The organism is Klebsiella sp. HMSC09D12, from assembly GCF_001808475.1.
GTDB lineage: Bacteria > Pseudomonadota > Gammaproteobacteria > Enterobacterales > Enterobacteriaceae > Klebsiella > Klebsiella oxytoca.
The window spans coordinates 113,152-199,541 of sequence record NZ_KV793512.1; the positions used below are offsets into that span (position 1 = coordinate 113,152).

Consider the following 86,390-nt stretch of genomic DNA (forward strand, 5'->3'; position numbering starts at 1 on the left):
GGAGCAAAAACGACGGGTCCACGGCTGCGCGTGGAAGCGCGTTCTCCGGACGGGCTAGCGGAAGCGGTCAGCGTTAACGACCATCCTTTCGCCCTCGGCGTGCAGTGGCATCCTGAATGGAACAGTAGCGAATACGCCCTGTCGCGAATGTTGTTTGAAGGTTTTATCACCGCCTGTCAGAACTATATCGCTGAAAAACAGCGACTCTGACCACTACCGTTAAGGAAATGCAAATATGAGCGATGACGGACTGGCGCCAGGGAAACGTTTGTCAGCGATCCGCCAACAGCTGGGTCTCTCACAGCGTCGTGCCGCCGAACTGTCTGGGTTAACACATAGTGCCATCAGCACCATAGAACAGGACAAAGTCAGTCCTGCCATCAGCACGCTGCAAAAGCTGCTGAAAGTCTACGGGCTGTCGCTCTCGGAATTCTTTTCTGAACCAGAAAAACCGGCTGAACCGCAGGTGGTTATCAATCAGGACGATCTGATTGAAATCGGCAGCCAGGGGGTATCGATGAAGCTGGTTCACAATGGCAATCCGAACCGCACGCTGGCGATGATATTTGAAACGTACCAGCCTGGAACCACAACCGGGGAGAGGATCAAGCATCAGGGTGAAGAGATAGGCACCATACTGGAGGGTGAAGTCGTGTTGACCATTAACGGTCAGGCGTATCACCTGGTGGCTGGGCAAAGTTATGCCATTAACACCGGCATACCGCATAGCTTCAGCAACACTTCGGCAGGTATCTGCCGAATTATCAGCGCCCATACTCCCACCACCTTCTGATTTATTAGCCTGAGCCTTTCTCAGGTTTTCTTCAGGCCTGCGCCGCCCGGGGTGAATTCCGGCGGCGCGAAGATAACGCAGTTCACCTTGCGCAATGCGGAAAAACGTATTCCGCTGGCCCCGGATAATTCACGCCTGTTAATGGGCAATTTAAACGGTACTCAACCCCGGGGACGCCCTGCGCCCTGAGGGTCTGAAATCACCACTTTTTTTCCGATTACGTCATTAAGGAGTCATGATGGATTTTCACAACCTGGCTTACTGGCAAGAAAAAGCAAAGAACATCGCGATTGAAACGCGGTTATTTATTAATGGCGAATACAGCGCCGCCGCCGATAACAGCGTGTTTGCCACCATCGACCCTGCCGCCCAGCAAACGCTCGCCGAAGTCGCGCGCGGCAAAAAGGCCGATGTCGATCGCGCGGTCCAGGCCGCCCGCAGCGCATTCGAGCGCGGCGACTGGTCGCAGGCCTCTCCTGCCCAGCGTAAAGCGGTCCTGAATAAGTTTGCCGACCTGATGGAGGCCCATTGCGAAGAGCTGGCGCTGCTGGAAACCCTGGACACCGGCAAACCGATCCGTCACAGCCTGCGCGACGATATCCCCGGCGCCGCCCGCGCGATTCGCTGGTATGCCGAAGCTATCGATAAAGTCTACGGCGAAGTTGCCCCTACCGGCGGCAACGAACTGGCTATGATCGTCCGCGAACCGATTGGCGTGATTGCGGCGGTGGTGCCGTGGAATTTTCCGCTGCTGCTGGCCTGCTGGAAACTTGGCCCGGCGCTGGCGTCAGGTAATAGCGTAGTGCTCAAACCGTCGGAAAAATCCCCACTCAGCGCCCTGCGACTCGCGGGCTTAGCGAAAGAGGCCGGACTGCCGGACGGCGTGTTCAACGTAGTGAGCGGTTTCGGCCATGAAGCCGGCCAGGCGCTGGCGCAGCATCCTGACGTCGAAGTGATTACCTTTACCGGATCTACCCGCACGGGTAAACAGCTGCTGAAGGACGCAGGCGACAGCAATATGAAACGCGTCTGGCTGGAGGCGGGCGGTAAAAGCGCCAATATCGTTTTTGCCGACTGTCCGGATCTGCAAAAAGCGGTTAACGCTACCGCCGGCGGTATCTTTTACAACCAGGGCCAGGTCTGTATCGCCGGAACCCGCCTGCTGCTTGAGGAGAGCATTGCCGACAGGTTTCTCGATCTCCTTAAAGAGCAGGCCAAAGGCTGGCAGCCGGGCAATCCGCTCGACCCGAATACCGCCATGGGCATGCTGATCGACAACAGCCACGCCGATAGCGTCCACAGCTTTATTCGCGCCGGTGAAGCGCATAGCACGCTGCTGCTGGATGGACGCAAAAATCCGTGGCCCGCGGCGGTTGGCCCGACCATTTTCGTTGACGTCGATCCCGCCTCCGCGCTCAGCCAGGAGGAGATCTTCGGCCCGGTGCTGGTGGTCACCCGTTTTAAAACCGAAGAGCAGGCGCTGGCGCTGGCCAACGACAGCCGCTATGGCCTCGGCGCGGCGGTCTGGACCCGCGATCTCTCCCGCGCGCACCGCATCAGCCGCCGTCTGAAAGCCGGCTCCGTCTTTGTAAACAACTACAACGATGGCGATATGACCGTGCCGTTCGGCGGCTATAAGCAGAGCGGCAACGGACGCGATAAGTCGCTGCATGCGCTGGAAAAATTCACTGAACTGAAAACTATCTGGATTGCCCTGGAGTCTTAATCATGACCGAACATACCACCAGCTATTACGCCGCCAGCGCCAACCGCTATGAACCGTTCCCGGCGCTGGAAGAAACGATCGGCTGCGACGTCTGCGTCGTCGGCGGCGGCTATACCGGCCTCTCTTCGGCGCTGCATCTGGCCGAAATGGGCTACGACGTGGTGCTGCTGGAAGGCGCGCGCATCGGCTTCGGCGCCAGCGGACGCAACGGCGGCCAGTTAGTTAACTCCTATAGCCGCGATATCGACGTTATCGAGAAAACCTACGGCCCGGACGCGGCGAAAATGCTCGGCAGCATGATGTTTGAAGGCGGCGATATTATTCGCGAGCGCATCCAGCGCTATCAGATTGCCTGCGACTATCGCCCCGGCGGGCTGTTTGTCGCGATGAATCATAAACAGCTGGAAACTCTGGAAGAGCAGAAAGCCAACTGGGAGCGCTACGGCAATACCCAGCTGGAGCTGCTGGATGCCAGCGCTATTCGCCGCGAAGTCGACAGCGACCGCTACACCGGCGCCCTGCTGGATCGCAGCGGCGGCCATATCCATCCGCTCAACCTGGCGATTGGCGAAGCTGACGCCATTCGGCTAAACGGCGGCCGGGTGTACGAGCAATCACCGGTTACCCGCATTCAGCACACCAGCCCGGCGGTAGTGACCACCGCGCGCGGACAAGTGACCGCTCGCTACGTGATCGTCGCCGGTAACGCCTATCTCGGCGATAAGATCGAGCCGGAGCTGGCGAAACGCAGCATGCCGTGCGGCACCCAGGTGGTCACCACCGCACCGCTGTCTGAGGAACTGGCGCGCTCGCTGATCCCGAAAAATTACTGCGTGGAGGATTGTAACTATCTGCTGGATTACTACCGTCTGACCGCCGATAACCGTCTACTGTACGGCGGCGGCGTGGTCTACGGCGCGCGAGATCCGGACGACGTTGAGCGATTGATTATGCCGAAGCTGCTGAAAACCTTCCCGCAGCTGAAGGGGGTGAAAATCGACTACCGCTGGACCGGCAACTTCCTGCTGACCCTCTCACGGATGCCGCAGTTTGGCCGCCTCGATAACAATATCTATTATATGCAGGGTTACAGCGGCCACGGGGTCACCTGTACCCACCTCGCCGGACGGCTAATTTCGGAGCTGCTGCGCGGGGACGCCGAACGTTTTGACGCCTTCGCGAAGCTGCCGCACTACCCGTTCCCCGGCGGACGCAGCCTGCGCATTCCGTTTACCGCCATGGGCGCGGCTTACTATAGCCTGCGCGATCGGCTCGGCGTTTAATCCCCCCGGCCGACGGCGCCCGCCGTCGGCAATATCGCCGCCCCGCACTGCTGCGGAAAGCGCTGCTGAAAGTAGTGGCGTAAAAACTCCACGGTGGTGCGAATTTTGGCCGAAGTCGCCAGCCGAGACACGTATACCGCCCAGATACTGGCGGGCTGATAGTACTCCGGCAGCAGCTGTACCAGATTGCCGCTGGCGATATTCTCCTTTACGTCCCACCATGAGCGCAGCGCAATCCCCTGCCCGTCGAGGCACCACTGGTGGACGATTTCACCGTGGTTTGACGACAGCGGCCCAGTCACTTTGATGGCGTGCTCACCTTCTTTATCATCGCGCAGCTGCCAGACGCCAAAAGGCCGGTCGCGCTCTTTGATCACCAGACACGGTAGCGCGGCAAGGTCGCTCAGCTGTTTCGGCGAGGGATGGCGGGCGACAAACGCCGGCGAGGCGCAGAGGATGCGATGATTGCTGGCAAGCTGGCGGGCTATCAGGTTGGGCGCAATATCGTCGCCGACGCGAATATCCAGATCGACCCCTTCATTAGCCAAATCTACCAGCCGGTCGGCGACGTCGAAGCGGATCTCCAGCTGCGGGTAGCGACGGGCCAGCTCGGAGAGCGCCGGCGCGACCACCCGCCGACCAAAGCCAAAGCTGCTGATGATCCGCAGCGTTCCCTGCGGCACCTGCCGCACATCGGAGAGCTCATCCATCATCTGGTCGACATCCTGCAGAATGCGCTGCCCCCATTCGTAGATGCGCTCGCCCTCTTCGGTGATAGCCACTCGCCGGGTAGTGCGGTGCAGCAGCTGGACGTTAAGGGTTTGCTCCAGCAGCGATACGCGTTTGCTGACAAATGCCGGAGAGACGCCGAGCTCTTCCGCAGCGGCGGCAAAACCGGCGCGGCGGGCTACCAGCATAAAGACGCGTAAGTCGTTCAGCAGCGGAAGATTATTCATGATTCGTGTTTTATGTTTCACCAGTTGACGGGATTAATTATGAATTAGTCAATTATAGGATAGAGATGAAGTCAATTTTCCTTACCTCAAACTGAGAATAACGATGAATAAAACCTTACGTATTGCCGCCATCCCCGGCGATGGCATCGGTAAAGAAGTGCTGCCGGAAGGGGTGCGCGTACTGCAGGCCGCCGCCGAACGCTGGGGGCTGGCGTTAAGCTTCGAGCACTTCGAGTGGGCCAGCTGCGATTATTACGCCCAAAACGGCACTATGATGCCCGAGGACTGGCACGCGCAGCTGAAAGGCTTTGATGCGATCTATTTCGGGGCGGTCGGCTGGCCGGATATCGTCCCGGATCATATCTCCCTCTGGGGCTCGTTGCTGAAGTTCCGCCGCGAATTCGACCAGTACGTCAACCTGCGTCCGGTGCGCCTGTTCCCCGGCGTCCCCTGCCCGCTGGCGGGTAAACAGCCCGGCGATATCGATTTCTACGTGGTGCGTGAAAACACCGAAGGGGAATATTCCGCTCTTGGCGGCCATGTGAATCCGGGAACCGAACATGAAGTGGTGATTCAGGAGTCGGTGTTTACCCGCCGCGGCGTTGACCGCATCCTGCGCTACGCCTTTGAGCTGGCGCAAAGCCGCCCGCGCAGAACCCTGACCTCGGCGACCAAATCTAACGGCCTCGCCATCAGCATGCCCTTCTGGGACCAGCGCGTCGAAGCGATGGCGCAGCAATACCCGGAGGTGAAATGGGATAAGCAGCATATTGATATTCTGTGCGCCCGTTTCGTGCTGCAGCCGGAGCGTTTTGACGTAGTGGTCGGCTCTAATCTGTTCGGCGATATCCTTTCCGATCTCGGCCCGGCCTGTACGGGCACCATCGGCATTGCCCCATCGGCAAACCTCAACCCGGATCGCACCTTTCCGTCGCTGTTTGAGGCGGTACACGGTTCGGCGCCGGATATCTACGGCAAAAATATCGCCAATCCGATTGCCACCATCTGGGCCGGCGCGATGATGCTCGACTTCCTCGGCAACGGTGACGCTCGCTACCAGGCCGCCCATGACGGCATTCTCGCAGCGATTGAGCAGACTATTGCCAGCGGACCAAAGACACCGGATATGAAAGGCACCGCCTCCACCCAGCAGGTGGGCGAGGCCATTTGTCGGGCTATTGCCGGACACCAGGTCGCCCGAACAGGCGCGTAAGCGCCGCTTTCGGCAATGGTCGCCGGACAGCCTCCCTCAAGCACCGGGCCCGGATATCCCGGGTCGCGGCGTAAACGCCTTACCCGGGCTACCGCCCCGCAGATCGCTGGAAACCCGTAGCCCCGGTAAGCGCAAGCGCCACCGGGGAGATTCTCCGGACCGAATTACAGCTCCAGCTCGCGCTGCAGCAGCGTCGCGATCGCCTCGCAGCTCTGCGCCGTCACCAGCGATTGCCGGAACTCTTCATGCATAATGCGCCGCGCCAGCCGCGAGAAAATACGCATATGCTGATCCCCCGCCGAATGCTTATTAAGCGTCAGCATAATCACAAACTGCGCCTCGTCGTCGCCCCACGCTACCGGCTGCGCCAGACGGGCGACGCTGATGGTCGACTGCTCGATATGCTCAGATTTACTGTGTGGAATGGCGAAGCTAAAGCCTAAACCGGTAGAGAACACCGCTTCGCGAGCCCACAGATCGGCTTCCAGCTTACGCGGATAGCGGCAGCGCCCGGCCAGCAGCAGATTATCAGTCATGCCCTTAATGACCTCCTCTTTGCTACGCCAGTCGCTGTTCAGCGTAATGCACTGCGGAGTAATCAGCGGCGCGTCCTGCTGGGTCATGCGGAACTGGGCAAGCAGATGTTCTACCTCTAATGAAGTACGGCACTGCATCGCCTGGTTAAGCAGCTGACGGCAGGCGCGGCTGTCAAGCTGCGCCAGACGCGCCTTGGTTGCCGGAATCGACGGCGCGCTCATGCTCAACTCATCCAGCCCCAGCCCCACCAGCAGCGGCAGCACCGAACCTTTAGCCCCCAGCTCGCCGCACAGGCCAATCCATTTCCCCTGACGATGCACCGCCTGAACCGCGTAATCCAGCGCGCGCAGAAAAGCCGGATTGAGGCTGTTGTAGTGGCGCGTCACCCTGGCGTTATCGCGATCCACCGCCAGCAGGTACTGGGTCAGGTCGTTGCTGCCGATACTAAAGAAATCAATCTCTTCGCAGCACTGATCGATGATAAACATCACCGACGGCACCTCAAGCATAATGCCCAGCGGGATCTTTTCATCAAACGGGATATGTTCGCTGCGCAGCGACTGTTTAGCATCCGCCAACTGCTCTTTGACCCATAAGATCTCTTCCATCGAGGAGATCATCGGGATCATGATTTTCAGCGCGCCGTGCGCGGAAGCGCGCAGAATCGCCCGCAGCTGAGTGCGGAACAGCGCCTGATACTCCTCATAAATACGCACCGCCCGGTAGCCGAGGAACGGGTTATTCTCCGCCGGGATGTTGAGGTAGGCCACCGGCTTGTCGCCGCCGATATCCATGGTACGGATGATAATGCTGCGCCCGTTGGCCGGCTCCAGCGCCTGGCAAAAAATGTTATACAGCTCGTTTTCCGACGGCGCGCTGGGCCTGTCCATGTAGAGCATCTCGGTGCGGAACAGTCCTACCGACTGCGCGCCGTTGTTGAAGGCCGCCGCCGCCTCTACCGAATGGGCGATGTTGGCCGCCACCTCCAGACGAATACCGTCTTCCGTTCGGCCCTCTTTATCCAGCCAGGCCTGCTGCTGGCGGCGGGTTTGCGCCTGTACCCAGGCCTCCTGCTGATAGTAGCGCGCCACCGCTTCATCGGGATTCACCACCACCAGCCCGGCGTTACCGTCAATCTGTACCCGGCGATCGACCCACGGCAGCAGCGCCTCCATATCGACGCCCACCAGGGTAGGAATATTGAACGAACGCGCGAGGATCACCGTATGTGAAGTGGTGCCGCCGCTGCGCAGCAGCAGGCCTTTAAGCAGCGTTTTATCCAGTTCAAGAAACTGGCTGGGGGTGAGTTCATCGGCGAGGCAGATGGCCTCTTCGGTCAGCTTACCCGGTGCCGGAAAACGATCCTCACCGTAGATATGCTGCAGAAGCTGGAAGCACACATCGCGCACGTCCAGCACCCGCTCCTGCAAATAGCTATTACCGGAAGCGCTGAACTGGGCGCAAAAATGTTCGCCGGTCGCGACCACCGCTTCAGCGCAGCTCAGACCGTTCAACAGCCCGTCCAGCAGATGCTGGCGCAGCGAGGCGTCGGTGGCCAGAGAGCGATGCGCCTCAAGGATCGCGCTGGCGGTACCGTCGTTATCCAGCAGGCGGAACTCAATATTTTTCACCAGCAGGGTCAGGCCCCTGTCCAGCGCCGCCTGTTCCTGTTCGATTGCGCCCGCTACAGGCAGCGCGCCTGAATCGCGCAGGTCGAGGGACTTAAGATGGGTGAGCCTGCCGCCCGCGCTGCCGGCGCAGACCGGCAGCGCGTGAAACAGGGTAGGATTAAGACGCGAGAGGGATTCAGGAACCGGCTGAACGGCCATTTGCTCCGCCGCCGGCAGCGGCGCATCGCAGTGCGGGAACTCGTCGGTGATGAACGCCGTCAGTGTATTAAACGCCTGCTGTTCATCTTCACCGCTGACAACAAGCTGGCAGCGGTCGCCCTTTAAGGTATTGGTGCCAATAATCCCCAGCGCGCTTTTGGCGTTTCCGCGTCCTTCTGTGCGGGTGTTTACCCATTCGACCGAAGATGAAAAAGTATTGCACAGCGTTTCTACCAGGCTTGCCGGACGCGCATGTACGCCGTTGGGCAAATCACATATGAATTCAATTACCAGAGCCATCGCCTTCCTCCTGAATAATGCGTATTAGCCAAAAGGTAAAGAAAGAAGCCGCCCGCCACTACACGATAAAAGTGGTAATTACTGGATAATTGTATGGCTGAATCTTTTTTATGCTCGTGGTCACAAATCGCCTCGTGAAGGGCGTCAAAAACCCACCAGAACTAAGATTTGAGGTGGATCGCAATTTTCTCCTCGCCTTACAAATATCCAGTAAATGCACTTTTTCTCTACTATTTTATGCGCCGCCCTTTTTCTAATGTTGAGACATCAACTCAGTCACGGGCCACGCAGCGCTCAGGAGAAAAACAATGAACGAACTGGTGCAAATATTAAAAAATACCCGCCAGCACCTCATGACCGGGGTTTCACATATGATCCCGTTTGTCGTGTCCGGTGGGATCTTGCTGGCAGTCTCCGTCATGTTGTACGGCAAGGGCGCGGTGCCCGATGCCGCCACCGACCCTAACCTGAAAAAACTGTTTGATATCGGCGTCGCCGGTCTGACGCTAATGGTGCCATTTCTGGCGGCCTATATCGGCTACTCCATCTCCGACCGCGCGGCGCTGGCCCCCTGCGCCATCGGCGCCTGGGTCGGCAACAGCTTCGGCGCCGGTTTCTTCGGCGCGCTGATTGCCGGGATCATTGGCGGGCTGGTGGTTTACTACCTGAAGAAAATCCCGGTGCACAAGGTGCTGCGCTCGGTGATGCCCATCTTCGTTATCCCGATTATCGGCACCTTTATAACCGCCGGGATCATGATGTGGGGTCTCGGCGAGCCGATTGGCGCGCTGACCGCCAGTCTGACCGGCTGGCTGCAGGGCATGCGCGAAGGCAGCATCGTTATTCTCGCCATCATTATGGGCCTGATGCTGGCCTTCGACATGGGCGGTCCGGTGAATAAAGTCGCCTACGCCTTCATGCTGATTTGCGTTTCCCAAGGCGTTTACAGCGTAGTGGCCATCGCCGCCGTCGGTATCGCCGTGCCGCCGCTGGGCATGGGCCTGGCAACGCTGATTGGGCGTAAATATTTCTCCGCGGAAGAGCGCGAAACCGGGAAAGCCGCGCTGGTGATGGGCTGCGTTGGCGTGACCGAAGGCGCGATCCCCTTCGCCGCCGCCGACCCGCTGCGCGTTATCCCGGCCAATATGATCGGCGCCGCCACCGGCTGCGTAACCGCCGCGCTGCTCGGCGCCCAGTGCTACGCCGGCTGGGGCGGGCTCATCGTTCTGCCGGTCGTCGAAGGTAAAGGCGGGTTTGTTGCCGGTCTGGCGGTCGGCGCCATCGTCAGCGCCGCCTGCGTCATTCTGCTCAAAGCCCTGGCGAAAAAGAAAACGTCAGACGCCAAAGCCGATGACGAGATGGATCTTGATTTCGAAATTAACTGAAACAGTGGAAGGAATATCGTATGACCAAAATTATCGCCGTTACCGCTTGCCCCTCTGGCGTTGCCCATACCTATATGGCCGCCGAATCGCTGGAGAGCGCCGCTAAAGCCAAAGGCTGGCAGGTCAAAGTCGAGACTCAGGGCTCCATCGGCATTGAGAACGAGCTGACCGCAGAAGACGTCGCCAGCGCCGATATGGTGATTCTGACCAAAGATATCGGCATTAAGTTTGAAGAACGCTTTGCCGGTAAAACCATCGTGCGCGTCAACATCAGTGATGCCGTGAAGCGCGCCGAAGCCATTATGAACAAAATCGACAGCCACCTTTCACAGAATGCCTGACTGAATGCCCGGGGCGCGCCCTGCGCCCCGCAAAATAACATGGAGTTTGTCATGACCAATCGCACTCAACGCTTAAAAGATCTTCTGTTCGCCAACCCGCGCGAAATCTCACTCGAGCGGGCGCTGCTCTACACCGCCAGCCATAAACAGACGGAGGGTGAGCCGGTAATGATCCGCCGGGCGAAAGCGACCGCATGGATCCTCGATCATGTGCAGATTTCGATTCGTGATGATGAACTGATTGCCGGCAACCGGACCATCAAGCCGCGCGCCGGAATTATGTCCCCGGAGATGGACCCCTACTGGCTGCTCAAGGAGCTGGACCAGTTCCCGACCCGCCCGCAGGACCGTTTCAATATCAGCGAAGAAGACAAGCGCATCTATCGCGAAGAGCTGTTCCCCTACTGGGAAAATCGCTCGATGAAGGACTTCATCAACGCCCAGATGACCGATGAAGTCAAAAACGCCGTCAGCACGCAGATTTTTAGCGTCAACCAGACCGATAAGGGCCAGGGACATATCATTATCGACTACCCTCGCCTGCTGGAAAACGGCCTCGCCGCGCTGGTGACGGAGATTAAGGCGGTGCGTCAGCAGCACCCGCAGAACAGTTTTTATCAGGCGGTGCTGATCCTGCTGGAAGCCTCCCAGCGCCATATTCTGCGCTATGCGGCCCTTGCCGATGAAATGGCCGCCGATTGTGCTGATGAACAGCGGCGCAAAGAGCTGGAGACCATCGCCAACATCTCCCGCCATAATGCGGTACACCGCCCGGAAGATTTCTGGCAGGCCTGCCAGCTCTTCTGGTATATGAACATCATTTTGCAGTATGAATCCAACGCCAGCTCCATCTCGCTGGGACGTTTTGACCAGTACATGCTGCCGTACTATCAGGCTTCGCTGAATCGCGGCCAGGATCCGCAGTTTCTTCAGGAGCTGCTGGAGTCGCTGTGGGTGAAGTGCAACGATATCGTTCTGCTGCGCTCCACCAGCAGCGCGCGCTACTTTGCAGGCTTCCCGACCGGCTATACCGCGCTGCTCGGCGGCCTGACCGAGACCGGACGCAGCGCGGTTAATATTTTGTCGTTTCTGTCCCTCGACGCCTACCAGAACGTTCGACTGCCGCAGCCGAACCTTGGCGTACGCGTCAACGAACTCATCGATCGTCCTTTCCTGCGCAAAACCGCCGAGACCATTCGCCTCGGTACCGGCATTCCGCAAATCTTTAATGATGAAGTGGTGATCCCGGCATTTCTCAACCGCGGCGTATCGCTGGAGGACGCGCGGGATTATTCGGTGGTTGGCTGCGTTGAGCTGTCGATCCCGGGGCGCACCTACGGCCTGCACGATATCGCCATGTTTAACCTGCTGAAGGTGATGGAAATCGTGATGCTGGAAAACGAAAGCAATCCTGATATCACCTGGGATGGGCTGATTAACCAGATCCGCGACAAGATTCGCTATTACATTAAGCTGATGGTGGAAGGCAGCAACATTTGCGATATCGGCCACCGCGACTGGGCGCCGGTTCCCCTGCTCTCTTCTTTTATTGAGGATTGCGTGCAGCACGGTCAGGATATTACCGCAGGCGGCGCGCGCTATAACTTCTCCGGGGTCCAGGGCATCGGCATTGCTAACCTCAGCGACTCGCTGCACGCGCTAAAAGGGATGGTTTTTGAGCAGAAACGGCTCAGCTTCGCTGAACTTATCGCAGTGCTGAAAGCCAATTTCCAGACGCCGGAAGGGGAAAAAATTCGCGCTCGCCTGATCAACCGCTTCGAGAAATACGGCAACGATATTGACGAAGTGGACAACATCAGCGCCGATCTACTGCGCTTTTACTGCAAAGAGGTAGAACAATACCAGAACCCGCGCGGCGGTCAGTTTACGCCGGGTTCCTATACCGTCTCTGCCCACGTGCCGCTCGGTTCGGTCGTCGGCGCCACCCCGGACGGACGCCTGGCGGGAGAACAGCTGGCGGACGGCGGGCTGTCGCCGATGCTAGGCCAGGACGTTCAGGGACCGACCGCGGTGCTCAAGTCGGTCAGCAAGCTGGATAACTTTCTGCTCTCCAACGGTACGCTGCTGAACGTCAAATTCACCCCGGCAACGCTTGCCGGCGACAGCGGCCTGAATAAGCTGGCCGACTTCCTGCAGGCATTCACCAGGCTGAGGCTACAGCATATTCAGTTCAACGTGGTCAACGCCGATACGCTGCGCGAAGCCCAGCAGCGGCCGCAGGATTTTGCCGGTCTGGTGGTGCGCGTTGCGGGTTACAGCGCCTTTTTCGTTGAGCTGTCGCAGGAGATTCAGGATGACATTATCCGCCGCACCGCGCATCAGCTGTGAGGTCATGGAAACGCGCGCCGATAAGGCGCGCATTTTTAACATCCAGCGCTACTCTTTGAATGACGGTCAGGGGATCCGCACCGTGGTGTTTTTTAAGGGCTGCCCGCATACCTGTCCGTGGTGCGCTAATCCGGAGTCGATCTCGCCGAAAATTCAGACCGTACGCCGGGAGAGCAAGTGCCTGCGCTGCTCGCGCTGCCAGCAGGACGTGGTCGAGTGCCCCTCCGGCGCGTGGGAGCAGATTGGCCGCGACGTTACCCTCGATCATCTGCTTAAAGAGGTGCTGAAGGATGAGATCTTCTTCCGTGCCTCGGGCGGCGGCGTGACCCTGTCGGGCGGCGAAGTCCTGATGCAGGCCGAATTTGCCGCGCGTTTTCTGCGCCGCTTGCGCGAATGGGGGATCAGAACGGCAATTGAAACAGCGGGCGATACCGCGTTCAGCCGCTTTTTTCCGCTGGCTCAGGCGTGCGACGAAGTGCTGTTCGACCTGAAAATCATGGATGAAACGCTGGCCCGGGAGCAGCTGCGGATGAATATGCCGCGGGTGCTGGATAACTTCACCCGTCTGGTCGAAGCCCAAATCCCGCTAATTCCCCGGGTGCCGCTGATTCCGGGATTTACGCTTAACGAAGAGAATTTCCGCCAGATCCTGGCGTTTTTGGCCCCCTTTAAGCTGCGCGAAATTCATCTTCTGCCGTTCCATCAGTTCGGCGAACCAAAATATCATTTACTGGGAAAAAAATGGTCGATGTCGATGATTAAGGCCCCTGCAGAATCTGAGATTCAGCCATTCAAGACGCTGGCCGAACGGGCCGGTTTTAGCGTGACCATTGGCGGATAACGCCTGGAGGATGCTATGGATTTCAATATCGTTGCCGTCACGGCCTGCGTCAGCGGCGTCGCTCACACTTATATGGCGGCCGAACGCCTGGAAAAGGTCGGCCACCATGAGAAATGGAATATCAAAATCGAAACCCAGGGCGCGCTGGGGGTTGAGAACAAAATTACCGCTGACGATATTGCCCATGCCGATGTCGTTCTGCTGGTGACGGATATTGAAATTGACGATGCCAGACGCTTCAACGGCATCCGCACCATTAAGACCAGCATCAAAACTTTTCTGCTGCAGCCGCAGCAGATTGTCGAAGCGGTTAAATGCATTATGAAAAAGCCGGTGGTTTATATTGAGATCCCTTGAGAGCGGGAAATCCCGGAGGCGGCGCGATGCGTCTGTCCGGGCTACCGGTGCTCAACGATTTTGTAGCCCGGACAGGTGCGCAGCACCGCCTCCGGGAACACCGTGTTTCGGCAATTTAATTTACGCCACCCCCAGCAGCCATTTCTGCGCGGGGGTCAAACGGCTGGCGGTTTCCGGCGTCAGCCAGCGCTGCTGATCCTGCTGCGCGGTATCCGCTCTGTCGATATATAAGCCGTGCAGCACCCGCCTTCTGCTGCCGACGCGGTTGCGCGTCCCGCCGTGCCAGGCGTGGGCGTTATAAATCATCACGCTGCCCGCCGGCGCGGCGAACACCACTTCATCAGGATGCGCCAGCTCCGGGTCGTCCAGCACCTCTTCCGGTAGCTCCGGACGCAAATGGGTGCCGGGGATAATGCGCGGTGCGCCGTTTTCAGCGCTCAGGTCATCAATAGCCCATATCGTATTCACCAGATGTACTTTCGGAAAGTCAGGACGCGGTTTTTTCCAGTCCGCATGCAGCGGCTGATGGCCGCCGTTAAACAACGCTTCCCGCGCGTTCAGGCTGGAGACTTTAAAATCGCCCTGAAAAATATACCGGCAGGCGGAAAGTATCAGCGGATGCGACCAGACCTTTTCCCAAATCACCCCTTTATTAATCAGGTTGGCAATGCGCGTGGCGGTCGCTTCCTGGTGGTGTTCAATGGCCAGACTGTCGCCCTCTCTCTCGACGATGGCGTCGATAAGCTCACGCATCGCCGCCAGCCACTCCGCGTCCACCACGTTATGCACAACGGTGTAGCCCAGGGTATCCAGTTCCTGTTTCATTGTCGGGCTCAGCGCAACATTTGCCCCCAGCGCATCCAGATAAACCGCAGATTGTTGTTCCATATTTCTATTCCTTAACTTATCGATAACACAAAACAAACTCTAATCTGCACCGACCGGGAATACATGAGGCCAAAACTACGAAAAACTGGACAAGCGTACGCGAGGAAGAAAAGTGTGATGGCTATCAAAATCCAGCTTTTTTCCTCTTTCTGTAGGGCAAACATTCGCGACCCAGCCTGACACAGAACAAATCACCACTGATAAAATAGATTATAATCAACAAGATAATTGTTCTCTTCTAAGGCGTACGGAATGATTGACGATCTGGCGGATATTTTAAATCGTTTAGTAAATCAGAAAGATAATCTGCACGTCAGATTCCCCGACCCGGATATCTCCGAGCCTGCGCTGGCGTTTAAAGTGCCCTTTCCGCGGCTGGAAATTGTGCTTGAGGGTGAGCTTAAGGAGAGCGGGCTGCCGCTATCGGAGACGATGCTCTCCGCCTCGCAGGTGCTCTACGTTCAGGCGGGCAAGTGGACGCTGCCGGAGTGGACCGGGTCAGCATCGACGTTAAGCATCCTCTTTGGCCGCCAGAAGCTCGGATTCTGCGTTCAGTACTGGGACGGCAAGCAGCTGCGCACGGAAAAGCAGAACGTTGCCCGCCTCGGGCCGCGCGTCGGCTCCTATCTGCTGCTATCGCTTAATGAAATCTGCCTGCAGCCGGATCCGGTGACCGCCAGGCTGGTGGTCGCGGCCCTGTTAAGCCACTGCCTTGAGCAGCTGGTGGGGCTGGAGATGCGCGTCAGCCGCAGTCGCGATCTGTTTCTGGCGGTGCAGGACTATCTCGAAGAGCATCTCAGCCAGCCCCTGACCCGCGAGTCGGTGGCGAAACGCTTTCATATTACGCCCAATTACCTGTCGCATATTTTCCAGAAATCCGGCTCCGTCGGTTTTAATGAGTTTCTCACCAGCGTACGCCTGGAAAAGGCCAAAAAGCTGCTGCGCGGCTACGATCTCAAGGTAAAAGAGGTCGCCCACAACTGCGGGTTCGTCGACAGCAACTATTTTTGCCGGGTGTTTAAACGCTACACCGAGCGTTCGCCATCAGAATATCGTCGCCACTGCCGCAGCGTGCAGCAGGGCTGACTCAGACGGCCCACTCGACCCGCCCGCGACCGTTATTTTTGGCCTTATAGAGGGCGTCATCGACCTTTTTAATGAACAGGTTTTGCGGTTCCCCTTTGTTACGCAGACCAACGCCGATACTGATCGACAGCGGATAGTCGTGGTTGATCAGGATCGCCCGGGCGTTTTGCAGAATAGCCTGCGCCAGTTCATCCACTTCCTGCGCCGTCATTCCGTCGACAATAATGGCAAACTCTTCGCCGCCAATCCTCGAAGGCAGCACCTTATCGCTGGTGAGCTTAGCCAGCTGCTTACCGAGAGCAAAGAGGACTTCGTCCCCCACCAGATGGCCCCAGGTGTCATTAATTTTCTTGAAGTAATCGATATCGACAATCATTAGCCCCAGCCTGCGTCCCTCCTTCTCGCGGATGGTGTCGATAAAGAAGCGACGGTTAGGCAGTTGGGTCAGCTCATCCTTTAATGATTGGGAACGCGCATCAACGTACAGCAGATTGATGCGCTCAATAATTTTGTAGACCCCGACTGCGCTCAGCAGCATGCCGGACAGGCGCAGCAGATCTTCACAGTAGTACCCCATCCAGCGCGGCTGGTGAAAGATTTCATCCATCAGATCGAACGTACCGCCGGCAATCCACAGCAGCAGTCCGTAGCGTACCCAGTTAACCGCCACGTGATTCATGCGCACTTTGGTGGAGCTCCAGAGCATAAACAGCAGAAATAGCAGCGCCAGCAGATCGATATACATTCCGGGATTAATCAAAATTTCGCGCCACGGCCCCAGCGGCGACGAGATATACGCGCACAGTCCGGTCACGGCGACGATGGCCAGCAGCGCCGGTAGAATATGGGTGCGGGAGATTGAAGATGAGGGTTGAATATGGATGTTTTTCTCGCGTTCGGGCATGGTCAGGTCTCTTAACAGCGCGGCTTGCCAGACTTTTAGCATAACAGCGCAGAGCGATTGAGCGAACTTTAAAGGCGCGCAGCCTGACGATGCGCAGCAGCGAGCAGAAGAGAGTGGACTGACCCCGCGGAATGTTCCAACCTACTACCAATCCATGGCGACGAAGTCAGTGGCGCGAATAATAAAGAGTTAACGCTACGAGGATGTGGCAATCGGTGCTGGGGGAAAGGCCTTTTCTGGACTCCGGGAGCGGTCTTCCATTTTTAGCCCGATGGCCGATGCTGAAGGGGCTGACTCTGCTATGCAAACAAGGCAGTGCTGATGCAGTTTATAACGCTCTGGTCCGCCGCAGACTCAGCCTCAAGGCTATCTCGAACTATCAGCTTCAACGTTAACGCTGACGTTCAGTCTCTTCGCCTCCATGGTTATTATCTTCCGGGCAAGGGCCCTGTCGCCGCCGTGCACCCGATCTATCAGCGCCTGGACGATTGTCATCATAAGAAAGTGCTGATTAGCCGGACAGAAATCGGTCATATCAATCCCGCAATCCGTCAGCTGCTGGTGCGCATCGCGCTCTGTCTGCGCAATAAGGTCAGTCACTTGCTCTTTCATTTGTTCGACGCGCGCAAAAACCACACGATTAATGATTTCGATTTGCTCAGGTGTAAAATTTTTGTCCATTATTATGCTCTCATCACAGTCTGAAGTAATTAATTAGCCAACCAGCCTCAACCCTTTCGCCACCACTCTTTTGAACTCTTCACAATGAACAGGCTCCGGCTGCGTGCAGCGCGCTGCGTGCTTCAGCCCGCGGCTTAACAGCTGCAGCTTGCGCACGGTGGCATCAATCTCTTTCGCCCGCTGGAGGAGCAGCCCCCGGTCAATCGTGACCCCGGCTTGCGAACCAAACATCGCGGCAAGTTCATCCAGCGTAAACCCTGCCGCCTGCCCCAACGTAATGAGCTGCAGTTTATTGAGCACATTTTGGTGATATTGCCGTCGTAAACCGTTACGGCCAACAGGCTGAATTAATCCTTTTTTTTCGTAATAACGCAGCGCGGAGGGATTTATGCCAGAAAGATCGGCAATTTCCCGGATATCGAGGGCTTTCATGGTTGACTTAAACCTCGCTTCAAGTTGCACACTGGCTACCAGCCTGACATGCATTGGAAAAGGAGTACACCCTGGAGACGATGATGGTAGTAAAAACGGTCATAACGGGTATTGGCGCGACGCTGATAATGGATCTCTGGTCATTCGGCCAAAAATACCTGCTCAAGCTGCCGCCGCTAAACTATGCGCTGGTGGGTCGCTGGATTGCATGGCTTTTCAGAGGAAAGCTTTGCCATAATACCATCGCTTCCACGCCGGCATTGCGTGGAGAGAGCGTTATCGGCTGGGTGTTTCACTACCTGACCGGGGCCATTTTTGCTTTTGTCCCGCTGGCATTGAACGGAACCGTCTGGTTAAACGAGCCGACGCTGACGGCAGGCCTGCTGGCAGGCGTGCTAACGTTATTTGCGCCGTTCTTGATTCTTCAACCCGCATTGGGCTTTGGTGTGGCGGCGTCGCGTACCTCGCGCCCGTGGCTGGCTCGCTTGCTGAGCGTGCTTACGCACCTGGCCTGGGGATGCGGACTTTATATCACGGCTATGGTTAGCAGAGCATGAGGCCAGGGCGCTTTTCCGCTCAGCTTTGACGACGATGAAACTCGACGTTAAGCCAGCGGGCAAAAGCCAGAATCCTTTTTTCAAAGTCGGCCAGGTCTCCCTGAGGTTCATGACTCACTGCCAGCAGGTAATCCATGTCATCAGCTTTTTCAGGATAGCGGGCAATGAGCTTACCATGGTGCTCAGCAAGGGTGTCCGGCCAGTCTTTGTCGTACTCACTACGCAGGATACTGGTTGCGCGGATGATTTTGCGTGCGGCAGCGCGCTGCAGCTGTAACCCTTCATTCTTATCCGCGGATGAGCGTATTTGTGCCATGAATTTTTCCAGTACCGGCAGGAAATCCCCATTTACGGCAACGGCGATAGCTTTTGCCGGTTTAAAGGGAGCAAACCGGCGGCTCAGATCTTCGCCGTACACGCAGACGCAATGATGTTTAAGCCAGTATCCCCAGCTCAGCGTATGATCCGGGTGCAGGACTTGCGGCAGCACACCGCAATCAAAATCGATTTTACTGACAACCGGATAGCTCTTTTCCAGTTCACGCTTAATCTCAGCGAGCCGCGCCGCTGTGGCCCGATCGGGGCGATCGTGGAATATCACGCTCATGTCGAGATCGGACTTGTCGGGCGTTGCTCGTCCTTGCGCCACGCTACCGTAAACATAAAGGCTATGCATCAGTTCAGGGAAGCACCGGGTTAGCGTTGCCACGACCCCGTCCACTACGCGGGCGAATTCGGGCTGCATTGCGTTCACTATTGGCAGGGCAATGTCGCCATTGCGATCGACAGCCATTCTTTCTCCTGTTTACTGACGGTATGCCCGCAACAACCTGCGGGCGGTACGTTGGCGCCTGACGGGCAAACAATATTATCTCGCGTTCGCCTTTCGCGCTTACCCAACGGGCTGCATTAATCAATAATCGCGATCCTCATTCAGCTTAGCCGGAGTGCGTGAGCGATCGCTGGCGCGCATTGCCGCATAGAGGGAGCATAGCTCCTGCAGGCTTTTGGTTCCCATACGCTTCATCAGCCGGGTACGCTGGACGCTGACCGTAGAGGGGCTAACCCCACGGATACGGGCAATATCATCCAGGGAATGGCCGCGCAAACTGAGCCGCATAATCTGTCGCTCCGCATGGGTAAAATTCAACCTGGTGGGCAAATAGGCCACGCTTTGGTTCTGCGCCGAGAACAGGCGCATCACCCTTAACGCCTGATGCAGCTCGTCTACCGTCAACCGCTCAGCTAAACAGAGCTTTAACAGGCCCGGAAACAGGCGGTTGATCGCCTCAAAATGGCGTTCGGAGGTGATGAAGATGGCGTAGTGCTCCGGCGGGTGGCGGAAGAAAAGAGCATAGATCTCCTGAATATCCATCCCATGGGTGACGTACATACAGGCCGCATCGCTCTCTGCCTCCGTTCCCGCCTCATCGCTAAGCGCCTGCAGTATCTTTTCTACTCCATAAATAAATACACGATCCTTTCCATAAATGGTCATCTTGTAGCCCCGAGGTCACCGTCTTTTATTATCCTTCCACATGGACGCGTTTTTGTGAGTGTTATGTCGTCAGTCAGGCAGATCAATACCGCGAGCCTATCCGTTTAGCTTTTGTTTAACTAAAGCACATCGCAAGCATTAGCCCCGATTTAACCATTGATACCGCCGGAATATTTTTTAATTTTTAACAAAATAAACCCTTAAAAATATAGGAATAAGATTACCGTTAATTCAATTAAAGCCGTGCATAGACCAGAAATAAAACACCAAAAACACCGCAACCACATGATTATAAATGTTAATTTTCTTTAGGATTATCTTTATAAATGTCATAAAAATTATTTAATCACTCTTTTAAATATTCAGATCTTGATCTCAAAACATCATTTCATTTTGTGTAAAAGTTATTTTCAATAAAATCACAAGCAGTACAAACTCGTCATCACCGGGGAATAAAGAATAATGTGTGGTGAATCCCCCTAAGCGGCGGGGTCATGCTGAATAGAGGAATACCCTCATCGACGTTTCGTTTTTATAGACGGATCAGGAAGTCAGCGCCTGATTCACCGGGAGGCACCCGGCACCACACAACCATTTAAAAATTTCATTTGTATCGTTCTGCCTGCTTTACGGCAGGTCATTTCTTGTACCTTTGGAAAATAAAAAAAGTAGAGGCACCCTATGTTTCGCTCATTATTATTAGTCACAATTCCTTTCATCAGTATTGCCGCTCACGCGGTGACCTTTGATTATCGTCATGAAACGAATGACAAAGCCGGGAACAATCATAAAGATCGTCTGTTGATGTCTCACCGTTTTGCTAATGGCTTTGGCTTATCGCTGGAAGGAAAATGGAAAGGATCGCAAGATAAAAATAAAGCCTATGATGAAACCGTGAGTAACGGCACCGAAGTGGTGGCGAGCTACGTGCATAAAATAAATAAGACCTTCCAGATTGAGCCCGGCTTCTCTCTGGATACCAGTTCGTCCTCAAATAACTATCGGCCCTATCTGCGCGGTAAAGCGAATCTGACCGACGATCTCAGCGCCTCATTGCGCTATCGCCCTTACTACAAGCGCAATTCAGGCAATATTGGCACGTCTAAAGACACCTCGGAGAACGGCTATAATCTGACCAGCGTTATTTCCTGGAAATTCCTCAAAGATTATCAACTGGATTATGAGCTGGACTATAAAAAAGCCAACTCCGCCGGGGTTATTTTAGCGGATAACGAAAGCTATGACTGGACCCATGATTTTAAGCTGACCTATAAACTTGATAAAAACTGGTCTCCTTATATGGCCATCGGCAACGTTTCCGGTAGTAAATCCACCGATGAACGCCAAACGCGCTATCGCGTTGGCGTGAAATATTCCTTCTGATAACGTCCTGTCAGTCAGATAGAAAATAAATAAGGGTTTAATTAAACCCTTATTTTCATTAAGAGGAAAATAATGAAGATTGCAAAAATCACTCTGGCATTGGGCGTTCTGAGTCTCTTCTCACTGAATGCGGGTGCCCAGGAGAACGAGCGCCTGAGCAGCGTAAAGCAGTTCGCCGACGTCGTGCTGGACAAAGCAAGCGATCGGTACGGGCATCACTCTCCCCTGCTGGCTAATGGCGTGGACCCACGCACCGGCAAACAAATGGAATGGGTATTTCCGGACGGTAAAGTGACCGTGCTGTCGAACTTCTCTGCCCAGCAAAACTTGATGCGGGTGCTGGTAGGGTTAAGCAACCTGACTGGCGAAACAAAATATAAACAGCGGGTCGCGGAGAATATACGCTACTACTTTGACCACTATCAGGATGCAAGCGGGCTGCTGCTATGGGGAGGGCATCGTTTTGTTGATTTAAAAACGCTGCAGCCTCAAGGCCCAAGTGAAAAAGAGCGGGTTCATGAACTTAAGAATGCCTATCCCTATTACGACATGATGTTTGCCGTCGATGACCAGGCGACCGCGCGCTTTATCAAGGCTTTCTGGAATGCCCATGTTTACGACTGGAAAACGCTGGAAACCAGCCGCCACGGGGAGTACGGCAAACCGATGGGCGCGCTCTGGCAAAGTGATTTTGTCCAACAGCCGCCCTTTTTCGCCACCAAAGGTCTGAGCTTTCTCAATGCCGGCAACGACCTGATCTACTCCGCATCGCTGCTGTATCAATACGATGGTGACACTGGCGCACTGACGTGGGCAAAACGGCTGGCCGAACAGTACGTTCTGCCGCGAGATAAGAAGACCGGGCTGGGCGTATACCAGTTTACCCAACCGTTAAAACGCGCCGATACCAGCGATGACAGCGACACGCATTCGAAATACGGCGACCGCGCGCAGCGTCAGTTTGGCCCGGAACTGGGCCCGGACGCGCTGGAAGGCAATATGCTGCTTAAGGGCCGAACCAGTACGCTCTATTCAGAAAATGCGCTGATGCAGCTTGCCCTGGCAAAATCGCTCGGCAAAGACGGTGACGATCTCAAAAAATGGACTCTTGATGGCCTCAAGGCCTTCGCGACCTACGCTTACGATGAGCAGAATAATACCTTCCGCCCGATGCTGGCCAACGGCACGGATCTCTCCGACTACGCGTTAAAACGCGATGGCTATTATGGAAAAAAAGGGACGGTGCTCAAAGCCTATCCGGCGGGAAATGAATTTCTTCTCTCCTATGCCCGCGCCTGGACGCTTGAACCGGATCATGCCATCTGGAAGGTCGCCCGCGGCATCGCGAAAGGCCAGGGGTTAGGCGATATCGGTGAACCCGGCGGCACAAACCGCAGGCTGAATAGCCAAACGGAGAATCATCAGCCGTATGCGATTTTCGCGCTTATCGACCTGTGGCAGGCCACCGGGCAGCGGGATTATTTGACGCTGGCGGATCGCATCGGCGCGAACATCATCAACAAGCAGCGCCTCAACGGCTTTTTTGTCGATGATCCTGAGGCAGAATATGCCAGTATCGATAGTATCGCCCCCTATGCGCTTCTCGCCCTGGAAGCCGCCTTCCGCAACACGCCGGACGCGGTCGCTCCGTTCCTGAACGGCGCTGGATTCACGGAAGGCGCTTATCGGATGGCTGACGGAACCGTGCGCTACTCCACCCGAGATGACGAGCTGTTCAGGCTCAGACCCGGTGAGCAGCTGAAACCGAACGGCAAAAAATAAAACTGTGCCCCATCGCCAGCGGTGGGGGACCGTACCGCGACGGGACAGCCCGCGCAAGCACCGCGCCGGGCCGCCCGGCGCTTACTTCCCGGCATCCAGCGCCGTCACCGCGCGAAAATAGGCCTCAATCGCCAGCGCCACATCGACGGCGGTGACCGACTCGGCAGGATGATGACTGATGCCGCCTTTACAGCGGACAAAAAGCATCGCGGACGGCCAACGTTCAGCCATGGCGATAGCGTCATGTCCGGCGCCGCTCGGCAGGGTCAGCGAACGCCCCTGCACCGCCTGCGCCGCCTCGCTCAGTACCTGCTGCAATCCGCTATCGCAGGCGGTGGCGGCAATGCGGTAAAACTCTTCCGCGCTAAACTGCAGCTGGCGTTGGGCGGCAATCGCCTGTGCCCCCGACAGCAGCGTCTCGAGCAGCGCATCGAGCGGCTGGTCGTGCGGCCCGCGAATATCCAGAGTCAGCGTAACGTCGCCGGGGATAACGTTAACCGCGCCGGGCGCGCAGCGCAGCGTGCCCACCGTGGCGACCAGGTTTCCGCCCTGCTGGCGGGTCAGAGACTCTATCAGCACCATCCACTCGGCGGCGGCGGCCAGCGCATCTTTCCGATGGCTCATCGGTACGGTCCCGGCGTGTCCCGCCTCGCCGGTAAAGCGGCAGTTCAGCCGACGCGCGCCGTTAATCGCTTCCACTACGCCTAAGGCCAGTCCTTCCTGCTCCAGGCACGGCCCCTGCTCGATATGCAGTTCCAGATACGCGGCGATCTCCTCCTGGCGGCGGGCGGCCAGGTGAATGCGCGCCGGATCCAGCCCGGCCAGCACCATCGCCTGCGCCACGCTGACGCCATCGGCATCGGTCTGCGCCAGCCAGCTCTCAGGCCAGGTACCGGTCAGCCCGCGGCTACCAAGCAGCGTAATGCCGAAACGCGTCCCCTCTTCATCGCAAAAGCCGACAATCTCAATGGCTTTTTTCAGCCGTCGCCCCTGTTGATGCAGGCGATGCACTACCTCAATCGCCGCCAGGACGCCGAGCATACCGTCATAGCGCCCGGCGTTGCGCACCGTATCAAGATGCGACCCCAGCAGGATGGCCGGCGCGCCCTCCTGCTCATCCTCATAGCGACCGCAAATATTGCCGACGCTGTCCTGCCAGACGGTCATCCCGGCCTGGGTCATCCACAGCGCCGCCCGCTGGTTAGCCGCAAGATGCTGTGGGGAGAGATAAACCCGGGTCAGGGCGTCCGGCGTTTCGCTGATCGCCGCCAGCTCATCGGCGCGGGCCAACACCCGGGCCGCGGCCTGCTGCATGTCCGCCTGCTGGCGTTGTGCTTGACTCATTGCGCGCTCTCGCTGCGATAGTGATCCCACGCGGCCTGCATCGCGGCGCCCTGAGTGGTCGGGAATTTGAGATAGTTAAGTACCGACTCCAGCGCGCTGAGCGTGGTCATCACGCAATCCTTACGCGCGTTGTAGCCCATGGTGCCGATACGCCACACTTTGCCGTGCAGCGGGCCGAACGAAGTGCCGATTTCAATGCCGAAATCTTCCAGCATCAACTTGCGTGCCTGGTCGCCGTTTATCCCCTGTGGGATAACGACGCCAAGCACATTGTTCATCTTGTGTTTCAGGTCACCGAAGGTCTCCAGCCCCATCGCCTGAATGCCTTTTAGCAGCGCATCGCCGTGCAGCTTATGGCGGGCAATGCCGTTATCCAGCCCCTCCTGGAGGATCAGACGCGCGCATTCGCGGGCGCCGAACAGCGCGGTAGTGGCCTCGGTATGGTGGTTAAGGCGCTCTGGTCCCCAGTAGTCCATCACCATGCCGAGATCGAAATAGTTGGAGTAGATCATCTCCTCGTCGCCGTCGCGGTGGGCATCGGTGCGAATCCCTTCTTCGACGCATTTGCGGCGGCGAATCGCCTCCTCCATGCGCGCGCTGAGGGTAATCGGCGAGGTGCCGGACGGGCCGCCGAGGCATTTTTGCATCCCCGCCGAGACCGCGTCCAGCTGCCAGGCATCGGTTTCCAGCGGGTTGCCGCCCAGCGAAGCGGTGGCGTCGGTGTAAAACAGCACGTCGTAGCGGCGGCAGATCTCCCCCAGCTCCGCCAGCGGCTGCAGCATCGTGGTCGACGTGTCGCCCTGCACCGTCAGCAGCAGGCGCGGACGAATACGTTTGATGGCATCCTCCACCTGGTCCGGGGTAAACACCTCACCCCACGGCACTTCGATGGTGTGCACTTCCGCCCGACAGCGGCGGGCGATTTCGCACAGCAGATGGCCGAAGCGGCCAAATACCGGCACCAGCACCTTGTCCCCCGGCCGAATAGCCGAAACCAGGATCGCCTCAATCCCGGCCCTTGAGGTTCCATCCACCAGCATCGTCCAGCGGTTTTCGGTACGAAATACGCCGCGGTAGAGCGCCATCACTTCGTTCATATAATGGGTCATCGCCGGGTCGTACTGGCCGATCAGCTGGCTCGACATGGCGCGCAGCACGCGCGGGTCGGCGTTAATCGGGCCTGGCCCCATCAGCAGACGCGCCGGCGGATTGAGTTGCGGAAACTGTGTCATGTCCATTTTTGATTCCTTATTGATTTAAGCCGCGCACGGATGAAATAAACTGCTTCAGTTCGCTGGTCTGCGGGTTAGCGAACAGCGTTTTGCTGTCCCCCTGCTCCCAGACGCGCCCCTGATGCATAAACACCACGCGGTCGCCCACTTCGCGGGCAAAATTCATTTCATGGGTCACGAGAATCAGAGTCATGCCCTCCGCCGCCAGCTGCTCCAGCACTTTAAGCACTTCGCCAACCAGCTCGGGATCCAGCGCCGAGGTGATCTCGTCACAGAGTAAAACTTTTGGCGACATCGCCAGCGCGCGGGCAATCGCCACGCGCTGCTGCTGACCGCCGGAAAGACTGGACGGGTAGTAATCCAGCCGGTCGCCAAGCCCGACCTTTTCCAGCATCCGCTGGGCCAGCTCCCGACACTCGGCGGCGCTCTTCTTCAGCACCCGACGCGGCGCCAGCATCACGTTTTCCAGCGCCGTCATATGCGGGAACAGGTTAAAGTTCTGGAACACCATGCCGATAGAGCGGCTGATCTCCCGCGCCTGCGAGTCGCGGTCGGTAATAGTCATCCCGCCGAGCTTAATACTGCCATCCTGATAGCCTTCCAGGCCGTTGATGCAGCGCAGCAGCGTACTTTTGCCGGACCCGCTGCGGCCGATAATCGAGATCACTTCGCCCATATCGATATCCAGATCGACGCCCTTGAGCACGTGATTATCGCCGTAATACTTCTGCATCTGATTAATGGTGATGAGAGGCATTGAATTTGTTCTCCAGATAACGGCTGTAGCGGGACAGCGGATAACACAGAATGAAATAGCCCAGCGCCACCAGCGCGAAGACTTTAAACGGCTGATACGTCACGTTGGTCAGCATGGTGCCCGCTTTGGTCAGCTCAACGAAGCCGATAATCGACGCCAGCGCCGTGCCCTTAATCACCTGCACGGCAAACCCCACCGTCGGGGCGATGGCGATCCGCAGCGCCTGCGGCGCAACGACCCGATAGAGCGTCTGGCCAAAGCTCAGCCCCAGACAGCGCGATGCTTCCCACTGCCCTTTTGGCAGCGCGCGGATGCTGCCAAACCAGATATCGAGCAAAAACGCGCTGGTATACAGCGTCAGCGCCAGCGATGCCGCGGTCCAAGCCGAAACGTCGATGCCGAACAGCGCCACGCCGAAAAAGGCAAGAAACAGCTGCATCAGCAGCGGCGTTCCCTGAAACAGCTCAACATAGCCGCGGATCAGGCGCTTTATCTGGCGCCCGCCGGTCATGCGCAGCAGCAGCAGCGGCAGCGTGACCAGCGCGCCGCCGAGAAACGCCACCAGCGACAGCAGCACCGTCCAGCGCCCGGCCAGCAGCAGATTGCGAACAATGTCCCAATCGGTAAAGGTGGTCATCATGCCTGCACTCCCAGCCATTTTCGTCCTGCCGCCATCAGCAGCTGGCGCATCGTTATCGACAGCACCAAATAAATTCCTGTCGTCACCAGGTAGACCTCAAAGCTGAGGAAGGTGCGCGACTGGATCAGGTTAGCGGCAAAGGTCAGCTCTTCATAAGAGACCTGCGACACTACCGACGAACCGAGCATGACGATGATGCACTGGCTCACCAGCGCCGGATAAATGCGCTGCAGCGCGGGCGGCAGAATCACCTGAATAAAGGTCTGCGTCCGGGTCAGCCCCAGCACGCGCCCTGCTTCCCACTGCCCCTTCGGCGTGACCTGAATACCGGCGCGCACGATCTCGGTACTGTAGGCCCCAAGATTGACCACCATCGCCAGCAGCGCGGCCTCGCCCGCCGTCATCTTTAGCCCCAGGTTCGGTAAGCCGAAGACGATAAAAAACAGCTGTACCACAAATGGCGTGTTGCGAATCAATTCGACATACCCGCCCCAAATCCGGCTGAACCACGTGGGCCGCCCGCTGCGGATGGCGGCGCCGAAGATGCCAATCGTCAGGCCACCGAGCGTCGCCAGTACCGTTAGCTGGATGGTCACCCACAGCCCCGCCAGCAGCTCCGGCCAGTGCGGCCAGAGCGCAGAGAAATGAAGTTGCTCCGTCATGCCCGGACCTTATGCGCCGAGGCTGGCAGGCAGCGGCGCTTTCAGCCATTTCTCGGAAAGGCCGTTGAGAGTGCCGTCTTTTACCCCCTGCTCAATCAACGCATCCACTTTCGCCTTCAGGGCCGGTTGGTTCTTTTTCAGACCAATAAAGCACGGCGAATCTTTCAGCATAAAGCTCGGCACCGGCGCTTTATCGGCGTTCTGCCGGGCGATGGCCGCCACCACCAGGTTACCGGTAGCCACATACTGCACCTGACCGGAAAGGTACGCCGACAGCGTGGTGTTGTTGTCTTCGTAGCGCTTAATCTGCGCCTCTTTCGGCGCCACGCTGGTCAGCACCATGTCTTCCACCGCGCCGCGGGTTACGCCAACGCTTTTACCGCTCAGCGCCGCCGGGTCTTTCAGCTCAGCGCCTTTCGCGCCAAATACGCCGAGAAAGAACGGCGCGTAGGCCCGGCTAAAATCGATCACCTTCTCGCGCTCGGCGTTTTTACCCAGGCTGGAAATCACCAGATCTACCTTATCAGTTTGCAGATAAGGCACGCGATTGGCGCTGGTCACCGGTACCAGCTGCAGCTTGAGCTTCATCTCTTTGGCAAGATAGCGCGCCATATCGATGTCGTAGCCCTGCGGCTGAAGGTCGGTGCCCACCGAGCCAAACGGCGGGAAATCCTGCGGCACCGCAATGCGGATCACGCCGCGTTTTTCGATATCCTGCAGCTGGTCAGCTTTCGCCGCCGAGAGGTGGGTTAACAGACAAGCGGCCCCGGCCAGCGCGATCAACAGTTTCTTCATGATATTTACCCGTTACGTTAGCATGAAACAAAAGATTCTTTAAAGTCACTTCTGCAACTAATGTGCCAGATAAATTTATGCACTGCGCCATCGGCAACGCTTCGCTTAAAGGCCAGTAAAACAAGAGAAAGAGAAGAGTAAAGAGGAACCAGCGGCGCTGATTCCTGCATATTTCATCGCACCAAAACCATGCAAAGCACCACGCTGGCGCCCCATCATCGCTGTTCCAGCTCATCCAGCTGCTGGTAGAGCGTGGCAATATCGTGAATGCGCGGGCGACCTTTATCGAGAATTTCATGCAAAAAGGCGTTCGACAGCAGATTGATCAGGCTGTTGACCGACGCGTAGCTGTCGTAGGCCGACACGCTATCCAGCGGCGCGCAAAGCCGCCAGCGCGCCAGCGGAAACAGACCGTGGGCCTGCGGCTCGCACATCAGCAGCACCGGAATATCGCTGCTCTGTAGCTGCTGCAGCAGAGGGCGAATGATTCGCGGGCGGCGGCGGAATGCCATCACCACCACCAGGTCGTCGGCGCTGAGATCCACCAGTTCCTCGCTCAGGCTTTGTCCGGGCTGCGGCAGCACCAGTACCTGCCCGCGCGCCTGCAGTAGCTGCTGACGCAGATGCAGCGCCGCAGGATAAGCATTACGCATGCCGACAATCACAATACGCCGGGCGGCGACCAGCGCCTGAATCGCCTCGGCGAACTGCTGAACATCCAGCGCGTTAACCCATTGTGTCAGGTTGGCCATCTCCTGTTTATAGTGGCGCGCCAGCAGAGTATTGCCCTGTACCGCATCGCGATTGTCGGTCAGCGGCATACCGCTCTGGCGCAGGGTACGCAGCTCATCGCGCATATCCTTATACTTCTCATAGCCCAGGCGCTTGAACAGCCGGCTGACCGTGGCTTTTGACACGCCGCTAAGCTGCGCCAGCTCTGCGCTGTTGTAGCTAATCAGATCATCAAAATGATCGAAAATAAAATCCGCCACCCGCTGCTCCTGCGGCGATAATGACGGGTACTGCTCTTTCAGTCGTTCATCAAGCTGTTGCATAAGACCTCTGTAACTTTCGTTTCACCGCATCATAACCGTATCCGCATTCATAATGTATGCCAGTCCCGCCAAAAAAAGCGCGTTGTCGGCAACAGGTGAAACTTTACGTTCAGATATGGAACAGCTTTTGCAACCCTCAGCGGACGAGTCGCTTAATTGAGGAAAATTCATGCAAAGTCATGTTGCCGCCCACGGGATGGCGGTCGCCCCCCATCATCTGGCCAGCCAAAGCGCGCTGGCGGTACTGCGCGAAGGCGGAAGCGCCATCGAAGCCATGGTTGCCGCCGCCGCGACCATTGCGGTGGTTTATCCGCATATGAACGGCCTCGGCGGCGATGGTTTCTGGCTTATCGTGCCGCCCGAGGGCGACCCCATCGCCATTGACGCCAGCGGCGCGGCGGGTTCGCTGGCGACACCACAGGCCTACGCCGGCCTCGCGCAGATCCCCCATCGCGGTCCGCAGGCGGCGCTGACCGTAGCGGGCACCGTCAGCGGCTGGGACGAAGCGCTTAAGGTGTCGCGCGAGTTAACCGGCGCGGCCCTGCCGCTCACGCGTCTGCTGGAAGATGCCATCGGCTACGCCGCGAACGGTATCCCGGTTACCGCGTCGCAGGCCAGCGCGAGCGCCGATAAATTCAGTGAACTGTGCGACCAGCCCGGCTTCGCTGAAACCTTTCTGGTGGACGGCCAGCCGCCGAAGGCCGGGAGCCGCTTTCTGCAGCCGGCGCTGGCGAACACCCTGCGCCGATTAACCGAAGAAGGCCTGGATAGCTTCTATCGCGGGCCGCTGGCGGAGCAGCTGGCCCGCGGGATGGAAAAGTACGGACTGCCCGTCACCCTTAGCGACCTGCAGCAGCATCGCGCTCGCCGCCCCCAGCCGCTCAGGCTGGCGCATCGACACGGCGAACTATGGAACCTCGCGCCGCCGACTCAGGGGCTGGTTTCGCTGGCGATCCTCGGCATCACCGACAGGCTGGCGATGGCCGACGCCGACGATGCGATGACCGTCCACCGTATTGTGGAGGCGACCAAGCTGGCCTTCGGTCTGCGCGACGCGCACATCACCGATCCGCGCCACCTTGATGTTGATATTCAGAGCCTGCTGACACCGGCGGCGCTGCAGCCGCTGGCGGATAACATCGACGACCAGCGGGCGGCTCCGTGGGGCGCAGGTAAAGGCCCGGGCGATACCGTCTGGATGGGGGTGATCGATAAAAGCGGGCTGGCGGTCTCCTTTATCCAAAGCCTGTACCACGAATTCGGCAGCGGCGTGGTGCTGCCGGAGAGCGGCATTGTCTGGCAGAACCGCGGGGCATCGTTCAGCCTCGACCCGAGCCACCTGCTGGCGCTGGCGCCCGGTAAACAGCCGTTTCACACCCTCAACCCGGCCGCAGCAAAGCTGAACGATGGCCGGGTGATGGTTTACGGCTCCATGGGCGGCGACGGCCAGCCGCAAACCCAGGCCGCTATCTTCACCCGCTACGTCATGCAAAACGCGCCGCTGCAGGAAAGCATCACCCGACCGCGCTGGCTGCTGGGGCGCACCTGGGGGCAGACTTCCGACTCGCTCAAGCTGGAGGGCCGCTTCAGCGCCGAAAGCGTTGACCGCCTGCGTCAGTTGGGGCACGAGGTTGAAGTGCTGGCCGATTTCAGCGAAGCCATGGGCCATGCGGGGGCGATTGTACGTCATCCCAACGGCCTGTTTGAGGGGGCCAGCGATCCGCGCAGCAACGGCTCCGCCGCCGGATATTAGGAGCTGATAATGACAACATCGCAGAACGAATGGGACGCCTGGCTCTCGCAAATGGAACAGCTGCTGGCGCTGGAGCTGGACGATACGCGGCGCGCAGAACTCAGAGTGCAGTTTAGCCGCATTGCCGCCATGGCCGGGCCGTTGATGGCCTTTCCCCTCGACGAGCGCGTCGAAATCGCCGGAGTCTATAAAGCATGAAGCTGCCTGAAATGACCATTCACGAAATCCAGCGCGCGCTGGCCACCGGCGAACTCAGCGCCAAAGAGATTGCCCGCCACACCCTGGAGAATATCGCTCGCGTTAACCCGCAGATCAACGCCTGGACCCACGTCAGCGGAAAGCGCATGCTCGCTGAGGCGGAGAATATCGACACCCTGCGACGGGAAAAAAAGCCCCTGCCCGCACTGGCAGGCGTTCCCTACGCGGTGAAAAATCTGTTCGATGTCGCCGGCCATACCACCCTTGCCGGGGCGCAGCTGTTGAGCGATCGCCCTGCCGCCGTAGCCGACAGCTGGGCGGTGCGCCAGCTGCACAGCGCGGGCGCATTATTATCCGGCATGCTAAATATGGATGCCTACGCCTACGGTTTTACCACGGAAAACAGCCACTACGGGGCGACGCATAACCCGCACGATCTTTCGCGGATCGCCGGCGGCTCCTCGGGCGGGTCGGCAGCCGCAGTGGCCGCCGGGCTGGTGAATTTCTCGCTGGGCAGCGATACCAACGGCTCCATTCGCGTCCCGGCCTCGCTATGCGGGATCTTTGGCCTTAAGCCCACTTTTGGCCGCCTGTCGCGCTCCGGCAGTCATCCCTTTGTCGCCAGCCTTGACCATATCGGTCCTTTTGCCCGCAGCGTCGGCGATCTTGCGGCAGTTTACGATGCGCTGCAGGGGCGCGATCCGAGCGATGGTTTTCAGGCCGATAAAGCCAGCGAGCGTACGGCTAATCTGCTACCGCGTGGTCTCGATGGCCTGCGCTGCGCCGCGCTCGGCGGCTATTTTACGACATGGTGCGATGACGATGCCCGTGCGGCGGTTGCCAGCGTTGCCCACGCCCTTGAGGCGCATGAGGAGCTGATATTCCCGGAGGCCGAACTGGCCCGCTCGGCGGCGTTTATTATCAGCGCCGCCGAGGGCGGTAACCAGTACCTGCCCGCGCTGCGGAGCCAGCCCGAACGTTTTGAGCCGAACTCCCGCGAGCGGCTGCTGGCCGGCGCGATGATCCCCTCCGCCTGGTATCTCCAGGCTCAGCGCTTTCGCCGTTATGCGCAGCAGGCGTTCAAAGGCCTGTTCGCTCATGCCGATGTGCTAATCGCCCCGGCCACGCCGTGCAGCGCGACGCTCATCGGCGCGCAGACCATGGAGATCAACGGCCAGTCGCTGCCGATTCGCGCCAGCATGGGGATGCTGACCCAGCCCATCTCCTTCCTTGGCCTGCCGGTCGTCACGGTGCCGCTGCGCACGGCGAACGGTCAGCCGATTGGCCTGCAGCTGATTGCCGCGCCCTTTAATGAACAAGCCTGTCTGCGCGCGGCGCGGGCGCTGGAAGAGATGGGCATCACCAACGCCCGCCCGGTGGAGATCGCCGCATGATGAGCCCAGAACAGATTAATCGCCCGTTGGTTCTCGCCGAGGTGACGGCGGCGTTTTACCGCTATGAGGAAGCGCTGGTAAGCAACGACATCGCGGTGCTGGATGAGCTGTTCTGGCACGATAAGCGCACGGTGCGGCTGGGGGCCGGGGAAAATCTTTACGGCATCGATGAAATCCGCGCCTTTCGCGCCGCCCGTCCGGCAGCGGGTTTGCAGCGCGAGCTGCGGCATACCATCATCACCACCTTTGGCGAGGATTACGCGGTGTGTAGCACCGAATTCACCCGCGCAGGCAGCGAGCGCATCGGTCGCCAGCAGCAGACCTGGGTACGCTTCCCCTTTGGCTGGCGCATCGTCGCCGCTCAGGTCAGTTTGATGAGTTAAGCCCTGCGCATTTCCCGGTATCCCCCGGGTTGCGCTGCGCTTACCCGGGCTACGGGTCCGCAAACGTCTGCGATCCAGTAGCCCGGACAGATGTGCAGCATCGCCTCCGGGAAATGATGCCACTCTGCGCTATGCTCCCGGGTTGCGCTGCGCTTACCCGGGGAACGACTTTACCCCCTGAACGGATGAACGTCGCGCCAGTGGTCGGCAATCTGCTGACGGGTACAGACCCAAACCAGGTCGTGCTGCTGCACATAATCAAGGAAGCGCTGCAGCGCCCGGAAGCGGCCCGGGCGCCCCAGCAGGCGACAGTGCATACCGATGGACATCATCTTCGGCGCGCTGGCCCCCTCCGCGTACAGCACATCGAAGCTGTCTTTTAAATAGGTATAAAACTGCTCGGCGGTATTGAACCCCTGGGCAGTGGCGAAGCGCATATCGTTAGCGTCGAGGGTATAAGGCACGATCAGGTGCGGCCTACGCGAACCGTCGCTACAGGCCACTTCGCTCCAGAACGGCAGGTCGTCGCCATAATAGTCGCTGTCGTAATCAAAACCGCCGTGCTCCACCACCAGTTGGCGGGTATGGGGGCTGTCGCGCCCGGTATACCAGCCGGTGGGCGGTTTGCCAAACAGGTCGGTTAATACCTGCACGGCTTTATGAAGATGCTCCCGCTCCTGCTCGATAGGCATATTCTGGTAATGGATCCAGCGCCAACCGTGACTGACCACGTCATAGTTCGCCCTCTTAATCGCCTCAACCACCTCGGGATGCCGCGCCAGCGCCATCGCGACGCCGAACACGGTCAACGGCAATCCCCGTTTGCTGAACTCATTATGGATGCGCCAGAAGCCGGCGCGGCTGCCGTACTCATACAGCGAATCCATCGACATATGCCGGTCAGGATAGCTGGCGGCGCCGATAATATCGGACAGAAACTGTTCAGAACCGGCATCGCCGTGCAGCACGTGGTTTTCCGAGCCCTCTTCATAGTTCAGCACAAACTGCACGGCGATGCGCGCGTTGTTCGGCCACCGCGCGTGCGGCGGCTGTCCGCCGTAGCCGCGCAGGTCGCGCGGGTAATCTTCTGCCAAAAATGCCATCTGCCACCTCTTTCATTTAAAACGGGGTTAATGCCTGAAATTTGCCGCTCAACGCCTTGCTTTCCGGAAAGGCTAAATCGCCCTGCTTGCTGGTCGACAGGCCTAACGCCACCAGCGACTCAACCATTTTGACCGCCGCGCTGACGCCATCGATTACCGGTACGCGCAGCTCGCGGGTCAGCTCCTGAGCCAGCGTCGCCATCCCGCCGCATCCCAGTACGATAGCCCCGCAGCCGTCCTCCTTTAGCGCCTGAATACAGCGCGCGCGCACCTTCTCCTGCGCCAGACCACTACCGTCCTCCAGCGCCAGCACCGGTAAATCAATGGCGTGCAGGGCGGCGCAATGGTGATGGAAACCGTACTGGTGCAGCAGGTGGCGGGCGATAATCAGGGTGCGCGGCAGCGTGGTCACGATGGAGAAACGGGTGGCCACCAGCGTCGCCATATGCATCGCCGCTTCGGCAATCCCTACCACCGGCCCCTGCGCCAGCTCGCGCGCCGCCAGCAGCCCGGGGTCGCCAAAGCAGGCGATGACATGACCATCAACGCCCTGCTGGCGACCGGCCTTAATTTGCTCGAGCACGCCGACAGCGGCGATGGCTTCATCAAAGTGGCCCTCTATCGACGGCACCCCTTCGCCGGGGCAGACCGCCAGAATCTCGGTTCCCGGCGCGGCAACCGCCCGCGCGGCGGCGCCGATGCTTTCCGTCATGGCCAGGCTGGTGTTGGGATTGATGACTTGTATACAAACGGCGGCCATTACGGCTCCTTATAGCCGGCAAACAGCCGGGCAAAATCAGGCAGGGTCACGCCAGAACGCTCAAAGCAGAGACTGGCGACAATATGTTCAAAATGGTGGCTTAAGGCGTCGCTCAGGGGCTGCAGCGTTTTATCGCGCAGCAGCTGGATCAGCCGTTCGTGATCGTCGCAGCGGCAGCCCTGCCGCCACGGCGATCCCCACGCCGCGATAACTAATGAAGAGCGCTGGCTCAGGCGGGTCACCATCTCAGTGAGCACCTGATTGCCGGAGATCGCCTGCAGCTGAATATGAAACTCGGCGGAATAGCGAATCGCCGCCGGGCCGTCATGGCTTTCGTGGGCCAGCTGTTCCTGGCGGGTGATGGCTTCCAGCGCCGCCAGGTGCGGCGGCTGACAGCGGGCCAGCACATCCGGCAGGTTGGCCACTTCCAATAGCGCGCGGGTACGGAAGATCGCCTGCGCCTCTTCAACCGTCGGGCTGGCGACCTGTGCACCACGTTTGGGCGTCAGGATGGCCATTTGCACGGTTGCGAGTCGCTGCAGCACTTTTCTGATCCCGGTACGGCTCACGCCAAACACCTCCGCCAGCGCCTCCTCCGGCAGTTTGCTGCCCGGCGGTAGCTGATGCTCGACGATAGCGGTCATCAGCGCCTGAAAGATGGACTCGTCTTTGTCATGCAGCTCTGGCGCGGCCTGCAGCCGTTGTTGGTTGTTCATTAACCACTCCAAATTTTACTTTTTTACACCGAATCGTATACATAAAACTTATTTCTTGTATACAAAATTAACTATTTGGCCCAAATCCTGCAACGACACCAGCAATCTATTTCAACGGGTGTTCATTTACAGGAGCAGGTTTCATGCCAAATACACAAGCGATGCATCAGGTTAAGGCCGCTGATCCCCACGCTGGATACAGCCCACGGCTTTGCAATGAGGATCTGGCGCCGACGCGCGACCAGAACTGGAGCTGGTACAACATCTTTTCTTTCTGGATGTCGGACGTGCACAGCATGGGAGGCTACGTGGTGGCGGCGAGCTTCTTTACCCTTGGTCTTGCGAGCTGGCAGGTGCTGCTATGCCTGCTGGTGGGGATTTGTATCGTTCAGCTGTGCGCTAACCTGGTGGCAAAGCCCAGCCAGATGGCGGGGGTGCCCTACGCGGTGATCTGTCGTCAGGCGTTCGGCGTCTTTGGGGCTAATATCCCGGCGGTGATCCGCGGGCTTATCGCCTTCGCGTGGTACGGTATTCAGACTTATCTCGCCGCTAACGCGCTGATGCTGGTGCTGCTGAAGTTCTGGCCGTCGCTGTCGACCCTCACCGCATCCAGCTTCCTGGGCCTGTCGCATCTGGGCTGGCTCTGCTTCGCCACCATGTGGCTGCTGCAGGCGATGGTGTTCTGGCACGGGATGAACGCCATCAAGCGCTTTATCGATATCGCCGGCCCGGCGGTCTACGTGGTGATGCTGGCGCTGGCGGGATGGATTGTATACAAAACCGGTTTTGACGGGATCTCCTTTACCCTCGCCAGCAAATCGCTGAGCGCCGGGGAGCAGACCTGGCAGATGATCACCGCCACCGCGCTGGTGGTCTCCTACTTCTCCGGCCCGCTGCTCAACTTTGGCGATTTCTCGCGCTATGGCAAAAGCATGGGCGAGATCCGCCGCGGCAACCGCTGGGGCCTGCCGTTTAACTTCCTGCTGTTCTCCATCGTGACCGTGGTGATTGTCTCCGGCACGCAGTCGCTGTTTGGCCGCATGATCACCGACCCGATTGAGACCGTGAGCCGCGTAGGCAACGACCTGGCGGTCGCCATTGGCCTGCTGACCATGATCACCGCCACCATCGGGATTAATATCGTGGCCAACTTTGTCTCTCCGGCCTTCGATTTCTCTAACTGTTCGCCGCAGAAAATCAGCTTCCGCACCGGCGGGATGATTGCCGCCGTAGGGTCTATTCTGCTGACGCCGTGGAACCTGTTTAACTCGCCGGAGCTGATCCACTACACCCTCGACGTGCTGGGGGCGTTTATCGGCCCGCTGTTCGGCATCCTGATCGTGGATTTTTACATCATTAAGCGCGGGCAGGTTTCCGTTAACGACCTGTTTGACGACACGCCCAGGGGCCAGTACTGGTACCGCAACGGCTTTAACCCGAAAGCGATCGCCGCGCTGGTGCCCTCCGTCGCCATTGGCCTGATCATCAGCTTTATTCCGGCCCTGCACGAAGTGGCTAACTTTAGCTGGTTTATCGGCGTCTTCCTGAGCGGCGCGGCCTATCGCTGGATCGCCCGCGACGAACGCATCGGCGCCACCACCGGTTTCAGCCCTCTCGTCCAGAAAGAGTAACCCTGCCTCCCCGCCGCGGCGTGACGTCGCGGCGACTTTCCGCCCGCACAACCTGGCATCAATCTTGCTCTATCCACCTATCCTTTCGCTTACCCACAGGGCAGCTATGATGTTTGACTACCATGCCGCGGTTCGCGGCGCATTTTTCGATATCTCCGAGGTTGCCGAGAGCGCCGACGATATCGCCCGCCAGGCGCGCTATCTGGAGGATGGCGTGCTGTTTCTTCGCGACGGACGCATTCAGGCGCTGCTGCCGTGGCAGGAGGGCGAACGCTTTCTGCACCCGCAGAAGGGCTATCGCGACCTGCGCGGTAAGCTGCTGCTGCCGGGCTTTGTCGATGCCCACGTCCACTATCCGCAAACCGAGATGATTGGCGCATTTGGCGAGCAGCTGCTGGAGTGGCTCACCACCTATACCTTTCCGGTGGAGAGCCAGTTTGCCGATGCCGACTACGCCGCGGAGATCGCGCAATTTTTTGTCAACCAGCTGCTGAGCCACGGCACCACCACCGCGCTGGTCTTTTGTACGTTGCACCCTGAATCGGTGGATGCCCTGTTTAACGAAGCGCTGCGCCTCAATATGCGCCTGATCGCCGGGAAAGTGATGATGGACCGCCACGCGCCCGAGTATCTGAGCGAAAGCGCGGAGCAGAGCTACCGGCAAACCCGCGAACTGATTCAGCGCTGGCACCAGCGCGGCCGTCTGGGATACGCCATTACGCCGCGCTTCGCGCCGACCTCAACGCCGGAGCTGCTGGCGGCGGTGCAGCAGCTCCGGGAAGAGTTTCCCGATACCTGGCTGCATACCCACCTGAGCGAAAACCTCAATGAAGTGGCGTGGGTTAAAAGCCTCTGGCCGGAACATGAACACTATCTGGATGTTTATCATCACTATCGACTGACCGGCGAGCGCAGCGTATTTGCCCACGGTATTCATCTGGCGGATGCGGAGTGGCAGTGCCTGCACGAGACCGGCTCGGCGCTGGCCTTCTGCCCGACGTCAAACCTGTTCCTCGGCAGCGGGCTGTTTCGTTTACCGGCCTGTTGGCAGAACAAGGTGCGGATGGGTATCGGTAGCGATGTTGGCGCGGGCACCACCTTCAGTATGCTGCGCACCCTCGGCGAGGCGTATAAGGTCAGCCAGCTGCAAAGCTATCGTCTGCGCGCCAGCGAAGCGTTTTACCATGCGACCCTCGGCGGCGCGCGCGCCCTGCGCCTTGATGAGAAGATTGGTAATTTCCAGCCCGGTAAAGAGGCCGATTTTGTGGTTATCGACCCGGCGGTCACGCCGCTGCAAAGGTTACGCGGCGGGCGCTGCAAGGATATCTATGAGCAGCTGTTCGTCCTGATGACCCTGGGCGATGAGCGTAATATCAGCGAGACGTGGGTGAACGGCGAGCGCGTATGGGGAGATGCGGCTGCGGAGTAGTCCCTTTCCCGGAGGCGGCACGTTGTGCCTGTCCGGGCTGCAAGACCACAGGCAGTGCCGAACTCGTAGCCCGGACAGGCGCGCAGCGCCGCCTCCGGGGAAATTCAGAACCTGTAGCCCTGCCAGGCGTAGCGCCGCCGGGGCCATTTAGCTGCCGCGATAGGTGGACCAGCCGCCGGGGGCAATTAAAAACGGTAAATGATAGTGCTCATCCGCCTCCTCGCGGATGACGAAATCAATCTGCGCGCTCAGGTAGAGCGTCTCGCGCCCGCCGGCGGCAAACCACGCGCCAATTTCCGCGCTTAACCGGTAATGTCCTGGCGCCAGCGGCCCGGCACCGAGTTCGCCAATGCGGCCGTTATCATCGGTGACGCCGCAGGCAACCTGCGCGCCTTCGCACTCCAGCGTAATCTTTACGCCCTGCGCCGGTCGGCCGGTGGAAATATCGAGAATATGGGTGCTTAAGGTGCTCATTCGCCAATCGCTCCTTTCAGTCTTAACAAGGTAATTTCGCCTAGCTGGGCTAACGCGTCCCGTACTTCTGCGCTATCGCTGTTGTGCAGCCGACGCGACAGCGCCGCCAGGATTTCCTCCCCGCTGCGCCCTTTGGCGCGAATCAAAAAGACCCGGCCAAACCGCGCCTCGTAGCGGGTGTTACCCTCTTTCAGCGCCTGCGCCAGCGCAGCATCACGGTCATCAACGCTCCCCTGCTCCTGGCGGGAGAGCGCCGCATGGGCCTGCTGCCCGGTGGGCTTTTCGCCGATACGCGGATGGGCGTTCAGCGCCTCAGCCAGCTCCGCTTCCCCCCAACCTGCCATCAGCCGCTGGGCGGCGTCCAGCAGTTCCGCGCGGCTGCGCCATGGCCGACCGGCTGCCAGCGTCGCCGCCCAGCCAGAGACGGCCACGCAGGGTTCCAGCACGGCGACGGCCTGTTCGCCGCTCAGCTGATTAAAGTGATTCAGCGCGATCATCAGTACTCCTTGTGGCCGCCGCCGCGGCCGGTTTCTCTTCCGGGATAATCAGATTCAGGACAATCGCCACCAGCCCGCCGCTGGTCGCCGCGGAACCGAACAGGTTGCCGACGATCGGCGGGAAGTGGGTCAGAAACGCCGGGACCGCTTCAATGCCGAGACCAAAACCAAAGGCCAGACCGACGATCAGCATATCGCGGCGGGTCAGCGGTTTCTGGGTGATAATGCGGATCCCCGCCGCCACAACGCAGCCAAACATCACCATCGTCGCGCCGCCCAGCACCGGCGCCGGGATCTGGCGCAGTATCTCGCCGAACGGCGGAAACAAACCCAGCAGAATCAAAATCACCCCGATGTAGCGGCCAACGTAGCGGCTGGCGACGCCGGTCATCTGAATCACGCCGTTGTTTTGCGCAAAGGTCGTATTGGGGAACGCGCACAGCATCGCCGCCACCATGCAGCTGATGCCATCAGCCAGAATGCCGCCTTTCAGCCGTGAACGGAAGGCTTCGTTATCTATCGACTGCTGAGAGATGAGACAGTTGGCCGTCAGGTCGCCCACCGCCTCAAGAATGCACACCAGCGACACCAGGGCAATCGGCAAAAAAATGGCGCTGTTGAACTGGAAACCAAACGGGAACATCTGCGGTAAGCGAAACCAGACATCGCCGACGCCTTTAAGCTGGAACGAGCCGCTCAGCGCCGCCGCCGCGCAGCCGACGGCCATCCCCACCACCACCGACGAGAGGCGTAGCCAGCGGTTTTTCGCGCAGCTCAGCAGAACGATGGTCCCCAGCGTAACCGCGCCGAGGGCAATATTGCTCGTGCTGGCAAAGGCTTTAGCCTGTTCACCGCCGCACCAGTTAATCACGCTGACTTTGATCAGGCTAATGCCGATCAGCGCAATCACGCTGCCGGTAATCACCGGGGTAAAAATACGCTTCAGCGGTTCAATAAAGCGGCTGACGAGGCAGGGCACCAGCGCGGCGACAAAGTTAACGCCAAACAGCATGGCCATAATATCCTGAGGCGTGCCGCCCTGCCCTTTTACCCACATACCGCCGGCAATCGCCACCCCGAGGAACGCAAAGCTGGTTCCCTGCATACAGATCATGCCCGCGCCGATCCCCCACAGGCGGTTGGATTGCAGGAAGGTCCCGATGCCGGAAGCCAGCAGGGACATGCTGATCAAATAGGGCAGCCACTCCCCCAGCCCCAGCGCCGCGCCGATAATCAGCGGCGGCGTAATAATGCCTACCAGCCCGGCGAGTACGTGCTGTAAGGCGCTAAAAAAGGCCGGGAGCGGCGGGATCCGCTGCTCAAGGCCGTACAGTAAGCCGCCGTTTTTTTCATCTGACATGATCGTTTCATCCCGTTGCGAATAAGCGTGCGGGAACGGGTGCACAAAACAGGCCAAACTCACTCACATCTGAGCAACATTTAATTTTATTCATTTTTTTTCAAACAGATAACACATCATTTTCGCGACGTTCACGCTATATGGCCTCGGCGCGCCCATGAAACATTAGATTCTCAATTGCAAATTTAGAAATTATTGATTCATAAAAAGGCAATAAAAGCCGCTCTGCGCACCAACATTGTGCAATCGCACGGTAGCGGGGAGCCCGAATCGGCGAAATCAGCGCCTGCGCCAAAGTGGTACGCAAATTGCTCAAGCCAATAACGACGTATGTAAAGGAGAAGGAAATGAAAGCATTAGTTATCGGCGGCGGAATCGGCGGCCTGAGCGCGGCGGTGGCATTAAAAAATGCCGGTATCCACTGTGAAGTGTTTGAAGCGGTAAAAGAAATCAAGCCGGTGGGCGCGGCCATCTCCATCTGGCCTAACGGCGTCAAGTGCATGAAGCATTTAGGCATGGGCGATATTATCGAAAACTACGGCGGACCGATGCATTTTCTGGCCTACAAGGAGTATCTGCGGGGAGAGACGCTGACTCAATTTAGCCTCGCTCCGCTGATTGTGCGCACCGGCGGACGCCCCTGTCCGGTTTCCCGCGCCGAATTGCAGCGCGAAATGCTCAAATTCTGGGGACGGGAGGCAGTGCAGTTTGGTAAACGCGTTACCCGCTGCGAAGAAAACGCCGACGGCGTTCGGGTCTGGTTTACCGACGGATCGATGGCGGAGGGCGATTTTCTGATTGCCGCCGACGGCAGCCATTCGGCGCTACGCCCGTACGTGCTCGGCTATACGCCGGAACGCCGCTACGCGGGCTACGTTAACTGGAACGGTCTGGTCGATATTGATGAAGCGATTGCGCCCGGCAATCAGTGGACGACCTTCGTCGGAGAAGGGAAACGCGTTTCGCTGATGCCGGTTTCCGGGGGGCGATTTTACTTTTTCTTTGACGTCCCGCTCCCGGCGGGGCTGGCCGAGGACCGCAGCACCCTGCGGGCGGATCTCAGCCGCTATTTCAGCGGCTGGGCGCCACAGGTGCAGAAGCTGATCGCCGCCCTCGACCCGCAGACCACCAACCGTATTGAAATCCACGATATTGAACCGTTCGCCAAGCTGGTTCGCGGCAGAGTTGCGTTACTGGGCGATGCCGGACACAGCACCACGCCGGATATCGGCCAGGGGGGCTGCGCGGCGCTGGAGGATGCGGTGGTGCTGGGGGAGGTGTTCAGCCAGAGCCGCGATATCAGCGGGGTTTTGCGTCAGTACGAAGCGCAGCGCTGCGACCGGGTGCGCGACCTGGTGCTGAAGGCGCGTAAGCGCTGCGATGTGACCCACGGTAAAGATATGGCGCTGACGGAAGCCTGGTATCAGGAGCTGAAATCCGAAACCGGAGAGCGAATTATCAACGGCCTGTGCGAAACCATTCAGGGCGGCCCGCTGGGGTAAAGCTCCTGGCATCAGCCCCCTTCCCGGCTCGCGGCGTAAACGCCTTAGCTGGGCTACCGGTCAGCAGACGATGGTGAACTGGTAGCCCGGTCAGCGCAACGCCACCGGGGAAGCAGGCCGCAGAGAATTGCAGGCCGGGCAGATTACGCAGACGGGAGGGAAGCCGCTGTCCCGCCCTGTATCGCCTCCATCACCGCGGTCAGCTTCTGGATCGCCATCTGCGCCGGACGTGAAAGCTGGCGTGATGGCGCGGCGCACAGGGCCAGGGTAAGCGGCCGCAGCAGACGGTTGCGCAGCGGGACAAACGCCAGCTGGCCGAGCGCGATCTCCTCCAGCACGTCCAGACGGCTGAGGAGGGTCACGCCGCCGCCTTTAAGCACCAGCGATTTAATCAACCGAATATCGTTGCAGCTGATGCTGTTCGTCGGGGAAAAATCATAATGGCGATAGAGCATCGCGACCCGCTCGTGGACGATCAGCGGCGCGCCGGGAAGAATATGCCGCTCCTCGCTTAGCTCGCCCAAAGACAGCATCTTAGCCTGCGCCCGAGGGTGATCCGGACACATCACCACCCCCATCTCCAGTTCGGCAAAGGCCAGCACGCTAAGCCCCGCCTGGCCTTCGGGATCGAGAATCAGACCGAAATCGAGATCCGCCTGCCGTACCTTCTGGCTGACGCTATGACTATCCGCCACCTGCAGATCCAGTTCCAGCCATGGCCAGCTGCTGATAATGTCCGCCAGCGCGGCGGCAAAGCTCCCTTCCGCCAGCGCCTGCACCATGCCGAGGCTGACGGAGCCGCGTTTAAGCCCCTGCAACTCATCAAACTTTTGCCGCGTCAGCTGAAACTCCTTTTGCCAGCGCAGCAGATTGTCGTACAGCAGCTCGCCGGCGGTGGTCATGCGTAGCCCCTCCGGCAGACGCTCAAACAGCGGCGTGCCGAAATCCTCTTCCGCCTGCAGAATTTGCCGGTTGATAGCCGAAGCGGAAATATGCAGTTTCTCCCCGGCCCGCCGCAGGCTACCGCTGCGCGCCACTTCGGTAAAATAGATAGCGAAACGTGAAAATGGGCTCATCGTGGACCTGTTCTCTTTTTTGCAACAGCTGAATGAATTCTTGCTGATGGATGTCAACACCCTAATATGGCAACAATAAACTCACAACAATTAAACAAATATTTTTGTGAGCAGGAAGAGAAGCCATGAACAGACCACAACCTACCCCACCCGCCCACTGCACCTTTGCGCCAGAGGACTGGCTGCGCCTGGCAAAATGCTGGCACCCGGTTGCCCGCGCCTGCGATATTGGCCCCGCCCCGGTGAAAGCCACCCTGCTTGATGAACAGCTGGTCATCTATCGTATTAAGGGCCAGGTGGTCGTTGCACGCGACGTCTGCCCCCATCGCGGCGTACCGCTGACGCTCGGTTTTCACGATGAAGAGGGAATTGTCTGCCCGTACCACGGCCTGCGCTTCGGTGAGGATGGCCGCTGCAACCGTATCCCTTCCAGCCCCGACCAGCCGGTACCGGCGAAACTCAACCTCACCAGCTTTGCGGTAGAAGAACGTTATGGCCTGATCTGGACCTGCCTGGCCTTCGATCCGCAAGACCCGATGCCGCTGCCGGTGATGCCGCACTGGCACGACGATGGCTTTCAGCAAATCAACTGCCCGGCTTTTGAGGTCAACGGTTTTGCGGGTCGCCAGGTCGAGGGATTTCTTGATGTTGCCCATTTTGCCTGGATCCATACCGGGACTTTCGCCGACCCCAATAACCAGGTGGTGCCGGACTACAACCCGCAGGAGACGGCGTTTGGGTTTATCGCCGATTACTGGAGTTCAGTCGGCAACTATCCCGCCAGCACCGAATTTCGCGCGCCGGAAGGCTTCCAGTGGCTGCGCCATTTTGAAATGCATTTGCCGTTTACCGCCACCCTGACGATTCATTTCCCCGAGGACGCCAGGCTGGTGATTATGAACGCCGCCTCGCCGGTATCCTCGCGCATTACTCGTATGTTCGCGCCCATCGCGCGCAATTTCGATCTGCACGTACCGGTGGAAGACGTTCACGCCTTTAACCTGCGCGTCTTTGAGGAAGACCGCATGATGGTAGAGACCCAGCGCCCGGAAAGATTGCCGCTGGATTTAACGCTGGAAGCGCATATTCCTGCCGACCGCAGCTCCATCGCCTATCGGCGCGGGCTGAAGAAAATGGGCTTCGGCGATTTTTTCCTCGTGTAAGTGGAGCAGCACTATGAATGAGGTATTACAGGTCATTGTCGACGGCCTCTGGCGTCAGGGAAGCCAGAGCCTCGCCGTCAGGCTGGTGGCGCCGGAGGGTCAGACGCTCCCTGCCTGGCAGCCCGGCGCGCATATTGACGTTCATCTGCCGTGCGGCATTATCCGCCAGTATTCGCTGACCGGCCCTGATAGCGTCGCTGACGGATATCTGATTTGCGTGGCCCTCGACAGCGCATCCCGCGGCGGCTCGCGCTACATTCATCAGCAGCTGCGCCCCGGCCAGACGCTGTTGATTTCCCCTCCGCGCAATCTGTTCCCTCTGCAGGCGGCAGAGCGGGTGACGCTGCTGGCCGCCGGCATCGGGATTACGCCGCTGTATGCCATGGCGCTAAGGCTGGAGGCAGAAGGCGTGCCGTTTACCCTGCACTACTATCTTAAGAGCCGCGCGCGCGGGGCGTTTATCCGCGAACTGCAACAGCGATTTAGCGCCGAAAGCGTGGTAATTCACTGTTCAAGCGAAGGGCGCAGCGCCAGGCAAAACCTGGATGCGGCGCTGAATAGTGCACATGCCGGGCAGCCGATATATCTCTGCGGGCCGGCAGGATTTATGGCCGCCGCGCACCGGGCCGCCCTGGCGCAGGGATGGGCGGAAGCGCGGATCCACAGCGAAGCCTTTCAGCCTGTCGCTACGCCAGCGGCGTGCGCAGAGGAAAACACCTTTAACGTGATCCTTGCCTCCTCGGGCGAACGCTGGCCGGTACCCGCGCATAAAACCATCGCTCAGGTCCTCCAGGAGAACGGCATCGCCGTCCCCCTCTCCTGCGAAATGGGGATTTGCGGCGCCTGCCTGACGCCGGTTATTGAAGGCATCGTCGACCACCGCGATACCGTGCAGTCGGAGGCAGAGAAATCCGCCAGCGCGCAGCAGATAGCCCTGTGCTGCTCGCGCAGCCGGTCAGCGAATTTGTGCATTGATTTATAGTCCGGCGGCGTTGGCCAGTGACCTGCCCGTAATACAATCAATCATAAGCCAGCGGGGGCACCGAGGGTTAATGACGAATAAGTACGATTTAACAGGCTCCATTGCCTCAAGCAATAATCTTATGAAGTAAAGGCGTTATCGCGATACATGATAAACATCGCGGCTGGCGAATGTTGTATGCAGTATTAACGAAAACTCCACTGCACGCTGATGACAAAAACGGCCGGGAGAATAATTCCGCTTTCGATGCCGAAATAATCGGTAAAGTTATACTGGAGACCATGGTAAATATAGGGAGAAAATCCAATGCCGGTCGCATCTTTAAAATCCTTATATGAGCCATGGTCGCCGCAGTGCTCAAAAGCATCGAAGAAAAATTCGCCGACGTAGCCATAAATCCCCTTAAATACCCAGCCGCTGCCCAACGACGCCCAGTCGCGGCGTACCCCGAGCGCAATACAGCGATCGTCAAAGCTGTTTTTCATCGTCCCGACCAGCAGGCTGTACTTCGAATCCGCGGAGAACTTGCGTTCAACCGAGGCAAACTGGTTATCAAAGCCCTCGGTGTACTGGCCGTGATTGTTTGACAGATGATAGATCCAGGAGCCGGTATTAACCGAATAAAGAGTGATTTCATCAGCCTCTGCGGCCGTCGACGCAGCCATCAGGGCAGCACTCGCCACGGCGATGGTTATCTTTGTGCCCATTAACATCATCCTCTGCTTGAGGTCGCCGCCCGGTTGGATAATCAGAGTATAGAAATCGTCGGTGGCCCCTGCCTGAGAAATGATAAATTTTCTGCAAAAAGATATTTAAATGTAGTTTTAAAGATGAATAATAATTAGATAGCGCATTTCGTCAGATAATTATGCCGCCAGGAAGCGAAAAAATCAGATATGATTATATTTCTCTGTTCCAGGATTGATTAAGGAGTCATAAAATACCTGGCGTGCCACCAGGCATTTTTTGCAATAGCATTAACGCTGGCAAATGTTAATCAGCAATTCCGCCATCCAGCGGTGGCTCCTCTCCTGGGCCGCCGTTTCATGCCATGAAAGATAGCAGGTGCGACTGTTCATTTCTAAAGGCAGCGGCAGCAGCTGGAGCGCAAACTGTTCTTCAAACTCTTTGGCCAGCCACTCAGGCGCAATGGCCACCATATTGGTTTGCGACACCACGCTCAGCACGCTGACCATGGCGTTTCCGTGGAATGCGACGCAGGCCTGCTGTTCCTCAGAGCTATACCAGGGATGGCTGAATGAGCCGTAGCGATCCAGCGCAACGGTAGCGTGCTGCTCGCGATAAATATCCAGCTCGGTCAACGGCGATGCAATACGCGGATGATTCCGCCTGGCCACCAGCACCATGCGATCGTTGAACAGCGGGATGCTGGTGAACTCCGGGTGGTTGAACTTGTTGTAATCGAGAACAAATTCAACTTCCTGATAGCGAAGCTGGTTGATGACCTGCTGGCTTAGGGTAGATTTAAAGGAGAGACTGACCCGAGGCGCAATCTCGCTCACTTTATTAAAAATAAGCGGTGTCAGATAGTTATCCAGCGGGCTACAGACGCAAAGATGGTAAATACGTTCGCAGTCCAGCGGATCGAACAGCGTATCCGGTAGCTCATTTTGCACCAGCTGCAGAGCGCGTCGAACCGAGCCGAATAGCTGAAAGGCGCGATCGGTCGGTTTAATCCCACGACCGTTACGGACAAACAGTTCATCCTTAAACAGCACCTTGAGGCGCGATACCGCGCTGCTCACCGCTGGCTGAGACATGCCGAGCGTTTGTGCCGCCTTGGTTAAGCTTTGCTCTTGCATAACGGTATCGAAAATAGTCAGCAGGTTAAGATCGACTTTCCGTAATACGGGCTGCAGGACTTTCGGTTCAGAGGTTGGTTTAGATATTGTATTTTCACTCATGTAGGGAACTCCACCAGCACATTAATCAGCGATCCTGCTTCGTAACACTGAGACCTTTCGCCAAAGCAAAAAAACAGGCAGATAAATCATCATCGGCCACAGTAGCCATGTGTTATCGGTTTCCAGCAGCACGCTCAAATGGACGAAACTTATTAGTAAAATGGTAAACAGCAGAAGAATATGAAACGTGTTGTGTTTTCTGGAGAAAACGGCATAGCGGTAAAGCATTATTTTTCCTTTCGTTCACTCCTTGAACAAAAGAGAATACCATATAAAAAGTGGTGAAATTTCTGAAAAATACGCGACTTAATCCGAATAAGTTAATTCTCATTGAAATTATTAAGATGTTCTTAGGTAAATCGCAGAAAAAACCAAAATCCAGATATTAATTTACCGGCGGTAACCAATAATACTTTTCATTAACATTCCATCGCGATGAATAACTGACAACGGAAACTATTACACGCGTAATGGTCACCTCAATGCAGTAATCGTCATAAAGCGATTATCGGACTGTGATAAAGAAATCGTTAATTTCAGCGCTAGCATCTTTAGCGCGCGTCATGACCGGGAAAGGCTGACGGACGGTCGGCGGTTGCCAGGTGTGCAATGTTAATCAGTGGGCTAAATCGGATTTGGGCCGCCATCGAGGCCTCGAACCCCGTTCCCTACAACGTACGTCGTTCGCTCTTCCTGATGAGCTAATGGCGGTCAGATGCTAATCGCTCAACGTCAGCAGCGGCGTGCCGATAACGATGAGCGGCGCGCATGGTATCGAGAATAATTAGCCATGTAAATAATATAAATGCATGAAATATCCCTGTGACAGCGCTATCTGCTGGAAAGTCGCCGCCCCGTTAAGCAGACAGACAAAACCTTACACGGTACCCTCTTGAACATTGATAAGTATTGTTTATGATCCTCGGTTCTGAAACGTACGGGTCACCTATGCGCAATCGTCAGCTTCCTGGAAAATGGTTTTTGGTATTGACTTGCCTGGTCATGGCTATTTGCCTTGTTCAGCGGGCGGTCTATGTACACCATTTTTTGGACAACGCCGCGCGCCAGGTTCAGGAACCCGCCGTCAGCGCACTGTCGCAGCAGCCGTCAGCGGATGAAGCTGAGCAAGGGCCCTCTCCCTGTCAGCTGAGCGCCAAATCTCTGCTCTGCGCGCAGCCGCTGTTCTTCGATGGCGCCTTACCGGCCATCATTCTGTTCCTTACTCTGCTTCAGCTGCCTGCCGCGGCACGTGCCTGGGTCTTCCGGGACGATCCCGTTCGGCCGCCCACGCTACGAATTCATCTCAAAAACTGCGTTTTCCGTGAATGAAAAAATCGTTTTTTTAAACGATTAATTTTTTAATTCACGGAGAAAATAATGCTGAATATCTTCAGGGGCCTCGTCTTCCTGTTGCTGACCTGCGCGAGCGTTGCTCATGCGGCAGACACCGGATGGCTGACATCCCCACAGAACGACCACGCCCGGGTCCGCTTCCAGGCGGAGAAAGAGAACGATCGGATCGACGCCCTGCTCTCTATTGAGCTGGCTTCCGGCTGGAAAACTTACTGGCGCTCGCCGGGTGAGGGCGGCGTCGCCCCGCAAATCGTCTGGCATAACGGTGAACAGGCGCAGTGGTACTGGCCGGTTCCCTCAAGGTTCGAGATTTCCGGTCTGACGACCCAGGGCTACCATCAGCGGGTCGTTATCCCGATAATCATCACCGCCGTTCCCGGCGACCTGCTGGACGGTACGCTCACGCTATCCACCTGCAGCAACGTCTGTTTGTTAACCGACTACAGGCTGCGTCTGGATTTGAGTCAGCCCGCCACTGCCGGTTTTCAGGAGGCTTTTGCACAGGCGATGCGAACCATTCCGACTGATAAAGGCGTGTCGGACGATCTCGCCGCGCATCGGGTCGGCAGCGACCTGGTGATAACCGCCACCACGGTCGGTGAGTGGAAAAACCCCGCTATCTTTTTTGATCCCATGGAGGGCGGGATAATCGCTGGCGCTCCGCGCCTCCGTACCGAGGGCGCCAGCCTCAAGGTAACGGTACCGGTAACCGATGAATGGGGGGAAGAGCCCGCAACCCTTGCGGGGAAAGCGCTGTCGTTGGTGCTGACAAATGGCGCAAAGGCGCAGCAGACCAGTCTGACGATCGGCGCAGATCTTGCGCCAACCTCAACGGTTAGCCTCTGGAAGATGCTGCTTTTTGCCCTGATCGGCGGATTAATTCTTAACCTGATGCCCTGCGTGTTGCCGGTAATGGGCATGAAGCTCAGCGCCGTGCTGCAGTCCGGGTCAGTAGGCGCGCGATCGGGCGGCGTTTTCTTGCTACCAGCGCAGGTATTCTGACCTCATTTGCCCTACTAGCGCTGATGGTAACGATACTGAAGCTTACCGGCGCGTCCCTGGGCTGGGGGATCCAGTTCCAGAACCCCTGGTTTATCGGCTTAATGATTGCCGTTACGTTTATCTTTTCGCTCAACCTGTTTGGCGTCTTCGAGGTGCTGCTACCGTCATCAGCCGTTAACCGGATGGCGACCGCCGGCGGCACCGGCATGGCGGGCAGTTTCTGTGAAGGCATTTTTGCCACGCTGCTGGCGACCCCCTGCTCTGCCCCCTTCCTGGGGACCGCCGTCGCTTTTGCGCTTGCTGCCCCGCTGCAGGAACTGTGGCTAATTTTCCTGGCGCTCGGGCTGGGTATGGCCATCCCCTGGCTATTCGTCGCCCTGTTTCCCGGGTCGGCCGCTCTGATCCCGCGCCCCGGTCGCTGGATGAATTCACTGAAAATGGCGCTCGGCCTCATGATGCTGGCCTCCAGTTTTTGGCTGACGACGCTGCTGGGCCTCCATCTGGGTGAGACCCCCGGCGGCATTATTGCGCTGGTTCTTACCCTGGCGGCGCTGGCCGCCCTACGGGTAACCCATAAGCGTACGACATCTGCCTTCTGGCTGGTGATTATTGCGCTGGCGGCGTTTGCCGGCTTCCAGCTTCGCGGCCTGCTGGCAGGGGAGCCCGCGCGCGCTACCACGGAGGCAATGGCTCAGCCGATCCGCTGGCAGCCCCTTAGCGAGGAGGCTATCCAGAACGCGCTGGCGGCGGGCAAACGGGTCTTTGTCGATATTTCGGCCGACTGGTGCGTGACATGCAAAGTGAATGAACATCGGGTATTAAATCAGCCCGCCATCATTAGCGCGCTCTCCCAGCCCGACGTAGTAGCGCTGCGCGGGGACTGGAGTCTGCCCTCCAAACCGATCGCCCGTTTCCTGCAAAGCAGAAATCGCTACGCCATTCCGTTTAATCAGGTCTACGGCCCAGGCCAGCCGCAAGGCGACATACTGTCGCCGCTGCTCGATAAACAAACCGTCCTCAACGCCCTCAGCCGTGCCAAAGGTTAATTTACGATGAAAAAAACGCTGCTTGCTTTCACTCTTCTTTCGGCCTCTTTGCCGACACTGGCATCTTCGCCGCTTACCCCTGCGCAGGAGGCTCGCGTCCAGGCACTGGTGCAGGAGACGCTGCTTAATCATCCCGAAATCTTGATCGCCGCCGCCGAAAAGCTCGATCGGCAGAATGCCCTTGCCGGGCAGGAACAGCTTCAGCAGGTTCTTACTCAGTACGGCGATGTTATCTTTCACGATCCCAACTCGCCGCGTATCGGCTCGCAGCGACCGAAGCTGACGCTGGTCGTCTTTACGGATCACAACTGCCCGTATTGCAAAAAGTTTGACCCGTATCTGCAGAAGATTGTCGAGAAATATCCGGATGTTGCCGTGGTCTTTAAATTTCTGCCCTGGCGTTCTGAAAGTTCGCTGACTTCGGCAAGGGCTGCGCTAACTCTGTGGCGTGCGCATCCTGAACAGTTTGTGAAATTTAACCATATCCTGATGGCAAAAAAGGGATATCACGACGGCGCCAGCATTGAGCAAGCCAAGACGAAGGCCGGGGTCAGCGTAGCAACGCCGGATGAACAAAGCCTGGCGACGATTAAGCAAAGCCTGCTGGTGGCCGAAAAGCTCGGCATTCAGGGTACGCCAGCCACAATCGTCGGCGACGAGATGCTGTCGGGCTGGATCCCCTGGGAGCAATTTGACGCCATGGTCAGCGACGCGCTGAAAAAACAGTAACCCTCTCCGGGGTGGCCCCCCGGAATTCAGAGATAATGAGATGAAATACATTCTACTGCTGGCGGCCTGGATAATGCCGGGCCTGGCATCTGCCGGGGAAGCTCTCCCTCAGATAGTGAAAAATTTTGGCGAACAGCAAGGGATCGCCCTGATTAAAGAGATCGATTCGCCCGGCGGGGTAAAAGGGTGGCTCGGCCAGTATCAGGATATGGGGGTGACCCTGTTTTTGACGCCGGACGGAAAGCACGTGATTTCTGGATATCTGTATGACGAAAAAGGTAAAAACCTTAGCGAGGCCTATTTTCAGGAAGCCATCTATACCCCTTCAGGCCGCAAAATGTGGCAGACGCTGAATAATGCTCGTCCGCTGAAGGAAGGTGCGGATTCGGCTGCCAGAAAAATCTTTGTCTTTGCCGATCCATTCTGCCCCTGGTGCAAAGCGTTCTGGTCGGCGGCGCAGCCGTGGGTAAAAGCGGGCAAGGTCCAGCTAAATACCCTGCTCGTTGCTTTTCTCAACCCGAAAAGCGGCCGATACGCTACGGCAATCCTGAACGCGCGCGATCCGGCCGCCGCGTGGCGAGAGTATGAGCTTTCAGGCGGCAAAAAAGTGCCGCATTTTGAGGGCGTTACTCCACGCGACACCTTTAATCTTCTTCAGCATCATCAAAAACTGATGGATGATTTGGGCGCCAGCGCGACGCCGGCTATTTATTACATGAATGAGCAGAATGAGCTCCAGCAGGTCATCGGCATGCTCGACGAACAGCAGCTGCGGGAGATGTTCGGGCCAGCGCCCTGACAGATAAGGCGCTCTGCGGGGCGCCTTGCCAACCCAGGCCAGAGTTCGTATTTTATGGCCTGTTCTGCCCGTTTGGGTCTTCAACGCTTGAGTTAATGAGGGATAATGGAACGCTTATTTGTCTACGGCACGCTGCGCCCGGGCCACTCTAACGCCCATATTATGGACAACATTGGCGGAGAGTGGCAGCCAGGCTACATCACCGGCACCTTTTATGAACGCGGCTGGGGAGCGGCGGCAGATTTTCCGGGCATTGTTCTCGACAAAAACGGCCCCCGGGTGCCCGGCTTTCTGTTTCTGTCGGCGAATCTCGAGGCCCATTGGGCCATGCTGGATGCGTTCGAAGAGGGCTACGATCGCGTTGCTGTTGAAGTCACCACCGATGAGGGTCAGCGAGTGACCGCCTGGACCTACCAGCTACAGCCGAAGAGGATCCCGTAGACGATTTCGCCCCGCACAGCGATTGCCGGCGGGGCATCGACCGCGACTAACTCAGGCATCGCGCCAGCCCATTGCCGGCGCAACGTGCTTCAGAATCGACTCAATGACATGCGCATTATATTCCACGCCCAGCTGGTTCGGTACCGTCAACAGCAGCGTATCCGCTTCGGCGATGGCCTCATCCTGTTTCAGCTGCGTGATGAGCTTGTCCGGCTCTGCGGCGTAGCTGCGACCGAAAATAGCGCGGGTTTTCTCATCGAGGAAACCGATCGAATCACTCTCGTCACGGCCTGAACCGAAATAGAGACGATCGCGATCGTCCATCAGGGCGAAAATGCTGCGGCTAACCGAGACGCGCGGCGTACGGGTATGGCCCGCCTGTGCCCAGGCTTCGCGATAGGCGCGGATCTGTTTCGCCTGCTGAATGTGAAACGGTTCCCCGGTTTCATCATCCTTCAGCGTCGAACTTTGCAGGTTCATACCCAGCGTTGCCGCCCACTTCGCGGTAGCATTCGAACCGGCGCCCCACCAGATTCGTTCGCGCAGACCTTCGGAATGCGGTTCCAGACGCAGCAGCCCCGGCGGGTTGGGGAACATAGGCTGCGGATTGGGTTTCGCAAAACCTTCTCCGCGCAGGGCGTCCAGCAGCACTTCGGTGTGACGACGCGCCATATCCGACTCGTTTTCGCCTTCGCCCGGGACGTAACCAAAATAGCGCCAGCCATCAATAACCTGCTCCGGAGAGCCGCGGCTGATACCCAGCTGCAGGCGGCCACCGGAGATGAGGTCCGCCGCACCCGCATCCTCTGCCATATACAGCGGGTTTTCATAACGCATATCGATCACGCCGGTGCCGATTTCAATTTTTTTGGTTTTCGCCCCTATCGCAGCCAGCAGGGGAAACGGGGAACTAAGCTGGCGAGCAAAATGATGCACCCTGAAATAGGCGCCGTCCGCGCCCAGTTCTTCGGCGGCGACGGCAAGGTCGATGGATTGTAACAGCGCATCAGCGGCTGCACGCGTTCCGGACTGCGGCGACGGCGTCCAGTGACCAAATGATAAAAAGCCAATCTTTTTCATGACGAAGTTTCCTGGTTTGCAGGGAGTCGTCGGTAGAGCGCGCCTTATGACAAGCGTGTCTGCCGCGTATCCCACTACTCTACGCGTAACCAGGTGAGAATAAATATCGTTTGTTTAACCGAATACTTCAAATAAATTGATAAAGCTATTTGCCGCCTCCCGGCCATGGGCGGTCCTTCAGAGGCCGAAAATCGCTTCAATTTCAATTTTAAGGTCGGGTGAAAAGAGGCGGCTGACTTCAACGAGAGAGCTGGCAGGCAGATGGTCACCGTAGTTTTGATAGAGAACCCGGCGTAATGCGTCGATCTCAGCAAATGAGGTTATAAAAATAGTGACTTTAATCAGGGATGAAAAATCAACGCCTTCTGCGTCAGCGATGGTTCTGATCTGCTTAAAGATCTCCTCCGCCTGGGCGGCGATACTCCCCTGCTGCGCCTGCGTGCCGAACGCGGTTAACCCTGAAATATAGAGCGTGTTTCCGTGCGTTACCGAGTGAACGTAGGGAGCCTTGACTTCACCCAGTTGAGGATAATTTTTCCGTACCACCTTGCTCATGCTGACATCCTTATTTAAGAGGAAACGAGTCGCCATCCTAACATGCTTTAGCTAAGGCATTCAGTATGTCTCCTCCTGGCAAAAAATAGCATTACAGCCCTTATCTATGCTCTCTTCGCAGCCTGGCAAGGCGTTGCTACGGTACCGATATCGTTGCAAAACGGATCGCATAATGGCCGTGATGACTAGCGTTGATGCCGCACCATCGCGGAGAATTTAAGGCAAATATCCTGCACTTTGACGCTTATTGCATATACTTCAATGGCAGGTTGCGCTTCTTTAAGACGTTGCCGCTACGGTGGAGGCATCCTGCACTTATCTATATTGGATATTGGATTATTGGGTCTGATGAAAATATTAATCATGAAGCAGTAATGGAGGTATGGAACGATGGGATTATTAAGTTTTGTGAAAGACGCGGGCGAGAAAATCTGGGATGCGGTATCTGGCGGCAGCAAGGAAGATCGGGCCGAAAAGCTGAAAAAACACATTGATAACCTTAACCTGCCCGGCGCTGAAAAAGTGAATATTGATGTCGCGGACGATGGCACCGCAACGATAACGGGCGACGTCGGCTCACAGGAAGATAAAGAAAAAATTCTGGTGGCGGTGGGTAACGTCACCGGGGTAGGCCAGGTCAATGATAGCGTTAATGTGACGCAGAGCGGAGCGGAAAGCCGTTATTACACGGTGAAATCCGGCGATACCCTGAGCGCCATCTCAAAAGCGATGTACGGCTCGGCTAATGACTATCAGCGTATTTTTGAAGCCAATAAACCGATGCTGACGCATCCCGATAAGATCTATCCGGGTCAGGTGCTGATTATCCCGGCGAAGCAGTAAGTTATTTCGCTAAGCTTCCGTCAGTTCACTCACCACACTTCGTTAATTACCGGCCGGTTTGCTGGTCGGTAATTCACTCTCAGCCATGTGAACGTTTATCAGGGCATTCTGCCTGGCAGCATCACAGGCCGCTTTAGTGGCCGGGAGAGATAATTTTTCTGTCAGTTAGGGATGGCTTCTGCCACGGCGAACCGCAGCCGTCGAGATGGCACAATCGATGCCCTCTCCTCTCATGGTCATCGTTCTAAAATATCTCTTTATCGCACAGAATAACTTTCGTCGCCGCTGGACCTTTATCACCGCGATGTATGGCAAATTCAACTTTTTGCCCTTCAAAGAGGGTATTAAAGTTATCGCCGTGAAGCGCTGAGTAATTAACGGCGATATCTTTGCTGCCATCAAGAGGAGAGATGAAACCAAACCCCTTCGATTCATTATACCACTTCACCAGACCTTTAATTCTTGAGGACATACTCCCTCCAGTTACACAGCATGAAATTGAGAGAAACGTACAGGATCAAATTTTGGACTCAAAAGGAGGGGATATCAGCGATAGCGCCTGGTCATGAGAACTGCTCAGTAGAGTTTGATGTTCGTTTATCGCGCACAGATTAGGTCATTAATGCACGGATAGCGATAATAAGCAAATCAATTTTTAGCCATCCAGATATCCTTGCGCGGCAAAAAAACTTTATCAGGATATTTACCTGGAAATAAGTCTTGCTATCTATAGTGATGTGTGTGACTAATGAGGGGTCGGTTTAGCATACAGACATAATAAAGCGGTTTAGTAAAGCAGTCCTCATCTTAAGTGTTATCCGTTGATAATTCTTCCTTTTGAGTCTCCTTATCGTTATTAATTAGATTCTGTGCGAAAACCCTTTTCGCCGTAAGGCTCAGATATGTTGAGGTATTATCAATGTCTAATAAAATGACTGGTTTAGTAAAATGGTTTAACGAATCAAAAGGTTTTGGTTTCATCACTCCGGACAACGGTAGCAAGGATGTTTTCGTCCATTTTTCTGCTATCCAGAGCGGTGGCTTTAAGACCCTGAGCGAAGGCCAGAAAGTCGAATTCACCATTGAAGATGGCCAGAAGGGTCCTTCAGCGGGTAACGTCTACGCTGTTTAAAGCGCGCTCCTGCTTTAATGACCCTGACATCACGTCGGGGTTATTTATAATGAGAGTTTTTGAGATAATCGCGTCATTCTGCTATTTTCATGCTTTCGATAACTCCCCCCAAATGACGCCCCCCGAGTATTGCTATAACCCCTCCCACTGGTATATCTCTTTGCAACAATAAATGCTCCCGTTTAGAGTCGTAATACCTTAAGCCACCGGCAAAGAACGCAAACCTCGTTTTAAATTAACGGCGAGCGACTTCAGCAATTAAAAAGATAAGAGTGTACAGTGCGTATCGTTCATGCTGCCAGTGAAGAGAGCCTGCGGATAAGGCGCGTCTCTATCAGTTTTTTCGCGATATTTTCTCAAGGTGGTTAAAGCCAGCACCTGCGGAAGGGATAGTAATGATGATAGCCATCCTGAATGGCGCCGCTACCCATTGATTATTCATGAAAATTTTAAAAAACGTCTAATTTAATTGATGTTTTAAAAAAAACGTAGTTACCATGTAGTACAGTTTAAAGCGATGCAAGGAATCAGCATGCCCTACCTGTTACTTACGCTGGCAGCCCTGTTTTGGGGAGGGAATTATGTTGTAGGGCATATTCTCGTTCAGGGCGCAGATCCGATTGTTATGACGGAAGCAAGGTGGGCGCTAACCGCCATGCTGCTGGTAGGGCTTTATCAACGTCAAATCCGCGAGAGTTGGCGTTTATTGCGTGGAAATGCATCGACGCTGCTGATTTTAACGCTGTGTGGGCAGGTGAGTTTCCCGCTAACCCTCTATATCGGTCTGCAGACCACCTCCGCGCTAAACGCCGCAATTTATATGTCGGCGACCCCCTGCATGGTGCTGATGATTAACCGTCTGATTTTCCATGACCGGGTTTCAGCGCGTAACTGGTGCGGTGTTGCGTTTAGCACCGCAGGCGTACTGCTGCTTCTGCTGCACGGCAATCTGACCAACGCCGAGGGACTCAAAGGATTTAGCCAGGGCGACCTGTGGGCCATGGGGTCTGCGCTAAGCTGGGCGGTTTATTGCTCTCTGCTGCGTAATAAAGATCGGCGTATTCCCGCCAACGCTTTCGTCGCCGTCAGTTCACTTATCGGCGCCCTGATTCTGCTTCCGGTGGTCATTTTCTGGCTATGGCGACACCCCGCCACCTCGTTCGCCGCGTACCACGATATCTCTTTCCTCACCGGCCTGGCGTATCTGGTTATCTTCCCCTCGTGGCTGGCCTATTTGTTCTGGAACAAAGGCATCGCCGCCATTGGCGCGACTCGTGGTGAAATTTACACTCACCTTATTCCGCTGTCTGGCGGGATATTGAGTATTCTGTTTTTACATACCCGGCCGCACCTCTATCACTTACTGAGCACGCTGTTAATTTTAATTGGCATCGCGATTTGTTCGATCGCAAAAAAGGAAACGGTGCATTCGTAAGCAGGAATGCACCGTTTTAACCCTGACAGGGGGAGGACAGACTCTCAGCACCTGCGCATTAAAACGGGCGACAGGAACTTCGCTTAGACGGACTCACCGAAGGCAATGTTATTTATGCTGTAAAAGCAATGCGTTTCAGTCCCTCCACCGCTTTTTCGAGGTACGCGCGCGGACACCCGAGATTAAGGCGAATAAAACCGCTGCCGGTTGCGCCAAAGCTGTTTCCCATTGAAGGGGCAATACCCGCAACATCCACCATGAGCCATTTCAGCTGTTCATCGTCCAGTCCCAGCCGTTTGCAGTCTATCCATAGCAGGTACGTCCCTTGAGCAGGGATGATGCGCGCCCACGGTAGATATTGCTCAACCTGCTGAATAAACCACCGTCGATTTTCTGCCAGATAGCGCAGTAGCTCATCCAGCCAGGGAGCGCCGTGTTGCCACGCAGCTGTGCTCGCTTCAATGGACAACGCATTGAAGACGTCCAGTCCATGAGCATCGAGACGGCGCATAAATTGTTCACGCAGCGCCGGCGACGGTATGAGAAAGTTCGCAATGCGTAGGGTAGATAAACCAAACGTTTTACTGGCGGAGGTGGCGGATATCACGCGCGAATGCCAGCGCTCCTCTAAATGCAAGACCGAGGTAAATGCTTCCCCTGGAAGCAGTAAATCGGCCCAGATTTCATCGGAAATTAAAATAACATCATACTCTTCACACAGCCGGAGCAACTCGCTCAGTTCCAGAGCTGACCAACACCGACCGGTTGGATTATGCGGATTACAGAGGATCATTAGCGGCGGGCGCTCTGTACGAAACAGCCTTTCCAGATGATCGAGATCCATTCTGTAGCCCTGGTCAGGCTCCTCATACAGCGGATTATCCAGCAGGCGTCTACCGTTGAGCGAAATAATTTTGGCAAAAGATCCATAATAGGGTCCCTGAACCACCACCCCTTCACCGGGGTGGCTCAGCATTTGCACGAGGAGGGATAATCCGGGAACCACCCCTTCAATACTGCATATCCACTCTGGTTTTATAGCCAGCTGATGCCGCATTAAGAACCATGAGATTAATGCGTCGTAGTAGGTTTGCGGTCGTTCGCTGTAACCAAAAATACCGTGTTCAATACGCTGAACTAAGGCTTTCTGAACGTCCGGCGGGCAGCTAAAGTCAAAATCGGAAACCCACATCGGCAACAGTTCGGTGGCTTCTTCGCCAAAATAGCGCGTCATAAAATCCCATTTCAGCGATCCGGTATGGTGGCGATCAATTATTTTATTAAAGTCCATCTGGCTTCCCTTCCTGTTCTGTGGCCAGCATATTCGTTGCATTTTCTGCGGCTGGGGAGGTTTTCGCGATACCGATTCCGGTAAAGCCGAAAAATAAGGCAAAGAAGATAGCGGCATAGCACTGAACCGCCCAGGGCAGTAAATCCAGGGTGCTCACTCCCAGCGTCGTTGCCATATAGACCCCGGCAGAGGTCCAGGGTAATAAAGGCTCAATAACGGTGCCTGCATCTTCGATGGTTCGAGAAAGATTTTTGGTATCCAGCCCCATACGCCGGTAGGCATCTTTGAATAATTCAGCGGGTACCAGAAGAGCCAGTTTTCCATCGCTCGTTGCGCCAGTTACCAGAATAGTGGTGCCAATGGTGGCGGCGATGAGCTGACCGACGCTGTGAATAACCGTCAATAGGCGGTTGATAATAATGTTGAGCGCCCCCGTTAAGGTTAAAGCGCCGGCAAAGGAGAAAGCGCAAAATACTAGCAGAATGGTGCTCATCATAGAGAACATACCGCCACGGTTGAGCAGTCGCGGCACATCAGCAATGATGCCTTCGCTCCCCTGCGGGAACATGGAGATGTTGAAACCGTCAATAAAGGCATCCAACCCCTGCTTAAGGCTAAGCCCCTGCATCACGACGCCGAGAATCAGGGCTAACACGCAGGCGCCCAGCATTAAAGGAATGACCGGTTTTTTGCGAACCGCTCCCCACAGAACAATGACGGGCGGTAAAATCAAAACGATATTAAAGCGGTACAGCGACTCCAGCGCATTGACAATATCGGTGACCCGCTGCGGCGTCGCGACCTCGCCCAGCATATTGCTGTGACCGGCGATAAGATATACCGCCGCGGCAAGCAGAAAGCTGGGGATTGTGGTCCATAGTAAGTGCTGAATATGCTCGAAGAGCGTGGTATCGGCGACAATGGCGGCGAAGTTGGTGGAGTCAGACAGCGGTGAAATTTTATCGCCGAAGTAAGCCCCGGATACCACCGCCCCGGCAGCCGCCGCCAGGGAGACGTCCAGCCCGGCCGCGACCCCCATCAGCGCCACCCCCACCGTTCCCGCCGATCCCCATGATGTTCCGGTACACACCGAGACGACGCTGGTCAAAAAGAATGCGGCAATAAGAATATACTCAGGACTGATTAATTTAAGCCCCCAATACACCATATAAGGAATGGTGCCGCTGAACATCCAGGTGCCAATTAAAGCGCCAACGCAGATGAGGATCATAATGACTGGCATCGCTTTCGCCAGTTTATCCACGACCGAACTAATGATCTCTTCCCACGTAAAGCCCTGCCATAAGGCTAATACGGCGGCTACGGCAGCGGAACAGAGCAGTAGCGGTTCGATTCGCAACCCCATGATGCCGTAGCCAATAATTAACAGCATTAGCATGGCTAAAATAGGGACGGTGGCCAGGCCAAATGAGAGCGTTTTTTTCTGCTTTTGAGAGGCATTCATAGCTAGAACTCCAGTCTGTAAGGTCGTTCAAGGGTAACTGCCCCCCCTTTTGCCTGACTGTGATCCTCCGTTCGCCTTCATGTAAGCGATTACATGAGACTATTAAATTTGAAGCCGATCACACTTGTGAGGCTTGACGATTTAATTACCGCTCCCGGGAGGAAGAACGGAATCGCGGACCACCAGTTCCGCTGCGAAGCTATTGACGCAGGGCTGCTGGGTGGCGCCTTTAAAGAGCTGGATCGCCAGCTGCGAAGCGCAACGCGCCATTCGCTCAACCGGGTAATGCATTGTTGTCAGCGCCGGATAGAGATAACGCGCCATCACCACATCATCGAACCCGACTATTGAAAGCTGCTGCGGTAGCGTAATGCCTTTCAGATGCAGGATACGCATGATGCCGGCCGCCATCACATCATTAAAGGTTACCGCCGCGGTAAAAGGGATCCCGCAGTTAAGAAGCTGATGCGCCGCGCGTTCGCCGCCTTCTTCGTTAAAAGGAACGCTTATCACCCAGCTCCTGTCCGGGGTAATGCCGTATTCCGCTAGCGCCTGACGATAGCCTTCCAGCCGCTCGCGGCGATCGATTATCGGTAAGTCGCTCGTCACGCAGGCAATACAGCGGTGCCCCTGCTCAAGTAAATGCAGCGTTGCCTTTTTTGAGGCCTCGCAGTTCTCCAGCCAGACGCAGCGATTGGCCATCCCGGCAATATAGCGATTTACCACCACCATCGCGGGGAAATGGGCGGCATAACGTAGCAACTCCTTTTCCGCCAATCTGCTCGCATGGACCACGATCGCCTCACAGCCCTGGTTGATTAGAAAATCCAGCCCGGCTTTTTCCATCCCTTCATCATGCCCGCCGCTGCATACCATCAAGCGGAATTGTTCCTGCCGTGAGACCTCCTCGACGCCGCGGGCGAGGCGAGCGAAAAAGGGATCGGCAAGGTTGCCGGTCAATAACCCGAGCATATCGCCGCTGCGTTTCGCCAGCGCCAGCGCCGCGGCATTGCGATGATAATTCAGTTCACGCATCGCTTTTTCAACACGCTCACGCGTTACCGGTTCAACCCAGGCAGTTTGATTAATAACGCGCGAAACCGTCGCGGTTGAAACCCCCGCAAGCTGTGCAACATCCTTTATTGTTGCCATTCCCCTTCCTTTTATGCTTTAGATTTAACTGAGATTCATAGTACCGTGGTGGTGATATTTTCTGTAGCGATCGCTGTCGTTTTATTTAAAACCGCAAAATCCCCCCTGGATCACTTTATCAATGTTAATAATAGCTTTAGTTTTAGCTTCATTGAGGTTTGCGCTCTTTTTGTAAAAGATCAACATAAAGAATTAACAAATAGAACATTCTAATCATATCATTCCCACAGCGTGTTATGCAGATATTATATTCTTTTCCATCAGGGACAATTTCTTACATATCTCCACGTATAATGATGTATCTGCCTTGTTGCCTGCTGTTCATTATAATGGTTTACATATGTTCATCTCCTGGTATTTCCCTCTGTCATGCCAGCCGCTATAACTACCGTCATTAAGGCGCCAACTTATCTTTGTAGGAGCGGATAATGAAAGTGCTCAGTAAAAGACAAATATCATTAATCAATCATTTAACGCAGGAAAGTGGCTGGCTGGCCACCTCCCGGGCGGCAAAAATGCTCAATATTTCAGTCAGTACGCTCAGACGAGATGTTGAAGCTATTAACCTTTATTTCACTGATAAAGGTCATTCTGTACTCAGTAAACCCGGTCTGGGCCTGAAGCTTGAGGCGAACGACGTTGTCCCCCTCCCCCTTATCTCCGGGGATGCGCAGGTTGTAAACATACTTAAAAACAAGCGGCTGGTGGGCATTGCGACCGATTTGCTGACGCATTCTCCCACGCCATTATCTATCAGCTTTTTAGCTGAGAAATACTTCATCAGTCGCTCTTCCATTGTGGAAGACCTAATTAAAATTGAAAAATGGCTAGAGTGTTTCTCCCTTAGAATGATAAAAAACCATACCGGTACGTTTATTGACGGTAATGACTATGACATCCGCATGGCGCTTAAGGAGATCATTACTCATAGCGTTTTATGTAACTATCACATGACCGATAGCAGAATCGATAGGTTCTCTCGCGTACAGCTTATCAAAGAATTTGGTAAAGACAACGTGGCCAACTGTATCAATTTGATTGCATTTATCGAGGATGAATTAACCTGCGCCATTAGCGAGCCCTACTATACCAATCTGTTTTCGCATTTACTGGTCACCATCAGACGTCTGGAGAAGAGAATCGTTTGCCCGGCTGATGAAGCTGCGCCAGTGCATGACAACAAGGAATGGCAGATTGCTGAAAAAGCTATCGCATGGCTTGAGCAGAAATATACGCTCAGGTTCCCGCAAATCGAGATTAATTATATTTATCAATATCTTGTTTCATCCGGTAAGCATCCCGTTCATGCCGTCCATCCTGACAGAGGAGTGCAGGACCAGGAAGCGTTACATTATGCCATTAAGTTAACCAGTCTACTTTCGCAGCTGCTTAAATGTGATTTAATCTCCGATCAGCCGCTCTTGAACGCTCTGGTTATGCATATTAAGCCGATGTTGAACCGTCTGGCTTTCCGCATCATTATTCATAACCCTTTGCTGGATGAGATTAAAAAAGAACTTTCTCCTGTATTTTTAGCGGTCAGAAACGCAACTATGCAAATCAATAATTACAGTAAACACGATCCCCCCTCTGAGGATGAAGTCGCCTATTTAACGGTATACATCCAGGCGGCAATCGAAAAGATTAAAGAAAATAAGAAAATCATCCTTGTCTGTTCAAGCGGAGTCGGTACATCTCAGCTCCTGTATAGCCGGATTACCAAAGCCTTCCCCGACTGGGAGATTATCGACATTGTTCCCGGCAGTCGATTAAAGGAAACGTTAGCTGAAAAAAAGTGCGACCTAATCATATCTACCATCCGAATAGAGGAAATGATGATCCCTGTTGCCTATGTTTCCGCACTATTTTCTGCGAAAGACATCATTCGGGTGACCGAAGCCTTATTCAGCAAACGCCAGACTCAGGAGAGTGAATATGTTAAATAAAATAGTAATCAGCGATCTGTTAAGTAAGGCCTGCGTTATTACTGAGATGCAGGCAAAAAGTAAAATCGACGTCATCGAGCAGTTGACTCAGGCGCTGTGCGATGAAGGCATCATTGATAATAAACAAGGTTTTATTAAAGATGTCCTGGCTCGTGAAGCCCTGGGATCGACTGGTTTTGAAAACCAAATAGCCATTCCTCATGGCAAATCCTGTTGGGTCAATGAAACAAGGATAGCCGTCGCAAAACTGAAGGATAATGTCGACTGGGAAACCATGGATAGTTCAGATGTTAAGCTGGTTATTCTTTTTGCGGTAAAAGAAGCCGACAGCGGAGCGGGACATATAAAAGTTCTCGCTCGTATATCTATCGCCCTGGGTGACGATGAGGTTGTTGAAAATCTAATTAATGCCAGTTCGCCAGAGGAACTCTACCGCTTAATTATTAACAATACCGGAGAGTAGTATCCTCACAAGGAGAATAATATGAAAATAATTGCCATTACCGCCTGTCCAACAGGCGTTGCACATACTTACCTTGCAGAAGCCAATCTTAAAAAGAACGCCCTTAAAAAAGGCATCCCTTTACTCGTTGAAACGCATGGCGCCGTAGACAGTGAATATATTTTTACCGAGGAGGATATTCAACAAGCAGATATTGTTTTAATTGCCGCGGATAAGGTCATCGATATCTCTCGTTTCCATAACAAAAATATAATCCGCGTCTCGGTGACTCGCGCCGCAAAGGATGCAGCAGGATTACTGGACGAGATTGTCACCGGTAAATTACAGCCACAACGACACCTGGCGGCAGACGATGCTCAGGAATCGCCGAAAAAAGATAAAGATAAATCACTGGTGTCTCAAATTTATATTCATCTTATCACCGGCGTTAACCTGATGATCCCGTTCGTCGTTGCCGGCGGTATTTTAATCGCGCTGAGCTTCTCATTTGGTATTACTGCGGCAACGCCGGGAGATGAAAATTTTAACCCGCTGGCGAAAATGCTCTCTGACATTGGCGGTGGTGCGGCCTTTGCGCTGATGCTACCCGTTCTCTCGCTCGGAATAAGTAAATCGATTAGCGGCAATATGGGGATAGTGTCGGGCGCGGTCGGCGGCATGATGGCCATTCAGACAGGGTCAGGTTTTTTGGGGGCTTTGCTGGCGGGTTTTCTGGCCGGATACGCCACGCTGCTCATCGTCAAATATATCAACCTTCCTAAATCGATAGCGGGCCTGAAGCCTATTTTAATCGTGCCATTGCTGAGCGTTTTTATTACCGGGGCGTTAATGGTGCTGGTGATTGGCGAACCGATTAAGTTTCTTCTCGACTCGCTGACAGCGTTCCTCGAAAACCTGGGCAATACCAACGCAGCAATTATGGGCCTTTTGATAGGCATGATGGTGGCGTTTGATATGGGCGGTCCCCTTAACAAGACTGTCTGTATGTTTGCAATTGGCTTGATGTCGACAGGGATCTACGAACCTATCGCGGCCTGTATGGCGGCAGGAATGGTACCGCCGTTGGGTATTGCACTCGCCACCACGCTGTTCGGGCGGAAATTCTCCCGTCAGGAGAGGGACACCGGCAAAGTCACCTATGTTCTCGGCCTGTCGTTTATCACTGAAGGCGCTATCCCTTATGCCGTAGCCGATCCGCTACGCGTTATTCCCGCTATCGTCGCCGGCTCCGGGCTGGCAGGCGCGCTCTCCATGGCTCTGGGATGTGCCTCCAGAGCCCCACACGGCGGCATATTCGTCATGTTTATTCCCAATGTGATCACCCACGTTGTGGGATATATCGTCGCCATCGCCGCCGGCGCGTTACTCACCGCGATTATTCTGCGTTTTATTAAAAAAGACAGCCCTGAAACTGTACAGGAGATGTAGTCATGCTTATGAATATGAAAGAGTTATTATCTGTAGCTCAGCAACATAAATTTGGTATTGGCGCTTTTAATATTGCTTCTGCCGAATTCGCCAGAGCGGTTATTGAGGTTGCAGAAAAGCTGCGTTCGCCGGTTATTCTTGAAATTCATCCTGATGAACATGATTTCACCGGCGATGATTTTATTTTCTATCTTCGTGAACTGGCTATCAAAGCAACGGTACCGGTCGTCATTCACCTGGATCATGGGCAGACTCTGGAGCAGGTTATGCGGGCGATTCGCACCGGCTATACCTCAGTGATGATTGATGCTTCAGCGCACCCGCTGGAAGACAATATCGCTATCACACGCCGCGTGACGGAAGTCGCTCATGCTGCAGGTGTTTCCGTTGAAGCTGAACTGGGTACCATCGGCGTGGCACAAGGCAGCGGCGAAGGCGGGCATGGCGAAATACTGTATACCGATCCGCAGCAGGCTGAGCAATTTGTCAACGAGACCGGGGTCGATACGCTGGCGGTCGCGATTGGTACATCGCATGGCTTATATCCTGCAGGAATGCAGCCAAAACTGGATATCGAAAGGCTGAAATCCATTAAACAGCGGTTAACCATCCCGCTGGTTCTTCATGGCGGATCGGGAAATAAGGATGAAGAAGTCGCCGAGTCTATCCAGCACGGGGTCGGAAAAATCAATATTTCCAGCGACATGAAAAAAGCATTCTTTGTTGCTCTGGAAGAAGAGCTGAAATCAGGCAGCCACGAACCTAACAGCTTATTTATCAGGCCAATGGAAGCCGCAAAAGCCGTTGTGGTTCACAAGATGCATTTGTTTTCATCTATCGGCAAGGCGGCGCTCTACGTCTGAGGTATGCGATGGGAGCAGAGGAAGTCGTGACCGACTCTGTTGCTGATGCCCTAAAACAGGGAATGAATCAGCGAAATGAAGCTCATCTCTCAGATGGGCACCCGTTGCAGTAAAACAGGCATAAAAAAACCCGCTTCGGCGGGTCTTTTTATGGGCTGGAACCTCAGAATATTCCAACACTACAAAGCAACAAGGGGTTACCTTTCGGTAACCCCTTGTTTTATTTGGCGGAAGCGTAGAGATTCGAACTCTAGAACCCTTTCGGGTCGCCGGTTTTCAAGACCGGTGCCTTCAACCGCTCGGCCACGCTTCCGGTATGGGGCGCACTATAAACACCTCTGTTGAGGCTGTAAAGCATCAATTTGTTCAATCGGCTTAAAAATAAGCAAAAACGTGTTATTCGTCTGAAACTCAGGCAGTTTGCGCAGAAATTCAGCGCAAACTGCCCGCGCCGACCTAATGTTTTTTGATGTACATATCTTTGGTGTAGTAATACCCCAGTTTATCCGGCGTAAAACCCCCGACCCATGGCTTCACCAGATGGGTACGCACATAGTGATAGACCGGAATAGCCGGGACATCCTGGCCTAGTAAATCCTCCGCCTGCTGGTAGAACTGACCCCGCGCCGCGGTATCAGACGCTTTTGCCGCATTGCGCAACGCCTCATCGTAGGCTGGATTACTGTACTGAGTGGTATTTTCACTATCGCCGGTACGGAAGGTATTGAGAAAAGTCGCGGCATCGTCATAGTCGGCAATCCACGCGTAGCGCACGGCGTCAAAATTATGCGTGTGCATGGTGTCGAGCATGGTCTTCCACTCCTGATTTTGCAGCTTCGCCTCGACGCCAAGATTCTTTTTCCACATTGAGCTGGCGGCGATGGCAATTCGCTGGTGCGATTCCGAAGTGTTATAGAGCAAATTAAATACCAGCGGATGGGTCTCGTTATACCCGGCCTCGCTCAACAGTTTTTTCGCCTCGGCGATACGTTTATCGCGCGACCAGCTGGCATATTCGGGATTGTGCAGCTTCACCCCACCGATATCAGGCTGGCTGACAAGCCAGGCAGGACGCTGCCCCTGCCCCAGTACCTTCTCCGCGATAATCTCTTTATCGAGGGCCATATTCAGCGCCCGCCGTACGCGCGGGTCATTAAACGGCGGCCGGGTCGTATTGAACTGGTAATAGTAGGTCGCCAGCTGCGGCGAAACATTCAGCTGTTCGCCCAGAGTTTTTTTAAGCTGGGCGAACTGGTTAATCGGCACGGTATAGACGATGTCGATCTCCCCCGCTTTGTAGCGGTTGATATCGGCGGCTTCAGAGCTTATCGGCAGATAGGTCACCTTATTGATGACGGTATGCGCGTTATCCCAGTAACGCGGATTGCGCTCTGCGACGATACGCTCGTTCACCACCCACTGCGACAGCTTGTAGGGCCCGCTGGTTACCATATGTTCCGGTTTGGTCCACTTGTCGCCGTAGCGCGAAATGAGGACTTTATCGAGCGGAACCAGAGACGGGTGCGCCAGCATGGCCAAAAACGCCGCATTCGGCTGGGTTAAGGTCACCTCAAAGGTCGCATCATCAACCGCTCTGACGCCCAGCGTCTCGGGCGCTTTTTGACCCCGTGCTATCTCCGCACCGTTGACGATATGCATATTGCCGGGATAACTCGCGTAAGGGGACGCCGTGAGCGGCGACACCAGACGCTGCCAGCTCCAGACGATATCCTGCGCCGTAATCGCCGTCCCATCAGACCAGGTCGCACCTGGACGCAGGTGGAAGGTCCAGACGGTGTTATCTTTATTCTCCCACTTCTCCGCCAGCCGGGGCTGAATGTCGCCTGCTGGCGAAACGCTGACCAGCCCTTCGAAAAGATCGCTAATGATATTGTTTTCAACGTCGCTTTCGACTTTATGCGGATCCAGCGACGACGGCTCGCTGCCGTTATTTCTGACCAGCTCCTGCTTCTCTGCCAGCACCGTTCCCGGCGGCACCTGCGCGGCCAGCGCCGGGAGAGTGATTGAGAACAGACCGACAGCCAGCAGTACCCGCGTGATGTGATTATATTTTTGTGATTTCATATCCCTTGCCTTTGTTACGCTTCGTTTGTACCCTCTCCAGAGTTAGTCGCAGAATGGCTATAACGCAATATTTTTCAGTTAGTTATCAGATTTCGATCTGGCCACAGAAAGCAAATGAATAAAAATTCCACTTATTCGTCTTTTACTGGAATAAAATGCTGAATCCAGCCCGTTTACTTTGAGTAAAGATGGGTAAAAGCATTAGGGCTTCGGCCTCGTTTTTTTTATGCTTCATTATTAATTACATCTGTCATAAGAGAGTGACTCATGGATCGTATAATTACATCGTCGCGTGACCGTTCATCGCTGCTTAGCACGCATAAAGTTCTGCGGAACACCTATTTTTTGCTTAGCCTGACGCTGGCATTTTCCGCCATTACGGCGACGGCCAGCACGGTACTGATGCTGCCTTCGCCGGGTCTGATTCTGACGCTGGTCGGCATGTATGGCCTGATGTTCCTGACCTATAAAACGGCAAATAAACCTACCGGCATTATTTCCGCGTTTGCCTTTACCGGCTTCCTTGGCTATATCCTGGGGCCGATGCTCAATGCCTACCTGTCTGCGGGCATGGGCGATCTGATTGGCCTGGCGCTGGGCGGAACCGCGCTGGTGTTTTTCTGCTGCTCGGCCTACGTGCTGACGACCCGTAAAGATATGTCCTTCCTCGGCGGCATGCTGATGGCGGGCGTGGTTGTGGTGCTTATCGGTATGGTTGCCAATATTTTCCTGCAGCTGCCGGCTCTGCATCTGGCGATCAGCGCGGTGTTTATCCTGATTTCTTCAGGCGCCATCCTGTTTGAGACCAGCAACATCATCCGCGGCGGTGAAACCAACTACATCCGCGCGACCGTAAGCCTGTACGTCTCGCTGTACAACATCTTCGTCAGCCTGCTGAGCATCCTTGGCTTCGCCAGCAGAGACTAATCCTCTCCCCGGCTCAACTCAGGCCCCGCTTATGCGGGGCCTTATTTTTTGCTACACTGCCGCCATTTTCAGCGGTATGTGAAGAATCATGTTTATCTTTGAAGGCAACGAAATAGAGACCGATAGCGAAGGCTATCTGAAGGATACGACCCTGTGGAGCGAGGCGATGGCGACCGTTATTGCTGAACAGGAGGGCATCGCCCTGTCCGTTGAACACTGGGAAGTCGTGCGCTTCGTGCGCGATTTTTATCTGGAATTCAACACCTCACCGGCAATACGCATGCTGGTGAAAGCCATGGCGAACAAGTTCGGCGAAGAGAAAGGCAACAGCCGCTATCTTTACCGCCTGTTTCCGAAAGGCCCGGCTAAGCAGGCGACAAAAATCGCCGGTCTGCCTAAACCGGTAAAGTGTATCTAATACAAAATGGCGAATTTCTGCCACTCTCTGGTGGGTTGATGCGGCTCGGTCAGAACCCTGTCCACCCGCGCGCTGCGCGGCCCACCGGCTTTCAGCCAGGCGATAAGTTTCTCCACCTGCTCCGGCTCTCCGCAGGCAAGCACCTCCACGCCGCCGTCGTCTAGGTTGCGCGCGTATCCCGTTAGCCCAAGCTGTAGCGCCTCGCGCTGGGTAGAATAGCGAAATCCGACGCCCTGAACGGAACCGTATACCCACGCCATCGTGCAAACCGTTGCCATGCTTTCTCTCCTTTCCGGACATTGACTCAATGACAGAGGATAGCAAATTCTTTCAGCGTACATGCTTTGGTAATAATCCATAGTGCTGACGAAAACGGGCGGTAAAGCGCGAGCCTGACAGATAGCCGCTGCTTTGCGCAATGTCGCCAATGGGCCGCGACGTCGACTGTAATTGCCCCAGCGCGTAGGCCATCCGCACCTCTTCCACGATCTGGCGAAAGCTCCGGGACTCCTGCTGCAAACGGCGGCGCAGCGTCGATTCGCCAAGAAACAGCATTTTTGCGACTTTCGCCACGCTCCACGCTTCGGCAGGCGACAGCATAATAATCTGCCTGACCTGACCGGTTATGTCGTCGCGCCGTTCGTTAAGCAGCGGTCCGGCGTATCCGGCCTGATACAACGCCAGCAGCAACCCCATCGCCTGATGATGCTGTAACTCCGCCGAAAGCCCTTCCCGCACCGCCTGCAGAACGCTCTGCCACATAAACGACAGTTCCGGCGCCAGCGGCGCGCAAAGCGAAGTCAAACGACCGACCTGCGGTTCGCTCATATAGCGATGCTTAAAATCGGCCAACAGCTCGGGCGTTAGTGACAGCAGATCGGAGCAAAACAGCCCGTTTTCCGGCTGATTTATGACCTCCAGTTCCACCTCGGCGGGCAAAATGATCAGCTGCTGCGGCGTTGCCAGCATCTCGCTGGCTCCCTGCACAATGACCTTACTGCCGCGGTTTACCCGGCAGATCGCGGGCGAGAACAGCGTGACGCGGTGCAGTTTGCATAGACGGCGGGTGGTAATTTCCGCCGCCGTTAGCGCATTATGGTAAAAATTGATATTCCGCATCATGCCGCCCTTTTTGTTATCTTACGGCCAGCGCCGTTAACTGCGCGCTGGCGATGGCGTGGCTGTGTAACATAAATCCGACTAACGCCCCGCTGGCCGCGCTATCAATGGGCAGCGTCGGGGTATCAAGCGCCCAGACCGTAAAGCGGTAGCGATGAGGTTTATCTCCGGCCGGCGGGCACGCGCCGCCAAAACCCGCATAGCCAAAGTCATTGCGCCCCTGTACCGCCCCGGCAGGCAGTTTAGCGTTATTTTTGTCTCCGGCGCCAGCGGCTAAACTTGTCACCTGTTGGGCAATATTCACCACCGTCCAGTGCCACCAGCCGCTCCCGGTCGGCGCATCCGGGTCATAAGCGGTCACCGCGAAACTACGGGTACCCGCGGGGGCATTTTGCCAGGCGATCTGCGGTGATACATTGCCGCCGGTGCAGCCAAAGCCGCCAAACCAGTGATTCTGCGCCAGAGACTCGCCATCGCGCATATCTACGCTGCTGATGCTAAACGCTGCGGCATTCGCCGTTCCGCTCATAATAACCATTATTGCGACAGCCCATTTCAATCCTGTTTTCATCGTATTCTCCTCCGTCGGTTGAGGAAATACTGTAAGATCGCGGCGAGATTTTTATTGTGCCAAAGCGCCTGCATTTTGTGCCGAAACGCTCACCTGCCGATAGCGGTGGAATGGTGCTTGCCACAGCCACTTGTGCTAATCTACGCGCCATTTTTCGGTGCCGATATTCCCGTTGCTTAAAGGTAGCTCCATGACAGACTCCATTTTCCCCCGCTTAGTGTTAACCAAAGGACGCGAGAAATCCCTGCTGCGTCGCCATCCGTGGATTTTCTCCGGCGCCGTCGCCCGGATGGAAGGTAAAGCCCGTTCAGGTGAAACCATCGATATTGTGGATTCACAGGGAAAATGGCTGGCCCGCGGCGCCTATTCGCCTTCGTCGCAGATCCGCGCCCGCGTCTGGAGCTTCGATCGCACTGAAGCCATTGATAACGCCTTTTTCGAGCGTCGCCTGCAGCAGGCGCACACCTGGCGTGAGTGGCTGGCGGCCCGCGACGGGCTCGATAGCTACCGCCTGATTGCCGGAGAATCCGACGGCCTGCCGGGCGTTACCATCGATCGTTTTGGCGACTTTTTTGTGCTGCAGCTGCTGAGCGCCGGCGCTGAATATCAGCGCGCGTCAATTGTCAGCGCGCTGCAAACGCTGTTCCCGAACTGCGCCATCTACGATCGTAGCGATGTCGCGGTACGTAAAAAAGAGGGCCTGGAGCTGGCGCAAGGGCCGGTGATCGGTGAACTGCCGCCTGCCCTGCTGCCGATTACCGAGCACGGTATGCAGCTGCTGGTCGACATTCAGGGCGGCCACAAAACCGGCTATTACCTTGACCAGCGCGACAGCCGCCTGGCGACGCGTCGCTATGTTGCGGATAAACGTGTGCTGAACTGCTTCTCCTATACCGGCGGTTTTGCCATCTCTGCGCTGATGGGCGGCTGCCGTCAGGTTGTCAGCGTCGATACGTCGCAGGAAGCGCTGGACGTCGCCAGACAGAACGTTGAGCTGAATAAGCTGGATTTATCGAAAGCGGAATTCGTCCGTGACGATGTGTTCAAGCTGTTGCGTAAATATCGCGATTCAGGCGAAAAGTTTGATGTCATCGTGATGGACCCGCCAAAGTTTGTCGAAAACAAAAGCCAGCTGATGGGCGCCTGCCGCGGCTATAAAGATATCAATATGCTGGCGATCCAGCTCCTGAACCCCGGCGGCATTCTGTTGACCTTCTCCTGCTCCGGCCTGATGACCACCGATTTATTTCAGAAAATCATCGCCGATGCCGCCCTGGATGCCGGACGTGATGTACAATTTATAGAACAGTTCCGTCAGGCTGCCGATCACCCGGTGATTGCAACCTATCCGGAAGGGCTATATCTGAAAGGGTTTGCTTGTCGCATTATGTAACTTGAAAATGGAGAATCGGCCCGCATATAGCAGGTAATCATGTAACCCGGGAGGTGCTTATGATAGCCAGCAAATTCGGTATCGGCCAACAAGTTCGCCACACGCTTCTGGGCTACCTGGGCGTAATCGTCGATGTCGATCCAGAATATTCGCTCACGGAGCCGGAAGTGGACGAAATCGCCGCTAACGACGATTTGCGTCTTGCGCCCTGGTATCACGTGGTGATGGAAGATGACGATGGCCAGCCGATTCACACTTATCTTGCAGAAGCGCAGCTAAGCAGCGAGCCCAGCGACGAGCATCCGGAGCAACCGTCTCTGGACGAGCTGGCGAGAACCATACGCCAGCAGCTGCAGGCGCCGCGATTGCGCAACTAATCTAAAACCCGCGCTGCGGGTTTTTTATTCCCCTCTCTTTTTGCAGTCGCTGCCAGCGCCTGGCATATCTGGTTATTGAACCGTCCGTCACGCTGCTGTTTTTCACTCCAGCGGGTATTAGCCAGCTTCATCTCACGTGAAATGCCCTCGCTATTAAGCGCAAGCTGTTGAAAAAAAGGCGCGAGCATCGCCCCACCCGGTAAAACCTGAATTTTAAACACAGGACTACCGTCGATGTAGCGATACACCAGCGCGTGGTCCGGCAATATGGTGGCGGCAAACGACTGCTGCGCGTAGCTGGCCCAAAAGCTTGCCGCGCCGTAGCCGCGCGAGAAATAATTTTCGCAAACGGGCGGGGCGGCTAACGGCAAGATGCTTTGCTCCGCGGGCCTGAATGCATTTTCCATCCAGCGCGCCATGCCTTCCAGATACCATTTCTGTTTAAAAACCGCGTAGCCGTACTGATACAAATGGAACAATTCATGAGCGGGCGTAACGTTGCGCGCCGGCCGCCGGGCCGCATTGAGGACAATTTTTAAACCGCAGGGGAGCGTCGCGCCATCGCTCATGGTCTCCGCCGCCACGCGGTCAAAGGCCAGGCCGTGACCTTTGGGAAGCGTCAGCAGGTAGATATTAATTTGTCGGGCCTGGGTATAAATTTTCTGCTGCAGCGGCGGTCGCAGACCCAGCAGCGAGGTGTAAAGATATTTTGCAGCCTGAAGCTGGCTCGCGATGTCTTTCACGACATCCGGCACGCCATCGCCGGTACTATCCTGCGGATATTGCAGGGCGTCCTTACCCTGCAGGCTGTAATAAATATGAAACTCATCGACAACGTGCGCTTTTTCCAGATGATGATTGTGCAGCAGCGATCCTGGCACGCAGCGGGCAACCTGCACCACGTCACGGGCCAGCAGCGGCGCACAGCCGCCGCAGGCCAGCAGCAGCGCGACGACTCGCCTCATGGCCTCTCCTGCGGCGAGCGCGGGGGAAACGGACACGGACGGTTACCCAACGCTAGCCGCCTGTGGACTCTTGCTGGCCAGGCCGAAATCCGCCTTCGCCAGCGCTGCCATCAGCCGCTCGCTGGCCTGCAGCCACGCCGCCCAATGTTCGGCGATGGCGCTGGCATAATAGCGTTGAGCGTTGCACAGCGCGGCCTGCCGCATACTTTGCTGTAGCGTTTTGTCCGCGATAACCTTGATCAACGCCGCCGCCAGAGCTTCTTCATCGCCGCAGGGAACCAGCATCCCCGCCTGCCTGTCCTGCAGGATGTCGCGCGGACCGTATTTGATAGCAAAGCTAATCAGCGGGGTACCGTAGGCCATCGCCTCCACGGCGGAAATAGACTGCCCTTCCTGAGTCGAACAAAGCACGGTACAGCAGGCCGTTTTATGCGCCTGGGCGATGTCGGACGTGAAGCCATTGATATGGATCGCCTGCGCCAGCCCCCACTCCGCCACCTGCGCGCTCAGGCTGCGCCGCAGCGGCCCTACGCCATAAGTGTGCAGCTGCGCATCGGGGATAACCGCCAGCACTTTACGAAAGGCGCTCAGCAGTAAGGCGTGCTGCTTCTCCTCCGAGTAACGCGCGAGGTAGATAACCGTTTGTGACGGCACTTTCTGCGGGTTCGCCGGAATATTGCCGTTATCGAGATGGTTGGGGATCACCGCCATCTGCGTAGCCGGGAATCCCTCCTGCTGCAAATCCTGCCACTGCTCATCGGTGAGGATAATCAACTGGTCGACGAGATCCGGCTGCTCCAGGAGGTGTCGATATGAGCTTTTCAGCGCGCCGTTAGAGAGCTGATGATGGGAGTGAATAATGGCGCTTAATGAGCAGGCCATACGCTGAGCTGGCCGTGAACAGACGAAGTTTTTCCACGTTTTATTTTTATCCACGATAAAGTGCCAACGCCCTTTCCCCGCCAGCATGGTTTCCAGCATCCACGAAAAAAAGTCCTCCTCCAGAGTAAAGCGTTTGACGTCGCCCCCGGCGAGGGCAATTTCCAGAGCGCTGAGCCGCAGGTTGCCTTTCTTCTCATCAAAGCTTTTACGCAGCAGAATATTGCCGGCGCTATCGATATAATCTTCGATAATTTTCCCCTGCGGGCGTAGCAGGAAGTTCTGTTTTCCCACCGGCAGGTCCGCGTCGGGATTGACGACATGCCTGAGTTCAATACTCCCCACCAGCGGCTCCAGCGTCGCAATCGCGTTCATCTCCAGGCAGTCGCTTAACCACTGGTAAAGGTTATAAACCGGTACCTCTTTGGGCAGCGCCCCCCGCGCCTTCAGCGCCTTGACCACCGTGGGTAATTCGGGATTCCACGTCGCGGTAATCAGCCAGGGTACGGCGCGCAGATGTTCGGTGAACAGCTTCGCCCGCCGCATGGCGGCCACCTCGATACCGTTACCGACATCGCGTAGCGTCTCCAGCAGAAAAACGGGCGTCGCATCAATCGACGACGGCGCGTTGTCCTGCTGGAGCGACGGCTTTTTTGCCGCTAAGTGGTATTTCTGATAGGCGATAAAGCCGGAGAGATAGTGTTCGACGTCATCGATACGTACGCGGTAGCTGTGGTGGCGTATAAAGAAGCTGTTAACGATCCGCGCGGGATTTTTAAAGAACATCGCCAGCTCGGGCCAGAAGAAGCCGTTCAGCAAATAGCGGGCGCGGGTTTCCAGCGCCTGCCAGAATTTTTGCTGGTCAAAATCATCCAGCAGGTGGCGGTGCTCGGGCGAGGCGCCCAGCCGGGTGACCATTTCCGACGCCGCCATCATTAGCTCCAGCAGCGTGGGATAGGTCGTCACACGATGCAGTACGAAATCAAGATGATCGCGCACATTATTGAGACCAAAACGAAAGTACTTCTCCTCCGGGCGGAAGCGGGTTAATTCATTTACGCAGTAGCTCAGCCAGTGGTCGTGATGCTGCCAGTGTTTGTTTTGAATGAAATAGGCGAAGGCTTTTTCCACCACGTCCAGCCACAATGGCTCTTTGGTCAGGCCGTACAGGCGCATCAAGGCAAACGCCGCTTCGCCATCGTAGTAGATAATGCGGAATTTGGCCTTCAACGACAGATCGTGGCTATTTAATACATGAACAAATTGGCCGCTTTGCGGATCCTGCATCCAGGCAATACCGGTCGCCAGCTGCGCCATCAGCGGCAGGTACTGCCGGTCTCCGGTCGTTTCGGTATATTTTACCAGCGCCAGGATGCTGACGGCATTACCGCCAAGCTTGATCTCCTCGCCAACGTCGCAGAGGAACGCTGCCTCGCGCCCATCATCCAACGTCCGCACCTCAATCAGCGTGCTTACCAGATACGCAATCGCCCGGTCTATGGCCTGGCGAACCGACGGCAGGCGCGTCGCTTCCCAGCCTTCGATCAGCGAATAGGTCGAGCTGGCGTGGCGCAGCGCGTTATAGGAACGGACCGGGCGATCGAAACAGGGAAACCAGCCATAATGATACAGCCCGTCTTTCCTGACCTGACGGGCCAGATAATCGCTGCCTTTTTTAATCACCTCAGCCAGGCACGCTTGCTGCCAGTTTTCCCCAATGGCGCGATAGCCGGAGCCCCTCCCGGCATGTTCAATGACTTTTACGCCAAAGCGATCGCAAAAGACCGCCTGGGTTTTAAAACGCCACAGAGGCTGCTGCGGATCCTCCGGCCAGCTAAGCGTCTGCTTAAACCGCCGCTGGCCGTAGTTTTGCAAATTGACGCTATTCGGCGCGACGACGCCATTGTCGCCGTCGTAGAGCAGCGCGTTGCCGGCGATTTCCTGCTCTAGCATCGCACAGCTAAACTGCGGGTCAAACGCGAGTCCAAAGCGAAAATAGTTGCGCTTGGTGACTCTGAATTTCTCATTGAGGGAGTGCCAGCTGAGCTTTTCCACGCTGTCCACAACGTCGATACGCAGCCACTGCGGTTCATTGGCCTGCTTTTTACGCCACTCCTGCAGCGCTCTGGCCCCCGCCAGCCAGGCGAGATCGAAGCTGGTTCCGCTGGCGATATGCATATGCGCCCGCTCTTTGCCATCGCTGACGCTAAAGAAAATCACCCATGCCGGATAGTCAGAGGGCAACACGGTGGATTTCAATTTTTTGGCCTGAAAGCAAGCTTGTTGCAGTAAGTCACTTAGCGCCATCTTTCCCTCTCCATTTATTCAAGAATGCGTTGGATGTTTAAAAATTATTATCAGAGACTGCAAACAAACTCGTTTTAGGGATTGCGCCACATTATTGTCGGGTGGCGTATGACGCCTTATCCGACCTGTCATTCCCGTATGCCGCGCCGGGGTATCAGCCCCGACACATCTCCCGGACCGCAAACGGCGGAGAACCCGTAGCCGACAAGATGTTCGCACTTTGATTAGCGCTCCCGTAATGCTTCTTTGGCCCGATTAAATGGTTTTACCAGATAATCCATAACCGTTTTTTCACCGGTCTTAATATCAACGGTAGCGATCATCCCCGGGCCAATTAAAAAGCGCTTGCCGCTCTTATTCTCCAGGTAATCATTATCAGTACGGATAAATACCCGGTAGTAGTAAATATCGGGTTTAGCTTCATCCTGAGTGGTATCCGGCGATATGGTTTCCACCACGCCGTTAAGTGCGCCATAGATGGCATAATCATAGGCGGTAATTTTGACCAGCGCCTGCTGGTCGGGATGGATAAAAGCAATATCGCGAGGGGAGATCCGCGCTTCGATTAATAAACGGCCGTCTACAGGCACGATTTCCATCAATTCGCCATTGGGCGCAATAACCCCACCAATAGTATTGACCTTAATATTTTTAACAATTCCCTGTACCGGCGAGCGGACGGTTAAACGCGTCACCGAATCGGCGCGCCCTTTAATCACTTCCGCCAGGCTGGCTACATCGGCATTGGCTTTTGACAGCTGTTCACGCGCGTCAACAAAATAACGCGTATTGAGATCGATTTTTTTAAAACTAATATCCGCGACCTGCTGACGAAGACGCAGCACTTCGACGTTGCTCGCCGCCCCGGTTTTCGCCAGTTTTTCAGTAATGGCCAGTTCGCTATTGACCAGCTTTAACGACTCATCCAGCTGACGCGTCGATTTGCTCAGTTGCTCCTTGCGGCTATGGTAAAGGCGGGTCTCCTCCGCCAACAGCGCGGGCCAGGCTTTCAGGGTGTCGGGAAACACCAGCGGCTGATTGTTGACCTCAGCAGTTAAGCGAATGCTCGCCGCCAGAGAGGCGCGATACTTCGCCTGGCTTTCCCCCACGTTAGATTCGCTGCGGGTGGGGTCGAGGCGCGCCACGACCTGTCCGGCTTGCACTTTGCTGCCCTCCTGCACGTTCAGCTCGGTTAAGATGCCGCCATCGAGGGTCTGAATCACCTGCTCCCGGGAGCTGGGGATCACTTTTCCGGTGCCCGTAGAGACTTCATCCAGCACGGCGAACCAGGCCCAGACAGCGCCCACCAGCAGCATACCGGCCAGCAGCAGTATCAGCCGCCGCGATTTTACGATCTTCGCTTCGTCTTGTTCGTTATCCGGCAGCAGCGCCACCGGGTCATGATCCGCCATCAGGGGAAGCTTATTCATATATTCACCACCTGGCCGCGGGCTTTCTCTTGTTCAAAGACGGTGGCTTTAGGTTTATCCAGCGCCAGCTGTCCATCCTGGATGACCAGAATCCGGTCAACGATATTGAGCACCGCCGCTTTATGCGTGGCGATAATCATCGTTCGCTCGCCGGCCCACAGCGCCAGCTGTTCCACAAAGGCCTTTTCCGTTCGCTCGTCGAAATAAGAGGTCGGTTCATCAAGCAGGACGATGTTCGGATCGCGCAGCAGGGTTCTGGCCAGCAGCAGCGACTGGCGCTGGCCGCCTGAAAGCCCCACCCCGCCTTCCATGACAATATGTTCGAGGCCGAGGGGCAGTTTGCGTACAAACTCCAGAGCGCCGCACAGGGTAAGCACCGAGAAGATTTCATCATCCGTCGCCGCTGGCCGCCCAAGGATTAAATTCTCGCGCAGGGTGCCGTGAAACAGCCGCGCCTCCTGGGTGAGCAAAGTGGCGTTGCGGCGAATATCCGCAAGGTCGATCTGCGGCAGGCTTAAATCATCCAGCCGCAGTTCGCCGGCGACCAGCTCGACGTTGCCCATCATCGCCTGCAATAGGGTCGATTTACCGGCGCCGATTCGCCCAAGGATGGCGATTCTCTCACCGGCTTTAATCGATAGCTGGTTAATTCGCAGCGGAATCGCGGCGTCGTTAAGGCCGTAGCGGAATTCCGCCTGGCGGAACTCATAGTTACCGTGCAGCACGGCGCGGTGAACCCGGGGTTCGTCCTGGCCGCCTTCGACCGGTAGCGCCATCAGATTATCGAGGCTGGCCTTCGCCGTTTTCACCTGCTGCCAGCGAGCAAGCACGCCGCACAGCGCGGTCATCGGCGCGACCATGCGGGTTGAAAGCATCGATGCCGCCACCATGGCCCCGGTGGTGATGTCGCCATTAATCACCAGCGGCGCGCCGACCACCACTACCGTGGCGTATAGCAGGTTTTGTACCGACATTCCCCAGCTGACCAGGCCGTGAGTGAGCCTGCGCGTTCTGACCCCCGACTCGGCGGTAATCGCAATATAGCTACTCCACTGATGCAAAAAGCGGCTTTCCGCCTGCATCATTTTGATGTCCTGCAAACCCTGAATACTCTCCACCAGAATGGCGTTTCGTAAGGTATTTTCGTGCTGATTTTTGTTGGCCAGCGCCGCGAGCTTGCGCTGCAATAGCAGGCCGGGCAGGATCATCAGAACCGTCGCCACCGGCGCTATCCAGCTTAGCCACGGCGAGACGATAAACAGCACCACCTGGAACAGCAAAAAGAACGGTAAATCCGCCACGATGGTCATCATCGTTGAGGTCATCATTTCGCGCACCTGCTCCAGCTCGCGGATTTGCGAAATAAAGCTCCCCGTTGAGCGCGGCACTGCGCTGTTTTTCAGGCGCAACGCGTGGCCGAAAACCCGGTCCGAGACCCGAATATCCCCACGTTTGCCGAGCAGATCCGTGACGTGTCCGCGCATAATTTTCAGCGCAAAAGCAAATACCGCCGCCAGCAATACGCCGCTGAACAGGACATAAAGAGTGGGATAAGACTGGGCCGGGATCACCCGATCGTATACCTGCATCGAAAACAGAATCCCGCTCAGCGCCAGAACGTTAATGGCGAACGAAGCCAGCATGACGTGCATATAGGGGCGAAGATCTTTCAGCACAATTTTACGCAGCCAGTCCGGCTGAAAGCGGGTCAGATAGCTTTCTGTACGAATATCCCTTTCCGGAGCCGACGGGCGAAAAGCAACGGTCTTGTCAATTTCCGGCAGCAGAGTTTCCAGCGGGCAGTAGCTGAGCAGCGACAGCTCCTTCACGAACCGCACCCCGACGGCATTATTGACGTCAAAGCTTTCAACTATCGCCACCTGGCCATCGCGCAGCTGGATAACGAGCGGTAGCCGCCAGGCCGACATTTTCTGATCGGTGGCGGATAAAAACTGGCAGTGTAATCCGGCGTGGCGCGCCAGGTGCCGGAGCGCTTCGGGCAGCGTTTTCTGCGTCGCCCATTCGGCAGCCGCATGTAGCGTTCCGGGAGAAAAACTTTGTCGATAGTGGTTGGCAATAAAGGCAATCGCATTCGACCAATCGGACAAGTGCGGTATTCCGGCACGTTCATCTTGTGGGGTCATGGGCGGATCTCCACGCCCTGGATATTTTGATTTTCCAGCGCGAACACCGTGCGCATCTTGCCGGTGCTGAACAGGCAGTCCAGCTCCAGCGAGCGCAGTTGTGATTCCGTCAGGACCTGGCTAAATCTGGCCTGGTAAATTTCCTGATCGACGTTGAGCAGATCCAGCAGCGGCCGTGAACCGAGCTGGAGATACTGATCCTGGTACAGCGCCCGGGTTTGCTCGCCCAGCTGCTGCTGTCGTTTCTGAATCCCCAGCGACTGGACAAGATTGACCGCTTCATCGCGAGAGGCGTTCAGCTTCTGGCTGGCGTCCAGCTGGGCGGTTTTGATCGCCGCATTCGCCGCCGCCAGACTTTGTTGGGCGGCGTCTCGGGAGGCGGTCATCGCCCCGCCCTGGTAGATAGGCATTTGCACTTTTACCCAAGCGGAATATTGCGTTTTATTCAGCACCGCGCTGTTGGCGTAGTTATCGTTAAGGTAATGGGTCACCTCCGGTTCCAGGGAAATCGTCGGCAGCATTTGCGCGTTGGCGTTATCCAGCTGCGCCTGCGCCTGACCGGCCTGGGCCAGCGCCGCCAGTACCGCTGGAACGGAACGGTAATCGATTTTGGATACCGCGCAGGCGGCATCCATTCCCTGCGGGACATCATCCGTTACCGTCGCGATTCCGCCGATGCCGATATAGGTCGCGAGCGTGGCTTTCCAGCGTTCAAGGGCCGCCTGATATTGCAGGAGCGTGGATTGCGCGCCTTCCACGCGGGTATCGGTCTGCACAACGTCCGATAATGAAGATGCCCCCGCATCGTTGCGCTGGCGAATAAGATCGCCGATCTGCTGTAGCGAGTTAACCTGCGCTTTGGCGATTTCAACCAGCTTTTGATAGCCCTGCACCTGGACTACCGCCGCGGCGGTATCGTGAGCGACCTGATCGATATTCAGCATCACGGTGGCCTGCTGCTGAGCCACGCCGGAGTCTGCTGCTCTCACCGAACTGGACACTTTGCCGAAGTCGTAAAGCATTTGCGACACTGAGACGACCAGCGATGGCGTATATCCGGCATCAGAATAAGTGTTTGTATAACCATTATTCATACCCGCACTTATTTGCGGGTAATATTTTGCTTTCGCCACATCAACTTTTTGCGCCATCTCCTGAAGCTTACTGACCTCCTGCGTAATAGAGGGATGCCAGTTCACCGCGTTTTTTACCGCCTTTTTAATATCCAGCGGACCGGATATTCGGGTCTGACTGTTAATAATCTCGTCGTTATACCCCGCGACCTGCTGATTATCGGTTAAACGCTGGCTGCTAATCTCATTCGGCAGCAAATATGAATTTTCCGCATGAGCTGAAAGCGACGGATTTAACGTGATTAATAGAGCTGTATAGCCACAGGTTATGACATTCCTTTTTTGTATAAATAGACGCATCAAATTTACCCTTCAGAAAACACGCACTGAAAAAACGGATATAATAATTTCCGCATCATTATTTTTATTAAATGATAGTCGGCGATCTCCCGCTTCACTGACCTGAATGATTCCTCCGCGATAAAATAATCTGGACGGCGCTTCCCTGTGCCGTCATCGATTTAAGCTAGTTAGTTGGAGTTATTAGTATCAAGCAGCTCGTTGAGCGAATTGATATGCACCCCTTCCAGCGTGATTAAGGTTGTCGATTGATGGCCGCCTGCGCCACCGTCGCGGTCGATAGATACCACCGTATTACTGCCCACGTAGCTCAAGGTGACATAATTGCCCAGGCTACTGCTGTTACCATCCCAGCCGACCAGCAGCGCCGATACGTCGATATGATCCCCTTGCGCAACCGAGAAGTCCTTCCAGGTATCGCTTCCGTTGCCGCCGGTATTATCATCGGCCAGCAGGTTGTAGATTACCGTGTCGGCCCCGATGCCCAGGGTGAAGGTATCGTCGTAAGCGGTACTGTGGATGTCGTCGCCGTTCACGCTGCCGGTAATCTGCGGATGCAGATCGATAGTCAGCGTCGCCGCGGAAGAAGCGCCATTGCTGTCGTTCACCGAGTAGGCAAAGACTTCCTTATGCGTGATGGTCGACACATCCATTCCTGCCTTCAGACTGTAGGTGTAAGAACCATTATTCGCCATCGTCAGGGTGCCATAGTCACCGTAAATTGTGACGCTGGTTGCGCTTACGTTACTCCCGTTGCTGGTCGTGATACTGCCATTGCTGTGGAAAGTCCAGGTTTCCGCAGCGCCGCTGGAAGTGTGTCCGGAGACGCTGTAAGACGAGTACAGTACGCCATGGAAATCTTCCGTACCGCCTGAGTTATTTCCGTTCTGTATATTTCCACTGACGTTGGTTCCCGCTACCGTGTAGTGCGTCGCGGTGTCAATGGTCGTACCGGTTATCGAAGCCCCGACGGTATAATTCGGTGCCGGCGTTAAGAAAGTATCAAGAGTGGCGGTCGCCTTAGACACCAGAACCATCTCGTAGTTACCTTCGCTCAATGCCACATTCATCAGCGTTAACGTATCCGCAGCATTTGTTGTGGTGCCGATAACGGTGGTCAAGCTCTCTGTCGGCGTGCCCTGCCATACCAGAACCTTACTGCCATCGCTGAGCACGTGATAAATGCTGACCGTGCTGTCAATTCTGACGGTATTGACCACCGAGCCACTCGCGGTGTAGTTCACTTTCACCGAGAGCGTATCCATTTCGCGATCGGCCCCAACGCTGAAGTTGATGGTCCTGGTTGCTGATACGCCTCCCGTGGTTGATTTACCGCTTGTATTCAGCCCCGCAGTGTCAATCGCCGGAACATTCACCGTTGCCAGCGCCGTTGCTACGTTCAGCGTGACCTGGTCATTGACCGCCAGCGAAGCCGGGCTATCGATATCGATCGTCAGCGTGGTGCTCGCCGTGTGGCCGAGGCTGTCAGTAATGGTGTACGTAAAGACTTCCGATTGACCGACGCTATTCACTCCGCCATAAGGCTGATAGGTATAGCTACCGTCGCTGTGGATGGTCAACGATCCCCATGCGCCCTCTATCGTCGTTCCGCTGCCGCTGACCTCCTTAGGTTCAGCGCCGTTAACCGAGGTGGCGGTGACGCTGGTCACCTTAATATTGACCCCTGTATCCGCCACGTCGCCTGCACCATCGCTTTGCAGCACGTTGCCCGTCAGGCTGTCGGTGTGATAGCCCTCAGAATCGGTGACCGAGACGTTGACAAAGGTCCCCAGGTTCAGGTCCAGCAGGGCCCCCAGCAGGCCTCCGGTATTCGGTGAGGAGACCACCGCCGTATACGATCCTGAAGGTAACATCGAGGACCAGCCGCCTCCGCTATAGCCGAGGCTGAGCCCGATGCCGTTAACGTTAATGTTGACGGCGTTTGTCAGGACCTGCACGACTTCTCCGGTAGCCTTATCGATGATAGAGAGATCCGCCGTGAAGGACGATGCGCCGCCCAACAGGCTCAGCAGCGTCGTCAGTGCCGCGCCCAGACTCAGACCGGTGCTCCCTGAGACCGTCAGCAGCACTTTTTCGTTCGCGCCGGCGGCCACATCAAAGTCAAAGCTATTACCGTTAAGTAACCCAACATTGACGTTACCGAGTAACGAGACGCCGACGAGCTGCCCGACGGTACCGCTTTCTCCGTTGAGGGTATCGAACGTCGCGGTCAGATCCGTTTCCTGAGCATCCGGATTGGCCTGCGCCGGTTCGATATTGCCGCCGATATTAATCGTCAGGTTCGTCGTCGATGTATTACCCGCTTCATCGGTAATGGTATAGCTAAAGACATCCGATTTACCGATAGCGGCCCCGCCTTTGGTCAACTGGTAGCTATAGCTGCCATCAGAGTGAATCGTCAGCACCCCATAAGCTCCGGTGATATCGACGCCAGCGCTGGTCACATTGACCGGGGTCGATCCGTCGACGGAATCCGATACCGCACTGGTGACCGAGATGCCCTGACCGCTATCCTGCATATCGCCGCTGGCGGTTGTATCCAGCACGTTACCTTCAATGGCGCCGACGCTGTAGCCAACCGAATCCGTTACATCCACGTTGACGAAGCTTGCCACCTGGGCCGCTGCCAGCGCGTTGATTAACGATACCAGGGTGCCGTTACTTTCCGGCGCAGAGATAACCATGGTGTAGTCGCCGGCCGGCAGATTGGCGAAGGAGACCGTGCCGTTATAGGAGAGCCCGCCAAGCAGGCTCGCCGAGATAGAGACGCTGTTTTCCGCTATCGCCACAACTTCACCGGTGACCGTATTCACCACCGACAGATCGGCCTTCAGGGTATTTCCTGCCCCCAGCAGATTGACGATAGTGGTCAGCAATCCGCTCGCCGTCAGCAGCGAGTTGCCGTTCACCGATACCGTCATATCCTCCACGGTGCCGGATCCCACGCTAAAGCGCAGATTATTGCCCGCCAGCAGCGAGACATCGACGGTGCTGAGCAAGGTCAGGCCAACCAGTTGACCGCTGGTACCGCTGACGTTGTTCAGGTTACCTTCCAGCGCGACAACGTCCGGGCTGTTGCTATCGGGGTTGGCCTCAATATCGCTGTCAGAGTCCGAGTCGCTGTCAGAGTCGGAATCGCTGTCGGAGTCGGAATCGCTGTCGGAATCGGAGTCGCTGTCAGAGTCCGAGTCGCTGTCGGAGTCAGAATCGCTGTCAGAGTCCGAGTCACTGTCTGAATCCGAGTCACTGTCGGAATCCGAGTCGCTGTCGGAATCCGAATCGCTGTCGGAGTCGGAGTCACTGTCGGAATCCGAATCACTGTCAGAATCCGAGTCGCTGTCAGAAT

77 protein-coding genes, 1 tRNA gene and 2 pseudogenes (1 of these 80 running past the window's edge) are annotated in these 86,390 nt (G+C 56.2%); 39 read left to right on the forward strand and 41 right to left on the reverse strand.

Translation table 11 applies throughout. From position 1 onward, the window contains the following. From puuD to HMPREF3178_RS28820, 4 genes are all read left to right on the forward strand, one after another. Positions 1-210: the end of a gamma-glutamyl-gamma-aminobutyrate hydrolase gene (gene puuD, locus HMPREF3178_RS28805; protein WP_160887670.1), read on the forward strand. Its footprint begins 543 nt before the window's first position; 210 of the gene's 753 nt are visible here — the last part of the coding sequence; its start codon lies off the left edge, out of view; its stop codon occupies positions 208-210. Positions 211-235: 25 nt separating this feature from the next. After that, on the forward strand, positions 236-793 hold the full coding sequence (gene puuR, locus HMPREF3178_RS28810; RefSeq protein ID WP_004100955.1) for an HTH-type transcriptional regulator PuuR: 558 nt from the start codon (positions 236-238) through the stop codon (positions 791-793). 238 nt (positions 794-1,031) lie between these two features. Then, positions 1,032-2,519: an aldehyde dehydrogenase PuuC gene (puuC, locus tag HMPREF3178_RS28815; RefSeq protein WP_004100952.1), complete on the forward strand. Its 1,488-nt coding sequence runs from the start codon at positions 1,032-1,034 to the stop codon at positions 2,517-2,519. Positions 2,520-2,521: 2 nt separating this feature from the next. Next, positions 2,522-3,802: an NAD(P)/FAD-dependent oxidoreductase gene (locus HMPREF3178_RS28820; RefSeq protein WP_004112063.1), complete on the forward strand. Its 1,281-nt coding sequence runs from the start codon at positions 2,522-2,524 to the stop codon at positions 3,800-3,802. Here the strand turns inward: HMPREF3178_RS28820 and HMPREF3178_RS28825 are convergent. Then, the gene (locus HMPREF3178_RS28825) at positions 3,799-4,779 is read right to left on the reverse strand and encodes a LysR substrate-binding domain-containing protein (RefSeq protein WP_029496840.1); all 981 of its coding nucleotides are present in this window, start codon (positions 4,777-4,779) and stop codon (positions 3,799-3,801) included. The two genes, HMPREF3178_RS28820 and HMPREF3178_RS28825, sit on opposite strands and share 4 nt — an antisense overlap. A gap of 82 nt (positions 4,780-4,861) precedes the next feature. Here HMPREF3178_RS28825 and HMPREF3178_RS28830 point away from each other — a divergent pair, with 82 nt between their 5' ends. Continuing rightward, positions 4,862-5,971 carry a tartrate dehydrogenase gene (locus tag HMPREF3178_RS28830; RefSeq protein ID WP_017146150.1) on the forward strand — a complete coding sequence of 370 codons (1,110 nt, stop codon included), beginning with the start codon at positions 4,862-4,864 and terminating at the stop codon, positions 5,969-5,971. A gap of 164 nt (positions 5,972-6,135) precedes the next feature. Here HMPREF3178_RS28830 and ptsP read toward each other — a convergent pair whose 3' ends face one another. Beyond that, entirely contained in the window at positions 6,136-8,637 is a 2,502-nt protein-coding gene (gene ptsP / locus HMPREF3178_RS28835; RefSeq protein WP_024274013.1) for a phosphoenolpyruvate--protein phosphotransferase, read from the reverse strand. Positions 8,638-8,945: 308 nt separating this feature from the next. Here ptsP and HMPREF3178_RS28840 point away from each other — a divergent pair, with 308 nt between their 5' ends. From HMPREF3178_RS28840 to HMPREF3178_RS28860, 5 genes are read left to right on the forward strand one after another with little or no spacing between them, the layout of a single operon-like run. Further along, positions 8,946-10,022 (forward strand): PTS fructose transporter subunit EIIC, encoded by a 1,077-nt coding sequence (locus tag HMPREF3178_RS28840; protein WP_017146152.1) that lies wholly within the window; start codon positions 8,946-8,948, stop codon positions 10,020-10,022. A gap of 20 nt (positions 10,023-10,042) precedes the next feature. Next, entirely contained in the window at positions 10,043-10,363 is a 321-nt protein-coding gene (locus tag HMPREF3178_RS28845) for a PTS fructose-like transporter subunit IIB (RefSeq protein WP_004100938.1), read from the forward strand. 51 nt (positions 10,364-10,414) lie between these two features. Further along, the gene (locus HMPREF3178_RS28850; RefSeq protein WP_017146153.1) at positions 10,415-12,712 is read left to right on the forward strand and encodes a formate C-acetyltransferase; all 2,298 of its coding nucleotides are present in this window, start codon (positions 10,415-10,417) and stop codon (positions 12,710-12,712) included. Continuing rightward, positions 12,678-13,553: a [formate-C-acetyltransferase]-activating enzyme gene (locus HMPREF3178_RS28855; protein ID WP_004100933.1), complete on the forward strand. Its 876-nt coding sequence runs from the start codon at positions 12,678-12,680 to the stop codon at positions 13,551-13,553. Before HMPREF3178_RS28850 ends, HMPREF3178_RS28855 begins: the two co-directional genes overlap by 35 nt. A gap of 15 nt (positions 13,554-13,568) precedes the next feature. Next, on the forward strand, positions 13,569-13,910 hold the full coding sequence (locus HMPREF3178_RS28860; RefSeq protein WP_004100931.1) for a PTS fructose-like transporter subunit IIB: 342 nt from the start codon (positions 13,569-13,571) through the stop codon (positions 13,908-13,910). Positions 13,911-14,030: 120 nt separating this feature from the next. Here HMPREF3178_RS28860 and HMPREF3178_RS28865 read toward each other — a convergent pair whose 3' ends face one another. Further along, positions 14,031-14,798, reverse strand: a complete 768-nt coding sequence (locus HMPREF3178_RS28865; protein ID WP_004100928.1) for a phytanoyl-CoA dioxygenase family protein — start codon at positions 14,796-14,798, stop codon at positions 14,031-14,033. Positions 14,799-15,050: 252 nt separating this feature from the next. Between HMPREF3178_RS28865 and HMPREF3178_RS28870 the strand changes: the two genes are divergently transcribed. Next, the gene (locus HMPREF3178_RS28870; RefSeq protein WP_017146154.1) at positions 15,051-15,884 is read left to right on the forward strand and encodes a helix-turn-helix transcriptional regulator; all 834 of its coding nucleotides are present in this window, start codon (positions 15,051-15,053) and stop codon (positions 15,882-15,884) included. A gap of 1 nt (position 15,885) precedes the next feature. On the opposite strand, the gene HMPREF3178_RS28875 is transcribed toward HMPREF3178_RS28870, so the two are convergent. The 3 genes from HMPREF3178_RS28875 to HMPREF3178_RS28885 all read right to left on the reverse strand — a co-directional run bounded on the left by HMPREF3178_RS28875 (position 15,886) and on the right by HMPREF3178_RS28885 (position 17,901). Continuing rightward, entirely contained in the window at positions 15,886-16,788 is a 903-nt protein-coding gene (locus HMPREF3178_RS28875) for a GGDEF domain-containing protein (protein WP_016807385.1), read from the reverse strand. Between the two features lie 366 nt (positions 16,789-17,154). Continuing rightward, a complete protein-coding gene (locus HMPREF3178_RS28880; protein WP_004112044.1) occupies positions 17,155-17,469 on the reverse strand; it encodes a hypothetical protein in 315 nt (104 codons plus the stop codon). A 33-nt stretch (positions 17,470-17,502) separates the two neighbouring features. Continuing rightward, positions 17,503-17,901: a MerR family DNA-binding transcriptional regulator gene (locus HMPREF3178_RS28885; RefSeq protein WP_017146155.1), complete on the reverse strand. Its 399-nt coding sequence runs from the start codon at positions 17,899-17,901 to the stop codon at positions 17,503-17,505. A gap of 83 nt (positions 17,902-17,984) precedes the next feature. On the opposite strand from HMPREF3178_RS28885, the gene HMPREF3178_RS28890 reads away from it, so the two are divergent. Further along, a complete protein-coding gene (locus HMPREF3178_RS28890; protein WP_004112040.1) occupies positions 17,985-18,458 on the forward strand; it encodes a DUF2938 family protein in 474 nt (157 codons plus the stop codon). 19 nt (positions 18,459-18,477) lie between these two features. Here the strand turns inward: HMPREF3178_RS28890 and HMPREF3178_RS28895 are convergent, their stop codons facing one another. Together HMPREF3178_RS28895 and HMPREF3178_RS28900 are read right to left on the reverse strand one after the other, a co-directional pair. Beyond that, entirely contained in the window at positions 18,478-19,251 is a 774-nt protein-coding gene (locus tag HMPREF3178_RS28895; RefSeq protein ID WP_004100917.1) for a nucleotidyltransferase domain-containing protein, read from the reverse strand. Positions 19,252-19,371: 120 nt separating this feature from the next. Beyond that, a complete protein-coding gene (locus HMPREF3178_RS28900) occupies positions 19,372-19,956 on the reverse strand; it encodes a helix-turn-helix transcriptional regulator (RefSeq protein ID WP_017146156.1) in 585 nt (194 codons plus the stop codon). 681 nt (positions 19,957-20,637) lie between these two features. Here HMPREF3178_RS28900 and HMPREF3178_RS28905 point away from each other — a divergent pair. After that, the gene (locus HMPREF3178_RS28905) at positions 20,638-21,339 is read left to right on the forward strand and encodes an oligogalacturonate-specific porin KdgM family protein (RefSeq protein WP_004112033.1); all 702 of its coding nucleotides are present in this window, start codon (positions 20,638-20,640) and stop codon (positions 21,337-21,339) included. Positions 21,340-21,411: 72 nt separating this feature from the next. Next, positions 21,412-23,121 (forward strand): pectate lyase, encoded by a 1,710-nt coding sequence (locus HMPREF3178_RS28910; protein ID WP_017146157.1) that lies wholly within the window; start codon positions 21,412-21,414, stop codon positions 23,119-23,121. An 81-nt stretch (positions 23,122-23,202) separates the two neighbouring features. Here HMPREF3178_RS28910 and hpxK read toward each other — a convergent pair whose 3' ends face one another. From hpxK to hpxU, 7 genes are all read right to left on the reverse strand, one after another. After that, positions 23,203-24,465 (reverse strand): allantoate amidohydrolase, encoded by a 1,263-nt coding sequence (gene hpxK, locus HMPREF3178_RS28915; protein ID WP_070585666.1) that lies wholly within the window; start codon positions 24,463-24,465, stop codon positions 23,203-23,205. After that, positions 24,462-25,703, reverse strand: a complete 1,242-nt coding sequence (locus tag HMPREF3178_RS28920; protein ID WP_004100908.1) for a pyridoxal-phosphate-dependent aminotransferase family protein — start codon at positions 25,701-25,703, stop codon at positions 24,462-24,464. Before HMPREF3178_RS28920 ends, hpxK begins: the two co-directional genes overlap by 4 nt. Positions 25,704-25,713: 10 nt before the next feature. Next, positions 25,714-26,454, reverse strand: coding sequence for an amino acid ABC transporter ATP-binding protein (locus tag HMPREF3178_RS28925; protein ID WP_004100907.1), 741 nt, complete (start codon positions 26,452-26,454; stop codon positions 25,714-25,716). Then, the gene (locus HMPREF3178_RS28930) at positions 26,435-27,091 is read right to left on the reverse strand and encodes an amino acid ABC transporter permease (RefSeq protein WP_032704835.1); all 657 of its coding nucleotides are present in this window, start codon (positions 27,089-27,091) and stop codon (positions 26,435-26,437) included. The genes HMPREF3178_RS28925 and HMPREF3178_RS28930 overlap by 20 nt, the downstream gene beginning before the upstream one ends. Continuing rightward, positions 27,091-27,756, reverse strand: a complete 666-nt coding sequence (locus HMPREF3178_RS28935; RefSeq protein WP_004100905.1) for an amino acid ABC transporter permease — start codon at positions 27,754-27,756, stop codon at positions 27,091-27,093. Before HMPREF3178_RS28935 ends, HMPREF3178_RS28930 begins: the two co-directional genes overlap by 1 nt. A 9-nt stretch (positions 27,757-27,765) precedes the next feature. Next, positions 27,766-28,551 (reverse strand): transporter substrate-binding domain-containing protein, encoded by a 786-nt coding sequence (locus HMPREF3178_RS28940; protein WP_004100904.1) that lies wholly within the window; start codon positions 28,549-28,551, stop codon positions 27,766-27,768. Between the two features lie 215 nt (positions 28,552-28,766). Continuing rightward, positions 28,767-29,606 (reverse strand): MurR/RpiR family transcriptional regulator HpxU, encoded by an 840-nt coding sequence (hpxU, locus tag HMPREF3178_RS28945; protein ID WP_004100902.1) that lies wholly within the window; start codon positions 29,604-29,606, stop codon positions 28,767-28,769. 169 nt (positions 29,607-29,775) lie between these two features. Here hpxU and hpxW point away from each other — a divergent pair, with 169 nt between their 5' ends. Genes hpxW through hpxZ form a run of 4 tightly spaced genes read left to right on the forward strand, consistent with a single transcriptional unit; the run spans position 29,776 to position 33,334 of the window. Further along, on the forward strand, positions 29,776-31,359 hold the full coding sequence (gene hpxW, locus HMPREF3178_RS28950; RefSeq protein WP_004100900.1) for an oxamate amidohydrolase: 1,584 nt from the start codon (positions 29,776-29,778) through the stop codon (positions 31,357-31,359). A gap of 9 nt (positions 31,360-31,368) precedes the next feature. Further along, positions 31,369-31,557: an oxalurate catabolism protein HpxX gene (gene hpxX / locus HMPREF3178_RS28955; protein ID WP_004100898.1), complete on the forward strand. Its 189-nt coding sequence runs from the start codon at positions 31,369-31,371 to the stop codon at positions 31,555-31,557. Next, entirely contained in the window at positions 31,554-32,951 is a 1,398-nt protein-coding gene (locus HMPREF3178_RS28960) for an AtzE family amidohydrolase (RefSeq protein ID WP_017146159.1), read from the forward strand. Before hpxX ends, HMPREF3178_RS28960 begins: the two co-directional genes overlap by 4 nt. Beyond that, positions 32,948-33,334, forward strand: coding sequence for an oxalurate catabolism protein HpxZ (gene hpxZ / locus HMPREF3178_RS28965; RefSeq protein WP_004100894.1), 387 nt, complete (start codon positions 32,948-32,950; stop codon positions 33,332-33,334). The genes HMPREF3178_RS28960 and hpxZ overlap by 4 nt, the downstream gene beginning before the upstream one ends. A gap of 170 nt (positions 33,335-33,504) precedes the next feature. Here the strand turns inward: hpxZ and puuE are convergent, their stop codons facing one another. From puuE to HMPREF3178_RS28980, 3 genes and pseudogenes are all read right to left on the reverse strand, one after another. Then, positions 33,505-34,437 carry an allantoinase PuuE gene (gene puuE / locus HMPREF3178_RS28970; protein ID WP_017146160.1) on the reverse strand — a complete coding sequence of 311 codons (933 nt, stop codon included), beginning with the start codon at positions 34,435-34,437 and terminating at the stop codon, positions 33,505-33,507. A 40-nt stretch (positions 34,438-34,477) separates the two neighbouring features. Beyond that, a pseudogene (gene hpxA / locus HMPREF3178_RS28975) lies at positions 34,478-35,197 on the reverse strand (allantoin racemase); the annotation flags it as partial. Beyond that, a complete protein-coding gene (locus HMPREF3178_RS28980) occupies positions 35,197-35,913 on the reverse strand; it encodes a GntR family transcriptional regulator (RefSeq protein ID WP_017146161.1) in 717 nt (238 codons plus the stop codon). The pseudogene hpxA and the gene HMPREF3178_RS28980, both read right to left, overlap by 1 nt. A 143-nt stretch (positions 35,914-36,056) precedes the next feature. Between HMPREF3178_RS28980 and HMPREF3178_RS28985 the strand changes: the two genes are divergently transcribed. Both HMPREF3178_RS28985 and guaD read left to right on the forward strand, forming a co-directional pair. Further along, a complete protein-coding gene (locus tag HMPREF3178_RS28985; RefSeq protein WP_016807375.1) occupies positions 36,057-37,544 on the forward strand; it encodes an NCS1 family nucleobase:cation symporter-1 in 1,488 nt (495 codons plus the stop codon). 109 nt (positions 37,545-37,653) lie between these two features. Next, complete coding sequence (gene guaD / locus HMPREF3178_RS28990) at positions 37,654-38,973, forward strand: guanine deaminase (protein WP_017146162.1); 1,320 nt, start codon at positions 37,654-37,656, stop codon at positions 38,971-38,973. A gap of 147 nt (positions 38,974-39,120) precedes the next feature. Here guaD and uraH read toward each other — a convergent pair whose 3' ends face one another. Genes uraH through HMPREF3178_RS29005 form a run of 3 tightly spaced genes read right to left on the reverse strand, consistent with a single transcriptional unit; the run spans position 39,121 to position 41,304 of the window. Further along, positions 39,121-39,447 carry a hydroxyisourate hydrolase gene (gene uraH, locus HMPREF3178_RS28995; protein WP_004100883.1) on the reverse strand — a complete coding sequence of 109 codons (327 nt, stop codon included), beginning with the start codon at positions 39,445-39,447 and terminating at the stop codon, positions 39,121-39,123. After that, a complete protein-coding gene (uraD, locus tag HMPREF3178_RS29000) occupies positions 39,444-39,944 on the reverse strand; it encodes a 2-oxo-4-hydroxy-4-carboxy-5-ureidoimidazoline decarboxylase (protein WP_017146163.1) in 501 nt (166 codons plus the stop codon). Before uraD ends, uraH begins: the two co-directional genes overlap by 4 nt. Continuing rightward, complete coding sequence (locus HMPREF3178_RS29005; protein ID WP_017146164.1) at positions 39,922-41,304, reverse strand: nucleobase:cation symporter-2 family protein; 1,383 nt, start codon at positions 41,302-41,304, stop codon at positions 39,922-39,924. The genes uraD and HMPREF3178_RS29005 overlap by 23 nt, the downstream gene beginning before the upstream one ends. A gap of 347 nt (positions 41,305-41,651) precedes the next feature. Here HMPREF3178_RS29005 and hpxO point away from each other — a divergent pair, with 347 nt between their 5' ends. Continuing rightward, positions 41,652-42,806 carry an FAD-dependent urate hydroxylase HpxO gene (gene hpxO / locus HMPREF3178_RS29010; RefSeq protein WP_017146165.1) on the forward strand — a complete coding sequence of 385 codons (1,155 nt, stop codon included), beginning with the start codon at positions 41,652-41,654 and terminating at the stop codon, positions 42,804-42,806. Positions 42,807-42,949: 143 nt separating this feature from the next. On the opposite strand, the gene hpxR is transcribed toward hpxO, so the two are convergent. Then, positions 42,950-43,882 (reverse strand): LysR family hpxDE operon transcriptional regulator HpxR, encoded by a 933-nt coding sequence (gene hpxR, locus HMPREF3178_RS29015; protein ID WP_004100870.1) that lies wholly within the window; start codon positions 43,880-43,882, stop codon positions 42,950-42,952. Positions 43,883-44,007: 125 nt separating this feature from the next. On the opposite strand from hpxR, the gene hpxD reads away from it, so the two are divergent. Then, positions 44,008-45,045: a molybdenum cofactor-independent xanthine hydroxylase subunit HpxD gene (gene hpxD / locus HMPREF3178_RS29020; protein ID WP_004112020.1), complete on the forward strand. Its 1,038-nt coding sequence runs from the start codon at positions 44,008-44,010 to the stop codon at positions 45,043-45,045. Between the two features lie 13 nt (positions 45,046-45,058). After that, positions 45,059-46,027, forward strand: coding sequence for a PDR/VanB family oxidoreductase (locus tag HMPREF3178_RS29025; protein WP_016807371.1), 969 nt, complete (start codon positions 45,059-45,061; stop codon positions 46,025-46,027). A gap of 185 nt (positions 46,028-46,212) precedes the next feature. Here HMPREF3178_RS29025 and HMPREF3178_RS29030 read toward each other — a convergent pair whose 3' ends face one another. Together HMPREF3178_RS29030 and leuO are read right to left on the reverse strand one after the other, a co-directional pair. Continuing rightward, positions 46,213-46,692, reverse strand: coding sequence for a hypothetical protein (locus tag HMPREF3178_RS29030; RefSeq protein WP_162098346.1), 480 nt, complete (start codon positions 46,690-46,692; stop codon positions 46,213-46,215). 312 nt (positions 46,693-47,004) lie between these two features. Further along, positions 47,005-47,952 (reverse strand): transcriptional regulator LeuO, encoded by a 948-nt coding sequence (gene leuO / locus HMPREF3178_RS29035; protein ID WP_016807369.1) that lies wholly within the window; start codon positions 47,950-47,952, stop codon positions 47,005-47,007. Positions 47,953-48,900: 948 nt separating this feature from the next. Between leuO and HMPREF3178_RS29050 the strand changes: the two genes are divergently transcribed. From HMPREF3178_RS29050 to HMPREF3178_RS29070, 5 genes and pseudogenes are all read left to right on the forward strand, one after another. Next, a complete protein-coding gene (locus HMPREF3178_RS29050) occupies positions 48,901-49,281 on the forward strand; it encodes a hypothetical protein (RefSeq protein ID WP_016807368.1) in 381 nt (126 codons plus the stop codon). A gap of 48 nt (positions 49,282-49,329) precedes the next feature. Then, a pseudogene (locus HMPREF3178_RS29055) lies at positions 49,330-51,353 on the forward strand (protein-disulfide reductase DsbD family protein). Positions 51,354-51,359: 6 nt separating this feature from the next. After that, a complete protein-coding gene (locus tag HMPREF3178_RS29060; protein ID WP_070585668.1) occupies positions 51,360-52,082 on the forward strand; it encodes a DsbA family protein in 723 nt (240 codons plus the stop codon). Positions 52,083-52,122: 40 nt separating this feature from the next. Continuing rightward, positions 52,123-52,881 (forward strand): thiol:disulfide interchange protein DsbG, encoded by a 759-nt coding sequence (gene dsbG / locus HMPREF3178_RS29065; protein ID WP_017146168.1) that lies wholly within the window; start codon positions 52,123-52,125, stop codon positions 52,879-52,881. A gap of 105 nt (positions 52,882-52,986) precedes the next feature. After that, entirely contained in the window at positions 52,987-53,322 is a 336-nt protein-coding gene (locus HMPREF3178_RS29070) for a gamma-glutamylcyclotransferase family protein (RefSeq protein ID WP_017146169.1), read from the forward strand. A gap of 51 nt (positions 53,323-53,373) precedes the next feature. On the opposite strand, the gene HMPREF3178_RS29075 is transcribed toward HMPREF3178_RS29070, so the two are convergent. Together HMPREF3178_RS29075 and HMPREF3178_RS29080 are read right to left on the reverse strand one after the other, a co-directional pair. After that, entirely contained in the window at positions 53,374-54,402 is a 1,029-nt protein-coding gene (locus tag HMPREF3178_RS29075) for an LLM class flavin-dependent oxidoreductase (RefSeq protein WP_017146170.1), read from the reverse strand. Between the two features lie 177 nt (positions 54,403-54,579). After that, positions 54,580-54,957 (reverse strand): RidA family protein, encoded by a 378-nt coding sequence (locus tag HMPREF3178_RS29080; RefSeq protein WP_004100855.1) that lies wholly within the window; start codon positions 54,955-54,957, stop codon positions 54,580-54,582. Between the two features lie 390 nt (positions 54,958-55,347). Between HMPREF3178_RS29080 and lysM the strand changes: the two genes are divergently transcribed. Beyond that, entirely contained in the window at positions 55,348-55,800 is a 453-nt protein-coding gene (gene lysM / locus HMPREF3178_RS29085; protein WP_004100853.1) for a peptidoglycan-binding protein LysM, read from the forward strand. A 244-nt stretch (positions 55,801-56,044) separates the two neighbouring features. Here lysM and HMPREF3178_RS29090 read toward each other — a convergent pair whose 3' ends face one another. Beyond that, positions 56,045-56,272, reverse strand: a complete 228-nt coding sequence (locus HMPREF3178_RS29090; RefSeq protein WP_004100846.1) for a cold shock domain-containing protein — start codon at positions 56,270-56,272, stop codon at positions 56,045-56,047. 447 nt (positions 56,273-56,719) lie between these two features. Between HMPREF3178_RS29090 and cspA the strand changes: the two genes are divergently transcribed. Continuing rightward, positions 56,720-56,932, forward strand: a complete 213-nt coding sequence (gene cspA / locus HMPREF3178_RS29095) for a transcription antiterminator/RNA stability regulator CspE (RefSeq protein ID WP_004100844.1) — start codon at positions 56,720-56,722, stop codon at positions 56,930-56,932. 532 nt (positions 56,933-57,464) lie between these two features. Continuing rightward, the gene (locus HMPREF3178_RS29100; RefSeq protein WP_017146171.1) at positions 57,465-58,367 is read left to right on the forward strand and encodes a DMT family transporter; all 903 of its coding nucleotides are present in this window, start codon (positions 57,465-57,467) and stop codon (positions 58,365-58,367) included. Between the two features lie 112 nt (positions 58,368-58,479). Here HMPREF3178_RS29100 and HMPREF3178_RS29105 read toward each other — a convergent pair whose 3' ends face one another. From HMPREF3178_RS29105 to HMPREF3178_RS29115, 3 genes are all read right to left on the reverse strand, one after another. Beyond that, the gene (locus HMPREF3178_RS29105) at positions 58,480-59,658 is read right to left on the reverse strand and encodes a MalY/PatB family protein (protein ID WP_017146172.1); all 1,179 of its coding nucleotides are present in this window, start codon (positions 59,656-59,658) and stop codon (positions 58,480-58,482) included. Beyond that, positions 59,648-61,123 carry a Na+/H+ antiporter NhaC gene (gene nhaC / locus HMPREF3178_RS29110; RefSeq protein ID WP_017146173.1) on the reverse strand — a complete coding sequence of 492 codons (1,476 nt, stop codon included), beginning with the start codon at positions 61,121-61,123 and terminating at the stop codon, positions 59,648-59,650. The genes HMPREF3178_RS29105 and nhaC overlap by 11 nt, the downstream gene beginning before the upstream one ends. A gap of 141 nt (positions 61,124-61,264) precedes the next feature. Continuing rightward, positions 61,265-62,275: a LacI family DNA-binding transcriptional regulator gene (locus HMPREF3178_RS29115; protein WP_017146174.1), complete on the reverse strand. Its 1,011-nt coding sequence runs from the start codon at positions 62,273-62,275 to the stop codon at positions 61,265-61,267. Between the two features lie 428 nt (positions 62,276-62,703). On the opposite strand from HMPREF3178_RS29115, the gene HMPREF3178_RS29120 reads away from it, so the two are divergent. Genes HMPREF3178_RS29120 through HMPREF3178_RS29135 form a run of 4 tightly spaced genes read left to right on the forward strand, consistent with a single transcriptional unit; the run spans position 62,704 to position 66,975 of the window. After that, complete coding sequence (locus HMPREF3178_RS29120; RefSeq protein ID WP_017146176.1) at positions 62,704-64,221, forward strand: BglG family transcription antiterminator; 1,518 nt, start codon at positions 62,704-62,706, stop codon at positions 64,219-64,221. Next, positions 64,211-64,684 carry a PTS sugar transporter subunit IIA gene (locus tag HMPREF3178_RS29125; RefSeq protein WP_017146177.1) on the forward strand — a complete coding sequence of 158 codons (474 nt, stop codon included), beginning with the start codon at positions 64,211-64,213 and terminating at the stop codon, positions 64,682-64,684. Before HMPREF3178_RS29120 ends, HMPREF3178_RS29125 begins: the two co-directional genes overlap by 11 nt. Before the next feature lie 21 nt (positions 64,685-64,705). After that, a complete protein-coding gene (locus HMPREF3178_RS29130; RefSeq protein ID WP_017146178.1) occupies positions 64,706-66,112 on the forward strand; it encodes a PTS fructose transporter subunit IIC in 1,407 nt (468 codons plus the stop codon). Between the two features lie 2 nt (positions 66,113-66,114). Next, positions 66,115-66,975, forward strand: a complete 861-nt coding sequence (locus HMPREF3178_RS29135; RefSeq protein WP_017146179.1) for a ketose-bisphosphate aldolase — start codon at positions 66,115-66,117, stop codon at positions 66,973-66,975. A gap of 225 nt (positions 66,976-67,200) precedes the next feature. Here the strand turns inward: HMPREF3178_RS29135 and HMPREF3178_RS29140 are convergent. Both HMPREF3178_RS29140 and HMPREF3178_RS29145 read right to left on the reverse strand, forming a co-directional pair. After that, a tRNA-Ser gene (locus HMPREF3178_RS29140) sits at positions 67,201-67,288 on the reverse strand. A gap of 143 nt (positions 67,289-67,431) precedes the next feature. Next, positions 67,432-69,060, reverse strand: coding sequence for an ABC transporter substrate-binding protein (locus HMPREF3178_RS29145; RefSeq protein ID WP_004100830.1), 1,629 nt, complete (start codon positions 69,058-69,060; stop codon positions 67,432-67,434). Between the two features lie 267 nt (positions 69,061-69,327). Between HMPREF3178_RS29145 and yccA the strand changes: the two genes are divergently transcribed. Then, positions 69,328-69,987, forward strand: coding sequence for an FtsH protease modulator YccA (gene yccA, locus HMPREF3178_RS29150; RefSeq protein WP_004100829.1), 660 nt, complete (start codon positions 69,328-69,330; stop codon positions 69,985-69,987). A gap of 88 nt (positions 69,988-70,075) precedes the next feature. After that, on the forward strand, positions 70,076-70,405 hold the full coding sequence (tusE, locus tag HMPREF3178_RS29155) for a sulfurtransferase TusE (protein WP_004100828.1): 330 nt from the start codon (positions 70,076-70,078) through the stop codon (positions 70,403-70,405). On the opposite strand, the gene yccX is transcribed toward tusE, so the two are convergent. From yccX to HMPREF3178_RS29170, 3 genes are read right to left on the reverse strand one after another with little or no spacing between them, the layout of a single operon-like run. Then, positions 70,402-70,683 carry an acylphosphatase gene (yccX, locus tag HMPREF3178_RS29160; RefSeq protein WP_004100825.1) on the reverse strand — a complete coding sequence of 94 codons (282 nt, stop codon included), beginning with the start codon at positions 70,681-70,683 and terminating at the stop codon, positions 70,402-70,404. The genes tusE and yccX overlap by 4 nt on opposite strands. 52 nt (positions 70,684-70,735) lie before the next feature. After that, the gene (locus tag HMPREF3178_RS29165; RefSeq protein ID WP_017146180.1) at positions 70,736-71,524 is read right to left on the reverse strand and encodes a helix-turn-helix domain-containing protein; all 789 of its coding nucleotides are present in this window, start codon (positions 71,522-71,524) and stop codon (positions 70,736-70,738) included. A 16-nt stretch (positions 71,525-71,540) separates the two neighbouring features. After that, the gene (locus HMPREF3178_RS29170; RefSeq protein WP_004100822.1) at positions 71,541-72,095 is read right to left on the reverse strand and encodes a YbhB/YbcL family Raf kinase inhibitor-like protein; all 555 of its coding nucleotides are present in this window, start codon (positions 72,093-72,095) and stop codon (positions 71,541-71,543) included. Between the two features lie 190 nt (positions 72,096-72,285). On the opposite strand from HMPREF3178_RS29170, the gene rlmI reads away from it, so the two are divergent. Beyond that, the gene (rlmI, locus tag HMPREF3178_RS29175) at positions 72,286-73,488 is read left to right on the forward strand and encodes a 23S rRNA (cytosine(1962)-C(5))-methyltransferase RlmI (RefSeq protein WP_004100820.1); all 1,203 of its coding nucleotides are present in this window, start codon (positions 72,286-72,288) and stop codon (positions 73,486-73,488) included. 59 nt (positions 73,489-73,547) lie between these two features. Continuing rightward, positions 73,548-73,865, forward strand: a complete 318-nt coding sequence (gene hspQ, locus HMPREF3178_RS29180) for a heat shock protein HspQ (protein WP_004100817.1) — start codon at positions 73,548-73,550, stop codon at positions 73,863-73,865. Here hspQ and HMPREF3178_RS29185 read toward each other — a convergent pair. From HMPREF3178_RS29185 to HMPREF3178_RS29210, 6 genes are all read right to left on the reverse strand, one after another. Continuing rightward, positions 73,862-74,830, reverse strand: a complete 969-nt coding sequence (locus HMPREF3178_RS29185; protein ID WP_004100814.1) for a hypothetical protein — start codon at positions 74,828-74,830, stop codon at positions 73,862-73,864. The genes hspQ and HMPREF3178_RS29185 overlap by 4 nt on opposite strands. A 42-nt stretch (positions 74,831-74,872) precedes the next feature. Next, entirely contained in the window at positions 74,873-78,016 is a 3,144-nt protein-coding gene (locus tag HMPREF3178_RS29190; protein WP_017146181.1) for a glycosyltransferase, read from the reverse strand. A gap of 224 nt (positions 78,017-78,240) precedes the next feature. Then, a complete protein-coding gene (locus HMPREF3178_RS29195; RefSeq protein WP_004111917.1) occupies positions 78,241-79,446 on the reverse strand; it encodes an HlyD family efflux transporter periplasmic adaptor subunit in 1,206 nt (401 codons plus the stop codon). Beyond that, complete coding sequence (locus HMPREF3178_RS29200) at positions 79,443-81,590, reverse strand: type I secretion system permease/ATPase (RefSeq protein WP_017146182.1); 2,148 nt, start codon at positions 81,588-81,590, stop codon at positions 79,443-79,445. Before HMPREF3178_RS29200 ends, HMPREF3178_RS29195 begins: the two co-directional genes overlap by 4 nt. After that, complete coding sequence (locus HMPREF3178_RS29205) at positions 81,587-83,023, reverse strand: TolC family outer membrane protein (protein ID WP_029496845.1); 1,437 nt, start codon at positions 83,021-83,023, stop codon at positions 81,587-81,589. Before HMPREF3178_RS29205 ends, HMPREF3178_RS29200 begins: the two co-directional genes overlap by 4 nt. A 170-nt stretch (positions 83,024-83,193) precedes the next feature. After that, a partial coding sequence (locus tag HMPREF3178_RS29210; protein ID WP_139146050.1) for a type I secretion C-terminal target domain-containing protein occupies positions 83,194-86,390 on the reverse strand: 3,197 nt, incomplete at its 5' end.

Bases quoted from the DNA above. Each gene is read 5' to 3' on its own strand.
- puuR (WP_004100955.1), top strand. From the start codon at position 236: ATGAGCGATGACGGACTGGCGCCAGGGAAACGTTTGTCAGCGATCCGC.
- puuC (WP_004100952.1), top strand. From the start codon at position 1,032: ATGGATTTTCACAACCTGGCTTACTGGCAAGAAAAAGCAAAGAACATC.
- HMPREF3178_RS28820 (WP_004112063.1), top strand. From the start codon at position 2,522: ATGACCGAACATACCACCAGCTATTACGCCGCCAGCGCCAACCGCTAT.
- HMPREF3178_RS28830 (WP_017146150.1), top strand. From the start codon at position 4,862: ATGAATAAAACCTTACGTATTGCCGCCATCCCCGGCGATGGCATCGGT.
- ptsP (WP_024274013.1), bottom strand. From the start codon at position 8,637: ATGGCTCTGGTAATTGAATTCATATGTGATTTGCCCAACGGCGTACAT.
- HMPREF3178_RS28840 (WP_017146152.1), top strand. From the start codon at position 8,946: ATGAACGAACTGGTGCAAATATTAAAAAATACCCGCCAGCACCTCATG.
- HMPREF3178_RS28845 (WP_004100938.1), top strand. From the start codon at position 10,043: ATGACCAAAATTATCGCCGTTACCGCTTGCCCCTCTGGCGTTGCCCAT.
- HMPREF3178_RS28850 (WP_017146153.1), top strand. From the start codon at position 10,415: ATGACCAATCGCACTCAACGCTTAAAAGATCTTCTGTTCGCCAACCCG.
- HMPREF3178_RS28855 (WP_004100933.1), top strand. From the start codon at position 12,678: ATGACATTATCCGCCGCACCGCGCATCAGCTGTGAGGTCATGGAAACG.
- HMPREF3178_RS28860 (WP_004100931.1), top strand. From the start codon at position 13,569: ATGGATTTCAATATCGTTGCCGTCACGGCCTGCGTCAGCGGCGTCGCT.
- HMPREF3178_RS28865 (WP_004100928.1), bottom strand. From the start codon at position 14,798: ATGGAACAACAATCTGCGGTTTATCTGGATGCGCTGGGGGCAAATGTT.
- HMPREF3178_RS28870 (WP_017146154.1), top strand. From the start codon at position 15,051: ATGATTGACGATCTGGCGGATATTTTAAATCGTTTAGTAAATCAGAAA.
- HMPREF3178_RS28875 (WP_016807385.1), bottom strand. From the start codon at position 16,788: ATGCCCGAACGCGAGAAAAACATCCATATTCAACCCTCATCTTCAATC.
- HMPREF3178_RS28880 (WP_004112044.1), bottom strand. From the start codon at position 17,469: ATGGACAAAAATTTTACACCTGAGCAAATCGAAATCATTAATCGTGTG.
- HMPREF3178_RS28885 (WP_017146155.1), bottom strand. From the start codon at position 17,901: ATGAAAGCCCTCGATATCCGGGAAATTGCCGATCTTTCTGGCATAAAT.
- HMPREF3178_RS28890 (WP_004112040.1), top strand. From the start codon at position 17,985: ATGGTAGTAAAAACGGTCATAACGGGTATTGGCGCGACGCTGATAATG.
- HMPREF3178_RS28895 (WP_004100917.1), bottom strand. From the start codon at position 19,251: ATGGCTGTCGATCGCAATGGCGACATTGCCCTGCCAATAGTGAACGCA.
- HMPREF3178_RS28900 (WP_017146156.1), bottom strand. From the start codon at position 19,956: ATGACCATTTATGGAAAGGATCGTGTATTTATTTATGGAGTAGAAAAG.
- HMPREF3178_RS28905 (WP_004112033.1), top strand. From the start codon at position 20,638: ATGTTTCGCTCATTATTATTAGTCACAATTCCTTTCATCAGTATTGCC.
- HMPREF3178_RS28910 (WP_017146157.1), top strand. From the start codon at position 21,412: ATGAAGATTGCAAAAATCACTCTGGCATTGGGCGTTCTGAGTCTCTTC.
- hpxK (WP_070585666.1), bottom strand. From the start codon at position 24,465: ATGAGTCAAGCACAACGCCAGCAGGCGGACATGCAGCAGGCCGCGGCC.
- HMPREF3178_RS28920 (WP_004100908.1), bottom strand. From the start codon at position 25,703: ATGGACATGACACAGTTTCCGCAACTCAATCCGCCGGCGCGTCTGCTG.
- HMPREF3178_RS28925 (WP_004100907.1), bottom strand. From the start codon at position 26,454: ATGCCTCTCATCACCATTAATCAGATGCAGAAGTATTACGGCGATAAT.
- HMPREF3178_RS28930 (WP_032704835.1), bottom strand. From the start codon at position 27,091: ATGACCACCTTTACCGATTGGGACATTGTTCGCAATCTGCTGCTGGCC.
- HMPREF3178_RS28935 (WP_004100905.1), bottom strand. From the start codon at position 27,756: ATGACGGAGCAACTTCATTTCTCTGCGCTCTGGCCGCACTGGCCGGAG.
- HMPREF3178_RS28940 (WP_004100904.1), bottom strand. From the start codon at position 28,551: ATGAAGAAACTGTTGATCGCGCTGGCCGGGGCCGCTTGTCTGTTAACC.
- hpxU (WP_004100902.1), bottom strand. From the start codon at position 29,606: ATGCAACAGCTTGATGAACGACTGAAAGAGCAGTACCCGTCATTATCG.
- hpxW (WP_004100900.1), top strand. From the start codon at position 29,776: ATGCAAAGTCATGTTGCCGCCCACGGGATGGCGGTCGCCCCCCATCAT.
- hpxX (WP_004100898.1), top strand. From the start codon at position 31,369: ATGACAACATCGCAGAACGAATGGGACGCCTGGCTCTCGCAAATGGAA.
- HMPREF3178_RS28960 (WP_017146159.1), top strand. From the start codon at position 31,554: ATGAAGCTGCCTGAAATGACCATTCACGAAATCCAGCGCGCGCTGGCC.
- hpxZ (WP_004100894.1), top strand. From the start codon at position 32,948: ATGATGAGCCCAGAACAGATTAATCGCCCGTTGGTTCTCGCCGAGGTG.
- puuE (WP_017146160.1), bottom strand. From the start codon at position 34,437: ATGGCATTTTTGGCAGAAGATTACCCGCGCGACCTGCGCGGCTACGGC.
- HMPREF3178_RS28980 (WP_017146161.1), bottom strand. From the start codon at position 35,913: ATGAACAACCAACAACGGCTGCAGGCCGCGCCAGAGCTGCATGACAAA.
- HMPREF3178_RS28985 (WP_016807375.1), top strand. From the start codon at position 36,057: ATGCCAAATACACAAGCGATGCATCAGGTTAAGGCCGCTGATCCCCAC.
- guaD (WP_017146162.1), top strand. From the start codon at position 37,654: ATGTTTGACTACCATGCCGCGGTTCGCGGCGCATTTTTCGATATCTCC.
- uraH (WP_004100883.1), bottom strand. From the start codon at position 39,447: ATGAGCACCTTAAGCACCCATATTCTCGATATTTCCACCGGCCGACCG.
- uraD (WP_017146163.1), bottom strand. From the start codon at position 39,944: ATGATCGCGCTGAATCACTTTAATCAGCTGAGCGGCGAACAGGCCGTC.
- HMPREF3178_RS29005 (WP_017146164.1), bottom strand. From the start codon at position 41,304: ATGTCAGATGAAAAAAACGGCGGCTTACTGTACGGCCTTGAGCAGCGG.
- hpxO (WP_017146165.1), top strand. From the start codon at position 41,652: ATGAAAGCATTAGTTATCGGCGGCGGAATCGGCGGCCTGAGCGCGGCG.
- hpxR (WP_004100870.1), bottom strand. From the start codon at position 43,882: ATGAGCCCATTTTCACGTTTCGCTATCTATTTTACCGAAGTGGCGCGC.
- hpxD (WP_004112020.1), top strand. From the start codon at position 44,008: ATGAACAGACCACAACCTACCCCACCCGCCCACTGCACCTTTGCGCCA.
- HMPREF3178_RS29025 (WP_016807371.1), top strand. From the start codon at position 45,059: ATGAATGAGGTATTACAGGTCATTGTCGACGGCCTCTGGCGTCAGGGA.
- HMPREF3178_RS29030 (WP_162098346.1), bottom strand. From the start codon at position 46,692: ATGGCTGCGTCGACGGCCGCAGAGGCTGATGAAATCACTCTTTATTCG.
- leuO (WP_016807369.1), bottom strand. From the start codon at position 47,952: ATGAGTGAAAATACAATATCTAAACCAACCTCTGAACCGAAAGTCCTG.
- HMPREF3178_RS29050 (WP_016807368.1), top strand. From the start codon at position 48,901: ATGCGCAATCGTCAGCTTCCTGGAAAATGGTTTTTGGTATTGACTTGC.
- HMPREF3178_RS29060 (WP_070585668.1), top strand. From the start codon at position 51,360: ATGAAAAAAACGCTGCTTGCTTTCACTCTTCTTTCGGCCTCTTTGCCG.
- dsbG (WP_017146168.1), top strand. From the start codon at position 52,123: ATGAAATACATTCTACTGCTGGCGGCCTGGATAATGCCGGGCCTGGCA.
- HMPREF3178_RS29070 (WP_017146169.1), top strand. From the start codon at position 52,987: ATGGAACGCTTATTTGTCTACGGCACGCTGCGCCCGGGCCACTCTAAC.
- HMPREF3178_RS29075 (WP_017146170.1), bottom strand. From the start codon at position 54,402: ATGAAAAAGATTGGCTTTTTATCATTTGGTCACTGGACGCCGTCGCCG.
- HMPREF3178_RS29080 (WP_004100855.1), bottom strand. From the start codon at position 54,957: ATGAGCAAGGTGGTACGGAAAAATTATCCTCAACTGGGTGAAGTCAAG.
- lysM (WP_004100853.1), top strand. From the start codon at position 55,348: ATGGGATTATTAAGTTTTGTGAAAGACGCGGGCGAGAAAATCTGGGAT.
- HMPREF3178_RS29090 (WP_004100846.1), bottom strand. From the start codon at position 56,272: ATGTCCTCAAGAATTAAAGGTCTGGTGAAGTGGTATAATGAATCGAAG.
- cspA (WP_004100844.1), top strand. From the start codon at position 56,720: ATGTCTAATAAAATGACTGGTTTAGTAAAATGGTTTAACGAATCAAAA.
- HMPREF3178_RS29100 (WP_017146171.1), top strand. From the start codon at position 57,465: ATGCCCTACCTGTTACTTACGCTGGCAGCCCTGTTTTGGGGAGGGAAT.
- HMPREF3178_RS29105 (WP_017146172.1), bottom strand. From the start codon at position 59,658: ATGGACTTTAATAAAATAATTGATCGCCACCATACCGGATCGCTGAAA.
- nhaC (WP_017146173.1), bottom strand. From the start codon at position 61,123: ATGAATGCCTCTCAAAAGCAGAAAAAAACGCTCTCATTTGGCCTGGCC.
- HMPREF3178_RS29115 (WP_017146174.1), bottom strand. From the start codon at position 62,275: ATGGCAACAATAAAGGATGTTGCACAGCTTGCGGGGGTTTCAACCGCG.
- HMPREF3178_RS29120 (WP_017146176.1), top strand. From the start codon at position 62,704: ATGAAAGTGCTCAGTAAAAGACAAATATCATTAATCAATCATTTAACG.
- HMPREF3178_RS29125 (WP_017146177.1), top strand. From the start codon at position 64,211: ATGTTAAATAAAATAGTAATCAGCGATCTGTTAAGTAAGGCCTGCGTT.
- HMPREF3178_RS29130 (WP_017146178.1), top strand. From the start codon at position 64,706: ATGAAAATAATTGCCATTACCGCCTGTCCAACAGGCGTTGCACATACT.
- HMPREF3178_RS29135 (WP_017146179.1), top strand. From the start codon at position 66,115: ATGCTTATGAATATGAAAGAGTTATTATCTGTAGCTCAGCAACATAAA.
- HMPREF3178_RS29145 (WP_004100830.1), bottom strand. From the start codon at position 69,060: ATGAAATCACAAAAATATAATCACATCACGCGGGTACTGCTGGCTGTC.
- yccA (WP_004100829.1), top strand. From the start codon at position 69,328: ATGGATCGTATAATTACATCGTCGCGTGACCGTTCATCGCTGCTTAGC.
- tusE (WP_004100828.1), top strand. From the start codon at position 70,076: ATGTTTATCTTTGAAGGCAACGAAATAGAGACCGATAGCGAAGGCTAT.
- yccX (WP_004100825.1), bottom strand. From the start codon at position 70,683: ATGGCAACGGTTTGCACGATGGCGTGGGTATACGGTTCCGTTCAGGGC.
- HMPREF3178_RS29165 (WP_017146180.1), bottom strand. From the start codon at position 71,524: ATGCGGAATATCAATTTTTACCATAATGCGCTAACGGCGGCGGAAATT.
- HMPREF3178_RS29170 (WP_004100822.1), bottom strand. From the start codon at position 72,095: ATGAAAACAGGATTGAAATGGGCTGTCGCAATAATGGTTATTATGAGC.
- rlmI (WP_004100820.1), top strand. From the start codon at position 72,286: ATGACAGACTCCATTTTCCCCCGCTTAGTGTTAACCAAAGGACGCGAG.
- hspQ (WP_004100817.1), top strand. From the start codon at position 73,548: ATGATAGCCAGCAAATTCGGTATCGGCCAACAAGTTCGCCACACGCTT.
- HMPREF3178_RS29185 (WP_004100814.1), bottom strand. From the start codon at position 74,830: ATGAGGCGAGTCGTCGCGCTGCTGCTGGCCTGCGGCGGCTGTGCGCCG.
- HMPREF3178_RS29190 (WP_017146181.1), bottom strand. From the start codon at position 78,016: ATGGCGCTAAGTGACTTACTGCAACAAGCTTGCTTTCAGGCCAAAAAA.
- HMPREF3178_RS29195 (WP_004111917.1), bottom strand. From the start codon at position 79,446: ATGAATAAGCTTCCCCTGATGGCGGATCATGACCCGGTGGCGCTGCTG.
- HMPREF3178_RS29200 (WP_017146182.1), bottom strand. From the start codon at position 81,590: ATGACCCCACAAGATGAACGTGCCGGAATACCGCACTTGTCCGATTGG.
- HMPREF3178_RS29205 (WP_029496845.1), bottom strand. From the start codon at position 83,023: ATGCGTCTATTTATACAAAAAAGGAATGTCATAACCTGTGGCTATACA.